We start from the raw sequence: 115,343 nt of genomic DNA on the forward strand, positions 1-115,343 counted from the left end.
TCAAACAAAGTGGGATATTTATTCTATTATCCCATATGTTTATCCTTAACTAACTGACATTGGCCGTGAATAGTAACCATAGACAGGAAAAAATAAAGAAAATAACAAAAAAACACTATAAATATCAGTGGAAATATGTTATAATACCATAAAATACAACAAGAACAAAAGGGGAGGGCCGCAAATGCTTGCCATCGAACGGAAAAACGAAATATTGGCAACCCTGCAAAAAGAGCAAAGGGTTCTGGTGACCGAATTAAGTCAGCGCTATAACGTTACGGAAGAGACCATCCGCCGGGATCTGGAGAAACTGGAGAAGGAAGGGTTTGTAAAAAAGACGTATGGTGGTGCGGTGTTGAACTCTAACACGAATCTGGATTTGCCGCTTCGCATCCGGGAAAAGAATAATCAGGAAGAAAAGGAAAAGATCGCATCGAGAGTGGCCGATATGATCGAAGAAGGGGACAGCCTGATGTTAGACGCCTCCTCCACCTCCCTGATGATTGCCAAGAAGTTAAAAAAATTAAAAAAGCTGACGGTAATCACCAACGCAGTCGAAGTTCTGATCGAATTATCCGGTCAGGAGGGAATCAAAGTAATTTCAACGGGAGGGGTCTTAAGGGACGCGTCCCTGTCTCTGGTTGGAAAAAGCGCGGAACGCACATTGGAAAATTACAATGCTGATATCGCCATCATTTCTTGTAAAGGATTGGATCTGAAACGGGGTGTGACAGAATCCAACGAAGAAGAGGCGGAAATCAAACGGGCCATGCGCCGCTGCGCAACACAGACCTTTTTGGCAATGGACAGCAGTAAGTTCAACCGGGCATCCTTTGTCCGTACGACTGATTTAAAATCCGGTGACACACTGGTCACCGACAAGCTGGATGAAGAATGGAGACGAATTCTGATCGACAAAGGCATCCGGCTGGTCACCTGTGGAGATGAATAAAACCATACAGGCCATTAGCTGTGCAGCTATAACTACCCACTTACTGCAGAAACAAAAGCACGGCTGAAATAAAGAAAAGGAGAGATATGTACAATGAGCGAACCTATTTACAATTTGGCATTTGATTTTGGAGCTTCCAGCGGGAGAATGATTTTAAGCAAATTCCAGGATGGAAAAATTGAACTGGAGGAATTACACCGTTTTTACAATGAGCCGGTATGGGTGGGAAAGGTTTTCTATTGGGATACCTTCCGGATGTATCACGAACTGAAAACAGGACTGAAAAAAGCCGCAGCCAGAAAAATCCCGATAAAGAGTATGGGAATCGACACCTGGGGCGTAGACTATTGTCTGTTGGACAAAGAGGGAAATGTGATCGGTAATCCGATCCACTACAGGGACGACCGCACGGAACATGCCATAGAAGAGGTCGGCAAGATCGTTCCGCTGGAAGAATTATATGGCACCACGGGAATTCAGTTCATGAATTTCAACACGATTTTCCAGCTGTATGCAGATATGCAGATGAGACCCGACATATACGAAAAAGCAGATAAAATCCTGCTGATGCCCGATATGTTTGGCTATTTCCTTACCGGAAAGAAATATAACGAATATACGGAACTCAGTACCGGCCAGGTGCTGGATGCCAAGAACAGAATACTGGACGTGGATCTGTTGAAAAAAGTGGGAATCCGTCCGGAATTATTCTGCGAGATGGTAGCTCCCGGCACCATCATCGGAGATCTGAGTGAACAGGTGGTAGATGAAACCGGTATATCCGGTGTGAAAATGATTGCGGTTGGCAGTCATGATACAGCGTCCGCGGTAGCCGGAACGCCTTTTGAGGACAGAGACGCCGCATTCTTAAGCTGCGGTACCTGGTCCCTGCTGGGAATGGAACTGGATGAGCCTATCCTGACAAAAGAATCCTACGAATATAACTACACCAACGAAGGCGGTGTGGAAGGCAAGATCCGTTATCTGAAAAACATCAACGGTTTGTGGGTAATGCAGAACCTGCGCAGGAACTGGTGTGAGTTCGAGGGAGAGGTATCTTTCCCTGACATTATCGCAGCCGCCAAAGCAGCCAAACGCCAGGATTTCCACATCAACCCCAATGATCCCAGATTCAACGCTCCTTACAATATGATGAAGGAAGTAATCGGATACTGTGAAGATCACGGACAGGGAACACCGGAAGGCTTAGGAGAGATCGCCATGGCGATCTACAACGGCCTGACCTATGAATATAAGAAGACCATCGAAGATCTGGAACTCTTGACCGGGAAAACCATCTCCTGCATCAATATGGTGGGCGGCGGTATCCAGGATCAGCTGCTGTGTGAACTGACTGCGAAGCAGACCGGTAAAAAAGTCGTGGCCGGACCTACGGAAGGCTCTGTTCTGGGCAACGTAGTTATGCAGTTAAAGGCTCTGGGCTATATTTCATCCCTGGAAGAAGGCCGGGCTATCGTGAAGAATTCTTTTGAACAGAAGGTACATATGCCTCAGTAACTGCGAGGGGACTGGCTCCTTTCGGCAGAAAAGCAAAACGGTAAGATACTAAGGGAGAAAGGTGCCTGTCCCCGGATGTCGGCTTATTCGAGTCAACTTCCGGGGACAGGCATTTTCTCTATTGCTATTCCTTGAAAGAATAGCAAATAAAAAGATATTATTCTCAGATTATTGACAGTTTTCCTTATTTTTCTTATTATAGTAGAAGATAGATATAAAAATGTTGAAAATAGAGATAACCGAATGAAAAGACGGGATCGGGAGGATGGACGGCTTTTATGAAAATTACAGCGCAGAAGATATTGAAAAAAGAGTTTGACCGCAAGATGAAAGGATATTCCCCCATCGAAGTGGATCAGTTCCTGGATGAGATTATTGCTTCCATGGAAGAGGAAGAAAAAGAATATAAGGCAGGTTTAAGCGCTCTTCAGACACAGATTGATGGTTTGGTCAGTGAAAAGGCAGCACTGGAGGCCCGGATTGATGAGCTGAAGGCTCAGCAGGAGGAAGATAAGAAAAATCAGCTGCTTTTAAAAAAAGCGTTGGCCATGTCGAAGAAAAAAGAGCAGGATTACATGGAGAAAGCGCAGGAAAAGGTTAAATCACTGATGGACGCGGCGCATAGCGCTGCGGATCAGGTGAACCGGGAGGCACAGACCAAGGCCAGGCAGATCGTGCTGGAGGCGAATGAGTCGGCAAAGAAAACGGAGTCTGAAGTGGAGGACCGGGTCCGTATGATGCGCGCGATGATTGAGAATCAGCAGACCTCCGTGCGGGAAAGTCATAAGAAATATGCGGAGATTGTCCAGTCTCAGAAAAAACTGCTGGAGCAGTATGAGGATCTGGAGAAGGCCATGGAAGCGATCTCATTTAGAAAATAAATCACCGGTCAGGAGATTAGGACGGCGGATTTAAACAACGATCCTCTTAACCCAGTACAGCGGATGCGTTCTGAGTTCAGAGGATTTTGTATGTCGGGGTGGAAGGCTGTCATCGGCTTGTTTATTGTCTGACGGAATGGATATGCTATAATGAATAGATATGTAAGACGCAGTAATTGCACCACTGGAGGTAAACATGAAAGATAAAAAACGGGGCCACAAGATTTATCAGCTTGTTCCGGGAAGTATCGCTGAGGAGCTGGAGCTGGAACCGGGAGATCTTCTGATCAGTGTGAATGGACAGGAGATCGGAGATGTATTTGATTATCAGTATATGATTGAAGAGGAAGAACTGACGGTATTGGTCGAGAAGGCTGACGGAGAAGAATGGGAGCTGGAGATCGAGAAGGATGAGGACGAGGATCTGGGTATCGTTTTTGAAAATGGCCTGATGGATGAGTACCGGTCCTGCCGGAATAAATGTGTGTTCTGTTTTGTCGACCAGATGCCGCCGAATATGCGGGAGACCCTGTACTTTAAGGATGATGACAGCCGTTTGTCGTTTTTGCAGGGGAATTATGTGACACTGACGAATATGAGCGATCATGATCTGGACCGAATTATCCGCTACCGCATGGAGCCGATTAATGTGTCAATTCATACGATGAATCCGGACCTTAGGTGTAAATTGCTGAATAACCGTTTTGCCGGAGAGGCGTTAGCGAAGCTTGAGAGGCTGTATGAGGCCGGGATTCAGATGAATGGGCAGATCGTGCTCTGCAAGGGGCTTAATGACGGCGAAGAGCTGGAATATACGATTGAAAAAATGACGGGGTATCTGCCCTGTCTGCAAAGCGTGTCGATTGTTCCGGTCGGCCTTACGCGCTTCCGGGATGGGCTTGCGCCGCTTACATCCTTTTCTAAAGAAGATGCCAAAGAGGTGCTGGGCGTGATTCGCAGGTGGCAGGAGAAGATTTACCGGGAACATGGAGTACATTTTATCCACGCGGGGGATGAATGGTATATTATGGCCGGGGAGCCGATACCGGAGGAAGAGGCTTATGATGGCTATCTACAGCTGGAGAACGGGGTTGGCATGGTAAGGCTGCTGCTTAATGAGGTGCGGGAGGAACTGGAAACCATGGCCGGAGACGACCGGAGGGTTCATGTATCCGTCGCCAGCGGGGAGCTGATTCAGGATTATTTAAAGGAAATTATGGCACAGATTCAGCATAAATTCCCGGGAGTGCAGGTAGATCTGTATTCGATTAAGAATGAATTTTTTGGAGGAAAGATTACCGTATCCGGACTACTTACGGGTCGGGATTTAAAAAATCAGCTGCTCGGGCGGGAACTGGGCGAACGGCTGCTTCTGCCCTGTAACATGTTTCGCAGCGGGGAAGAGGTTTTCCTGGATGATATCACCAGACAGGAGCTTTCGGAGACTTTACAAGTGCCGATAGATATTGTACAATCAAGCGGAGCGGATCTCGTCCGGAGTATTATAAGGACAGACCCTATGAATGGAGGAAGTTATGAGTAAACCGGTTGTGGCCATTGTAGGCCGGCCCAATGTGGGCAAATCGACCCTGTTTAATGTTCTGGCAGGGGATAATATAGCGATCGTAAAGGATACGCCCGGCGTAACCAGAGATAGAATTTATGCGGATGTAAATTGGCTGGACTATCATTTTACCCTGATCGATACCGGCGGAATCGAGCCGGAGAGCAAGGATATCATTCTTTCCCAGATGCGGGAGCAGGCACAGATCGCCATCGATACGGCGGATGTGATTATTTTTCTGACGGATGTGCGCCAGGGACTGGTGGATGCGGATGCGAAGGTGGCGGATATGCTCCGGCGCTCCCACAAACCGGTGGTTCTGGCTGTCAATAAAGTGGATAATTTTGATAAGTTTCTGCCGGATGTCTATGAGTTTTATAATCTGGGGATCGGGGAACCGATGCCGGTGTCCGGCGCTTCCAGGCTTGGAATCGGGGATATGCTGGATGCTGTGGTCGGCCATTTTACGCCCGAGCAGTTAGAGCAGGAGGAAGATGAGCGGCCCAGGATCGCGATAGTAGGAAAGCCCAACGTGGGAAAATCCTCTCTGATCAATAAACTGCTTGGGGAAAAGCGCCTTCTGGTCTCTGACATCGCGGGCACCACCCGGGACGCCGTGGATACGGAGGTGACCTGGGAAGGGAAACCTTATGTGTTTATCGATACGGCAGGGCTTAGAAGAAAGAACAAGATCAAAGAAGAACTGGAGCGCTACAGCATTATCCGGGCGGTTACGGCTGTGGAGCGGGCGGATGTGGTGATCCTGGTGATTGACGCCACCGAAGGGGTCACGGAGCAGGATGCTAAGATCGCTGGTATTGCCCATGAACGGGGAAAAGGTATCATCATTGCTGTGAACAAATGGGATGCGGTGGAGAAGAACGATAAGACCATCTATGAATATACCAACCGGATCCGTGAAGTGCTGGCTTTTATGTCCTATGCGGAAATCCTGTTTATCTCTGCGCAGACCGGGCAGCGTCTGCCGAAACTGTTTGAGATGATTGATGTGGTGATTGAAAACCATTCGCTGCGCGTATCCACCGGAGTATTAAATGAGATTATGACTGAGGCGGTCGCCTTGCAGCAGCCGCCTTCGGATAAAGGGAAGAGACTGAAACTATATTATATGACTCAGGTATCAGTGAAGCCTCCGACTTTTGTCATCTTTGTCAACGACAAGGAACTGATGCATTTTTCCTATCAGCGGTATCTGGAAAATAAAATCCGGGAAGCTTTTGGGTTCCGGGGAACGTCCCTGAAGTTCTTTATCAGAGAGAGGAAGGAGAAGGATCAGTAATGGGTGTGAGAATTATCTGTGTGGTGATCGGCTATCTGTTCGGTCTGTTCCAGACCGGTTATTTTTATGGAAAGGCTCATGGCATTGATATCAGGCAGCACGGCAGCGGCAATGCCGGCACAACCAACGCGCTTCGGACTCTGGGAAAAAAGGCCGGGGCCATTACCCTGCTGGGAGACGCGTTTAAATGTGTGGTGGCAGTCGTTGCCACTTGGCTGCTGTTCCACAATTCCCAGGCGGATATCATGCCGCTTCTGAACCTGTATACCGGCGCCGGCGTTGTGCTGGGGCATAACTATCCGTTTTATTTGAAATTTAAGGGCGGTAAGGGGATCGCAGCCACAGGGGGCCTGATTGTTGCCTTTAACCTGCCCATGGCCGGAATCGGCCTGGTCACTTTCGCGCTGGGTTATGGAATTACCAAATATGTATCGGTTGGTTCTTTGCTGGTTGTAACCGGATTTTTAGTTGAACTGATCGTTTTCGGCCAGATGGGCTGGTTTGGCATGAGTGAGGCACATCGGATCGAATTATACATAGTGGGTGCGTTTCTGACATTATTGGCGGTCTGGCGGCATAGAGAGAATATTAAGAGACTGATTCACGGTACGGAAAATAAAACCTATCTTAGCAAAAAGAACTAAAGATTACCGGATCTGCGGGGAGAGGGGAGCAGGGAGTATAAAATATGGAAGGGAAGGTTTCATATGGCAAAAATTAGTATCATCGGAGCAGGAAGCTGGGGAACAGCTTTAGCATGGATGTTAAATCGCAGCGGACATGAGTTGACGATCTGGTCGATCATTCCGGCGGAAGTGGAGATGCTTAAGAATAACAGGGAGCATAGGGATAAGCTTCCGGGGGTACATCTGCCGGAGAGTATCCGGATTACCGGTGACCTGAAGCAGGCGGTTATGGACAGAGAGGTGCTGGTACTGGCGGTGCCTTCCGTATATACCAGAAGTACGGCTCATTCCATGAGTATCTATGTGTCCGAAGGGCAGCGGATCGTCAATGTGGCCAAAGGGATCGAAGAAAAGACGCTGTTTACCTTAAGCGATATTATCGAGGAAGAAATTCCCCAGGCGGATGTAGCGGTACTTTCCGGGCCAAGCCATGCGGAGGAAGTGGGGCGGGGGCTCCCTACCACCTGTGTCATAGGAGCCCACACCAGAAAAACGGCGGAATACCTTCAGAATATCTTTATGAACGAAGCGTTCCGAGTCTATACAAGCCCGGATATGCTTGGGATCGAGCTGGGAGGCGCGTTGAAAAATGTAATCGCCCTGGCCGCCGGTATCGCGGATGGCCTTGGATATGGCGATAACACCAAAGCCGCACTTATTACCCGTGGAATGACAGAGATCGCGAGACTTGGCATGAAGATGGGTGGAAAACTGGAGACTTTCTCTGGATTGAGCGGAATCGGTGATCTGATCGTCACCTGTGCCAGCAAGCACAGCCGGAACCGCAGAGCGGGATTTTTAATCGGACAGGGTTATACGATGCAGGCCGCTATGGATGAGGTGAAGATGGTGGTGGAAGGCGTCTACTCTGCCAAAGCTGCTGTAGGGCTGGCCCAGAAATACCAGGTCGAGATGCCGATCATCGAGCAGGTCAATCAGGTCCTGTTTGACGGTAAACCTGCCGCAGAAGCGGTGAGGGATCTGATGATCCGGGATAAGAAGATCGAACACAGTGACCTGCCGTGGGAATAGAAGCGGTTAAGGCCGTTTTAATCGCAGTCAGATTATAAAAATAGAAGAGCCTTACCTATTGAATGAGATAGAGACGCTGGGACAGAATAGATCAAAATTTCTGTTCCGGCGGCTCTAAATATTAAATTTCTGGAAAAATACTTATTCCTGAATACCTGGTATTTTCGGAAGGCCCGCAAAGCCCGGTTCTAATTCCTCATCCGTAGGGATGTAGTCATTCATGGATTTATTTAAGTAAGCGGAGTAAGCCATCATATCGAAGTAACCTGTTCCGGTAAGGCCGAACAGAATAGTCTTGGCTTCCCCGGTCTCTTTACATTTCTTAGCTTCCTCCATAGCTCCATAGATCGCGTGTGCGGATTCCGGTGCAGGGAGGATCGTTTCCTGTTTGGCGAAGAAGGTGGCAGCTTCGAACACCTTTGTCTGTTCCACGGAAATAGCATCCATATAACCGTCATGATACAGTTTTGAGAGAATCGGAGACATGCCATGGTAGCGGAGGCCTCCGGCGTGGTTGGCGGAAGGAATAAAATCGCAGCCCAGTGTATACATGCGGGCCATAGGGGTTACCCGGCCGGTATCACAGAAATCATAGGCATAACGTCCCCTGGTCAGAGAAGGGCAGGAGGCGGGCTCCACTGCAATGAAGCGGGGGTTGGTTTTACCCAGCAGTTTATCCTGCATAAAAGGTGCAATAAGGCCGCCCAGATTGGAACCGCCGCCGGCACAGCCGATGACCACATCCGGATACTCATCCAGCATTTCCATTGCCATTTTGCTCTCCAGCCCGATGATGGACTGATGGAGCAGCACCTGGTTCAGAACGGAACCCAGAACATATTTATAACCGGGAGTGGAGACTGCTTTTTCCACCGCCTCGGAGATCGCACATCCCAGGCTGCCGGTTGTATCGGGATGCTCTTTTAAAATCGCCCGGCCCACGTTGGTGGTATCACTGGGGCTTGGGATAATGCTTGCGTCAAAGGTTTCGATCACCGATTTGCGGAATGGTTTCTGCTCGTAAGAGCATTTTACCATATATACGGTCAGAGGAAGATGATAATAAGAGCAGGCTTCCGCCAGCGCGGTTCCCCACTGGCCGGCTCCGGTCTCGGTCGTCAGCCCTTTCAGCCCCTGTTCCTTGGCATAATAAGCCTGGGCGATGGCTGAATTCAGTTTATGGCTTCCGGAAGTATTATTCCCCTCGAACTTATAATAGATTTTTGCCGGGGTATCCAGCGCTTTTTCCAGATTATACGCCCGGATCAGAGGAGAAGGGCGGTACATTTTATAGAAATCCTGGATTTCTTCCGGGATATCGATATAGCGGGTTTCACCGTCCAGCTCCTGGTGGGCCAGCTTCTCGCAGAATACAGGATACAGATCCTCTTCTGTCACCGGTTTAAAAGTGGCGGGATTCAGGATCGGGTCCGGCTGTTCCTTCATATCAGCCCTTAGATTATACCATTGTTTGGGCATCTGCTCCTCAGTTAAATAAAGTCTGTGCGGTACTTTTGCCATAATAAAAACTCCTTTCATGTTTAAGTTACATTGTTGTTCCAGATAAACCTGGAGTTTCATTGTTCCAATTACGTGAAATCCGCCGCAATATGCGGAGCGTTTTTTGTTTTATAAGAGCTCTTTCCTATGAAATAAAAAATAGTAGCGCTCGAAAAAGCCTCGCTGACTATTTTTCATGCATCGCACGTAAGTGCCTAAAATACAGGCACTAAGTGCTCATAGAAATAAAAAAAGCCCATGTCCTCTGTTTTACAGGGACAAAAGCTTGTAATATGCTTCTGCGGTACCACCCGGTTTGATGATGAATCATCCGCTCGCTTCAGACACGAATATGTCTGTTCCATGGATAACGGGCGGAATTCCCGTCGGGCATTACTGGATACTATCGTATCGTTCTTCCCGACCTCATAAGTCCATTCAACATCCATCTGGTTATCTTCTCACACCAACCGAAGACTCTCTGAAACCAAACTACAGATATCTACTCCTCTTACTCAACGGTTTCACTGTTCTATTTTTAATTTAGTATATTTGCAAATCCAGGATTTGTCAATAAAATTTTATAAAAATATTTCTCCCCAATATTCATGAAATTCAAATCAGCAGCAGAAGCGTACCCACAGTGATCATAACCAGTCCGGCCGCCGATTTCCTGTTCAATCGTTCTTTGAATACAAAGTAGGAGAAAGCGATAGTAACCAGGATACTCAATTTATCAATGGGGACGACCACACTGGCAAAACCAGTTTGCAGCGCGCGATAGTAGCAAAGCCAGGAGCCGCCGGTTGCAAAACCGGACAGAATCAGGAAGATCCAGCTTTTTTTGTCAATTCGCCGGATCGTATGCTGCTTATTCGTTACGAAAACCACAATCCACGCCATGATCAAAACGACAACGGTTCGTATGGCGGTTCCCAGGGTGGAATCCACGCCTTCGATACCGATTTTGCCCAAGATGGAGGTAAGACTGGCAAAGACGGCGGAGCCAGAGGCAAAAAGGATCCAGCTGTGGTTTTTGACAGGATCATTGGCGGAATCCCGGCTGTGGTACTGTTTTTTGGTCATCAGATAGGTGCCTGCTGCGATCAGGAGCATGCAGAAGCCCTTCATAGGTGTGATAGGCTCCCCCAGCAGGAGAAAGGCCATCAGCATGGTTAGTATGGTGCTGCATTTATCGATGGGTGTGACCTTATTCAAATCGCCCAGCTGCAGTGCTTTAAAATAACATAACCACGATGCACCGGTGGCGATGCCGGACAGGATCAGAAAAATAAGTGTTTTATTACTGAGACGGGTGATATCTGCCTGCACCCCGGCAATGAAAACCATGATCCAGGAAAAAATCAGAACAACGCAGGTTCGCAGCGCAGTAGCTACATTGGAATCTGTATTTTTGATACCGCATTTGGCTAAGATTGCTGTGATTCCGGCAAATAATGCGGATGCAAAGGCAAACAAAATCCACACGGCGGATCCCTCCTCCTTTGTTACGGTTTATTGTAATTAGTATACTACTTATGGAAGAAGTGGAGCAAGGTGCGATATAAAAATTTAGAAAATAGATGCAACAGAAACGCAGATCGGGTACACTTAAAGTATATACGGAAGAAGCGGGGGTGAACATATGGAGATTAATCCCGAAATCGTAAAGCAGGCTAAGGCATCGGATGCGGCCGCATTCGCCGAATTATACGAATCGGTATACAAGGATTTGTACCGCTTCGCTTATTATACGCTGAAACATCCCCAGGACGCTGAGGATGTGGTCAGTGAGACGGTGATCGATGCCTACCGGGGAATCCACCGACTGCGCAGTGAGGAAGCTTTTCAGGGATGGATTTTCAAAATATTATCAAATAAATGCAAGAGGAAATTAAAAGAATATGTGGGGAAAACACTTCCTTTGGACGAGACTCTGCCGCTGCCGGAGGCGGATTATGCCACCGGTTATGACATGCATACGGCTTTTTCACAATTGGCGGATGATGAGAGGCTGATCGTATCCATGGCCGTATTCGGCGGATATACCAGCAAGGAGATCGGAAGGATTCTACATATGAATGATAATACCGTACGGTCCAGACAAAGCCGTGCTTTAGCGAAGCTGAAGAAAAAACTGGAGTCGTAGAAAGGAGGAATCTGGCTATGGACGAGAAAAAAATGCTGGAACAGATCAGACGCGCGGCCGAAGATGTGGAAATACCCGCGCATCTGAGGCCGGAAGCGGTCGATAATATTATTAATTCAACAAGTAAAGGTAAAAAAGTACACAGACATATTTACCAATACGGAATGGCCGCCGCGGCCTGCCTGGTTGTGGTAGCCGCTGTATGGCTCGGCGGAAATACACAAAAAAGCGGACCGGAGAGTGCGCAGATGGCCAGGGACGCCACTTCCGCCGGTGCGGCAGCTCCAGCTGCAGCGGCGGATAGCGCAGCCGGATCGAAAGCAGACGCTAAAGCGGTGGACTCACCGATTCCCACTCCGGACAGCTATGAAGATCTGTATGAGAAAGTGTTAAATGCAAAAAAACAGCAGGTGCAGCAGGTAAAAGAGGCAGCTTCGGATCTGGGGATGGATTACGACGGCGCAGCCGGTGCTGCGGATGGCATGGCCGGAGGGGCGGAGGAATCCGCTGTCCAAGGTGCGGCCAAGTATGAAGCGGCAGCCAATGTTCAGGATGATCGGGGGTTTTCCACCACAAATCTTCAGGTCCGTGCGGTTGATGAAGGAGATATTATTAAGAATGACGGCCAGTATCTCTATATCGCGGATACGCTGGACAACACATTTCAGATCGTCCGTGCGGATGGATCCCAGATGACAAAGACTGCAGAATTGTCCATGACACAAAAAATGGATTCGATCTATGAATTCTATGTGACGGGAGATACGCTGACGATTATCGGATCTTCCTCCCAGGCTTCCCTGGAGCAAAACACCTCGGACGATGTCTATCGGACAGTGCTGTCGAACCAGACGATAGCCGTCACCTATGATATCCGGGACCGAAGCATGCCAAGCGAGATCGGGTCGGTCACCCAGGATGGATACTACGAGACATCCCGGCGGAACGGGAACTATCTCTATTTATTTACCAACTATTATAAAGATGAACTTCCGGCCTATCCCGCACAGTATGACGGTTATATCCCAGCCGTAAACGGAAAACTGCTGACCGCGGATTGCATCTATCTTCCGGAATATATACAGGACAGCTCCTATCTGGTGGTATCCGGAATCGACCTGCGCAAGCCCGGCCAGATCAGCGATGCCAAGACCGTAGTGACAAATGGGCAGCACTATTATGCCAGCACAGAAAACATTTACATTGCGGAAGCACAGGGCTACGGATATGACACGAACAAAACCGAGATACTCAAATTAAATTATGCGAACGGTCAGATCACACCATCCGCGGTAGGAGTCATCAGAGGAAATCTCAATAATTCCTTCTCCATGGATGAATACAAAGGGAATCTAAGGATCGTGACCACGGCCTATGACAGCAAAGCAATGAATTCAACCAATGAACTCTATGTGCTGGATGAAAATCTGGAAACCATCGGAGAGATCAAAGGTCTGGCCAAAGGGGAACAGATCTATTCTGCCAGATTTTTCGGTGACACCGGATACTTTGTAACCTATCGTGAGACAGACCCTCTGTTTTCAGTAGATCTGTCCGATCCCGAGAACCCGAAAGTGATGGGCGAGCTGAAAGTGACAGGCTTCTCCAACTATCTGCATTTCTACAGCGACCATCTGCTCCTGGGGCTGGGGGAAGAGACCGATCCGAAAACAGGCAATCATCTGGGGCTAAAACTGTCCATGTTTGATATCTCCGATCCGGAGAATGTAGTGGAGGTGCATAAATATGTATTGCAAGACTATAATTATGCAGATGCGTGGTACAATTATAAAGAAATGCTTATCGATCCGGAAAAAAATATTTTTGGCTTTGCTGGATATGGCAATCGAAAAGGAGATTCTGTAATCGACTATCTGGTCTTTTCCTACGATCCGGAAAAAGGATTTATCAACAGACTTGTCTACAGCGAGGAAGAAAACGAAAGCGGAAAACTGCGCGGAGCTTACATCGGTAATACCTTCTATGTAATCCAGCCTTTTGGGGAAACCAGTATCGCTTCCTTCAATATGGGGGATAAGTTTACTAAGTCCGGGACTTATAGTCAGTAAGGGGGGCTTTATAGGGGCCGGGACCCGGCAGGGCGCAAACAGGAAGCGGCGGCGGGATGGAGCCGGCAGGCGTAGACCGCTAAATGCATCGGGCCAACATTATAATATCTTTTTCCTCATCCACAAGATATCCTGATGTTGGCCCACAAGCATTTAGCAGCCAACGTCTGCCGGCTCCATCCCACCGCCGCTTCCTGTATGCGCCCTGCCGGATCCTGCCCTGGTAAAGGATTCGGTTCTATGGTCTTTTGGATGAGAATGGCAGGAACAAATCGCGGGATGACAATTGCGTAGTTCTGTTGTATAATGATACCCTAGTGAAGAGGTATTGAATTTGATTTTGGGCTTGTAGATGAATGATTGAACAGATAGAAATTTAAGGAAAGTTTAAGAATAATGCAAGTATTTGGTAACAAAAACAGTCAGGGAATCTGTTAAAATAGGAATAGTGGGTAAAAGAGGATGGTGAGTGTAATGGAAAAAACAAATATACTGGTTGTGGATGATGAGAGAGAAATTGCGGACTTTATCGAGGTCTATCTTCAGAATGAGGATTACCGGGTATTTAAGTTTTATAATGGGCAGGAGGCATTAGCGTGTACTGAAAAGGAAACGCTGGATCTGGCGATTCTGGACGTTATGCTGCCTGATATCGATGGGTTTACCATCTGCCGTAAGATCCGGGAGAAATATAATTTTCCGGTCATAATGCTGACGGCGAAGGACGACGAACTGGACAAGATTACCGGCCTGACGTTGGGGGCGGATGACTATATCACAAAGCCTTTCCGGCCGTTGGAGCTCATCGCCCGCGTGAAGGCACAGCTCCGCAGATTTACAAAATATAATACCATGCAGCCGGAAATGGATGAAAACATCCTGGCATTTTCCGGGCTGGTCTTAAATAAAGAAAAACATGAATGCCAGTTAAATGAGCGTTCCCTTTCCCTTACTCCCACGGAATTTTCGATCCTGTGGGTCCTGTGTGAAAACCGGGGTAAGGTGGTCAGCTCCGAGGACCTCTTCCAGCAGGTATGGGGAGAGAAGTATTTTGGCAACAGCAATAATACTGTAATGGTACATATCCGTCATCTCAGGGAAAAGATGAAGGATTCTTCCGATCACCCGAAATATATTAAAACTGTGTGGGGAGTAGGATATAAGATTGAATAAAGAATTCGGCAGGCTGAAACGGAAAATCTTATTTCAAATATTTTTAATCGGAGTGGGCGCCATAGTAATAGGGGCCCTTCTTCAGTATATCCTGATCGATGGAATTCTGCAGGAACCCTTCGCGGAAGGTTTCGTCGCGCTGTGCCAGCGGCTGTTCCACCTGGACTATTATGGAGCGGTCGGTATCTACCAGGCGATCTTCCGGGCCAACAAGACCTTCTATATGATGGCGGGTTTAAGTCTTTTGCTGCTTCTGATGTTCTATTATGCCATGACAAAATTCATGCATTATTTTAAAGAGATCAGCGCAGGTGTGGAACAGCTGGCGGAAGAATCCAAAGAAGAGATCCAGCTCTCGCCGGAACTGGATTTTATGGAAAAACATTTAAACGACGTAAAGCAGAAATTAGAAAAGCGGGAACAGGATGCCCTGGAAAGCGAACAGAGAAAGAATGATCTGGTGGTCTATCTGGCCCATGATATTAAGACACCGCTGACTTCCGTCATTGGATATCTAAGCCTTCTGGACGAGGCAAAAGACATGCCGGAAGAACAGCGGGAGAAATATGTCTCCGTGACCCTGGAAAAGGCATACCGACTGGAACAGCTGATCAATGAGTTCTTCGAGATCACCCGCTTCAACCTGCAGGCTATGGTGCTGAACAAAGAGCCGATTAACTTAAGCTTCATGCTGGCACAGATGGCTGACGAGTTCTATCCGATGCTGGAGGAAGGCGGGAGAACCGCGGTACTGGATGTGGAAGATAATCTTACCGTATCCGGAGACCCGGATAAGCTAGCCCGTGTATTTAATAACATTTTAAAAAACGCTGTCGCCTACAGCGAGCCCGGCAGTATGATCGATATCCACGCCCGCCGGGAAGAATCCTGCATCATCGTCCTGTTCTCCAACCGGGGAAAGACCATACCGGCTGCTAAACTGGAGGCCATATTCGAGAAATTTTACCGTCTGGATTCCGCCCGCTCCAGCGATACCGGAGGCGCGGGCCTGGGACTGGCTATCGCAAAAGAAATTATAGTTGCCCACGGGGGCAATATTACCGCCGAAAGCAGGCAGGGAATCACCACTTTTACGGTCGAACTTCCTGTTTGATGATGATACGCCTGCCAAGAGCGCCGGATCTGGGATTGAAGTTTTGCAGAGGATGGGGTATGCTAGGAAAAATAGGTTTATCAGAGAGGAGTACGATATTATGAAGCCGATTCTGGTTTTTCAGACGGATTTTACTTATAAGGAGGGAGCTGTTTCCTCCATGTATGGCGTGGTGAAAAGTGTGGACAGGGAGTTAGAGATTATGGATGGCTCCCATGAACTGCCCAAGTTCGACACGTGGAGCGCCAGTTACCGATTGTATCAGAGCCTGCAGTTTTGGCCGGAGGGGACGATCTATGTATCAGTGGTGGATCCTGGGGTTGGTACCGGGAGAAAGGCCTGTGTGGCCCGGACCGTGGACGGATATTATGTAGTGAGTCCGGATAACGGTTCTTTGACGCATGTGAAGAAGTGCATCGGAATCGAAGCGGTGAGGGAGATTGATGAGACGGTGAACCGTTTGAAAGGGAAGGGAACGGAGGGAACCAGTGTGTTCCACGGACGGGATCTGTTCGGTTATACGGCAGCCAGGCTGGGGAGCGGAGTGATCGATTTTGAAGGTGTGGGACCAGAGTATCCGGTGGAGGAGATCGTGGAGCACCCGATTCTGGAACCGGTGACGGAACAGGGCAGTGTGAGAGGAATCTTTGAGATTGATGACCCGAACTTCGGCAATCTCTGGACGAATATCCCTTTCGATGCGTTTGAGCGGGCAGGGTTCCATTATGATGACCATGTCAGGATGACGGTTTGCCATGATGGAAATGTAGTGCTGAAAGAGACGGTTCGGTTTGAGAAGAGCTTCGGATATGTGGATAAAGGAAGTACGGTAATCTACACGAACGAATTGATGAGGATCGCGCTGGCGGTCAGCCAGGGCAGCTTTTGTGAAAAGTATCAGATGGGTTTTGGACCGGAATGGACAGTAGAGTTCTGCCGGGTATGACTGGCCTCCTATGGGGTGGAAGAAGTGATTACGAACTGTCCCGATGTGAACGTACAGGTAATTGGGAGCTTATAAAGCGGCATAAGAGGGATAAAGGAGGAAATAAGGAATTATGAGAGGATTGATCAGCAGTCCTGCGGAACTGCTTTTTGCATTGGTCTATACACTGCCGGCAGTTTTGCTGGCGGTATCACTTCACGAGTTTGCGCATGGATTCGTCTCCTATAAGCTGGGGGACCCGACGCCGAAAAGCGATGGAAGACTGTCGCTGAATCCGTTTCATCATCTGGATCTGATCGGGACTTTGTGTCTGCTGGTATTTCATTTCGGCTGGGCGAAGCCGGTTCAGGTGAATCCCAGGTATTATAAGAATCCAAAGGCTGGGATGGCGGTCACGGCCCTGGCGGGACCGATTATGAATTTCCTGGTGGCTTTTGCGGGGGTGCTGGGAATGGGTATCCTCTATCGGGCGACTGGAGGATATGGCGGAAAAGTGACGCAGTATTTTTTTAATCTGTTTCAGTATATCGCGATTATCAATATTGGCCTGGGCAGTTTTAACCTCATCCCGATCCCCCCTCTGGACGGATCCAAGGTTCTGGGGGCGGTATTGCCTTCCAGGATTTATTTTAAATATATGAGATATGAGCGTTACGGCTCTATTTTATTGATTGTCCTACTATTTGTGGGCGTTTTGTCCATACCGCTGAATTTTGTGCAGCAGGGAATTTTCAGCGGAATGTGGAATGTAATGAGATTGATCGTTGGTATTTGATAAATCAGGCGCATATAATCTATAGAATGTTTTGGAAAAGGATGAGAAGAATGTATCCGGTCTATGATTATATGGGCAGTAAAGAAGTATGTGAGATCGTACACAAGACATTTCCTCCGCAGCATCAGGAGAGCCAGCCCGGTTTTGAGTATCTGATGAGCCCTCCGCCGATATCTGCGCCGTTCGGGGAGCGTGGATGCCGGCGTCTGGAAGGACGGACGGCGGTGATCACAGGAGGGGACAGCGGAATCGGACGGGCGGTTGCATATGCCTATGCAGCGGAAGGGGCCCGGGTGCTGATCGCGTATCTGGATGAACACCAGGATGCGCAGAGGACAAAACAGCTGATCGAAGAGACAGGCGGTCAATGCGAGCTGGCGGCGGGAGACCTGGGACGCCCGGAGGTGGCGGCGATGGTGGCCGAGACTGCCATGGAACGGTTTGGATCCATTGATATTCTGGTGAATAACATTGCCGTTCAGTTTTTAAAAAACAGCATACTGGAAATCAGTAAGCAGCAGTTGGAGCTGACGTTTCGGACGAATGTCTTTTCGTATTTTTATATGATACAGGCGGCGCTTCCTAAGATGAAAAGCGGCGGGGTGATCATCAATACGGCATCAGTGACCGCCTTTACAGGGGGGCCCAGGCTGCTGGATTACAGTGCCTCAAAAGGGGCGGTTGTTTCGCTGACAAGATCTTTGGCGCTGTCCCTGGTAAAACAGGGAATCAGGGTAAATGCTGTGGCTCCCGGTCCGGTATGGACACCGCTGATCCCGGCGTCTTATTCTGCCGAAGAGGTGGAAACCTTTGGAAGCGGTACGTCGGGAGTTCCCATGGGCCGGGCAGCACAGCCGTTTGAGATCGCCGCTTCCTATGTATTTCTGGCTTCGGATGAGTCCAGATATATGACAGGACAGATTCTCCATCCAAACGGAGGAGAGATTGTCTGAGTGAGAGGGGAGATTGTCAGCGTGCGGGCTGGAAAATAGAGCAACCGCATATAGGGAGAACAGAAACCAACAGAAAAATAGTTAAGAGACTTGCAGGGAGGGATAGCCTTGTACCGGATACTGATTGTAGAAGATGATAAAACGATAGCGGATACGCTGACGGGGCATTTGTGTAAATGGGGATATGAGGCAAGGGCCGTGGATGATTTTGACCGGGTTATGGAAATTTTTACTGCATTTGATCCTCAGCTGGTTCTGATGGACATCGTGCTGCCGTTTTATAACGGATATCACTGGTGTTCGCAGATACGCAGTATTTCCAAAGTACCCGTCATCTTCCTGTCTTCCGCCAGTGATAATATGAATATTATTATGGCGGTAAATATGGGAGGGGATGACTTCATCGCGAAGCCTTTTGATTTGGATGTGGTCGTTGCGAAGATTCAGGCCATGCTTCGCAGGACTTATTCTTTTCAGGGACAGGTGAATATTCTGGAACACCGGGGAGCGGTTTTGAATCTTGGAGATGCCAGCCTAACCTTTGAGGGGCAGAAAACGGAACTGACGAAAAATGATTTTCGGATTCTGGAAGTTCTCATGTCCCAGAAGGGGAATGTGGTGTCCAGGGAAGACCTTATGAAGAAGCTCTGGAACGATGACTGCTTTATCGATGATAATACGCTGACGGTGAACGTCAACCGGCTGCGCAAGAAACTGGATGAGATCGGACTGATTGATTTTATCGCAACGAAAAAAGGGATTGGATATATGGTGGGAGAACAACAATGATATTCTGGGCTTATATCAGGGCACGGGTGAAAAGTATCGTCTGTATGGCGGTTATTTTAATTATTTTTGGTATCGTCTATTTTCTGGCAGACATCCCAATGGACATTTATCTGTACAGCCTGCAGCTGGGCGCCGCATTCCTGCTGATCGCGGCCGGGGTGGACTACTGCCATTTTCTGAAAAAACATCAGTGCCTGACGGAATTCTCCGATCTGCCTCACCCTGAACTAAGGCAGCTGCCGGCAGCTGCTGATATTTTGGAACAGGACTATCAGGATATTCTGGAACGTATGATGAGAATCAATAAGGATTTAGTCACCCAGAGCGATCAGAAATATACGGACAGCCGGGAATACTATATGATGTGGGCGCATCAGATTAAGACGCCCCTGTCGGCCCTGAAGCTTTTGCTGCAGTTAGAGGGAAACTTAAGAGAGCAGGGGGAACTGGAGCAGGAAGTATTTAAGATCGAACAGTATGTGGAACTGGCTCTGCAATATGTCCGCCTGGATCATATGGAAAATGATCTGGAATTAAGAGAATATGACCTTAAGAAACTGGTCCGCCAGACTGTAAAGAAATATTCGGTTATCTTTATCAATAAGAAACTTACCATAGATATTGAAGGGGTGTACGGCAAAGTTCTTACAGATGAGAAATGGCTGTCCCTGATTCTGGAGCAGCTTCTCTCCAATGCTCTGAAATATACGAATCAGGGCGGAATCCGCTTCTATATGGAGCCGGACAAGGAGAATACGCTGGTTATTCAGGATACCGGTATCGGAATCCGGGAAGAGGATGTATACCGCATTTTCGAGCGTGGATTCACTGGATATAATGGGCGCATGGACAAAAAATCAACGGGAATCGGCTTATATCTGTGTAAAAAAGCGGCGGACCAGCTGGGCCACAAAATCCGCATAGAATCTAAGGTTGGAGTAGGTACGAAGGTTATGCTGGATCTCAGATCGGATCAATTAGAATTATTTTAAAAAATAATTGAAACTTTTTTCGGATCTATATCGTCTAATATTTGTAAACAAAAAAAGCAGGTAAAAAAGGAGACGATATTATGAAGAAATTAATCGCAGTTTTAGGAATCACGATGTTAATGGTTGGAGGGATCACAGCCTGTGGTTCCAAAGATGACAATAAAGGCACAGAGAACCCGCAGCAGACCGAGGCCCCGGCCGCAGCACCGGAAGCTGCAAAGGCTCCGGAATCGGCAGTCCCTACGCAGGGAGAAACAGCAGACACCAACACCACTGACGGTCAGACAGAGGGAGCCGAAGCGCAGGAGGAGAAAACCTTTACCGGTATTGTGGATGAAGTAAAACAGGGTATGCTGATCACAGTGGCTACGGAAGACGATTCAAATGCTTATGTATTCGGGCTGGAAGGCGATGTTACAGCAAAGGTTGGCGATAAAGTCAAAGTGACTTATACAGGCGGTAACCTGGAAGATATGGAAGGCAATCTGGTGGCGACCAAGATTGAAGTTTTGAAGTAGATGCAGGATACTAACTGCGCAGAATTTGTGCATGGGATGTGTGCCTAAAAGGAAAGATTAGCATTTCTGCGAAAAATGTGTTATAATAAAGAAGCAGCTGGCTATTTCGATAATCCGAAAGGTTGTTGAAATAGCCTTTTTCTTTTTGAGTAACAGAAAGTAGGGATGTAAATGTTTCAAATTAACGATGTGATAGTTTATGAAAACGGCGGTGTGTGTACGATAAAAGATATCGGCGTACCGGAATTTCTCCATACGGATATCCAGTACTATACGATGCAGCCGGTCTGCGACATGGGCCGGACGATCTACGTAAAGACGAAAGATAATAAGGCATATATGAGAACGATCGTGTCCAGGGACGAGGCGGAAGAATACCTGACAGAGCTGCCGGCTATGGTGGGTGTATATAATGAAGATGATAAAATAAGAGATAAGGAATTCGGCAGTATATTAAAATCCTGTGAATGCTCCCGGTGCTTTCGGATGTACAAGGGGATCAGCATCGCGCAGAACCGCAAGATTTTAAATGGGAAGAAACTGAATATGAACGATGACCGCTATTTACACAAAGTGGAGGAGCTGCTGTCGGCGGAGTATTCCGTGATATTTCATATATCTTTAGACCAGGCAAAAGAAAAGATCAGCAGCGCTCTTGAATAATTTACGAAAGAAAACGTATATATAAAAAATGTGACAATATGTTGACATCTCAAAGCCTTTGTGTTATAGTAATCCGGTAATCAATTTGAATCTGAAAGCTGGCCGGTATTTGTAAGTCATTCTTTTGATGATTTACAAATGCCGGTCAATTTTTATAAAATTGATACAAATACAAAAATGGAGGTACTGTCAATGAATAACGGTACGGTAAAATGGTTTAACTCACAAAAAGGATTTGGATTTATCACCGACGATAATGGTGGAGAAGATGTATTTGTACATTTTTCCGCTATTGTATCTGATGGTTTCAAAAGCCTGGAAGACGGACAGAAGGTTACTTACGATACAGAAACCGATCCTAAGGACAGCAGAAAATTAAAAGCTGTGAATGTACGTACGGCATAGGTTTCATCAGACTCAAAACAAATTATCCAAAGCCACAATATCCGATGCTGAGTAGAATCAACCATTTGAATATTTGTATCATTGTATAATTTTAAAAGTTTTGCAGGGCAGACCGGGGGTCTGTCCTGTTTTTTTATTCATAGAAAAGTGCTCCTATGAAATAAAAACGCTCCTCATTACCTTACAAAAGTGTAAGATTAAACTGTAAAAATGTAAGTGGAAACCATGGCATAAACGCTATATTTTTCTTATACTTAGTCTATCATTTAAAGTGAAGTCAAGGAGGAAACATGTTATGTCATTGTTGGAAGTTCATAATCTGAAAAAAATATATACGACCAGATTCGGCGGCAGCCAGGTACAGGCCCTGTCCGATGTATCCTTTACGGTAGACCAGGGAGAATATGTGGCCATTATGGGAGAGAGCGGTTCCGGCAAGACGACGCTGCTGAACATCGTCGCTTCCCTGGATAAAGCCACCAGCGGTCATGTGGTGTTAGACGGTATGGATCTGGCAAAAATCAAGGACAAGGAAATTTCCACATTCCGAAGAAAAAACCTGGGGTTTGTGTTCCAGGATTTTAATCTGCTGGATACTTTTTCGATTCAGGACAATATCTTTCTTCCGTTAGTGCTGGCCAGGAACCCTTACGAGGAGATGAAAAAACGGCTGGACCCGATCGCAAAGCAGCTGGGGATCACAGATATCCTCCCCAAATATCCCTATGAGGTTTCAGGCGGACAGAAACAGCGGGCAGCAGTGGCACGTGCTTTGATCACTACCCCGAAGTTAATCCTGGCCGATGAACCGACCGGAGCGCTGGATTCCAAAGCCTCCATGCGTCTTTTAAATATATTCTCGGAGCTGAATCAGGCAGGCCAGACGATTCTGATGGTAACCCACAGCACACAGGCCGCCAGTCACGCCAGCCGCGTCATGTTTATCAAGGACGGTATCGTCTTTAACCAGATCTACCGCGGCTCTATGAGTAATGACGAGCTGTACTCCAAGATATCCAGTACGCTGACTGTGCTGGCTACGGGAGGTGCTTCTGATGAGTAGGTTTTTCTATATCCGGATGGCCCTGACCAACCTGAAAAAAAACCGGCAGACATATTTTCCCTACCTGCTGACCTGCATCCTGACGATCTGTATGTTCTTTATCTTTCAGGTGCTGGCTCACAATGACGGACTGAATCATATGGGCGGAGGCAAGGACATGGCCACGATTCTGGGAACAGGTTCTTACATCATCGCGATTTTTGCAGTCATTTTCCTGTATTATACCAACAGTTTTCTGATTAAGCAGCGGAAGAAGGAGCTGGGACTCTACTGTATCCTGGGACTTGAGAAAAAACATGTGGCCCGCATCCTGACCTGGGAAAGCATTATGACGTATCTGGCCTGCATGATCCTGGGAATCATAAGCGGTTTCGTTTTGGGAAAACTGGTGTTCCTGGTCTTGATAAAGCTGGTTCATATCAATGTTTCTTTATCCTTTGGATTAGCGCCTGAGGCACTGCTGTCTTCCATGACCCTATTCCTGTGTATCTTCGTGCTGAACCTGGTGACGAATATTTTCCATGTCCGCATGGTGAATCCCATCGAACTGCTGCGGGGAGGAAATAAGGGAGAAAAGATCCCGAAGGTGTCCTGGTGGCTGGCCCTGGTCGGCGTGGCCTGCCTGGGAACTGGTTATTATATTGCCATTGTCACCCAGAATCCGATGGATGCTTTTGCCAAATTCTTCCTGGCCGTGATTCTGGTCATTGTGGGGACCTACGCGCTGTTTACAGCGGGCAGCATCGCGTTATTACGCATATTGAAAAATAATAAGAAATTTTTCTATAAACCCAAAAATTTTATCGCTGTATCCGGTATGGTGTACCGGATGAAACAAAATGCCGTGGGATTGGCTAATATCTGTATCTTAAGTACAATGGTTCTGGTTATGATTGCCGGATCTGTATCCCTGTACATCAGCCAGGAGAAAACCATCCGTTACCGGTTCCCCCATGATCTTCAGGTCAACAAACTGGAGAGTGAAGAACAGATCGCAGGAATCGACCGTATCCTGGAGGAAATGACAGCGGATTCGGCTGTCAGCGCTGCAGGTGAATTCTATTTTGCCTACCTGGATATTTATGCGTACAACGAAGGCGGAAAATATGGAAAGGCAGATGAGGGCAAATATGGAAACTATGTCACAGAAGACACGGACCTGCTGACCTCATTTACCATGATACCGGTGGAAGATTACAACCGGATTGAACAAAAACAGGTATCTCTGAAAGAGGATGAGGTACTGGTATTCAGTGTCAAGGATTCCATCAAGGGTAATGTATTACAGATCGGCGACGAGGAATTCCGGATACAGGAGAAACTGGAAACTTCAATTCTAGGCAAAAAAGATCCTTATGCGATGTTTAATGAGAACTTCCTGATCGTGAAGAATGAGGAAGCCGGGGACCGTATTTTCAGGGCATCCGGTATGGAGCCGGATGCTTACGGTTGGAACTTCCAGTGGAACTGTGATATCGATGGAAAGAAGGATGATTGTGTTGATTTTTCTTATGCTTTTATTGATCGGGTTCACAATGAGGTATCTTCCAGCTATGTGGATTCTATGTATACTTCCCTGAGCGGCTGGTATATGTCTTATGGCGGGATTCTGTTTATCGGTATCTTCCTGGGTATCCTCTTTATCATGGCTGCGGTTTTGATCATCTACTATAAGCAGGTTTCAGAGGGGTATGAGGATCATGAACGCTTCCTGATTATGCAGAAGGTGGGCATGAGCCACGATGAAGTGAGATCCAGTATCCGCAAGCAGGTATCCATGGTATTTTTCCTGCCCCTTGTCATGGCTGTCATCCATGTCATGTTTGCATTCCCGATGATCAGCAGACTACTGGTCATGTTTAATCTAACGGATATCCGGCTGGAATTTATCTGTACCTGTGTTACGGTTGTGGTGTTCTCGCTAGTTTATTCGCTGGTGTACATGAGGACTGCCAAGGTATATTATCGGTTAGTCAGATAGACAATCAGGACCCTTGCTGCCTGGCCTGTCAGCCAGACGGCCGGGGTCCTGACAATTCCGGGAAATGACGCGATTCGTGCCAGACGGAATTAAGTGCGGGCGGGGACGATTCATGGATTTGGGGTTTATTTTTTGGGGATTATTTGATAAGATAAAGGTGTTATGTTAGATTGTTTGTTACTGTAGGCATTATAAGTCAGGAGGATAGTGATATGGAGAAAATGCAATATGTATGCCCGAAGTGTGGGTGCCAGCATTATGAGAGTGACCAGTTCCAGGCCACCGGGGGAAATTTTGCTAAGATCTTTGATGTTCAGAATAAAAAATTTATCACGATCAGTTGTACGAATTGCGGATACACGGAACTGTATAAATCTAAGAACTCGGAAGGCTGGGATATACTGGATTTCCTGATGGGATAAGGCAATCATATCGGCGGGAATTTATTTCGGCTGCTTCAGATGCTGGGGCCTGTATGAATACATGAGCGGGCGGCGGCATATGATGGAGTAATGTTAGAAATATTGAAGGTAATTATGCAGAGAATTTCCGATCATGTATTAACGGATACCATGAAGCAGGAGAATACGCCGATTTTGAGTTATACGATACATTATCCTGAATTTACGACGGACTGTAATCAGCAGGCGGCACAGAAGATTAACCGGTATTATGAGCAGCAGGCCCAAACACTGGAGGCGTATTGCAGAAATAAGTTGTTTCAGGACGCGGTCAGTGAACTGGAGTTTGACGAGAAGAATAATTTCCCGGCGATTGCCTATGAGGTGATTGTGGAGTATACGGTAACCTTTAATGATAGGTGTATTACCAGCCTGTTTACGGATCAGTATATGTTTACGGGCGGTGCCCACGGGACGACGATCCGTAAGGGCGATACATGGGATTTTCAGGATGGAAGCCGCGTCAGCGTTTCCGCGTTTTATCCGCCGGGCAGTGACTTTCGGGAAAGCATATTAAAGGTGGTAAATGCGCAGATCGGGGAACGGCTGAAAAAAATGCCGGGTACTTATTTTGATGACTATCAAAAGTTGACGGATGAAAACTGGAATGCCAGGGATTTTTATGTGACACCGGATGGACTTGTGGTATTTTTCCAACAATATGAAGTGGCTCCTTACTCAACAGGTATGCCGCAGTTTTTCCTGCCTTTTGAAAAAAGACGGATGTAAGATCTATAGGCGGAAAGGACAAGAAGAATAAAATAAGATGAAATTAATCGAACCGGGACCGGTGGTATGAATCGCTGCTCCCGGTTTTTTTCGTTGTTTTGTTTATGCCTTTTCAGCTTCGGCATTAGAGAGTATGATTAAGGAAGAATCTGCAATTTGACAGAAGCAAAATTTTTTATAAATAATAATTAAAATATTTTAAAAAATTAAAATCTTGAAACTTTTTATAAATCCGGGACGTCTAAAAGATGTAAACAAAATAAAGAGATTAAAATTAAAAAATAGAGAGACAGGAAAGAGGTGTGAAGGTTGCGAAAGAAATCGATCGATGAAGAGATTAAGACTCTTCTGTTGAATAATTATGAGAGTTACTATCGCTTAGCCTACAGTTATGTAAGAAACCAGGAGGATGCTATGGACATCGTCCAGGAGAGCGCCTACCGGGCAATGAAGAACAGTTCCTCCGTCAAGCAGGCAGAATATGCGGCGACCTGGGTATATCGGGTGGTAATCAATACGGCGCTGGATTTTATCCGTAAGAACCGGAAGGAAACCGTGGGGATCGAGGATGTGGATTCCGCACACGAGGACCGCTATATGGATTTTGATGTCTGGGACAGTCTGGAAAAACTGGATGAGAAGGACAGAACGATTATTATCCTGAGGTATTTTGAGGACCGAAAGCTGGAAGACATCGCCCAGATGATCAATGAAAATGTGAACACAGTGAAAACACGACTTTACCGGGCGTTGAAAAAATTAAAGATAGAGCTTGCAGGATAGAAAAGGAGGGATAAACATGAAATTTGAAGATGTCAATTTAGAGGGACAGGAACGGTTAAATGAGATGAAAAATGACTATGAGAAATGCGAGGTGCCATTAGAATTGAAAAATAGAATAGAAGAATCCATCAACAGGGCAGAGAGAGAAAAAGGACGTTCAAAAGTAATTCGTTTTGTAAAAGGTGCAGGGATGACTGCGGTAGCCGCTATGCTGGTAATGACTATCCTGGTAAATACCAATCAGAATGTGGCCATGGCCATGTCGGAGGTACCCGTGCTGGGAAGTATCGTTAGGGCAGTCACTTTCCGTACCTATCAGGAACAAAGTGAGAATCACGAGGCAAACGTAAAAGTGCCCAATGTTGTGGTGAATCCGGAGGAGACACAGAACCCGGCAAAAGATAAACTGGAGGAGACCACGAAGAAGATCAATCTGGACATCGAAGCCTATACGAATAAACTGATCGACGAGTACAAAGCGGATATTGAGTCCGATGGCGAGATACACAAAGGATTGGATATCGACTCCGAGGTAATCCGGGACGATGAGAAACTGTATATTATTAAACTCTGGGCAGTGGAAACCATGGCCAGCGGAGCGCAGACCGAGCGCTATTACACAATGGATAAAACAACCGGTGAACAGGTGACCCTTCCGGGACTGTTCAAGGATAGAGCGGATTATGTGCAGGCGATCAGTGAAAATATTAAAGAGCAGATGCGTGAGCAGATGAAGAACCCTGACGACGGCAAGATGTATTTTCTGGATGACCCGGATGCGCCGGCCGATACGCAGTTTACAGAGATCAAAGCAGATCAGAACTTCTATATCAATGACCAGAATAAGCTTGTGATCGTATTTGACGAGTACGATGTTGCGCCTGGCTATATGGGAATGTGCTATTTCGAGATACCGACGGATGTTCTGCAGCCGTTGCTGAAGGATGAAGGGATGATTAGATAGTTAACTGTTAAGGGGCCGGGCCGGGCTGGGACAAGGGCGGTATCCTGGGGGTGTCCCCGGCTGTCCCCGGCTGTCCCCGGCTGTCCCCGGCTCCGGGGTCCCTTTTGCTTCTCCTTGGGAGCGCTTAGGGCTTGCGCTGGTATCTGCTAAGCGAAATCGAAAAGCCGGGTTCAGGAACCGAGCCTATTCACCAGGAACGCATGATGCGTTCCCGGTTCAGAGGCTCTTGCCCGTCGGACGTGAAGTCCGCCGGTCATCCTGAACCCGGCTTTTCGATTTCACTAAGCGGATACTCAGCCGCCCTATGCGCTCCCAAGGAGAAGCAAAAGGGACCCCGGAGCCGGGGACAGCCGGGGACACCCCCAGGATACCGCCCTTGCCCCAGCCCGGTCCTGCTTTAGTATTGGCTTAGTTAGTATTGGTTGGCTCATATGTTGATCGTGAAGTGAATGGGAGTAATTCCAATTAGATGTTATCTTATAAAAATATTTATAGCTAACGGGGCTTTTAAACAGCCTGTGAGACAGAATCTAATCCTGATTGCCGGGAGTAAGGTTCTGTTTTCTGGTATATTTTAGTATAGCCTGATCCGGTCGGCCTGCGTTAAGGGGTAGATTACAAATGTAATGAGGTAGATTACAAATCACAAGTATGTTTATTACTTTATAATATAAATTACGAAATCTTCTGTTCTGCTATTGTACCTCAAATTGTATTAAAGTAGGAGCGTACCGGTGTGGCACTTTCGGGGGCTGGGCCAAAGGTGACGGGGTTCAAACCGCTTGAGGCCGGACCTTAGAACGGGTTACGCAGAAGAGGACGAAACCTCGCAGGAGCCGGGGCTCTGTTTGAGCCGTTTTATGGCGAGTTTGCCCCGGCTCCTGCGAATAAGAGGTTTCGTACTCTTCGGAGTTACCCGTTCTTAGGTCCGGCCGAAGCGGTTTGAACCCCGTCACCTTTGGCCCAGCCCCCGAAAGTGCCACACCGGTACGCTCCGGCCCATTTGCAGCAAATCTCAGCATTAATAGTAAAGTAATAAAGTAAAAGAAGGGATTGACATCCTAAGGACTCTTTGTTATACTAAATTGGTCCGAAACCGGACTAAATGAAATCCGGGGAAGAATTCTGGAGGAGAAGATGGATAAGGAATTAACGGAGCAGCTGAAGAGATTTTATACGCTTTGGAGAGAGACTAATGCGATTTATGAAGAGTGGGCGAAACGGCATGGGATCTCTTATTATGAGCTTTTGATTTTGTTTTCTTTGGATGAGAATGAGGAGGGTTGTACGCAAAAAGAGATCTGCGATCAGTGGATATTGCCCAAACAGACGGTAAATTCCATTTTGCAGAATCTATTGAAGCAGGGGATGGTCGGGTTTGAAGTTATGGAAAAGGATAGAAGAAATAAAGCGGTACTGCTGACGGATTCAGGGAAGAAGTTTGCAGATGATATCATTTGTAAGCTGCAGCAGCAGGAAAAGGAAGTGATGCGGCGGATGGGCTTGGCGCGAAGTGAAGCCCTCCTTCAAAATACGGCCCTGTTTAACCGGTTGTTCCGGGAGGAAGGAGATAACGATGGAAATCCGTAAGAACTTTTTCCGATGTGTGATCCCTTCCATGCTGGCGTTTGCCCTGTCGGGGGTCTATGCGATTGTAGACGGCTTTTTTGTTGGAAATAAGATCGGAGACTTTGGATTGGCTGCGATTAATATGGCTTATCCGCTGACAGCGCTGATCCAGGCGATCGGAAGCGGGATCGGTATGGGCGGCGCTATTTTGTATTCGATCTGCGAGGGAGCGAAAAAAACAGAAGAGAAGAACCGGTATTTTAAAGTGACATGGATGCTGCTTGTGGGGGGCAGCCTGCTGCTTATGGGAGGTCTGGCTCTAGCGGCTCCGGCGGTTCTGCATGTGTTCGGAGCGGGAGGAGAGATTTATCCGCTGGCTCTCGAGTATATCCGCTTTATCATATACGGCACGTTTTTCCAGGTGCTCAGCACGGGGCTGGTACCTTTCCTGCGAAATATGGGAGGTTCGGTCCTGGCTATGGTGGCTATGATATTGGGTTTTCTTACGAATATTCTGCTGGATTACCTGCTGGTATGGCGTTATCCTTATGGAATGGCCGGCGCAGCGGTAGCTACGGTAATAGGCCAGGCGGTAACCTTTGCGGTGTGCCTGTGCTTTCTGCTGGCCAGGAGGAACAGTCTGCGCAGCAGACTGGGAAGAAGCTTTGGGAGCCTGGCCAAAAAGGTATTGCTGATTGCTCCGTCCCCGTTCGGGCTGACGTTTGTTCCGAATATTACCCTGATTCTGGTCAATAAAAGCGCGGTGTTATACGGTGGAGAGTCTGCAGTTACCAGCTATGCGGCAGTCAGTTATATCTCCTGCGTGGTGTTGCTGCTTTTGCAGGGGATCAGCGACGGATGCCAGCCCTTAATGAGCCTGTATTATGGGGAAGGCGATGAGGATAAGACCAGCAGGGTAAGGAGGATCGCCTATCAGTTCGCGGCGGTTACAGCCCTGTGCTGTATGGTGTTCCTGTATCTGATCAGAAATCAGGCGGCTGTTCTGTTTGGGGCATCTCCACAAACTGTGTCAAGTGTCGGGGCAATCCTGCCGGTTTTTTTAGTGGGTTATCTCTTTGTCAGCTTTTCCAGAATCACAGTATCCGCATTCTATGCCACTGGAAAAGACAAAATGGCTTACCTGCTGATCTATGGTGAGCCGGTTTTCCTTCTGCTCCTGCTGCTGATCCTGCCGGAGTGGATGGGGATCACCGGCACCTGGATATCGGTGCCTGTTTCTCAGATCCTTATTATGCTGGTCAGCCTGTTTTTCCTGTATAGCGGGAAATACCAGAGAGGTACAGGAGAGTGGTTCCCTATTCGGAAATGGAAAAGCAGGAGGAGTCCGGACTCTCGTAATAATGGATGAAATGTTCCATTGACTGGGAGCAATGGCGGTTTTTCAGATAAGCGAAACCAATTTCACGTTTGTGGATGGGAATTCCCAGGGGAATCTGGATGAGCTTTTTCGCCGCCAGCTCTGGATGGACGAATTCTTTGATGACACAGGCTATACCCAGACCGATTTTTGCGAATTCGATAAGCAGATCCAGGGTAGTAACCTCCAGCAGGTTATGGACCTGGATTTTGTTTTCCAGCAGATAATCGTCGATGTACTGTCTGGTCATATTTTCCTTATCCAGCAGCATGAAGGTGGCGGTTTCCAGCATATTCGGACCGAACCTGCCGCTTCGCAGCTTCAGGTTGTCCATATAAGAAGCCGTCGCCACGAAGATATCTTCGATTTCTCCGATGGGATAGAAGTGCAGCGGCTTGATATTATCCGGTTTGCCGATGAGACCGACGTCGATGCGGTTCTCTTCCAGCAGACGCAGCGTTTGGTTGGTAGACTGACAGGTGATCGAGATCTTAATGTGAGGGTACAGCAGGATAAACTGCTGCAAATAGGGGAGCAGCACGTATTTACACAAAGTCGTGCTGACGCCGATGCGCAGCTGACCGATTCCCAGAGTACCGGCCAGTTTTAACTGGTCCTCCGCATCGGAAAGGGTGTCGAAGGCGGAACGGACATGCTGGTAGAGCAGCTGGCCTTCATCGGTGAGTGTGACCCCTCTGGAGCTTCTGTTGAACAGGACAACGCCAAGGGAATCCTCCAGCCTGCGGATGGACTTGCTGATGGCCGGCTGGCTGATATAGAGTTCTTTGGCCGCTTTGGAGATATTACCGGTGGAGGCCACCGTATAGAAGGTTTTATAGCTGGAGAGAGACTGATCCATAGGATTCCCTTTCTGTATAACTTAAAGTTATAATAAATATTCATAATATGTATTTCTATTATAACAGATTCTATGCTAGAATAACAATCAGAAAAGCATTAAAAAACGAATGGAGGCAGATACCATGGGTATGACAATGACACAAAAAATACTGGCCGCTCATGCGGGACTTCCCGAAGTGAAGGCGGGACAGCTGATAGAAGCAGATCTGGACCTGGTACTGGGAAATGACATCACTTCTCCGGTAGCCATTCATGAAATGGATAAAATGACTGTGAATGGAGTGTTTGATAAGGATAAAATCGCGCTGGTCATGGACCATTTTATTCCGAACAAGGATATTAAGTCGGCGGAGCACTGTAAATGTGTGAGGGAATTTGCCTGTAAGCACGAGATCACCAACTATTTTGATGTGGGTGATATGGGGATCGAGCATGCGCTGCTGCCGGAAAAAGGGCTGACCGTGGCCGGTGACGTGGTGATCGGAGCGGATTCCCATACCTGTACTTACGGAGCGCTGGGAGCGTTCTCCACAGGCGTCGGAAGCACAGATATGGCCGCAGGCATGGCTACAGGTAAATGCTGGTTCAAAGTGCCTTCCGCCATCAAATTTGAACTGACTGGAAAACCTTCCGAATGGGTCAGCGGAAAAGATGTGATTTTACATATCATCGGTATGATCGGCGTAGACGGAGCGCTTTACAAATCAATGGAGTTTACCGGCGAGGGGATCCGTTACCTGTCTATGGATGACCGGTTTACCATTGCCAATATGGCCATCGAGGCCGGCGGCAAGAATGGAATTTTCCCGGTGGATGAGGCGGCCGAGGCGTATATGAGAGAACATTCCAAACGCCCGTATCAGGTTTATGAAGCGGATGAGGACGCGGAATATGAGACGGTCTACACCATTGACCTGGCGGCGTTAAAACCTACGGTAGCGTTCCCGCATCTTCCGGAAAACACAAAGACCATCGATGAAGTGGGCGAAGTGAAGATCGACCAGGCAGTGATCGGTTCCTGCACCAACGGCAGAATGGAAGATCTGCGCATTGCCGCGAAGATCCTGGAAGGCCGGAAGGTGGCGAAGAATGTACGCTGTATTATCATTCCCGCTACCCAGAAGATTTATCTGCAGGCTATTGAAGAGGGGCTTGTACAGACCTTTATCAAAGCGGGAGCGGTTGTCAGCACGCCTACCTGCGGCCCCTGCCTGGGCGGTTATATGGGCATTCTGGCTGCGGGAGAGCGCTGTATATCCACGACGAATCGGAACTTCGTAGGACGTATGGGACATGTGGATTCGGAAGTCTATCTGGCCAGCCCGGCCATCGCCGCGGCCAGCGCAGTAACCGGAAAAATCTCAGGCCCCAGTGAGTTAGAGTAAGGAGGAACGGATAAATGAAAGCAAATGGTACCGTGTTTAAATATGGTGACAATGTAGACACCGATGTAATTATCCCGGCCAGATATCTGAATTCTTCAGATCCGGCCGAACTGGCGACCCATTGCATGGAAGATATCGATCAGGAATTTGTAAATAAAGTGCAGAAAGGGGATATTATCGTGGCCAACAAGAATTTTGGCTGCGGTTCCTCCAGAGAACACGCCCCGATCGCGATCAAGGCGGCCGGAGTGAGTTGTGTGATTGCGGAGACTTTTGCGAGAATCTTTTACCGCAACGCCATTAATATCGGCCTGCCGATTATCGAATGCCCGGAAGCTGCGCAGGGGATCGACGCCGGAGACGAGGTCGAGGTGGATTTTGACTCCGGTATGATTTACGATAAGACCAAGGGAACCAAGTTTCAGGGCCAGGCTTTTCCAGAGTTTATGCAGAAGATCATAAAGGCGGAAGGGCTTATCAACTATATTAACAACAGGGGTTGATAAGCGGAGTCAAAATAATATTGAGGATAATAAAATTCCCGGAATGCTGTAAACATTTCCGGGAATTTTTATGTATTTATGATACCATAATTTCACTAAAAAATCAAGAATGGTAATCCCGATGAGAAAGGGGTATACTGTCACTCTGAGAACAGATTTGTCAATCAAAGAATTGCAGGTAAAAGGGGTAATCAATATGGAGTGGAATCTTTATGAATCAGCGGCACCGGCCGTGATTAAAAAAGAAGCTTTAAGCCTGGTCGGAAAAAATGAGACAACAGACCGGTTCGGACTCTCCCTGACACAGGAAGAAGCGGGAGAATTGGTAGAGAGTAAAAATACCACGCTGAGAAAATATCAGAGAATCGAATTGGGAGAAAGTATCCTGGGAAAGCTCATCGAAGTGTTCTGTGATTCCCAGTATCTGAATCAGGAAAATTATCTGCCGATGCTGACCCGTCTGCAGGAAATTTTCTACCTGTACAAAAATGAAACACAAGACGAGCTGACCGACGAGGAACTGCTGAACTTTATGAAAGAACAGTTTGATCATGTGTGCATGGGGGATCCTGAATATCTGGCGGAAACCTGTCTGGAACGGTTCGCCCAGGCCGTGCGGGCCGGCTACCGCGGATATCGCGGCAGCGGCGGAGAAAATGAGTACAGCCAGTTTGACGAGGAGACCCGCTGGGACAAGGATTTGTATATGGATGTGGTAAAGGAGTTATTCTGGTAAATACAAGATTCACGTAACTGCGCCATTCTTATAAAGAGTACTGGTTATAGACCTCTATCGGTCTTAACGCTCTGCCAGGCAGTACTTTTTTAACTGTTCCAGTTCATCCGCGGTGAGCCCGTTGCGTAGAAGATAATCGTTCAGATCCAGTTCCCGGATATATTCCAGTAAGCCGATCATTGTGTCCGGATCTGATTTCAGCATGGGAAACATGTGCTCCATACCGGGCATTTCTTCCATCATGCGGTTGATTCCCCGGCGGTTCAGTGTATAAGAGATTTGGTAATCCGCAGTGATGTCTTCTTCCGAAACGCCCAGGCATGCCAATAAAAGAGCGGCTAAAGTACCAGTACGGTCTTTCCCGGCAGTACAATGGAATACCACGGCGCCCTGGGAAAGCCCCCCGATCAGGGTACGCAGCGCGGCAGCAATCAAAGAACCGTTATTTTTCACCATCATGCGATAGCCTTCATCCAGACTCTGGGTGAAGGCGGCAAGGGCAGAAGCTTCGATATCCCCCATAGAGATCTGTTCCTCCTGAAGAGGGCAGTGATAATATTGAATTGGCTCCGGAACCTGTTCCGGCTGTTCCTGTGCCTCGGACTTGCTTCGAAGATCTATAACCGTGCGGATACCGGCCTCTTTTAAGATATTCCATTCCTTATCGTCCAGCCCGGACAGGCCGTCCGCGCGGTACAGGACATTCCAGCGGGTATAGGAGCCTCCCGAGGTTTCGTATCCCCCAAGATCTCTTACATTAAAGGCATGCTGCAGACGTAGTCTGCGGATAGGATAAACGGACATATGTAAATACCTCCTGTTATTCAGAATAATTTATTTTCACTATAACTATCCTATTCTAACACAACAGGGATTTTTAAACCATATCATGAATTAAAAATTGATTCCGGAGATGCCCAATTCTCCGTTTTCATTGTAGCTGCTGGTGATCGAGGGCTGATCATAGTCTGTACACAGGGTAATTCCGGCCCGGGGTACGGTAACGGCATCCAGATCACATTCGGTAACAGAGGTGACCATTGCGTCGGTAAAGAGTTTTTCGGGATCTAAAGCCAGAAAAGCCTCTTTAGTCTCAATGACCTGCCCCCCGTCTCCCAGATCCACATAAAGCGGGTAGTTGCACAGATCGGAAAGGGCCTGCAGATCTTTGGATTTTGCGGCAGCGATAATTTTTTCGCAAAACTCCCTCTGGCTATCGGTCAGAGATGGATTGGAAAATTCACCATCTGGGGAAGGAGAGACCGCGATCTGCTCCTGAACAGGAGGAGTGCCGGTTGGTGCGGCTTCCGATGAGGAAGAGGGGGATGGACTGCCGCAGGCAGCCAGTGTCAATGTGATTAGGGTTAAGATAATGGTAAAATTAATTTTTTTCATTTCATCCTCCGCAAGCGCATGTCATGCGCCGTAAATTCTACAAAAAGGGTAAAGAACCTTTTTATGCATACAGCAGAAAAAATGGATGAATGGTTATTCAACGCATTTTTCCTGTTTATTTATAGTTACATTCCATGGTACCTAATAGATAGATGCGCCAGCCGGTGAAAAAGTTTGAAAATCAGATAAAAAAGTGATAAACAGAGGCAACTGGGAGGGGACTGGCATCTTTCGGCAGTAACGCCAAAATCTTCAAGCAACTACGTGGAGAAAGGGGCCTGTCCCCGGATGCCGGTCTATCCGAAATTTAAAGGGCCTGTTTCCCCGGAGGTGTGGACTATTCCAGTCAACATCCGGGGACAGGCCCCTTTCTCTACGTAGTTGCTTGAAGGTTTTGGCATTACTGCGTTTCTTATTCTTTACTGTATAAGAGCTCACTGTTATAAAATGTTGATTTAGAACTTAGCTCTTCATCTAATTTATCAATCCCATACTCCTGGATCAGGGTGGGCTGATCAGAGAAGAGGTTCACACCCAGCCCCAGCCGGTCTCCCTCGATCTGTATTCCCATACTGGCTAATGTAGTGGGGAACATATCCATCGTAGTGAATTCCCGGTTCTTTTCCGATACCGGTTCCGCCGCGGAATTCAAAATCGCGTTGTAGACACCTCGGGGATAAGATTCCGGCACGTCCTCACAAAAATCCATATCCATGGTCAAGTGATCGCCGCTTAAAATGACGGTGGTATTTTCATAAAAATCCTGCTGCTGGATCCACTTAATGAACTCATTCACCTGTCTGCTGGAACAGGCGTAAACGTCCGCGTACTGGTCATCAAATTCATCCTCACAAAGAGGGCAGTAATACCCATCCTCAAAATGAGTATCGGCTGTCAGCATTGTAAAATTAAAGGGATCGTCTTTTTCAGAGATTTCCAGCAGCTGTTCTTTCGCATAATCAAACAGTTTGGAATCCTCATATCCCCACCACATATAATAGTCCTCGGGGATTTTCTTGTTTTCAATAGCGGAATAATAATCCCAGATTTCATAATTACCGTGCTGCTGGAAATAATTTTTTCTGCCTCCGAATACCACATCTGAACCGATACACAGATAATTTTTGTACCCGGCTTCGCCCAGAAGATCACCTAATCCTGTAACTCCCGGGAAGAATTCCTGGTACTCGGACATGCTGTTCATTCCGATCGGTATATTCAGCGGAAGCGCAGTAGTCTGGGCAAACATAGCGCCCATGGTCCAGGTAGTTCCGGTTGTGGGAATACCTCCCTGGAACTGATCGTTTCCGGAAAAACTGATGTTATCCCGGGCCAGCTGCGTCAGCTCAGGGATACAGTTATAATCGAAAGCACCGCCGTCCTCTTCGGACATAAAGGTGGTCTCCATGGATTCAAGGAATATGTAGATTAAATTCCGTTTCTGTTCCGGATAGGTTAAAAGATCATTGGACGGCCTGACATAATTTTCTTCAATAAATTTGGAACTGGTTGCCTGTGCCTTGATATAGGAGGTGAGGTCGATGGCATTGGCGCTGGATGTTACGGAGTAAACTAAAAACACCAGAGTCCCCAACATGACGACCGGTTTTAAAAAGCGCAGAGGAAAGAGTTTTAAGCGTTTCGTCTTTTCTCTGACGGAGAATTTGAGGCAGAGCCGGCAGTCCAACGATGAAACTTTCTCATTGATCGTTAAGAATACGATAATGACGAGCAGGACCGGCAATGTAAAAGTCAGGGACGGCAGCACACAGGTCCGGGCAAAATCTATAAAATAATCCGGATTTGTTCCTTCCAGCGGCATTTTTAAATGAAAAATAATTTCTTCGACGGAAATATTTCCGAATGTATCCAGCGCCCAGCCGGCGGCCAGGGAGACAAGCCTGGAAAGGAAGATTAAAATGGTTACCAGAAAATAACTCAGTAATTTCTTCATTTCTTTTTTTCCTGCTCCTCTACAGAGATTTTAATTTTAAACTGCATATACTTCCGGAAAAACTTAGCGATCAGAGCTGTCAGAATCGAAACCCCTGAAACCAGCAGCAGATAACGCTGCGACAGGAACGCGTCATTCAACTGACCGTAGGAAGCGGTTGATTCAATAGGAAACAGAAGTTCAAAGATAACAATTGATATAATATTATTAATCGTACAGAAAACCCCATATTTTATGATGATATTGTATAGACTGTACTTTCTGGCAGCTTCCGAATCCTCCAGCGCGTCATAGACAGCCAGAGACAGGACGGAAGGGAAGAAAAGACAAAAAAAAGTAAACACTCGAAACACCTACCTTAACTATGTATTATTTTAAACTGCTTCTTTACCAATCCATAAAACGGAGTTTCGCTTGCGAAACTCTCCGCCTGCGGCGGGCCGCGTAAGCGGCATCTTCCTTTCCGCCGCAGTCCGATCCCGCGGAGCGCTTTCCTATGAAATTAAAAAAGCAAACCTACTTTAATACACATCTATGCAGGTTTGCCTGTTGAGTGGAGACGAAGGGATTCGAACCCTCGACCTACGCGTTGCGAACGCGTCGCTCTCCCAACTGAGCCACGCCCCCAGATCCTCACAAAAGTATGGAGACAACGGGGCTCGAACCCATGACCTCTCGCACGTCAAGCGAACGCTCTCCCAGCTGAGCTATGCCTCCATGCCTAATATTGTAACATTTTTTTACAAAATTGCAACAAGAATTTAACTGAAAAATAACAAAAATCCGGGCCAATATCTGGAAAGGCCCTTCAACCCCCATAAAATAAAGGGTTTTCCAACTAAAAAAATTGATTTTTCAATACATTGCATATCCACAGTAGAAATCTTATAATAGTAATAACAGCAAAACCTACTATGAAACATGATCTATGAGTCAGGAGGGAAGTCCATGAGAAATCACGAGGTTACAACAAAACAGCCGCTTTTAAAAGAAGACGGATCCCTGCGGGAACCCGGTTGGTCCCGTCAATTGCTTCAGATTTATGACCGGACCCGGATCAAAGCGCCCAAATTCAGGATCAAAGAATGGGATTACTATTTGATTACAGCTAAAGATTACGCCGTAGCCTTCACCATCTCTGATGACGGCTACATCGGGCTCCAGTCCGTATCCCTTCTGGATTTTACGAAATCCTGGGAGCATACGCAGACGATCCTCAACGTCTGTCCCATGGGGCGGCTCAAGCTTCCCGCCACCTCCGAAGAGGGCACGACGCAATACCATGACAAACGCCTGCACTTAAAATATACCGTGAAGCCCGGACGCAGAAGAATACAGTGTGAATTCCAGAACTTTCTGGATGGAAAGCCTTTTGCCTGTGACATAGCGCTGGAACAGCCGGACATGGACACCATGGTAATCGCAACCCCCTGGAAAGAAAAAAAGACCGCCTTCTACTACAATCAAAAGATAAACTGCATGCCGGCCTCCGGAAAGGCCATCTATGACGGTCAGGAATACCTCTTCAATCCAAAAACTGATTTTGCTACTCTGGACTGGGGCAGAGGTGTGTGGACCTATGATAACCTCTGGTACTGGGGAACCGGAAACGGTCTGGTGAACAACCTTCCCTTCGGCTTCAACATCGGTTACGGCTTTGGGGATACCAGCGCCGCCAGCGAAAACATCTTTTATTACAATGGAACCTCACACAAACTGGATGACATAGAATTCCACGTTCCCGGAGACAGCTACTTAAAGCCCTGGACGTTTACCTCCAGCGACAGCCGCTTCGAGATGGATTTCAAACCCATTCTGGACCGGGCCGCGAAAGTATCCGCTCTAGTCATCGAAACCGACCAGCACCAGGTATTCGGCCATCTCTCCGGGAGAGCAGTCCTGGACGACGGCTCTGCCCTGGAGGTCAAAGATATCCTCTGCGCCTGCGAGGTGGTACATAATCGGTATTGATCTTTCAGAGGGCCGCAACTCCAAAATGACCGAATCGGGAAAAATTAGTTGACAATTCATCTTAAGAGTGGTAACCTTAATGCAAGTTACATAACTGAAATGCGTTGATGAGGAGTATTACTTTCATTTCTGAGTCCAGAGAGTTGTTGGCCGGTGCGAAACAACAGAGGGAATGATGGGAACTGTCCCCGGAGCGGCTGCCCGAAATCCTGAGAGGGAAAGTAGATGCAGACGGAATCCCGACCGTTATACAGGGAGGAATATAAGGTGGAAAACACCCGTATTCTATGGAGCGGTGAAGAGTTTCTTCACAAACAGAGTGGTACCGCGTAAGACATAGTCTTTCGTCTCTGACAGGCAGCTGGCCTGTTAGGAACGGAAGGCTTTTTTAATTGTGAATGACAGACGCGCAGGATCAGTGAGCGTAATGAAAACGAAAATAAGAAAAGGAGAGAGAAGCATGAAGAATTTTGAAAAGTATACGAGGCAATATTTTATGCCGCCGGTAGAGTGTATGGATTGGGCGAAGAAAGATCATATTGATAAGGCTCCGGTCTGGTGCAGCGTGGACCTGCGGGATGGAAACCAGGCGTTGATCGTGCCTATGAGTCTGGAGCAGAAGGTGGAATTCTTCCAGCTGCTGGTAAAAATCGGATTTAAGGAGATCGAAGTGGGATTTCCGGCTGCTTCTGAGACGGAATATCAGTTCCTTCGTACCCTGATCGAGCGTGACCTGATCCCGGAGGATGTGACGGTTCAGGTACTGACTCAGGCCCGGGAGCATATTATCCGCAAGACCTTCGAAGCCCTGGAGGGGTGCCCCAGAGCGGTGGTCCATGTATATAATTCTACATCGGTTGCACAGCGGGAACAGGTATTTAAGAAGTCAAAAGAGGAGATCATCAAGATCGCGGTGGACGGTGCGAAGCTGCTTCAGGATCTGGCCAATGAGACGGACGGAAACTTCGCTTTTGAATATAGCCCGGAGAGTTTTTCCGGAACGGAGATGGAGTTTGCTCTGGATATCTGTAACGCGGTATTGGATGTGTGGAAACCTACAGCGGATAACAAGGCGATCATTAATCTTCCTGTGACTGTGGAACATGCGATGCCTCATGTGTACGCCAGCCAGATTGAATATATGTGTAAGAATATGAAGTACCGGGAAAATGTAGTCGTTTCTCTGCATCCTCATAATGACAGAGGCTGCGGCGTGGCGGATTCCGAGATGGGAATCCTGGCAGGAGCCGACCGGATCGAGGGAACCTTATTTGGAAACGGCGAGCGCACCGGAAATGTGGATATCGTGACTCTTGCGTTAAATATGTTTTCCCAGGGAGTGGATCCCGGACTGGATTTTTCCAATATGCCTGAGATCTGCGAGGCTTATGAGAAGCTTACGGATATGCACGTGGATGTGCGTAATCCTTACAGCGGTGCTCTGGTATTCGCCGCATTCTCCGGTTCGCATCAGGATGCGATAGCCAAGGGCATGAAGTTCCGGGAGGAAAAGGAGTGCGGATACTGGACCGTTCCTTATCTGCCCATCGATCCCAAGGACGTGGGACGCAGTTACGACGGCGATGTGATCCGTATCAACAGCCAGTCCGGCAAGGGCGGTGTCGGATACATCCTGGAGAACAATTACGGACTGAACCTGCCGCCGAAGATGAGAGAGGCGGTCAGCTACATGGTCAAAGGTGTTTCCGACCATACCCACAAAGAACTGCAGCCCAGGGAGATCTTCGATCTGTTCAAGGAGAAATACGAAGATATCACACAGCCCTACAATGTGGAAGAAAGCCACTTTATCCAGAAGAACGGAATTACGGCGTTTGTTACTTCCACCTACAACTGGATCGAGCATGAGTCCCAGGCTTCCGGAAACGGCCGTCTGGACGCGGTCAGCAATGCGTTAAAGAAACAATATGGATTAAATTACGAGCTTGTTACCTATCAGGAGCATGCACTAGAGAAGAGTTCCAGTTCCAAGGCGATCGCCTATGTGGGAGTTCAGTGGCCCAATGGAAACATTTCCTGGGGCGCCGGCGTGGACCCAGATATTATTAAGGCATCGATCAACGCACTGGTAACCGCTATTAATAATCATTAATTCCGGTTAACCTTGTGATTTTTTGGATAAAATACCTCTAAAACGATCAAAGATTAAAAAAAGAGAGAAAAAGTTTATTTTGTTGAAACTTTTTCTCTCTTTTTAGCATCTAATTAGTAGAAAGTAAAATAAGGAGGCAGACCGAATGAGACGAAGAAAAATGCATATGTATGAAGCACTCGTAAACTATGTTCAAATCCATAGAAGTGATTTCCTTAAGGCTGCTGCGGACTTTCTGCTTGATCCGAGGGATGTGGAGGAGGCCGTGAACCGCGCGGTTTCCAAAAGCTTTGATAAATTTAAAAAATTAAAAAATCAAGATCAGATAGGAAGCTGGTTTATGGGAATTCTAAAAGAAGAATGCGAACTGATCAATAAGAATAACGGAAATAAAAAAAAGGCAGAGTCCGATACGGACTGGGAATTTCCAATTACAGAAGGTGCCTTCTTTAATAAGGAATACCGGCTGATCCGCATCTGAAAGTCCGCAGCAAAGGAGGAAACCAATCGATATGAGGGGTAAGAAAACAGAAGTGTATGAACAGTTGATCTCATATATCCAGGGACATCAGACAGATTTCTACCGGATCGCAGTCAGTTATCTGAAAAATCCGGAGGATGCTATGGATGCCGTACAGAACGCTGTCTGCAAGGCTTTGGAAAAATACAGGACGATTCGCCAGCCTGAATTTCTGAAGACCTGGTTCTACCGGATACTGGTAAATGAATGCCAGATGGTGTTAAGGGACAGAAAAAAAGAAGTGCTCACAGACGAAGAGGACACATGGGATGTACCGACCACGGATGGTATCTTTTCCGAGGAGGACTATCAGTTGTATCAGGAAGTGATGCTGCTTCCGGAAAAGCTGAAAACAGTGATTCTGCTTCGATTTTATGAAGACATGACGTTAAAGGAGATCGCGGATATTACGGAAACAAATCTTAGTACAGTAAAAACAAGGTTATATCAGGCACTCAAAATACTTAAAATTCAAATCGAGGGGGATTTCTTATGAGAAATATCGAAAATACCATGCCAATCTACGAAGCGCAGACACCGCCGCCAGAAATGAGTGACCGCATCAATCTGGAGATCGCAAAATCAAAAAGAAGGCGTAAGGCCCGGTCCAGGCACGGTATAATGAAAATAGCAGGAGCCATGGCCGCCTGCCTGGCTGTATTTACCATTCTGTTAAATACAAACCAGAGCTTCGCCATGGCCGCATCCGGAATCCCGGTAGTAGGTTCCGTGGCCAGAGTGCTTACCTTCCGGTCTTATGAAGAGAAGACCGCGGACCAGGAACTGAAGGTGGAGATACCGGAGGTAGTTCCGCAGGAAAGCGCGGCCGGCGGCCAGGTGAAGGACTATACCCTGAAGGTGAACCAGATGATCCAGGAAAAGGTGGATCAGTTTGTGGAGGAATCTAAGCAGCGGGTACAGGAATATAAGGAAGCATTTATCGCCACAGGCGGGACGGAAGAGGAATTTGGAGAACATGATATCAAGTCCTCCGTGACATACGATGTAAAGCTGCAGAAGGACAATATCCTGTCCTTTGTGATTATGACCAGTGAAAACTGGGTCAGCGCCTATAATCAGGATTACTATTTTAATATGGATCTGAATACAGGTAAGGATATTACTCTGGACGCGGTACTGGGAGATAATTATGTGCAGACTGCCAATGAAAGCATTCTACGGCAGATGAAGGAACGCACCGAACAGAACCCGGATTATACGTATTTTACGGCAGAAGAAGGCGGATTCGAGACCATCGGACCGGACACCAGCTTCTACATCAACGAAAAAGGCAACCCGGTTGTGGTATTTGCAAAATATGAGGTCGCTCCGGGATTCATGGGTACCCAGGAGTTTGAGATCGAGAAACCTTAAGGCGAGAAACTTTAAGGCAAGAACCGGGTGTGAGGGCAGACTTATGAAAAATAATAAAAATACAATCCTGATCGCTTTCATCTGCAGCCTCTTTGTCTGCACGCTGATGACCCAGGAGGTGTCCGGAAAAATGCCGGAATATACCAGGGACCATCAGACAAATACTATCGTCCGTGCGGAGCTGACACCCGGTGAGCTGGAAAACTGCCGTGCCCCGGGACAGTTGGGAGCGACAGCAGCTTATCATTATAGCGTGGATGATAAATGCAAAGCGGTGCACATCTATCTGGAGACCTGGGAAGAGGGCAGACTGGTCCGCACGGAGGAAAAACAAGTTCCCATCGTAACTGGGGAAAATTCGGAAGGGGAAATAACGGTATCTTTCGGGAATGATTCCGCCAGGTTAAATCAGGTCCGCGCAGTGAACTGGAAATTAGGAATGACAGAGCACAGGCAGCTTAAGCACACCGAATGGAAGGACGGCATTCCCGGAAATCGGGAATTTTCCGGTATGCGGACCGATTTTCGGGACCAGCATATGGAAAAGGCCCGTTTTCCATTGACAGATCAGGAGAAAATGATCCTGGCCAGAGTGGACTATCACACGGAAGGAACCTGTGTAGTCGTATCCGACCTGGCTAACACGGAGGACTGTACAGGCGGAGAGGTCCGCTATTTGGTGAAATGTTCTTTTAGATTTAATTGATGGGGGCCGGGACTTAGAATGGGTTACGCAGAAGAGGACGAAACCCATTCTAAGTCCCGGCCGAAGCGATCTGGCTCCCCTTACGGTTCCGCCTCCAGGCCGCCCTTGCCTCTTCCCTCTCCTGCCCCCTCTGTCTGTCTTTCAGGATACATATTCTGTCTCTTATGTGCGAGGGCTTGCATATCTTTCCGCCAGTTTATATAATGAGAAAAAGATGCAGAAAGGAAGATATGGCCTATGCTGGTACTTTATATGATAACGGGCTTGCTGCTGCCGACTATGCTGGTGGGATTTGGGGCTGTTTTCAGGACACATCCCCCGAAAACTGTTAATATGGCTTATGGGTATCGGACTTCGCGTTCCATGAAGTCCCAGGAGAGCTGGGACTTTGCGAACCGGTACTGGGGAAACCTGGTGTTTCGCGCGGGATTGGTGACGGAAGGAGCTACACTGGCGGTTCTGTCGGTCGGATCTCTTGCGGCCCCGGATCAGATGGGGAATCTGAGTCTGGTGATGGTCAGCCTGCAGATGGTTCTGTTGTTTGTCAATATCCCGCTGACCGAGCGGCAGCTGAAGAAAAGATTCGATGACAACGGAAAACCTCGTGAGAGCTCCGATTAGGACAGCGCAGGGTATAAGATAGCGGGGAAGAACATGTTGAATGTAGCGGTATGTGATGACGAGCTTGCGATACGGATAAAAATGGAAGAGATACTGAACCGGTATCCGGGTTATCCCTGCAGGATACGCCTGTTTGAGAATGGCCGGCAGCTGCTTGCGGATACGGAGTCTTTTGATATTGTTTTCCTCGATGTGGATATGCCTGGATTGGACGGAATCCAGACAGCTGGGAAATTAAGGGAGAGGGATAAAAAGGTAAAAATCCTGTACCTGAGTGCTTATCAGGATTTTGCGCCCTCGGCTTTTTCGGTACATGCTTTTGCCTATCTAGTGAAGCCGGCGCGGGAGGAGGACCTATGGAGGCAGCTGGACGAAGCCATCGAATATATGCACCTGGAAGAGCCGAAAACCGTACTGGATTTTCAGACGACGGAGGGCAGAATCCGATTTGCCGCGGAAGATATCCTGTATTTTGAATATATGGAGCGGAAGGTCTATATCCACACGGTACGGGGCAGCTACGGGATGTCCGGCAGAATAACGGACGTGGCGGAAAAAATGGGACCTTTTGATTTTTGTATGCCTCATAAGAGCTTTGTGGTGAATCTATATCATGTAAAGTCTATCAAAGGACCGGAAGTGACGCTGATGAACGGATGTGTACTGCCTCTTTCCCAAAAAAAAGCGGCCGCTTTCCGGGAACGGATGAACGCATTTTTGCTGAAGCGGATATAAGGAGGCGTAACATGGAAAGTCCGATGCTTGAGATTATATATATATGCGTATTTTTTATGGATGGTGTTGTTTATGCCTTTTTAAGCTTTGATTTCATGAATCGAATGAAACGTACGATTTTTGCGAAAAAAAGGTATTACGCCATGGCATTTATGATTTATGCGGCTGCGGTGCTGGCGGCTTCCGTTTTCTTTGGACCATGGAATGTGGTAGTTGGAGTGCTGGGAATGCTTCTGATCCAGTGGACACTATTTTCCAGGCAGAGAATGAGGCTTCTGCAGGATGTGATTTATCAGATCTGTATTATCTGCTGCCAGTCCATAGTGACGTGGGCGGTGCTGACGATCTGCGTACAGTGGCAGGTGACCTTTCAGTCCGCCTGGCTGTTTACCTCTATGATGATGCTGATCAAGCAGTTTGCCTGCCTGGCATTTTCCAGGGTGCTGATCTTTTTCTTTTGCAGACATCAGATCGGAAAGCTTTCCGCCTTCAGTATTATGAATTTTATTGTATTACCGGTATTGAGCGCGGTGCTGATTGTAGTGATCCTTTACCTGGCGGATATCCATATTTATCTGTACGGTGATTTTTACTGGGTCGTGCTGAGTTATCTGCTGATTCTGGGAATGAATCTGTATGTCACTTATGTGTTTGACGCTGTCTGGTTAAAACAGCAGCTGCGTCATGAGCTGACGCTGTATCAGCAGCAGTCGCAGCTGCAATATGAATACTATGAATCGCTGGAGCAGAAATATCAGGATTCCCGGAAGCTGATCCATGATATGAAAAATCATCTGCTGGCGTTAAATGACCTGTATACCAATGAAAATGAGAACGGGGTCCGTTATCAGCAGGAACTTCTGAAAATGATGGATTCCCTGGGACAGACCTGTTACACCGGGCATCAGCTGTTAAATGTGATACTCAACGAGAAGTTAAAAGAGGCTGAAACGCTGGGGATAAAAACAGAAATCCAGATTCATGCGGTACCGGCAGGGCTGACCGATGTGGATGTAACGGCGATCTTTTCGAACCTGCTGGATAATGCGCTGGAAGCGTGTAAAGAGATCGCGGGGGAGCGATTCCTATCGTTAAAGATCGACCGGCACGGAGATTTCCTGATCGTGAAAATGCGTAATTCCATGGAGGGGCAGTCCGAAGAGCGCAACGGCAGATTCCGCAGTACCAAGGCAGGGCATACTGGGATCGGCCTGTCCAATGTCATGCGCACTGTTGAAAAATACGGAGGTACCTGCCGGTTCCACCAGGAAACCGGGGCGGATTTGTGTGAATTTCAGACCGACCTGGTCATACCGGTGGAGGAAACCGTGGAATTCGGTCAGATAGATAAAATTGAGGAATCGGTTAAAAGAAAAGGAGACATGAAATGAAAAAACAAGCTATAAGCAGAAAAATTGCAGGTGTTTTGGCCGTAGTTCTGATTCTGGCAGGTGGATCAGGCTGCGCTTCCGCTGAATTGTCGGATGACTTTGACAAGGATACGGTGGAGACGGCGGCCAAAGAAGTAGTGGATCAGTTGAATTCCGGTGATTATGCGGCTATTGAGGAATCTTACAACGCGGCTATGATAATAGCGATGCAGGGACAGAAACTCCAGGATACCCTCCAGCCGATTCTGGACAAATTAGGGGAATTTGAGGAGATCACCAACTGTGAAGTGGTGGGTTCGAAAGAACAGAATACGAAGGAAGATCTGGCGGTAGCGCTCATCAATGTCAAATATGCGGAAGGCAAAGTGCGCTACACCATCAGTTTTGACAAGGATATGAAACTGGCAGGTCTGTTTATCAAATAGCAGGAGGCGCGGGCGAGATGGATGATAACCGGATAATAGAAACCAGCGAAGATAACCAGAAGATAGAGACCGGCGAAGATAACCGGGAGATAGAGGCCGGTGCAAATGATTACCCGAAAAAGAGTTATAGGCTAATACTTCTGATTCTGGTCTGCCTGATTGCAGTCATTCCCCTGTCTATCTGGCTTAACAGCCACGGATTACTGTCCGATAACGGAGCAGTCAGATTTATATTCGGCGCCTACGCAGGATTCCTCATGTTTACAGCATGGTATATCTATAAAAAGGACCGGATCTACTGGATAACCACGTACAGTTATCAGGATGCCTGTAACATGAGCCGGGAAGAGCGAAATAAAATTGGTCTTAAAATGTGGAAAGGCTTTGGGCTTTGTTATGGTATTTATCTTCTTTATCTGTTATTCGGCAGTATTCTGGGCACTTCTATGGGCCTGGATGTGGGCTTATTTATTGGCGCTGTAATTCTTTCCTGTATCTTAAGCTAGATCAGATCAGCAGCAGCCTAAAATCCTCCGGAACCGGCGCAGTACAGGATATGGTCTGTCCGCTAAACGGATGCGAAAAGGTCAACTGATCACAGTGCAAGGCAGCTCTTGCAATCAGGGGAGCCTTATCCGATGCATGGAAAATATCTGTATAGAAATCATCTGTATGGAAATCATCTGCATGGCAATCATCGTGATAAAGAGGATCGCCCAGAAGAGGATGACCTGCAAATGCCATATGCACGCGTATCTGATGCATTCTTCCCGTCACCAGCCGGCAGCGGACCAAGCTGTAACCGGGATACTCCTTCAGGATCTCATAGTGTGTTTCCGCATATTTTCCTTTCTTATCCACCATCATTCTGGGCGGCAGACCGGGCGCTTCCAAAAGTGGAGCGCATATTGTTCCCTGTTTTTTCTCAAGCGTACCTCTAACTATGGCCAGGTACTGTTTATTCAGGTGGTTTTGCCTGCGCTGTTCCGTCAGCCGATAGGCAGCCACCTGATTTTTGGCAAACAGGACGATTCCGGATGTATCCTGATCCAGCCGGCCTATCACTCTGGCGCGTATAAAATCTCCCTTTTTCTGATAGTAACCAACGACCCGGTTCGCCAGAGAATCCTTCTGCTGACTGCCGCAGGGATGTACGGACAGCCCGGCCGGTTTATCCAGAACCAGCAGATCATCATCTTCCCGGAGAATACACAGAGGCCGGAAGCTGGGGGCCAGATTCACGGAACCGGCCGTCTCGTCAGCCAGGTCATCCAACCGGATTTCCAGCAGATCTTTGGTTCCGGGCCGGAAGGTGACGAATTCCTGCTTCCCGTTAACACAGATTCCATCCGGACGGAATTTTGCGCGGCTTACCTGCCTGCTGGTCAGCCCAAGGTGCTGCCGGAGAATTTCTTTGATCGTACGCCCTGCCAGCTGATCCGTAACCAGTAAAGTAATACTCTTTCTCATATACGTTTCCAGATTCAGCGGTATACCTGCACGGACATGCCGCAGCCTTTCTCTATTATCGCAGTTAATCTGCAGGCGTTTTTATAAATAAGACAAATCAACAACAAAACTTTCCCCTACAGTCCAATTTATTATAAAAGGTTAAAGAAGCAAATACAAGTATTCCGTCTTAAAGTCATAAATATCCCGGTCCTCAAGTCATCCGTATCCCAGTCCTTCATCCCGGCCCGTAAGCGGTAATCTGTCCCGCCCCGTAAGCGGTAATCCAACTTGCTATTCCCAGACAGCTTAGGTATAATAATACAAAATAGATGTTAAAGGAGAAAAAATATGGACAACGCCGTTTCAGACGCTGCCCGAAGTGCGGACTTCAAACAGCGAGATGAGCAAAGCCTATACAAAGAAAAAGGGATTACCATACGCCGGATGGAAGCCGGTGAAGCGGCAGAAGTACGCAGAATAGGCAGAAGGGCCTTTGACGGCCTGGAGAGTCTGTGGGTCGGCAAACCCAAACAGGCAGTTGTTGCAGTAAAGGATGATAAAATCGTCGGAGCGATTCTATATAAGTTCCTTCAAAGCCGCGGAAGAAAAGTCGGATATTTTGATTATGCTTTTGTGGACCCCGATTATCACGGACAGGGAGTCGGAGGCGTTCTCTACAAAGCAGGAGCGGATTATCTGTGGGAACAGGGATGTGATGCGTTAACAGCATTGGTCAAAGACGACAATGTAGGTTCCTGGAGGCTGCTCCTTAAAAATGGGTTTGCACGTGTCAGTATTCCTGAGATCATACGTCAATTCGGCTTCACCGAAATGCTGCGTCAGTATTTTGGAACACCTTTTTGTATGGGGATCGGTATGGAATATTATATAGCCCGGAGAGATCTGGAATGCCCTTCCGGAAAGGGAGGGAATATAAAACAAATGGCCGCATACTGGCTGGTCAATCTGCTATTATTCTGTATTGTGCTGCTTCGCATTCAAAATATCGGTATCGCTCTGGCTGCATACAGTGTCGTCCTGGCAGGAGAAATTCTGGCGGGCTGTTGTACCACTATGTTCACGAAGCGTGAGTGGCATTTCAGGCTTAATAACGGCGGCGGTTTGATTTGTGCTCTGGTAAATTTCATCGCTGTCTATCCCATGGTTGGAAACTGGTATCCTGACCGTTATGAAAATACAGAGAGTTTTCGAAAAGATATGGGTATCCATGCGCTGGCAGGATGGATATTTGTGCTGGTTTTATCTTCAATTTCTCTCTTCAGCCAGCATATTTTCGCCAGATATATAGGACAGATAAGTTCTATTCTGTTGATTTACCGTATCCTGGCCTTTTATCCTTTTGAATCTTTTGGAGGAGTGAGAGTCTATCGATGGAAACGGTGGATGTACCTTCTCATGTCGGTGCTGTCGGCGGCGGTACTGGTGGTAAATCGGATGCAGTAAATGGAACAGGAGAATACAGGCAGGAGTTTGAAAGCGGCATACTGGACAGGTCACCGCAGCCGGGTTGTCAGGAAACTGGAAAAAGTAAGGGAAAGAGGGCTGGATTCATGAGAACAGAAAAATTTAAAATGGAGCGTCCGGGATTGGTGAAAGCCGGAGACAAGGTGAAAATCAACGAATTAAAAACCGGGGCATATGCCTATATTATTGAGCCGGCGGTCGCGATGTCCGGATTCTATCAGGAACGGGAGCGGATCAAATCCGAATATGGCATTGTGAATGAAGTCCAGGAAAATGACAGAGGGTTTTATGTATATGTGGACTTTGACGAGTGAGCCGGTCTTTCGTGGGGCTTCCTGAGCCGTGGACCGGTGGAATCTGGGGTATAACGGTTACACCATCCGAAGTTATGAGAGTCTATGCTGAAAGGCCTGAGACTTAATTCTCCGGATGGTGTATTTGTTTTTTGTATATAATTCGGCTGCTATGGTGTCAGTGAGCTTACACTATACTGCGAAGTGAATCGGAGTATAGTAAGGCAGGTAGAGCAGCTGGCCGGGATAGATCAGGTTTGAATCACGAATCGGATTCAGGGCCAGGATTCTGCCAAGTGTTGTATGGTATTTTTCAGCTATTCCGGATAATGTGTTCCCGGGTTTTACCATATAGGTGTAAAAAACGGGAGAGTTCCCGGTTCGGTCTCCTATGCTGATCGTGAGTACCTCGCCGGCATAGATCAGATTGGGCTGCCGGATTCCATTATCATCTGCCAGGGCCGGGACAGTCGTATGATAACGCATCGCTATTTCCCATAACGTATCTCCTGGCTGTACCCGGTAAGTGAGTTTTGAAATGCCGGGATTCGGCAGTGGAGTGCCGTCCGGCACTGGTTTTGCAGAGTTCTGTAAGATTTCCTCTGTAAAATAATCCAGGTCTACAGGACCTGTGATCCCGGGAACCCGTCCGGTATCCGTATATTGCCAACCGCTCCAGGAAGCCCATGCGATCTCATCTGAGGGAGTATTTACCTGATACTCAGCAACCCACAGCGGATAGGACGTAAGAGGCGCTTCCAGAATCCGGGAGGCCTGATAGGCGTCACTGTAGATACACACCTCAAGCCCGCTTAATTCTTCTACGGTCTGCAGAAAGGCAAGGCTGATGGCATTGATCTCCTGGGGAGAAAGCCCGCTCAGGTCTTCAAAATCCATCGCCAGCAGACAGTCCGGTGTATACCCGCCTATGGTCCGCACGAAAAACGCAGCCTGATAGCGGGCCTGCGAGACACTTCTGGCTGTCAGATAGTGATAAAAACCGGTCATCATTCCATTCACTCCGGCATTTTGAGTGTAGGTCCTGAAATTTTGATCTTCTGTATTTCCATAAGAAGAGCGGATATAGACGATGGAAACACCGCTTTGCGCCACCTGCCCAAAATCAACTTCTCCCTGCCACCGGCTGACGTCAATTCCGTGATAAACGACCGTGGAATCGGCCGGAAGTGCCAGCAGTGTATCGGGGAATCCCAAGGTCAGGCCGAGGACCAGCGCAATGGTAAATGCCAAAAGGTGGATTTTATATCTCATTTAGATACCAAACTTTCTAAAAATTGTACTGCAATATATCATATGTTCAGATCTGAAAAATGCAATAATTGGTTTTCGGTGATAAAAGTTCTTGACCTTAACGTCACGTAAAGGCCTATGATAGCAGCAGGAGGAAAACAAAATGGACTATACAATTCAAAAACTGGCCCGTTTGGCCGGGGTCACAACCAGGACGCTGCGCTATTATGATGAAATCGGTCTGCTTGAGCCCACCAGAATAAGTACGTCCGGTTACCGGATTTACCAGGAGGAAGAGGTAAATAAGCTCCAGGAGATTCTGTTTTACCGGGAGATGGATCTTCCGCTGGCCACGATCCGGGAACTTATGACCGCTCCAAACCACAACCGGGCCGGGACATTAAAGGCACATTTGAAAGAGCTGAAAGCGCAGCAGGAGCAGCTGCAGCTTGTAATTGCTAATGTAGAAAAAACAATTGAAAGGGAAGAGGGAAAGAGAACCATGACAGATCATGAAAAATTCGAAGGACTGAAAAAACGCCTTCTCGAAGAAAATGAAGAAAAATACGGAGAGGAGATCCGAAAATCCTATGGAGAGGAATGCGTGGAAGGAAGTAACCGCAAAATGATGAATCTTACCGAGGAGGAATATAATGAGATGAATCTCCTGGCGGAACAGATTCTGAGCTCACTTGAAGAGGCCGTCAGGAATAACGCGGACCCGAAGAGTGAAGCAGGTCTTCATATCGCCCTTCTGCACCGGAAGTGGCTATCCTTTCCCTGGACCTCCTATACGCTGGAGGCCCATCGGGGAGTGGTGGATATGTATCTGGCAGATTCCAGATTTACGAAATACTATGACAGAAATCTTCCGGGATGCGCAAAGTTTCTGCGGGACGCTGTTTATTTGAACCTTTGCTAGAAGGACAGGCGGCGGAAATGGTGGGTTGTGATGAGGGCGGCGGCGGCCGCGGCGATGATGTGGCTGATCAGGACTGCGGACCAGATGCCGTTCAGACCCAGGCCCACAGCAGACAGAAGCCAGGCCAGGGGCATGCGGATGAGCATATAATACAGGATCATGCAGAGCATGCTTTTCAGCGGTGAACCCATTCCGTTGAGGGAACCGAGGAAACAGTTGGTGAAAGTGTTCAGGACATATCCCACAGCTACGATCTTAAAATATTGGGAGACGATGCGGGCGGCGGAAGGACTGTGAAGAAACAGGGCGGATAGCTGAGGGGAGAAGAGGACGATCAATATTGTCAGGATACAGAGCAGCAGGCCGCCGCAGAGCAGGGAGAGGCGGATGTAGTCCCTGGCCCGGTCACGGCGTTTTCCTCCGATACACTGTCCTACGATGGTGGTCAGGACCATATTGAGGGCCATAGCGGGATAGAAGAGCAGGGTTTCCAGCTTCCCAGCGATCCCGTAAGCCGCCAGAGCGGTAATGCCATACCCATTGACCAGTGAGGTCAGAAAGCTGGTGCTGAATGCGGGGATGCTCTGCTGAAATGCAGAGGGTATCCCTTTCAGAATGATCGGGCGAATGTAAGAAGAGCGGAATGCGGTCAGACGCATATGGAATAATTTTTTACGAAACAGATACAGGAGCATGATCAGAAGGCAGATGGTCTGAGACAGCAAGGTAGCGGCAGCGGCGCCTCCGAAACCGAAGAAATGTATAAAAAGCGGATCCAGGAGAGCGTTTAAAACGGTGCACAGGAGCATGGCGATCATTTGGAACATGGCGTTTCCAAAGCTTCTGAGAACTGCGGTGAAATAGCAGTACAGGTAGACAGACAGATAGCCTAACAGGTAAATGGACAGATATTCATAGGCCATAGAGAAAGTCCCGGCAGGGGTGCGCAGTAAAAGCAAGAGTGGTTTCAACCCGGCTTCCAGAACGGCAATTATGCTTATGGATAACAGGATGGAAATGAGAAAAGAGGTCGCGATAAGACTTTGTGTTTTTTCCTGGTTTTTAGCGCCGATTGCCTGCGAAAGGATCTTTTGTAATACGCGGCATCGTGATCGCCTCCTTTTTGAGCTCACGGTCAGTATAGCACAGTTGATTGGAAAAGCAAATGAATAATATTCATTCATTTACTGGAAAAGAAAAAAACGGAACCACAGTATTGCATGATAGAAGGGCAGAGAGTATAATTGAAACACTTTAATTAGAATAATTAATTCGAACATGGAGAAGATGCGAATGGATTTTGTTTTGAGAGAATGGAAGATTCAGGATGTCACGGCGGTGGCGGAATACGCGGATAACCCAGGGATTGCCGATCATTTAAGAGACGCTTTTCCGTATCCCTATACGCAGGAAGATGCAAGGCAATATGTAGAAAGCTGTATAAGGGCCGGGGATCAGACACAGCTGTGCCGGGCGATTGAGGTGGCCGGGGAAGCAGTGTGTGCAAACATGGCGTGATCCATGATTCCTGTATGTATGGGCTTATAAAATTAAAAAAATAGCAGCTACAAGTACTCATAGGGATAAAAAAATGCGGAATAATTTATAATTTATTTCCGCATTTTGGGCAATATACAAATGAAGTATCGGCTTCATAACCACAATTGGAACACTGCACTGCCTGGCAGTGATTGTGGAAGGAAGAGGCATAGCCTTCCGCGTGAAGATCTTCCGGCCGGAGAGTTACCTGCTGTCCATGTAAAATTTGTTTTCCCAGCTCTTCCGGGATCGAATAAATCCGGTTGCAGCATAGGGATTTTACATAGAAGCGTTTCTTCCATTTCAGGATCGGAATAAAAAAGAGGCTGAAATATGTGAAAGTCATAAATACTTCCAGATGTCCGTATTGTCCGCAGGTTTCACAAATGATAGTCTGAGAAAAATCCAGTTTTTTCTCCCCGTTTGATATACCCATTATCAAAAACATACTTAACACCTCAATGACCATCTTAACAGAAAAAAAAGGTTTGTCAATAGGAGTTTGGAAACACAAATCAGGTAAAAATTGGACAAAAAAATGGCTGTATGCAGGAGGCGGTATAAAATGTGCGGCAGATATCAGATCGATGATGAGGTTTCGGTGGAAATCCGCAGCATGATAGAAAAAATAGAGCAGAAAACAGCGGAAGTCAGCCTGAAAAGGGGGGAGATCTATCCCACGAATCTGGTTCCGGTCTGGATGCCGGCAAGCGGGCAGATGGAACCGGAGGCCGCTGTCTGGGGATTCCCCGGATTCAGCGGCAAAGGCGTTCTGATCAATGCCCGGGCGGAAACTGTGCTGGATAAGAAAACCTTCCGGGCCTGTATGGAACAGCGCCGCTGTGTGATCCCGGCCAGCGGTTTTTATGAGTGGGATACCGGAAAAAACAAAATTTATTTCAGAAATCCGGACGCAGAGGTACTCTATATGGCGGGGCTTTATCAGCAGAATGGCCAGGAGGTGCGTTTCGTCATCGTGACAACCCAGGCTAACGCCTCCATGCTGGATGTGCATAACCGGATGCCGCTGCTGCTTCAAAAAGAGGAATTAAAGGACTGGATTCTGGATGAGCGCAGAGCGAGAGGAATGCTGTCGCAGGAACCCTATCAGCTGGAGAAATTCTGCGAGTTCGAACAGGCCAGGCTTCCGTTTTTATAAACGAATCTTCTTTTATAAACAGAATCTTCCACTTCACAAAAGAACATATGTTTGCTATACTATAAAAAATAGTAGCGCTCGAAAAAACCTCGCTGACTATTTTTCATGCATCGCACGTAAATGCCCAAAATACGGGCATCAAGTGCTCATAGCAATAAAAAATAGGAATGGACATTAAATATCCATAACGTTAGGAAGTGAACATATGTGCGAAAAGATTATTTTCCATATCGATGTCAATGCAGCCTTCCTTTCCTGGGAGGCGGTTTACCGTCTGCGGGTGCTGGGCGGTACAAAAGACCTGCGTGACATCCCCTGTGCGGTGGCAGGGGACGTGAGAAAACGCCATGGAATTATTCTGGCCAAATCAACACCGGCCAAAAGATACGGAATTCAGACAGGAGAGTTGATCGGAGAAGCACTGAAGAAATGTCCCGGACTGGAACTGGTACCGCCCCACTATGATCTCTACGATACCTGTTCGGCAGCCTTCATGGAGATCTTAAGGCGTTTTTCACCGGTGGTGGAGCAATATTCCATCGATGAAGCTTACTGTGATATGAGCGGAACCTGCGGTATGTATGGTTCTCCGGCAGCGGCTGCCCAGCTGATACGGCGCACGATCCGCGAGGAACTGGGATTTACCGTAAATGTAGGGGTATCCTCCAACAAATTGCTGGCGAAGATGGCCTCGGACCTGAAAAAGCCGGATATGGTCCACACCCTGTTCCCTCATGAGATCCGCCGAAAGATGTGGCCGCTGCCTGTCTCAGAGCTCTTTTTTGTGGGCCGGGCCACTACGAGAAAGCTGTTTTCGCTGGGAATCCGGACGATCGGGGAACTGGCACAGGCGGATCCATCTCTGTTGAAAGCACATTTAAAAAAACATGGTCTTCTGATCCATCAGTTCGCCAATGGAATCGATGCCGCAAAGGTGCTGGAGGAGATCCCGGCCAACAAAGGATACGGAAACAGCATGACGATGCCCTTTGACGCAAAAAGCCATGAGATGGCGGATCATGTGCTGCAGGCACTGTGTGAAACAGTAGGAAGCAGGCTCCGAAAAGACAGGGTAATCTGCAGTGTCGTGGCGGTGGACATCGTTTATGCGGATTTTGAAAGGATTTCCCATCAGATGCATCTGGATGAGCCGACAGATGTGACCAGCATACTTGCAAAGGCAGCCGCCAGATTATTTCGGGAGAGCTGGAACGGTATGCCGGTCCGGCATCTGGGGGTACACACCTCGGGAATCGTTCCGAAGCCGGAGGAACAGCAGATCTTGCTGTTTGGATGGAACCGCCTGAAAAAACTTCAGGATATTGACCGTACAGCCGATGAGATACGGGACCGGTTCGGGGAAGACTCCCTTAAGCGGGCCGTATATCTGAACAGTCCGATCTGCCATATGGCAGGCGGCATCAGCAGGGAAAAAAAGAGCGTAAATTATCAGGAGGTGAGCGTTGAGTGAGAATCCCCATTGATGTGATTGCCACATTCAATACACTGGGGAAGATAAAACCGAATTACATCCGCCTGGAGGATGAAGAACATCAATTGCGGACTTTCCGGGTGGAACAGGTGGAATATACAAAAGAGGAAAAATGGGCGGGAATACCGGTGATGGTATTCCTTTGTGATATCATAACCGGAGGCCTGAAAAAACAGATCACCCTTTTTTATTACCGGGAGCAGCATAAATGGATGATCGATGGAGGATGACATATAAAATAAAAGAGTTGGATGTCAGAAGACAAATCTGGTATGATGGAGAGCATACAGAGATTTGAGCGCAGGTGAGGGGATTCAAAGGTATAAGGAGGGCACAGCGGTATGGAGAGCTGGAAGAGAGCGTTGGAAGAGGAAGAGTTCGGAGTAAACGGGGCTTTGGAGCGCGTGTTGGAGCTGTGGAGAGAAATTCCAGCGGAAGTGCCCGGGGAGGAATTACGCCCGGTTTCGGAGAAGCAGAGAGGGGAAAACGCGAAAAGGGGGACGGCGGCTTTGCACAGGATGCGCAAGCACATGAAGGATTTCCCGCAGGCGGTGTCCGCACAGAAGAAGTGGAAGGAGCAGGGGGAGCGCACGGTGCTTGAGTCTATGGAGCATGATGTGATCTTTCAGATGGGGAAGCTTCCGGCGGAGGTAAGGCGGCAGTTCCTGGAGGCGACGAAGGAATATTTCCGGCAGACCAGGCGGTATGACCGGGAGCTTGGGATGGAGGAACTAGTGCAGGGGCTTAAGAATTATTTCGTCTATTTTATGCTGGCACTGGCGGCAGGAGAAGGGGAATGGTTTCAGCGGGCCATCTGGAGCTATAGCCTTTTGTATCCCTATACGGATAATTTTCTGGATGGAGATTACAGCAGTGCGCAGAAAAAAAGATTTAATGATATGCTGGTAAGAAAATTGCTGGGAGAAGATGTGAAGGCGCAGGATAGGCTGGAAGAAAAGGTGTGCGGGCTGATCGATGTGATTGAGCAGGTTTATCCCAGAAAGGATTTTGAAGAGCTGTATGATTTTCTGATGATTATTTATGATGCGCAGCTGGGCAGCCTTGGACAGCACGGAGCAAAGAAACTTGGGGAGGAAGAGCTGCTCCGGGTGTCAGTCTATAAAGGCGGAGCTTCCATCTATGTAGATCAGTGCCTTGTAAATGGACATATGAACCGGCAGGATATCTATTTTTTGACCGGGTTTGGGTTCTTTTTGCAGCTGGCGGATGAGCTGCAGGATGTACAGGAGGACCTGGAGAACGGACATCAGACTTATATGACGAAGATGGCGGCGGGCGGAGAACTGGCGGAGGCGGTCGGACGGCTTCTGGGTTTTGCGGCACGCCTGTTTGCACAGGCCTGGCGGGGAATAGCGGATGTCCGGGAATTCATGCTTGATAATAGTGTGCAGCTGATTTGTACCGCGGTACTGCAGAAGCCCCAGTATTATACCGATGAGTTCGTGGGGAAGATAGAACAGTTAGCGGTGCTGCCGGCCGGGTTCTTAAGACAGATGGAAAACGAGGGAAATGAGATGGCGGAAGAATGGACCCGGGAGTCTATGGACCCGATGAAAATGCTGGATGTTTGGGCAGATTGTGAAATGTGACTTAGTTACAGAACCTTTTTCTCCTTTTGCGCTATTATAACAGTGTAAAATAAATTAATTCATAAAGGAGAGAACGATTATGTCAATCAAACATATTACGAAACAGAATTTTAAAGAAGAAGTACTGGAGAAGGAAGGAACAGTTCTGCTGGATTTCTGGGCTACCTGGTGCGGTCCCTGCAGAATGCTTTCACCCATCGTGGATCAGGTGGCGCAGGAAGTGGAAAATAAAGCCACTGTGGCGAAAGTCAATATCGATGAACAGCCGGAACTGGCCGAGGCGCTGGGGATTATGAGCATACCTACCCTTATGGTATTTAAAGACGGGAAAAACGTGGATAAATCCGTGGGAGTGCGTTCTAAGAAAGCAATCTTAAATATGATCGACTAAAAAAACAGCTGTTTGCGGGCCCACAGCGAAAAAATTTCTTCTGACCGTGTTTTTCTGGCAATGCATCTGAATATGTTATATAATAAGTAACAGATTGATTGCTGGAATTCATTAAAGGTGTGATGGAAAAATGCTGTCAGAAGCTGAGATCGTATATGTAAAGGAAACACTTCCCTTCTGGGAAGAATTAAGCGGGCAGAATCAGAAAGAATTGGCTGACGCTATGAAACTGCAGGAATTCAAAGCCGGGACCTGGCTCCACAGGGGAGATCAGGATTGTTCCGGCTTGTTCCTGTTAAAGAGCGGCCAGATCCGGACCTATTTTATCTCGGAGACCGGACGGGAAATCACGCTGTATCGTCTCTTCGAGAGGGACGTCTGCATCATGACCGCTTCCTGCATGATGAAAAATATCACATTTGAAGTACATATCGAGGTGGAAAAGGACACACAGGCGTATCTGATTCCTATGACTGTCGTATCCAAAATGTCAGATACGCTTCTTCCGGTGAAAAGCTTCCTGAACGAACTGATGGCCTCCAGGTTTTCCGATGTCATGTGGGTGATGGAACAGGTATTATTTACCAGCTTTGACAAACGGCTGGCTAATTTTCTCATGGAACAGATCGCCATCGAGGATTCTGCGACCTTACACATCACGCAGGAAAAAATTGCGTCTCATCTGGGGTCTGCCCGGGAGGTGGTAACCAGGATGCTGAAATATTTCCAGCAGGAGGGAGTCGTCCGGCTGTTCCGCGGAGGCATCGAGGTCATTGATGAGGAGGAACTGTATCGGAGGACGGATCCCAATTCTTACAGACATCGACCCAGCTAATACTGTTGGCACACTGAAAGAGTTCGTCGCAAGTGAGTCCAACTGCGCTGTTGGCGCTCCCGGCCGCGGGATAAACCGTGTCAAAACGTTTCAGCGAAATATCGGTATAAATTTCCGCTTTGGGACCAACGCCGAAGGGGCATACCCCCCCGATCGAATGGTTGGTGTAGAGTACGACTTCCTCCGGTTTCAGCATCGTGGCTTTCCGGCCAAAAGTATCCTTAAACTTGCGGTTGTCAATCTTGGCGTCACCGGCGGTGACCACCAGGATACAGCCGTCTTCTTTTTGAAAGGAGAGAGTTTTCGCGATTTTAGCTGGAATGCAGTGAACGGCTTCGGCGGCCAGCTCTACGGTAGCGCTGCTAACATCAAATTCCTGAATCCGGCTGTCCAGATTCCATTTCCTGAGATAATCCCTGGCAATTTCAATAGACATAAAAGAGACCTCTTTTCCGTAATGAATTTATACCATTAAACCATATTTTCTGAAATCTGACAAGACGGTGGGATTGTCCCCGCCTGGGATGGAAACCATCTATTGACAAGGGGCGAAGGGGGAGTTTATAATCGTAATAGATTTTAAAATAGAACGGAGTGGAAAGATGCGGATTACTTCTTGCTAAAATAGGTAGTTGAATAAGCGGAATATGTCAGAACCGGTGAGAACCGGTGCTTTTGGCTGTTTCGGGCAAGAAGGCTGTATCCTTTTCCTCTTTTTTATTAGTCGATATCATATGGGTCTGTTCGGTCCGCAGGGATTTTTTCAGGCGGGTACGGACTGCGCTGGTATGGATGCAGGAAGCGGCTTTCTTGCATCATTTTTTTGCGTAAAAATGAAGGATATGCGCACAGGTGCAGGAAACGGAGGTATATGATGTCATTGATTTGTGTATCAAAATTAACGTTTGAATATGAGGGGAGTTATGACCCTATTTTTGAGGATGTGTCGTTTCAGATAGATACGGATTGGAAGCTTGGATTTACCGGCAGGAACGGCCGGGGGAAAACCACGTTCCTGAAGCTGCTTATGGGGCAGTATGAATATCAGGGGACGATTTCCGCTTCGGTGGTGTTCGATTATTTCCCATTTGAAGTGCCGGATTACGGCATGGACACGCTGGAGCTGGTCGGGGATATCCTTCCGGATTATGAGTACTGGAAACTGAGCCGGGAGCTTTCACTGCTGGAACTGGATGAGGATGTGCTGTACCGGCCTTTTGGTACTCTGAGTAACGGGGAACAGACGAAGGTGATGCTGGCTGTTTTGTTTCTGAGAGAAAACCACTTTCTGCTGATCGATGAACCTACGAATCATCTGGATCTGCATGCCCGAGAGGTAGTCAGTGCTTATCTGGATAAAAAGAAGGGGTTTATTCTGGTATCCCATGACAGGGCATTCCTGGACCGTTGCATTGACCACATTCTCTCTATTAACAAGACGAATATTGAGATCCAGCAGGGGAATTTTTCCAGTTGGCGGCAGAATATGGAATATCAGACCAGCTTTGAGATGTCGGAAAATGAGAAGTTAAAAAAAGAAATCCGACATATGACTGAAGCGTCCAGGCGGACTGCGGGCTGGTCCGACGAGGTGGAAAAGACAAAGTACGGGACCCGGAATTCCGGGCTCCGGCCAGACCGGGGATTTATCGGGCACAAGGCGGAAAAGATGATGAAGCGGGCGAAGGCCGCCAAGGCCCGCAAAGAGAAAGCGCTGGAGGATAAGGCTGGTCTGCTGAAAAATGTGGAGAAGGCCCCTGAACTGATGCTCTGCCCGCTGCAGCATCATAACAGGCGGCTGATTGAGGCCTCAGGGATCGAAATCGCATATTCGGAGAAGCTTGTGTGCGGACCTTTGGATTTTAGTGTGAATGCCGGTGAGAGAATAGCGCTGACCGGACGCAACGGGGCTGGAAAGTCCAGCGTATTAAAGCTCCTGGCCGGTTATGATATCCCTCATCAGGGACAGCTGACAGAGGCAAGCGGACTTATCATCTCCTATGTGGAGCAGGATACTTCCTTTTTAAAAGGGGAACTGGCGGATTTTGTGGAACAAAATGATCTGGATGAAACCCTGTTTAAAGCTGTTCTGCGTAAACTGGATTTTTCGAGGGAGCAGTTTGAAAAGCGGATCGAAGAATTCAGTGCGGGCCAGAAGAAGAAAATACTGCTTGCCAGAAGCCTGTGTACGCCGGCGCATCTGTATATTTGGGACGAACCTCTTAATTATATCGACGTGCTGTCCAGGATTCAACTGGAGGAACTGATTTTAAAATTTAAACCAGCCATGATTTTGGTGGAGCATGATAAAACCTTTCTGGAGCACACCGCCACCGGTTTCATAAGCCTGGACCGGTAAGGCGGAATTGACTTTTACCGGCCCAGGAGATAAACTAAAATAGTATTGTTTGCTGAAAATATGACAGGACACAAAAAAGGAGCGGATCGTATGGCTGTTTTCCGGCCGAACCATTATTACTGTATAAAAGATAAAATATACGAGACAGAGCGCTTCCCAAGTTCAGAGGCTGCGGTCAGTATCGCCGTGCTGGATGAACCGGAGGCGGTACGGTTAAAAGTAATGACGGGAGAACAGCAAAAGCTGCTGGAGGCTGGAAAAGCGATCCGCTTTATCAAGTACGCGGATTATGAAGATTATTTATTCTGCACATTCCATATTCCCCTGCAGAAAAACATCCGCAAAGAATATGCCGAACTGACCATGCTGATCAGAGAGAAGCTCCTGGTTATTGTAGTGCAAAACGAGGCTGCTGCTTTTCTGCTTTCTGCCTTTACGCCCAGATACGGCGGGCGGGTATTGAACCTGGAACGTCTGTTGGCAGAACTTCTGGAGAGCTTTGTACAAAACGATCTGGAATATCTGGGAGAGTTAGAGGACCGGATCACACAGCTGGAAGAGCGTGCTATGGATGGGGAAGTGACGAATTTTAACCACCAGATGGTACATATCCGCAAAGAACTGTTATATCTGCATAATTATTATGCCCAATTTCAGGATCTGGCAGATTGTTTTCAGGATAGTGAGAACGATTTCTTCGTGGAAAACAGATACTTTCGTTATCTGTCGGATAAAATGAGCCGGCTGTACGGTGAGTGCCAGATGCTGCGTGAGTATTCCATGCAGGTCCGGGAATTTTACCAGGCCCAGGTGGACGTAAAACAGAACACGATCATGAAATTTCTGACCGGTGTAACGACTATTTTTCTGCCGTTGACGCTGATCACCGGCTGGTATGGAATGAATTTTGCCGGTATGCCGGAGCTTAACTGGAAGTTTGGATATCCGTTGGTTATTCTGGTCAGTGTTTTAATCATTCTGCTTTGTATCTATATATTCAGGAAGAAAAAGTTCTTCTGAAGGGATGAGGACTATGATAAAAAATAAAAAAGAGTGGATCATGCCCTTCGTGCTGGGAACTGCCTGTATAGCGGCAATGGCGGTGCTGTTATGGGTGGCATGTAATTTTCAGACTCAGAATGTACAATTAATTCAGGACTCCATGGAGCCCCTTTCCGAGGGCTGGACCTACAACGCAGACGGGGAATCCCATGCGGTTACCCAGTTTCCTTTTGCTTTAAAATCAGAAGGAAAAGAAGTTACGCTGTCCTGCGTTCTGCCCGAAGTGCTGCCGTCAGAAGGTGTAATCATGTATATAGCCGATCACCAGTATATACAGGTATATCTGGACAATCGGTTAATATACGAATATGGGAATCAAGGTCATACGCCATTCGGAGATGTCTTCGGATCGGTGACGAATCTGATTCCGGTTCCAGAAGACGCGCAGGGGAAACAGCTCAGTATCCGGGCGGTATGCCCCGAAGGATTCCATCATTATAATTACAATTTTTATCCGGTATACCTGGGAACCAAAAGTGCGGCAGTTTTTCATGTATTCCAGCAGAATTTTAATTCACTCTGCTTTTGCTTTATCATCGTACTACTGGGGATTACCTTCATAGTGGCCGGTGTATATATGAATTCAAAGAAATATCCGTCCAACGGAAGCAGCTTCCTTTATCTGGGAGTTTTTTCCCTGCTGGCCGCGGCCTGGATTCTGACAGATACCAATGTTATGCAGCTGTGGTACGGAAATGCGCCGGTGATTTATATCGGTTCCTTTTTTGCTTTTATGCTGATGATCATTCCGTTTCTGCAGTATATCCGCCAAATTTTTGTGGGCGGGAACCGTCTGTTAAACGTGTTGAGCCTGCTGTTTGTATTGAATTTTTTCCTGTCGGTGCTGTTGTATATCCTGGGAATCGCAGAGTTGTTTGAGACCAATCTTCTGACCCACCTGTTGATGCTGTTCAGTATCAGCTGTATTGGGGTTTTGTGCTATCGGGAAAAAAAGGTCTATCATAATAATGAGCTCCGGGGACTGCTGACCGGCCTGTCCATCTTAGGCGCGGCTGGTATTTTCAGTATCGTAAAATTTTATTTTTCATCCCACAATAATAATTCTCTGTATTTCAGACTTGGCCTGTTAGGCTTCATTTCCGTGTTGGGATTTTCAACGTTGAAAAAGAGTTTACTGTTTCTGAATACAAGGGCGGAAGCTATCGCGTACCGGAAGCTGGCGTATCTGGATTCCATGACAATGCTGGAAAACCGGACAGCTTTTGATAGCCAGACTGAAAAAGACTTACAGGAACCGGCGGGTATAAAAACGGTAGCGATCGTTGTATGTGATCTGAATGATCTGAAACTAACCAATGACACCTATGGACATCGGGTCGGGGATAAAATGATCATCGGGTTTGCGCAGTGTCTGAAAGAAGCTTTTGACGGCAGGGGAAGAACCTACCGCATTGGCGGTGACGAATTTGCGGTGTGGTTTGTGGATCAGCCGGAAGAGGTCATACAGGACTGTATCAGACTTCTGTATGAAAAGGTGGAGAAGCAGGAACCGGACCCGCGGTTTGAGCTGAAATATGCCTGCGGGTATGCCTTCGAGAACCTGGAAGACGGAAAAGAAATAAAATTCAACCAGCTGTTCAGCAAAGCCGATGCGAACATGTACCAGGAGAAATTAAAAATTAAAGGGCTGGACTAGCGGTATTTTGATTGAAATGTGGGGCATTCCTGTGTAAAATAGGAAGTTGTAAAGGTGGTATTGGAGGATGAAGATAGATTTTCATACACATATTTATCCGGATCAGATAGCCGGGAGTACCTTGGAGAAGCTGGCGGGGAATTATGAATTGAAGCCGTATACGAATGCCACGGCTTCAGGGCTTCGGGCATCGATGGAGGAGGCGGGTGTACAGATATCTGTGGTGCTCCCAGTGATAACCAGGGTGGGACAGGTCCAGTCGATTAACCGGTTTGCCCGGGAGATTACACCTCAGTCTTTCAATCATTCGGTGGGGCAGATCCTGTCTTTCGGGGCAGTGCATCCGCTCAGCGGACATTATAAGGAAGAGCTTAAAATGGTAAAGGAGCTGGGGCTTAAGGGGATTAAACTCCACCCGGAATATCAGCAGCTCTATATTGATGATATTCATATGCTGCGGCTGATTTCTTATGCGGTGGAACTGGGTCTGGTTATCGTGATCCACAGCGGTTCGGAGAGTGATCGGGAACAGAAGCTGCACTGCCTTCCGAGAATGGCGCGCCGGATGCTCAATGAGGTACAGCCTGAGAAATTGGTGCTGGCCCATCTGGGTGGATTCCGGGAATGGGAGGAGACGATGGAATATCTGGCTGGTGAAAATGTCTGGCTGGATACCGGGTTCGTGGCCGGGCATATGCCGGCGGGGCAGGTGGAGATGCTGATCCGGGCCCATGGGGCCCACCGGATACTGATGGCGTCGGACAGTCCATGGAATGGACAGAAGGATACGGTTGATTTTATAAACGGACTGTCCTTAACGGAGAAAGAGAAGCAGTTGATATTTTCTGAAAATGCGCTGCGGCTGCTGGATCTTACCATAGACGAAGTGGATAGCGTGAAGTGAGAGAAATTGGACAAAAGGTTCACCCATACCTAAATGGACAGGAAAGTGTAAGCTTGGAGGAAAACGATGGATAGCAATAATAGGAACGATAGCGGCCATACATATGACAGCGGCCAGAGGGACCACAGCGGATATAGAAACGACACAGGACAGCCGCCACAAAGTGAGCCGCAGCGCCAATATTATTATATGGCCAGGCTGCGGGCGTATGTGGAGGAGAAGGGAAGGGAACTGGGACGACCCCTTACCGCGTCGATCCAGACTTTCGGATGTCAGATGAATGCCCGGGATTCAGAAAAACTGGCCGGGATTCTGCGGGAAGCGGGATATGAACAGATTGATTCGGAGGAAGCGGATTTCGTATTGTATAACACCTGTACGGTAAGAGAGAACGCGAATCAGAAGGTATACGGAAGGTTAGGCACCCTGAATCACTGGAAAAAAGACCATCCCCATATGATGATCGCCCTGTGCGGCTGTATGATGCAGGAGCCTGAGGTTGTGGAGAAGATCCGGAAGAGTTACCGTTTTGTAGATATCTTGTTTGGAACCCATAATATATTCAAGCTGGCGGAGCTGATGGTAAGCAGAATAGAAGCTGAGGACATGATAGTTGACATCTGGAAGGACACGGACCTGGTCGTGGAAGATCTGCCCAACCGGAGAAAATATCCCTTTAAATCGGGAATCAATATTATGTTTGGCTGCAATAACTTCTGCAGCTACTGTATCGTACCCTATGTCCGCGGGCGGGAACGAAGCCGGGAGCCGGGGGATATCTTAAATGAAATAAAGCGGATGGCGGCAGACGGTGTGACGGAAGTCATGCTGCTGGGACAAAATGTAAATTCCTATGGAAAGACCCTGGATACCCCTATGACATTTGCCGCACTTTTGCGGGAAATCGAAAAGATAGAAGGTTTGAAACGGATCCGTTTTATGACTTCCCATCCAAAAGACCTGTCGGATGAGCTGATCGAAGTGATGGGCAGTTCTGATAAAATCTGTAAGCATCTGCATCTGCCGCTTCAGTCCGGCAGCACCAGAGTGTTAAAGGAAATGAACCGGCGCTATACAAAGGAACAGTACCTGGATCTGGTGGAACGCATCCGGGCCGGCGTACCGGATATCTCGCTGACCACGGATATCATCGTGGGATTTCCAGGGGAGACGGAGGAGGATTTCCTGGAGACAATGGATGTGGTCCGGAAGGTGCGTTATGACAGTGCCTTTACCTTTCTGTATTCCAAGCGCACCGGAACGCCCGCGGCTGCCATGCCGGAACAGGTGCCGGAGCAGGTGGCGAAGGAACGGTTTGACCGGCTGTTAAAAGAGGTCCAGGAGATTTCCCGCGAGGTAACGGCAAGACACCAGGGGACGGTGCAAAAAGTCCTGGTTGAAGAAATCAACCATCAGGACGCTTCTCTGGTAACCGGCCGGCTCTCCCACAACACCGTGGTACATCTGCCGGGTGATTCTTCCATGATCGGCAGGATTATAGAGGTGAAGCTGACCGAGTGCAGAGGATTTTATTACCTGGGTGAACCGGTGTAAAAACAGTGAACCGGTGTAAAAACTTGACAGCAACCATAGGCAACCATATAATGGAATTAGTATTTTTTCATTCAAGCGGAAAGTTTCGCATGTAAAACTTATATTTTCAGAAATGGAATCAAAACGATGCGAGTGATAGCAGGAACAGCCAGAAGGCTGCCGTTAAAGACGGTACCGGGCATGGATACCAGGCCCACCACCGATAGAATCAAAGAGACTCTGTTTAACATTATGGCGCCGGCTCTGGCCGACTGCCGTTTTCTGGATCTGTTCAGCGGGAGCGGGGCCATTGGGATCGAGGCCTTAAGCCGCGGGGCCGGAGAAGCTGTATTTGTGGAAAATAACAGACAGGCCCTTGCCTGTATTCAGGAAAATCTGTCGTTTACGGGGCTTTCTGAGCATGCCAGGGTGCTGTCCATGGATGTGCTCGCCGGAATCCGTTCCCTGTATGGTCAGCCGGCGTTTACTGTGATTTTTATGGATCCGCCCTATGGGAAGGAATATGAAAAGCAGGTATTGCATGCACTGAAAGGTTCTTCCCTGGTGGACGAGGATACGCTGATTGTGATCGAAGCGTCGATCGAGACCGATTTTTCCTATATGGAATCATTGGGATTTCGGATGATAAAAGAAAAAAGATACAAAACCAATAAGCATATTTTTGCGGAGCAGATATAAGGAGAACAATATATGATTCGAGCGATTTATCCCGGAAGCTTTGACCCGGTAACCTTCGGGCATATGGATATTATCCAGAGGTCGGCCAAACTGGTCGATGAGCTGATCGTCGGAGTCCTGAACAACCGGGCAAAATCCCCCAGCTTTACCATCGATGAGCGGGTGGAGATGTTAAGAGAAGTAACATCCGCAATACCGAATGTAGAAATTACCGCATTTCAGGGATTATCCGTGGATTTCGCCAGGGACTGCAAAGCCAATGTGATGGTTCGGGGCCTTCGGGCCGTGACCGATTTTGATTATGAACTGCAGCTGGCGCAGACCAATAAAATCATGTGCCCGCAGGTGGATACCATGTTTTTGACGACCAGTCTGGAATATGCCTATTTAAGCTCTACCACGGTGCGCGAAGTGGCCGCTTACGGCGGTGATATCACCCGCTTCGTGCCGTCGGTCGTTGTGGAGAAAGTGAAGACAAAAATGCAGAAATTGGAAAAGGAGAATGCGATATGAGCAGCAGAATCGAACAGATTATAGAAGAAATTGAAGAATACATCGACAGCTGTAAATACCAGGCGTTGTCCAACAGCAAGATCATCGTGAATAAAGACGAGATCGAAGAGTTGCTTCGGGAGCTGCGGATGAAGACGCCGGATGAGATCAAAAAGTACCAGAAAATTATCAGCAACCGGGATGCGATTATCGCAGATGCCCAGGAGAAAGCCAACGCGATTATCGCGGAAGCCACCGTACATACCAACGAGCTGATCAATGAACACGAGATTATGCAGCAGGCCTATACCCAGGCGAATGAGATCATAGCTAACGCCACCAATCAGGCACAGGCGCTGTTAGATAATGCGACGGTGGACGCCAACAACATCCGTCTGGGAGCGATCCAGTATACGGATGAGATGCTGGCGAACCTTCAGAAGATCATCGCCCATACCCTGGACACCTCCGGAGCAAAATATGAGAATTTTATCAATTCGCTGAAGGACAATTACGATATTATCAATGCTAACCGGGTAGAACTGCACCCATCTGAGGAAGAAGAAACAGAACAGCCAGAAGAAGAGTAATTCCGGTGGACATAAGCTTCGCGCCGATATAGCGTAGGATGGAGAGCCCGGAGTCTTTGATCATACTCTCGGTCTGAGCGATACTGGACAGCCCGCCGAACGAGGTCACACACAGGATCATCAGGCAGCGCAGCGGGAAAGAAAGATCCGTAAGCGCGATGGCCTGAATGCCGTTGGTGATTTCAAAAATCCCGGTAAAAAGGGATTTTATCCAGGCGGATGTAAGCGGCAGGGAGGATACCATGCCGGCGATGATTGCAAATAAAATAATATAGCCGCCCAGCTTGGTTACCGTTTCGAAACCATTCATAATAGAGGTATCAATGATTTTGAAATTGATTTGAAGTCTTGATGCCTTTTCTTTTTGATCCATCTGTCCGGCAGTTCGCATTTTATGCCGGTAAAAAGGGTTCAGGACAAAAGCGGTAAAAAGCGGCGCCGCATATAATATGACCAGAAACGGGATAATAAGGCTGGGATCTTTCAGTGTGACCGTAACGATGAAGCTGATGATAAACATGGGGCTCACATTGTTGCAGAAACTCAAAAGATATTGTCCTTCCACAGGAGAGATCTGCTGCTCCATGACCAGGTCCGCCGTGACCTTGCTGCCCATGGGATAACCGCAGAGAAAGCCGGTGATTACGGCGTAACATCCGTTTTTGCTGATGCCCAGCAGCCTGGTCAGGATGGGAGAGAGAAACCAGGTCAGATAGGACATGGCGTCCAGCCGGATGATGATATTCGACAGGATGATAAAGGGCAGAAGCGTAGGAATAATGGTATTAAACCAGAGCAGCAGGCCGGTGGTGGAAGCCTCCACAGCCTGTATGGGGCGGAAGAACAAAAATAAAACCAGTAAAAGTACGAGAATGGTATAGCAAACTTTTTTCATAAAAACCCCATGATTTTGCGGTGTTGATTAATATCATTTTATGGACGGCATTCAGGTATTATGCCTTTGTTTATGGATAAGGTTTTATAAGGCAACAGTGAAATAAATAAATGAAAATTGGAGGGAAACATATGAGTAAGCTAAGTCAGTTAGAGCCACAGTCCGTTTTTTACTATTTCGAAAAAATAGCAGGAATTCCGCATGGTTCGAGAAACACCGGAGCGATCAGCGATTACTGTGTGGAATTTGCAAAGAAACACAATCTGCGCTATATACAGGATGATAGTAATAATGTGATTATATTCAAAGAGGCATCAGCAGGATATGAAAACGCGGAGCCGGTGGTCCTGCAGGGGCATCTGGACATGGTATGCGTAAAAGATGCCGACGCGGTTATTGATATGGAAAAAGACGGGCTGGATCTTCAGATCGATGGCGATTATGTCTGCGCAAAAGGGACGACTTTAGGCGGGGATGACGGTATCGCCGTAGCTTACTGCCTGGCGGTATTGGCCGACGATACACTGGCGCATCCGCCCATCGAGGCAGTATTTACCACAGACGAAGAGATCGGGCTTCTGGGCGCGGCAGATCTGGACGCCTCTGTCCTGCAGGGCAGGAAATTAATCAACCTGGATTCAGAGGAGGAAGGTATTTTCCTGACCAGCTGTGCGGGAGGCCTGACTGTGACTTGCAGCCTTCCAGCCCAATATACGGAGCGGACCGGTCTGGTCTATGAGTTGAAGATCAAAGGACTTCTGGGCGGCCATTCCGGAATCGAAATCCACAAGGAGCGGTTGAACGCGAACAAGCTGATGGGACGGCTCCTTTACAACATCGGGGATGAGATGGAATTTTCTCTGGCCGCCCTAAACGGTGGGGTAAAAGACAACGCGATCCCTTCTTCAGCCTGTGTAACCCTAATAATAGAAGAAGGGGAAGCAGAGCATCTGGAAAGCGTCGTCACCAGATTGGAGAAAATCGTACAGCACGAATATAAGTCCAGCGATCCTGATATCAAAATAGAGCTCGAACGGATCGGAAACGAAACGAAAAAAGTCCTGAATGTAAAGAACCAGGAATGTATCGTATTCTTTCTGATGCACGCGCCAAACGGCGTGATCCGCTGGAGCATGGACATCGAGGGACTGGTACAGACATCCCTGAACTTAGGGATCATGGAACTGACCGACGAGTGCTGCAACTTAAGTTTCGCGGTCCGCAGTTCTGTAGAGACGGAAAAAATATTTCTGGCTCAAAAGCTACAGTATCTGGCCGAGTTCCTGGGTGGAGTATACGAGGAGTCCGGAGACTATCCGGGATGGGAGTTCCGCAAAGAATCCCCGCTGCGGGATATGATGGTACAGACCTATGAAGATCTCTTCGGGAAGAAGCCGGCGGTGGAGGCGGTACATGCCGGTCTGGAATGCGGTGTGTTTATCGGAAAAGTACCGGACATGGACTGCATTTCCCTGGGACCGGATATGATCCATGTGCACAGCCCTCAGGAAAAACTGAGTATTTCTTCCACTAAGAGAATGTGGGATTTCCTGGTTGCCGTACTGAGAAACTGCAGATAATCTGAAGAAAAGGAACAAAGGATCTGTTCCGGACAATCTGTCTCAACTGCTTAGCAGGTTGTTGAGACAGTGATGATGGAAAGATTCCGGTTCCTTTTTTATTTTTTTGCTGATGACAAGGTTTATTCGATCGCTAAGGATATCGTTCCGCCGGGCCTGCTGACTGTCAGAACCACGGTATAGGTGCCGCCCTTTGTGACGGGAACCTTTATCGTATTTTGATCCGCAGCACCTGCGCTCGTATTTTCTGAAGCATACAAGGATTCCTCGTCTTGGTCATATATATTTATATCCACGAATCCCTGTAGATCGGACAGATCAATCACAAACGCATCCGCCTCTTGCATTTTAAAAATGATATGCTGTTCCCCTTCCTGATCCAATTTCAAATGACAGGAACTGCCTTTCCCCTCTGTATAAGGTATTTTCTCATCCAATGTTTGATCCATATCGGCAGTGGTATCTGCGCTTTTACCCGTCCCACTGCCACATGCGGCACATAAGAAACAACCTGTAAATACTAAAATCAACAGCACCTTTTTTGTTAACATAATAGTACCACCTATTTACATAAATTAAATTCAGATTTCCATAATAAATGTGTGACTGAGATAGTGATTCCATCCATGCTTAGCAATTGCGCAGAGCGCGGCTATATATAATTGTAGTATTATCTGACGGCAGTGTCAAATAATTCTCTAGTAATCCTCTGATAATTCTCCATTAGTGCTGCATAAAAATTCTTAAATACGTTACATAAATATCAGCTCATTGACATAATATGTATATTTTTGGATGCGAACGGGGATAAAATACAGCAAGTAAAATCAAGTAATACGCTCTCGATTTCTTTATAATAAATGACAGAGTGGTCGAAACGAGGTAAACAGACGAATGTACGAGTGGCAGAAGCAAATTCAAATAATCGTTGAGAAAATTCAAAGAAATATCGGGAATGCAATTCAGGGACTATCTGCGGCATAGAAAGTTAGCCTTTGCGTTAAAAGAGGTGCGTGATCGTGAAAAAAGTATTTTGGAGTTATGGCGTATGTCTGCCCTTTGATTATAAAGGAGATGTACCGCCGCAAATGCTCATGATGGATGTTCCCGAAGCCGAGTATATTGTTTTTGAGCATGGGCCCTTCGATTATGAGCAGGAAAACCGAAGCGTGGAAGAAAATATTGAAAAGGCAATGGCAGATTTACGGACCGTGAATCGTAACGAAGTAATATAAATTATAGAGAAATAACCTGATAACCCGGAACAATAATAGGAGAGCAGTGACTGAGGTCAGCTGCTCTATATTATTGTTTATTTTTTGAAGATGCCGCTTTAAATAATCCCTCCGGTATGGTTCTACCAGGACAGGCCTGATCATATAATAATAAGGACGGACTTCGAAATAAGGGAAATGCATGAAGCGTTCTTTACTGTTGTATATACTTGGAATCTTTTTTCTGGGCATCCTGACCGTGCTGGGCACGAATTCCCTCCACGAGTACGCGGCCCTTTCCCTTCTGAATGATGCGGTAAATGAAAGCGAAGATTTCCGCAACCAATGGCTGAGCGAAGAAGTAAGCGGGGAATTGGACGTATTTTGCGGGGAACAGGGGATATCCAGAGGAGATCTGCTGACGATTCTCATGCTGGATCACCGATTTGACCTGACAGGCGTGGATCTTAAAAACTATGGAAAAGAACAGTATTCCGACAGCCTGCACAACCAATGGGGACGAAAACCGGAGGCTTTGCAGACACTTCGGGAAAGCTATGAAGCGATCTGGGATGACCTGGTATATTTTCCGGTACCGGAATCCACAGTGAATGACGAGGCGACGGTGGCCTTTGATAATTCCTGGATGTTTGAGCGGACTTTCGGCGGAAAGCGGGGGCATGAGGGAACGGATGTGATGGCCGGTATGAATCAGAGGGGCTACTACCCGGTCATCAGCATGACAGACGGTGTGATCGAAAATATTGGCTGGCTAACGCAGGGCGGTTATCGGATCGGTATCAGGGGGCCTCACGGCGCTTACTATTATTACGCCCATCTGGCGGAATTCGCCAGGGAGTTTCCCAAAGGAACCCAGGTGCGGGCCGGTGAGCTGATCGGCTACATGGGAGACACCGGATACAGCGAAATCGAAGGTACCACCGGTAATTTTGATGTCCATCTGCACGTGGGAATTTACATACGAACGAAAGACTCACCAGAGATGAGTGTAAATCCCTATTGGATTTTGAAGTACCTGGAAAGCCATAAGCTTTCCTATGCATTTTAATGCTTATTTATGCAAAATTTTCGTCAATAGTAGCGGGAGTGAAGCATCCATGTTATACTATAGGCTGAAGGAGAGGGTAGTATGGAAATACAATTATGGAGAGAAATACTAGATCCTTATGAACTGGCAGTAAAAGAGCTGGTGATTAAGTTTAAGCACCTGATTAAGGAACACAGAGATAATAACCGGTATTCCCCCATCGAGCAGGTGGAAGGCCGGGTGAAAACCATATCCAGCATCCTGGAAAAATCGTTAAAAAAGGGAATCCCGCTGGAAGATATCGAAGAGAAGATCGAGGATATCGCGGGAATCCGGATTATCTGCCAGTTCGTGGAAGATATCGACCGGGTGGTGGAGCTGATCCGGGGCCGCGGCGATATGGAAATCAAAAGTGAAAAAAATTATCTGGCTCACAGCAAAGAGAGTGGTTACAGAAGTTATCATGTCATCGTGTACTATCAGGTGGAGACCATAAACGGGCCGAAGAAATTACAGGTTGAGATCCAGATCCGGACTTTGGCTATGAATTTCTGGGCCATTATTGAACATTCTCTTCAGTATAAATATGAGAAAAACATACCGGAACACATCCGCAGGCGCTTAAGCGCGGCAGCGGACGCGGTGGATATGCTGGACAACGAGATGTCCAGTGTGCGGAGCGAGATTATGGACGCCCAGAATTCCTTTCAGATTCAGGCGAATATTGTGGCGGATATCCTGAATAATATTGAAAACTTATATAAAGTGTTGAATAAACGGGAAATCAAAAAGATACAGGATGAATTTTACCAGATTTACACGATGAATGACTTAAACCAGCTGGAGCGTTTTGACAAGCAGCTGGACCAGGTGGCGGAAGGCTACCGGGCACAGGCATTATCGGGATTACGATGAGATAGGAGCGAAACGAATGCAGTTACCAAGTACGTTTGCCGGGCGGATGGAGAAGATCCTGGGGGCGGAATACGATGAATTTATGAAAAGTTACGAACAGAAGCGTCTATATGGCTTAAGAGTGAATAACCGAAAGATCAGTACGGAGCAGTTTTTAAAAATTGCTCCGTTCCATCTGACCAGGATTCCCTGGATCGAAAACGGGTTTTATTATGATGGGGAGGATCAGCCGGGAAAACATCCCTATTATTCGGCGGGCCTGTACTATCTGCAGGAGCCCAGCGCCATGACGCCGGCCAATATCCTGCCGGTGAAACCGGGGGAACGGGTGCTGGATCTGTGCGCCGCGCCCGGCGGGAAGTCGACAGAGCTTGGTGTGAAGCTGAAAGGCCAGGGACTCCTGGTAGCCAATGATATCAGCGCGTCCAGAGCGAAAGCCCTGCTTAAAAATATAGAATTATTCGGAATACCGAACGCATTGATTACCAGCGAGCCGCCGGTGAATCTGATGCGTTATTTTGGCGCTTATTTTGATAAAATACTGATCGACGCGCCCTGTTCCGGGGAAGGAATGTTCCGGAAGGATCCTTCCATGGTCAAAAGCTGGGAGAAAAACGGGCCTGAATTCTATGCGAAGATCCAGCGGGAAATTATCCTGCAGGCGGCCGCTATGTTAAAGCCTGGGGGGATGATGCTGTACTCCACCTGTACTTTCTCTGCGGAGGAAGATGAGGGTACCATTGAGTATCTGCTTTCCGAAGATCCCTCCTTTCATGTGATACCGGTCACCGGCCGGTATGAGGGATTCGCGCCTGCTAAACCGGAGCTGGTGGGCGGACGGGAGGAGATCCGGGGCTGTGTAAGGATCTGGCCTCACCGGATGAACGGGGAAGGCCATTTTGTGGCGCTGCTGCAAAAGGATGGATCAGGCGCGCAGGAAGCCCCTAAGGGCGATTCGGCCGCCCACAGGATTACCGAATTCCCGGAACTGGCAGAGTTTTTAAGACCAATGCAGACAGGTCTGGATCTGGCCCTTCTGGAGGTGCGCCAGGAGAAGATATCCGCCCTCCCAGCAGAAATGGGCGATTTAAAAGGGCTGCACTACCTGAGAACGGGGCTGTATCTGGGGGAATTAAAAAAGAAACGCTTTGAACCCAGTCAGGCATTTGCCATGGCGCTAGAGAAGGAAGCCTTTCCGGCCACAATCTCTTTACCTGCGGATGATATCCGGGTCCGGAAGTATCTGAAAGGGGAGACGATCGATGTGTCCGGCCTGCCGCTTGATCCCTCAGGTTCCTGGCAGATGGTCTGCGTGGACGGTTATCCGCTGGGGTGGGGAAAACTAGCTGGCGGAAAATTGAAGAATAAATATCATCCGGGATGGAGATGGCAGTCATGAAGGCGCTTCGGTTAGACAAATATCTGTCCGACTTAGGCCGCGGGACCCGCTCACAGGTAAAGGATTTCATACGGCAGGGGCGTGTGACGGTAAACGGAACCGTGGTAAAAGCCGCGGACCGGAAAGTGATGCCGGGAACCGATGTGGTTGCCCTGGATGGCATGACATTGGACTATGAAGAATTCGAATATTATATGCTGAATAAACCAGCCGGTTGTGTTTCGGCCACGGAAGATCCGAGGGATCCCACTGTTGTGGGGCTGATTACCGGTTCCAGCCGCCGGGATCTCTTTCCCGTGGGGAGACTGGATAAGGATACGGAAGGGTTGCTGCTGATCACCAATGACGGCGAACTGGCCCACCGCCTGCTGTCACCGAAACACCATGTACCGAAAACTTATCTGGCCAGGATCGATGGACCGGTGACCCAGGACCATATCCGGCTGTTTCAGGAGGGCGTTAATATTGGAGAAGAACGCCCGGCACTTCCGGCGGATCTGCGGATCCTGAAGTCAGCTGAGCATGACGCCCTGGTGGAGTTGACGATCTGTGAAGGTAAATTCCACCAGGTGAAAAGAATGTTTGAAGCAGTGGGAAGAACTGTGGTATATTTAAAGAGACTTTCGATGGGAAGCCTGCTGCTGGATCAAGACCTTAAGCCGGGCGAGTACCGGAATTTGACGGAAGAGGAAAGGAACAGATTACTTTGTTACAAGAAATAAACGCGGTTATTTTCGATCTGGACGGAACCCTGATTGATTCTATGTGGATGTGGAAGGAAATTGATATCGAATACCTGGACCGTTTCGGCATTTTGCTGCCCCAAGGGCTTCAGGATGATATAGAAGGAATGAGTTTTACGGAAACCGCCGGATACTTTAAGGAGGTCATCGGAATTCCGCTGTCTCTGGAAGAAATCAAGTCGGACTGGATCCGGATGGCCATGGATAAGTATGAAAGCCAGGTGCCGCCCAAGGACGGTGCTTTCCGCTTCCTTAAGTATCTGAAGGAACACAAGATCAGGACAGGTATCGCGACCAGTAATTCCATGGATCTGGTAGATGCGGCGATGAAAGGAAACCGGATGGGAGAGTTCTTCGACGTGATCCTGACCGGATGCAGCGTGGCCCACGGGAAACCGGCTCCGGACATCTACCTGAAAGTGGCCGGCGAGCTTCAGGTGGAGGCAAAGAGCTGTCTGGTCTTCGAGGATGTGCCCAAAGGGATCCTGGCCGGGAAAAATGCGGGTATGCGGGTATGTGCGGTGGAGGATGATTTCAGCGCGCATTTAAGGACGCAGAAAAAGCAGCTGGCCGACTATTATATCCGGACCTATGACGATATCTTTGATCAAACCTATGAGGTACTGACGCATAATAATACTTATGAGGTACAGACACATGATAAATGAAAAGAACTACCTGCCGGTTTCCAGAGCCGAGATGGAGGCGAGAGGAATCCGGCAGTTTGATTTTGTCTATATAATTGGGGATGCCTATATCGATCATCCTTCTTTCGGTTCTGCCATTATCAGCCGGATTCTGGAGTCACATGGCTACCGGGTGGGTATCATTTCCCAGCCCGACTGGAAAGAAAAAGAGAGTATCGCGGTTTATGGTGAGCCAAGGCTGGCCTTTCTGGTGTCGGGCGGCAATATGGATTCCATGGTAAACCATTACACGGTGTCTAAGAAACGGCGGAGCGCGGACTCCTACACGCCGGGCGGTATCATGGGGAAAAGACCGGACTATGCGGCGGTGGTCTACTGTAACCTGATCCGGCAGGTCTATAAGAAAACCCCCGTGATCATCGGCGGGATCGAAGCCAGCCTTCGAAGGCTGGCTCATTATGATTACTGGTCCAACCGGATGAAGCGTTCCATACTGCTGGACTCCGGCGCAGATCTCATCTCTTATGGTATGGGGGAGCGTTCTGTTGTGGAAATCGCAGATGCCCTGAACGCGGGAATCGCGGTGAAGGATATCACTTATATCGACGGGACGGTCTACCGGACCAAAGATCTGTCTTCCGTATATGACTGCCAGGTGCTGCCTTCCTTTGAGGAGCTGGCCGCGGATAAGAGGAAATATGCGGAAAGCTTTTATACACAATATTGCAATACAGATCCGTTTACCGGAAAAAGGCTGGCAGAACCATACTCCGATCATCTGTATGTGGTTCAGAATCCGCCTTCCAAGCCTCTGTCCCAGACAGAGATGGATGATATCTACGCGCTGCCTTATATGAAATCTTATCATCCTTCCTATGAAAAAGACGGCGGCGTGCCGGCAATCGCAGAAGTGAAATTCAGCCTGATCAGCAACAGAGGCTGCTTCGGAGGATGTAGTTTCTGTGCGCTGACTTTTCACCAGGGACGCATCGTGCAGACCAGAAGCCACGAATCTATTCTTAAGGAAGCGCTGGAGCTGACGCAGGAACCGGATTTTAAAGGGTATATCCATGATGTGGGCGGCCCCACCGCTGATTTCAGACAGCCTTCCTGTGAAAAACAGCTGACCAAAGGAGTATGTAAGGAGCGGCAGTGCCTGTTCCCGAAGCCCTGCCCGAATCTGAAAGCGGATCATTCGGATTACCGGACGCTATTGCGCAGGCTTCGTGAGATTCCAGGTGTGAAAAAGGTGTTTATCCGCTCGGGAATCCGTTTTGACTATGTGCTGGCGGACCGGGATGAGGGATTTTTAAAAGAGCTGTGTGAATATCATGTCAGCGGCCAGCTGAAAGTGGCGCCGGAGCACGTATCAGACGCAGTGCTGGCAAAAATGGGAAAACCGCCCCATGATGTCTATGTCCGTTTTGCCGACCGGTACCGCCGGATCAATGAGAAGCTTGGGAAAAAGCAGTATCTGGTTCCCTATCTGATGTCTTCCCATCCGGGATGTACGATGAAGGAAGCGGTAAAACTGGCGGAGTTCCTGCGGGATCTGGGCTATATGCCGGAGCAGGTCCAGGATTTCTATCCGACTCCGTCTACGCTGTCCACCTGCATGTATTATACGGGGATCGATCCCAGGACGAAGGAGCCGGTGTATGTGCCGGTAAATCCCCATGAAAAGGCGCTCCAGAGAGCTTTGATCCAATATCGGAACCCGAAAAATTATGATCTTGTGGAAGAGGCCTTGACAATTGCCGGCAGAACCGATTTAATCGGATATGAGAAGAATTGTCTGATCCGGCCCCGCAAGAACGCGCAGCAGGGCAGAAAACCTGGAGGATCTGATGCGGTGCGAAAGGATCTGGGAAGAAATTCTGCAATGAGGAATTCTTCTGGAAAAAATGCCTCGGCAAGCAGGTCTTCGACAGGGAAAACTTCGGGGAAGATAGCTCCAGCAGACAAGTCTCCAAAAAATAAATCTACGGGAAGTAGAGTACAGAAGGATGATTATCAAGGCGTGAAGACGCAAGGGGTGAAAAATCAGAACAAGAAAACAATTCGTAATGTTCATAAGAAAAAATTCTGAATAAGTAATGAGGTTGACATAAAAATATTACAGGAGGTGTTAAAATGGTGATAGCGGTAATTACGGGTGCGTCTTCCGGTATGGGACGGGAATTCGTACGGCAGATTGCTGAAAAATATCCGAAGCTTCAGGAAATATGGGTGATTGCCAGAAGAAAAGAGAGGCTGGAGGAGTTAAAATCTCAGACACCGGTCCGGCTTCGGATTTTGGACTATGATTTGACGAAAGAGCGTTCGATCTGGGACTTGGAGAGAATGTTATATGAAAAAAAGCCGAAGATCAAGCTGCTGGTCAATGCAGCCGGTTATGGAAAAATCGGGCATTTTCAGGAGCTCACTTATCAGGACAATGCAGGGATGATCGAGTTAAACTGCCGGGGACTCACGGCTGTCACCTACGCCTGCCTGCCCTATATGCTCCCTAACGGCCGTATTATCCAGCTGGCCTCCTCCGCGGCGTTTTTACCCCAGCCGAATTTTGCGGTCTATGCAGCCAGCAAATCCTATGTGCTCAGTTTTTCCAGGGCACTGGGGAGGGAACTCAGAGACAAAAAGATTACAGTAACTGCGGTATGCCCAGGTCCGGTGGATACAGAATTTTTTGATGTGGCGGAGCAGAAAGGGCAGACGGCTTATGTAAAAAAATTAGCGATGGCAAAGGCGCCCCGGGTGGTTGCCAAAGCATTAAAAGACGCCGCCTGTGGGAAAGAGATATCTGTATACGGAGCCTTGATGAAAGGCACGCATCTGGCGGCGAAAATCCTGCCGCACAGGGTGCTTTTATCCCTGATGGGAATTATATTTTAACAATAGTAGAAATTCAGAAACGAAAGAGGAGTTCCAATTGAAAATTCAAAAAGGTGATTACGGTTATATAAAACATCAAAAGAAGATAGAGATACTAAAGACTTCTGTCATGTTCGCCCTGGTCCTAATCATTTTTATCGCAGGCTATGTTACAACCAAGACAAGGCTCAACCTGTTTACACTGGTCGCTGTGCTGGGCTGTCTGCCGGCCAGCAAGGAGCTGGTATCCCTGATCATGATCCTGCCCAGGAAAGGCCTTGGGCCCGGACTATATGAAAAGATAAGTCCTAAAGTGAAAAAGTCCTCCGTTGCATATGAAATGGTAATGACATCTTATGAGAAAACCATGCCTTTGGACTGCATGGCGATTCTGGGTAATACGATGATTGGTTATGCCGGCAGTGAAAAGGCAGACGTCTCCCTTCTGGAAAAACATCTCCGGGATATCTGTAACGGCAATAAATATAAAGTGTCGATTAAAATATTCAAAGATCTGGATGCTTTTCTGGATCGATTGGCACAGTTGGAAGACAAAGGGGAGCCTTCTGAGCTTCAGGATGCAGTTCTGAACACCATGAAGGCTGTCTCCTTATGAGGTATATAGGAAAATATGAGAGAAGTGAAAATAAAGGCCAACGAGGCCGGTCAGCGATTGGACAAATGGCTGTCCAAATATATGAACCAGGCGCCGAAAAGCTTTTTCTATAAAATGCTCCGCAAAAAAAACATTACCCTGAACGGGAAAAAAGCTGACGGCAGCGAACGGCTGGCCGAAGGTGATGAAATAAAGCTTTTTCTTTCCGAAGAAACGCTGGAAAAGTTTTCAAAGTCAGATATGATATATGTCAAACCGAAGCTTTCCATCATTTATGAGGACGAACATATCCTGATACTGAATAAACCGGCCGGTATGCTGTCACAGAAGGCAGAACCACAGGATATATCTTTGAACGAGCATCTCTTATCCTATCTGATGAAAACCGGCCAGTGCACAAAAGAGAGTCTGCGCCATATCCGCCCTTCCGTCTGTAACCGTTTGGACCGGAATACCAGCGGCCTTATTGTGGCTGGAAAAACAATTCCGGGATTGCAGGTCATGGCCGCAGCTTTAAAAGACCGGAGCCTTCACAAATTCTATCACTGCATTACTGCTGGAGAACTGTCTGAATCCAGCAGGCTGGAAGGATATCTGATAAAAGATAAACAGACGAATCAGGTCATGATCACGCGGCAGGAGACGCCCCAGGCCGCCTACATACAGACGGAGTACAGGCCCCTGCTTTATACAAATGACTGGACCAGGCTGGAAGTAAAGCTGATCACCGGACGTTCCCATCAGATCCGTGCCCATCTGGCCTCTGTCGGGCATCCGATCATAGGGGACTGTAAATACGGGGATGGCGGAATCAATCAAATTTACAGGAAGAAATACAAGATTACGCATCAACTATTACATTCCGCCAGGATGGAATTCCCGCAAATCAAAGGAGAACTGTCCTATCTTTCCGGTAAAGTGTTCGAAGCGCCGGAGCCGAAAGAATTCCAATATTTTACCTGAACATGATTTTCAGGATTATTATCACGGATTGTACAGAAAAAGCAGAATTCAGCAGAAAACTTGTCAGAACGCTTGTTTTATAGTAGTATAGGGATGGAACAAAACCTTAGAGAAAGACAGGAATAAGGAGGTACAAGGTACCTTTTTTCCGTAAAAATGTATGGAGAGGCAAATGTGCCACTGGAGGTAAAGAATGAAAAAATGGAAAAGAGCGGTGACTCTGCTGCTCGTATTCGTTTTATTTATCATAAGCTCCCTGACAGTATATGCGACCAGCAGTACATCCGATATGATCAAGCAGAAAGAACAGGAAAAGAAAGATACGGAATCGGACCTGCAGGATACAAAGGACCAGATCGACGATCTGAAAAACCAGAAGGGCGGTCTGGAAACTGACCTGAATAATCTAAACAGCGAACTGTCCAAGGTAAACGACAAGATAGAGGAGCTAAGCACGCAGATTACGGCCAAGGAAGAGGAAATCCGTGTTACCCAGGAAGAGCTGGAAGCTGCCAGACAGACAGAAGAAGAGCAGTACGAAGCCATGAAAAAGAGAATCCAGTATATGTACGAGCATCGGAATACCAGTATGCTAGAGATTCTCGTAGAGGCGGACGGCGTAGCCGATCTTCTGAACCGTGCGGACTATTACACGCAGATGGCTTCCTACGACCGGGCTATGCTGGAAAAATTCCAGCATACCAAGGCAGATATCGCCCAAAAAGAGGTCGATCTGACACAGGAACAGGCAGATCTGGAAAGCCTGAAGGAAGAAGCCGATCAGCAGCAGAAAAAAATCCAGACACTGGTGGACAATACTTCGAATAAAATCTCCCAATATAAAGGCATGATATCAGACGCGGAGCAGAAAGCCGAAGAGTATGAGCAGCAGATCCAGCAGCAAGAAGGAACCCTGGACGAACTTCGCCAAAAATATGAGCAGGAACTGGAAATAGCCCGACGGGCCAGGGAACAGGATAAAAACAATCCGAACAGCGACTACGTGATCGATCCGGGAAGTGACCTGGCAGCCCTGGCCGCCATCATCGAATGCGAAGCCGGAGGGGAGAGTTACGAGGGAAAGATCGGAGTTGCCAACGTTGTATTAAACCGTGTACGCAGCGGTTCTTACCCCAACACCGTCATGGCGGTAATCACCCAGCCCCGGCAGTTCACTCCGGTTTCCAGCGGCCGTTTCTATATGGTACTGGAGCGGGGAGCGGCGGGAAGCTGTATCCAGGCAGCCCAGGATGCCCTGAATGGGACCAACACGGTAGGGGATGCCCTCTACTTTAGAACTGTCATCCCTGGTATCGATGGGCAGATTATTGGAAATCATATTTTCTACTGATACATTTTATGTTGTAAGCTACGGCAGGAGTTACCATTCTCGGCCGCTTGGGAGGGGACTGGCATCTTTCGGCTGTAAAGCCAAACCTTTATAGTAACTGCGTAGAGAAAGGGGCCTGTCCCCGGATGTTGACCGGAGTTCATCCGGCATCCGGGGACAGGCCCCTTTCTCCACCCAGTTGCTGTTCGGTTTGGATTTACAGCCGAAAGGTGCCAGTCCCCTCCCAATAGCTGTGAATGGCAACGGTTCAGAAAAAACAACTTGACTATCGCCCAACCCGATAGTGTATGCTATAAGATACATGTAAAATTTGCAATAGATACGGGAGTACAATGACATGAAGCTGATTTTGAATTACCTGAAGAATTATAAGAAAATATTTTTGTTAAATGTGATCTCTGTATTTGGCTTTGCTTTGGTGGAACTGGGGATTCCTACCATTGTGGCCCGGATGATCGACCAGGGTATATCGAACCAGGACACCGCTTATATCTGGAAGATGGGCGGAGTGATTTTAGTAATATCTCTGGTTGGCGTGACAGGAACGATCCTGTTGGGATATTGTTGTGCCTATTTGTCTACATCGGTGGTCAGAGACCTGCGAAATGATATTTTCCGAAAGACCCAGACATTTTCACACAGTGAGTTTAACCGGTTTGGGACCTCGTCGCTGATTACCAGAACCAATAATGATGCGTTCCAGATTCAGATGTTTATGAATATCCTGCTGCGGACCGCTTTGATGACGCCTGTGATGATCGCAAGCAGTATCATTCTGGTACTGAAAGCTTCCCTGCGGCTCTCTATGGTGATTCTGGCTACGATTCCTCTTATTATACTGGGCGTAATCATAGTGGCTAAAATATCGGAATCGATCAGCGAAAACCAGCAGAATTCCCTGGAGTGGATCAATCGTATTTCTAGGGAGAATCTGAGCGGAATCCGGGTGATCCGGGCATTCACAAATGACAATTATGAAAAAAAGAGGTTTGACGAAGCGAACTTGTCGTATATGAAGTATTCGAAACGGCTTTTCAAACTGATGTCTGTTACACAGCCGATCTTTTTTCTGCTGATGAATCTGGCCGGTATGCTGATCTACTGGCTTTCCAGTATTCTGATTAACCAGAATTCGCTACAGGTCGGTCAGCTGGTCGCTTTTATGGATTATCTGTTCCATGTAATGTTTTCGATTATGCTGTTCTGTCTGGTATTTATGATGTATCCAAAGGCTCAGGTCAGTGCGCGGCGGATCACGAAGGTTCTTAAGACCACGCCTTCCATCCCCACACGGATTCCCGGTCAGAAAGACGGGACGGAAAGCGGGAATGCCGATTCCTCTGATTTGGATAAAATAGATATAAAAGAGGTTCGGTTCGAGCATGTTACATTCGTCTATCCGGATGGGGAAGAAGCAGTGTTGAAGGATGTGTCTTTCGCTGTGAAAAGGGGAGAGACGATTGCCTTTATAGGGAGCACCGGATCGGGTAAGAGTACATTGATCAATCTGGTTCCGCGGGCATATGATGTCACGGAAGGCAGCGTATTGATTAACGGTGAGGATATCCGTAAGCTGCCCAGCCAGGAACTGCGGCAATCGATCGGCTTTATTCCCCAGAAGGCCATGCTGTTCGGCGGTACCATAGCGGAGAATATCCGTTACGGAAAAAAAGACGCGTCTATGGAAGAAGTGGCTCATGCGGCGAAAGTAGCCCAGGCCTATGATTTTATCATGGAAAAAGGCGGATTTGAGGAATTGATTACGGAGAATGCTACGAATGTGTCCGGGGGACAGAGGCAGAGATTATCCATCGCCCGGGCGCTTGTCAGGCGTCCGGATGTCTACATATTCGACGACTCTTTTTCCGCACTGGATTTTAAGACGGACGCAAAGCTTCGCAGGGAGCTAAGGAAGGAAACGAAGGAAGCGATCGTTATGATCGTGGCCCAGCGTATTTCCAGTATCGTGGACGCTGACAGGATTGTGGTGTTAAATGAGGGCAGTGTGGTGGGAATCGGAACGCACCAGGAACTGATGAAGGATTGTCAGATCTATCGGGAAATTGCATTATCTCAGTTAAGTGAGGAGGAATTGGCCAATGCTTAAAAAATTCAGACATATGGCTGAGACTGTCCTGAAGCTCAAACCCTTTATAGCGCCGTATAAATGGAGCTTTCTGGGCGCTATGTTCATGGCGGTATTCGGCGTGGGCGCCATGACGCTGGCCCCTACGGTGGAAGGTATGATTACGACTCAGCTGGCAAAGGATACATCGCATATTTTAAAAGGGGAACCGGGTGCAGGGGTACATTTTGATGTGATTCTTAGAATCCTGGCGGTATTGCTGGTGATCTATCTGATCAAGACACTGGCTCAGATTGTCGGCACTTTCTGGTTGACTAACTCGATACAGAATGCCATGCACGATTTAAGAAATGAGGTTCAGAATAAGGTGCGCCGGCTTCCGGTACGCTATTTTGACAACCATAAATTCGGTGATATCTTAAGCCGCGTCACAAATGATGTGGAAACGGTGTCGAATGCGCTTCAGCAGAGCTTTATACAGATTGTTACAGGAGTTCTGACTCTGGCCCTGGCCATCACCATGATGTTTACCATTCAGCCGCTGATGGCTTGTATCTCGATTCTGATTATCCCGATCAGCCTGATCATAACCCGGGGTGTGGTCAGACGCAGCCAGAAGCAGTTTAAAGCACAGCAGGATTCCATGGGAGCGTTAAACGGAACCATCACGGAGCTATATGGGGGCTACAATGAAATCCTGCTGTTCGGAAAACAGGAAGATTCGATCCGGCAGTTTGAAGAGGTTAATGATGAACTGCAGAAGCACGCGTTTAAGGCCCAGTTTGTATCTTCTTTGATGAATCCGCTGATTTCGCTGACCACTTATCTGTGTATCGGAAGTATCGCCGTACTTGGATGCTTTCAGGTGATATCCGGAAATATTACCGTCGGTAATCTCCAGGCATTTATCCGTTATATCTGGCAGATCAACGATCCGCTGTCCCAGGTGTCCCAGCTGTCAACACAGCTTCAGGCGGCTTTCGCTGCCCTGAACCGGATCTATGAGGTGCTGGAGGAGGAAGAGGAAGTGGCAGAAGCGGATCCGCCGGTTCAGCTAAGCCAGGTTAAGGGAAATGTAACCTTTGATAATGTAACCTTTGGCTATGGGGATACGCCGGTGGTGCAGAATCTGAATGCTCAGATTAAAGCAGGTCAGATGGTTGCCATCGTCGGCCCGACCGGAGCCGGAAAGACGACGCTGATCAATCTGCTGCTTCGGTTTTATGATGTGGAAGGCGGAAGCATACAGATCGATGGAGTGGATATCCGGGATATGAGACGGGAAGATTTAAGAGCTCTCTTTGGCATGGTGCTTCAGGATACCTGGCTGTTCTCTGGAACGATTTATGACAATATCCGCTACGGCCGGCTGGATGCCCGGAAGGATCAGGTGATCAATGCCGCCAAGCTGGCGAATGTCCATCATTTTATCCGAACCCTGCCAAGAGGTTATGATATGATGATCAACGAGGAAGGCAATAATATTTCCCAGGGTGAAAAACAGCTGCTGACCATCGCCAGGGCGATCCTGAAGGACCCGAAAATCCTGATCCTGGATGAGGCCACCTCATCTGTGGATACCCGGTTGGAGAAAATGCTTCAGAATGCGATGCATAAGGTGCTGGAAGGACGCACCAGTTTCGTCATCGCCCATCGTCTGTCTACGATCAAAAATGCGGATATGATTATGGTGCTGCATGACGGTAATATCGAAGAAGTAGGGACACACGAAACGCTGATGAAGAAGCGGGGATATTACGAGCAGCTGTATAATTCACAGTTCGCGGCGGCGCAGGAGTAGAGGCTTGTGCAGGTGCCGGCAACTGTTGGATGGAACAGGATGGGGATGGATTCGGTGGACCAGGATGGACTCGGGGTGGGCCAGGATGGATTTGAATGGACACAGAGGGATTGACAGGAGATATGTTGAGGCTTATAATTATAACAAACATTTGAATATCGGATGTCTTCAGGGCAGGGTGACTTAAAGTGCTTCGCACTTTTAGAATTCCCGATCGGCGGTATAGTCCGCGAGCGTGTAAGCGCAGGTGCTTTCGAGCACAGGATTTGGTGAAATTCCAAAACCGACAGTATAGTCTGGATGAAAGAAGGCGTGTTGAAATATTAAGAAAAACCGGCTGGTAAAAGAGCCGGAGTTTTCGCAAGCTGGAATTTTAACACCTGGAGGACATGTCTTTCAGGTGTTTTTATATTCCATAAACTTTTTCAGAGGAGGACTAAAGTATGAATGCGAGAACAAAGAAACTGACAACGGTGGCGATGCTGTGCGCGATCGCCTATCTGGTAATGGTGATCGGGAGAATACCGGTCGTATTGTTTCTGAAATACGATCCAAAGGATGTTATTATAACCATGGGTGGTTTTATGTTCGGGCCAATCGCTTCACTGGCAATCTCGGTGATCGTATCCCTGGTAGAAATGTTCACAGTTAGTGATACAGGAATAATCGGGTGTATTATGAATATCCTGTCATCCTGTTCGTTTGCGTGCACGGCGGCTGTGATCTATAAGAAGAAGCATACAGTGGGCGGAGCGGTAGGAGGTTTGGCCGTGGGACTTGTTCTGATGACGGGAATTATGCTTCTTTGGAATTATTTTGTCACGCCGATTTATATGGGGTATCCAAGGGAAGCGGTTGCAGAATTACTAATTCCGGCATTTTTGCCGTTTAACCTGCTAAAAGGCGGTTTAAATGCTGCGATTACGATGCTGATCTATAAACCGTTGGTTACGGCCCTGAGAAAAGCAAGGCTGATTCCGGAATCCACCGGACATTCCAGTAAGCAGTCAGGAAAGATTGGAATCGTGCTGGTCTCGGGACTGGTACTGGTCAGCTGCATACTGCTTGTTCTGGTTATGAAAGGTGTACTGTAATATCAGGGTCTGTTTAATCAGAAATAGGGTCTGCTTAATTAAAAATAGGATCTGCTGCTCTGGCGTCACAGTGGATTGGGCACAGAAGCGCTTAAACGAGCTGTCAAGCGCTGGACTTGAAGAAGATGGAGAATATGGCCCAGCGACCGAAAATGCGGTGGAGAAGCGCCAGAGGACGGCAGGATTGAAAGCAGATGGTCTTTGTGGTCCAAAGACGATTGGTGGTCTGATATAAGACATAAATTTAGAGCATCCGAAAGGGTGCTCTTTTTTTGATGGATGCTTCCAATAATTACCATTGGATCAAGTAGAAAAACTAAATATGATAGATATATGGAGGTATGATAATATATGGAGAAAGACATTTTATCAGAGATGATTGAAAAGCAATATCAGACGCTGGAAAAGCATAGCCGTATTATGGCCACACCTATACTCAATGGATCATACCATGCGTCTTGTCAATCATATATTAATGAGAAAGGGAAGCTGGCTCCATGGCGGATCAGCTTTGAAAGCGATGGATTATTACATATCTGGAACAATATACGAATATCGTCATGCCATAATTGGGGTCTGTGCCGTGTTTATACTGGTCTCACACGTGATGAAGTATTCCATTATCGATTTAGGTTGAAATAATACAAATTAACCTGTAAGTGGGAATTAAAAATACTATTAAATTCCACCTCTAAAACAGTCTATCTAAAAGAATAATTGGCCACTCATTTTTTGAGCGGCTTTGCGGTTAAAGACAAGTAAATAAAAACACCTATTAATATAATAAAAATTATACAATCAATAATAAATCTACCATTCTGGTTCCAATTTATATTGTTTTTTACTGTAATATTATATTTAATTAATTTTTTATATTCCGTTTTGTCGCTATAATTATGATAATAAACAATTGTTCCTTCTTCAACGGTATCATCTATTGCTCTATAAGACAACATAAAGCACCCAAAAAGCAATGAATTAGGCATAATCCCGTATTTTGCCGGAAAAGAAAAACAAATACTATTAGAATCTACGTGTGAAGGGGCCTCGGTTTCAAGTAATTTTTTAACACAAAAATCTGTTTTTGAATATGCGGCGCCATAGAATTCAAAAGAATTTGTATTTTTAAAATTATAATTATATCCAAGACGATCTTCATTTAAAATATTAATAAATCTATTGCTTTTGCACCAATCATAAAAGAATACTATGTTGGTTTCTTGTTGATCAGAGTTTTTAAAGGCGAAATAAATAAGTCGCAAATCTGGATCTTTATCGTCAACTGTCACGTTTCTTGTTTTATCAAATTTAACGTTCAAAAATTGTGAAGAATCATAGATATTTTTATTATTAATTTTATCATGTATTAATTGTTTTTGATAATCATTTAACTCGCTGATAATATCTGACGGGATATTTAGTTCTTCCAAATAATTATTAGTCATTGTATCTGCTTTGATATCTACATTAATATATATAATAGTAAAGGTAAAGAATATTAAAAACAAAAATCTTTTCAAAAATATCCCCCCTATTTTCAGAACAAATTTCTGATATAATAGGCCAATATTAACTTCTAAAAGCTAATTATTGGCCTATTATTCTTGTATTACTTATAACATATTTGACAATAATTTATTGTCATTCTACTGCATAGTTATTGTCAGAGCTATAATAGAACATATATCCTCTTGTATCTGCATTATTTGTAGATACTGAAACACCAAGGCCGGCATATCCGAAATCAATTGAGACATTACCTAAATAATGTGCATATTGAAGTGAAATTGGAGAAACAGTGTGAGATACTCTATTAAAATTAGGTATAAAATATAGTAAAACTTCCCCATAGGAGTTAAATGAAGGATAATAGCCATATGATAGTGGTATGTCGAAACCGAGACCACCTGAATTAAGTAAAGCGGGCGTTGTTACTGTCTCAATATCAACGTTTTGACCATTTACAAGCGTACAAGCATAAGCAGCAAATCCTATATAATTGAAGAGGTTACTGTCCCAATTAATAGTTATTGCATCTCTATTTCTAACAACAGGGGTATTGAGCCAATTATATGCTATATAAACTTCAACACTTGATATATCCATACTCCAATCGGCTTCAACATAATTTGTATAAATGGCAGTTATACTTAAATCTGACTCTGCAATGGTACCTCTAGTTTGAGGTTTATCAACTAATGCCCCGCTTTCATCAAATGATAGAATTTGTGTTTCAGAACCTGCATATTCTACTATTTTACCATTAGAGTTTTCTTGAATTGATTGGTATAGTGTGTGTACCTGATGGTCATTTAGTTTATCCAATACTTCTTCCGGATACCCTAAAGTATTCAGATATAATCTTTCATGAACTTCAACGTTTTCAGAAGCCATGGCTGATGTAGCAAATAAAAGCGTTAATAATATCGTGCTAAGAATCAAAGACATTAATTTCTTATACAGTTTCATATGAATCCCTCCTTAAAATGTTAGACGTGTTTTAAACATTCATTTTTAGGTTAGTAACTTATTAACACTGCGCAATGTTTAATTACATATTACTATTTATTTTTAGAATTTTAGAATAAGGTGCTTAAATGACATATATTGACTTTATATTTTAGAATTGCAAATTTATTATCGTCTAAATTATATTATTTATCTTATTTGAAAATGTGGTACCGCTCTAGGATTTTTCCTAACAATCCGGGGGAAGGGAGGACGAAATGTCATCCTCCCTGCCGCCAATTCAAAGTGCAGACGTACGAAATTCCTTCGTCCGGAAATACGACGAGGAGGTCATTGATCAGGTAAGGCAGTGGTACTGTGACAATGGCTATCCCAGGGACATCGAATATATGCAGGTGGATGGGCAGAAGAAAGCCTACCATGTGATCTTCCGGGAAGCGGAGGTGGCGTGATCATGGGCCTTAGGGAGGATATGGAAATAAACATGCTTCAACCGGTTATAGGTATCAGCGGCACTAAGATGAAAGAAGTGTTTGATGAATGGATCGAAGAATATGGTTTTGAGAACATACACTTCATTTGTTCATTGGCATACAATTTGGGAGAGATTCACGGTAAGCGATTTGATCGGATAAGAAGGAAGAAGTCGGCATAAAATATGGATGGCATTGTACCCGGTAACTGGTGCAGTGCGTTTCTCGTTTATATGCTTTATTATATGAAGAAAGAACGTTAGTCAAATGTTAGTCAAGGCCCTAAATAACATCTGTTTTTTATACATTATGTTATCACTAAATTTCAAAAAACCCCTGATAAAATCAGAGGTTTCCAAACAGCTGGAAATCAGATTTGAACTGACGACCTACGCATTACGAGTGCGTCGCTCTACCGACTGAGCTATTCCAGCATATCCAATTTTCCCGGCCGAAAACAGCCACATCCATTATTATACTCATTTTAGAAAAATATGCAAGACTTTTTTTACAAAATCACCTAAATTTCTCATCGATGTTTACTATTCACAGCCAACTGGGAGAGGACAGGCCCCTTTCTCCGCATAGCCGCTTGAAAATTTAGCGCTACAACCGAGAGATGCCAGTCCCCTCCACACCCTCTTATCCCTGTATCTATGAAGGGCCATCTATATGATTCTGTTCCATATTGTCCAATGCGTACTCACAGCATTGAACCACCAGCTGATTAAAACTGATATCATTTTCAAATGCAAGTCTCTCCAGATTTTGTATCAGATCATTAGGCATCCGGATTGTTTTGTTCGATGATTTCATTTTTTTTATTTCAAACATATCATCACCTCCATTAGGGTAATTTTATAAGGAAATAAACATTTATAAATACAAGCAAAATTATAAGTAAATATGCAATTAAAATAATATTGCATATAATTTCAAAAAAGTTTATAATTTTAGTAGTTTTGTATTTCGGCATACAAACAGAATTCGAAATAGGACAGAAATTATTTTTATGTTTTCCTGTAGTACCGGGTAATATTCCGGATGTTTCAACTTAGCGCCAGGAGGTAAGCAGTATTTGGATACAAAAGAAAATATATTATTTTTTCGGAACGCATGCACGATGGAGCTTGTCCTTCGGGAACTGCGAAATGAGATTCCCTATAGCCGTATACACCGAGATAAAAAACAGCAGAAGAGTGATAACTGCTGGAAAAAAGAGTCTGATAAACCCGGATTTCTGTTGTTTATGGCAGGATGGGGAACGGCCAGTGCTATCCTGATTCTTTTTGTTTTTGTTATGGGAATCATAGCATCATTTGCAGAAGAGAACATAGGAATTGCGATTACAAAAGGAATATACACCCTGGAATGGCTGCCGATCAGACTTTATGCATGGGTTCATCAGGAAACCATTTTCCTTAATAACTATCTTCCGATTCTGGGAATCACACGGATTTTTTTATTATATCCGCTATTGATGGCAACCCTCTTTTGGATGATTCTCTATCTGTCCGGTGTATGCTGTTACGTATGGAAAACCTATGGGGTTACACAACTGCGGATCCGATCAGGAGAAACATTATTAAGAAAGATCTACGCTTCAGGACCAATGGAACCCAAATACCGAAATGTACAAAATGTATGTCAGCTTTATCACTGGTTCCAAAAACATAACGGGACTAAATGGAGAGAAGTCCTGGCCCGGTTTCAGAACAGTAAGTTCCAATATAGCCAGGAAGAACTGGACCGCGCATACCAAATGCTTATGGATGTGTGGAAGGAGACAGCGGGGCAATCGAAGCTGGAAGGTAAAGACCAAATTTCAATCCAAACGGACTTCTACAGCCTTTCGGTTCTTCAATATCTGAGAAAATGCAAATTGATAGAGAACTGATCTTCATGATTGCCGTGCAATCGTGATATAATATCGCCAGAAATGATAGAGAAATAGAAATGTTAACAAAAGTATTAATTGAGAGGCTATAGAAACAAAAGGAGGCATTAACCGGCATATTGTTTACTATCCGTTTAAGATAACTACAAAAAATCAGCAGCAGTTCTGCTATAAAGGATTTTTTTGTTATGCTTATTTTCGGATGGATGAGGGATCATGTGTGGTACGGCTTCTTTCAGGTACAGTATTCTTGATACGTCTATTTTATGCAGACAATTCCTTTACAGGGTTGCCTGCATTTTTTGTACCTATTATGACTGAGAACTTATGACACGAGGAAAAGTCACGGTTGAACAAATAAATTATTCACCAGTACCTTAATTAGCAGCTTTGCTGCGAACCCGCCCATTGGGCATATAGTGAGAGCACTTGTCAAAGGATACCTATATGTGCTGGAAAATGCACGCATGGAGGAAACAATGCAAAAAAAACAAGAACAACACAATTGGAAGAAGCAGATTCTAATGTTTCTGATCAGTCAGAATCTTTCCATCTTTGGATCATCAGTGGTAGGATTCTCCATCATATGGTATGTAACTTTAAAGACCTCATCCGGATTCTGGATTACGCTGTCAGCGATAGCTTCCCTGATCCCTCAGGTATTGATCTCCCTGTGGGCCGGAGTGATCGCGGACCGATACAACCGGAAAATGATTATTATGCTGGCTGACGCATTTACGGCCCTTGCCACATTCGCCGCATTCCTGGCTTTCCAGGCCGGTCATGAAAGCCTGTCGCTTTTGATGGCCATATCCTTTCTGCGTTCCATGGGGCAGGGCTTCCAGAGCCCTGCCGTCAATGCGCTGTATCCGGATATTGTTCCGGAGCATCAGCTGGTGCGGATAAACGGGATCAACCAGACGATAAACAATATCCTGTTACTGATCTCTCCCGCGGCAGGAGGCGTGATACTAGGAACCCTGGGCATAAAATGGGCATTCTGTATTGATGTCATAACGGCCGCTGCCGCTATCGGGATTATGTCCGGCATGAAGATAAAAAAGAAAATACTTTATCTGCGGTTTACTGCTGGTCGCCGTAGGACTGCTTTTTCGAAACAGCGCCCAAAAAGCTCTGCGGGAGACAAATAGGTAAAAGCAGTACTGAATCCGCAAAAGTCTGGGAAAAAAGCCAGAGAAAAAGCTGGAGAAAAAGCAGGGAAAAAAGACCGAAGGAAATGCCGGAGGAAAATAGCTGGAAAGTATTGACTTCTGATGATGGGGAATGCGATACTGGAACACAGTGAGAATAAGACAAAGGAGTATAGTATGAAATCATTAATAATCGCTGAAAAGCCATCCGTTGCCAGGGATATCGCTCGTGTATTAAAATGCGGACAGAATCAGGGCGTTCTGGAGGGAAGCCGCTATGTGGTGACCTGGGCTTTGGGACATCTGGTCACCCTGGCCGATCCCGAAGCTTATGATGGCAAATATAAGGAATGGAAATTAGAAGACCTTCCTATGCTTCCAAAGCATATGGAGCTGGTCGTCATCAAGCAGACTGCCAAACAGTATCAAACGGTAAAAAGCCAGATCAACCGGAAGGACATCAATGAAATCATTATCGCCACAGATGCCGGAAGAGAAGGGGAACTGGTAGCGCGCTGGATTCTGGAAAAAGCCAGAAATCAAAAACCGGTAAAACGTCTCTGGATCTCATCTGTCACCGATAAGGCGATCCGGGAGGGATTCGCGCACCTGCACGACGGAAAGGAATATCTCAACTTGTATGCCGCCGCCCAATCCCGGGCAGAAGCCGACTGGCTGGTGGGGATTAACGCTACCCGCGCGCTGACCTGCAAATATAACGCCCAGCTATCCTGCGGAAGGGTTCAGACTCCGACACTGGCCATGATTGCCAAAAGAGAGGAGGAGATCCGGAACTTTAAACCCCAGGAATACTATGGACTGGCTGTGACGGCGGGGAAAGTGCTCTGGCACTGGCAGGAGGCCCCGAACGGTTCCATGCGTACCTTTCAGAAAGAGCGGATCGAGAAAGCAGCCGATATGGTTCGGAATCAGAAACTGACCGTGACCGCAGTTGAAAAGACAGCCAAAAAAACCAACGCCCCCGGACTTTATGACTTGACGGAGCTTCAGAGGGACGCCAGCAAACGTTTTGGTTTTTCGGCGAAAGAAACCCTGAATATTATGCAGCGCTTATATGAGAACCATAAGGTTCTGACCTATCCCCGGACAGATTCCCGTTATATCAGTACGGATGTGGTAGATACCCTGCCGGAACGAATCCGCTCCTGTTCTTTTGGGCCCTATAAGAAACTGGCGGGACCGCTGCTGACAAGGCCGGTAAAAGGAAACAAGTCCTTCGTGGACAATGCCAAGGTCAGCGATCATCATGCCATCATCCCGACCGAGCAATTCGTACAGATGGAACATATGACGAACGAAGAAAAGAAAATCTACGATCTGGTAGTGCGGCGTTTCCTGGCCGTTCTATACCCGCCCTTTGAATATGAACAGACCGTAATGAAGGCTGAGATTCGGGGGAACCTGTTTCAGGCCAAAGGCAAAGTGGTAAAGAAAGCCGGCTGGAAAATCGTATACGATACCATGGAACTGGAAGAAGACGAAGATGCAGTCGGTTCTCTGCCGGATCTGCAGAAAGGCTCTGTGTTCCCGGTAGAGGAAGAACGTATCACGACCGGAAAGACGGCGCCGCCGCCCAGATTCGATGAGGCAGCGCTGTTAACCGCGATGGAAAACCCTGTAAAATACATGGAAACCAAAGACCGGGAAGCGGTTAGGACCATAGGAGAAACCGGAGGATTAGGAACTGTAGCCACCCGGGCGGATATTATCGATAAATTGTTCCATACGTTCCTGATGGAAAAAAGAGGAAAAGAAATCTATCTGACCTCCAAGGCAAAGCAGCTCCTGGAGCTGGTACCGGACGATTTGAGAAAGCCGGAACTGACCGCCGCCTGGGAGATGAAGCTATCTGATATCTCTAAGGGAAAGCTGAGAAAAGAGCAGTTTCTAAAAGACATCCATACTTACACCCAGACGCTGATATCGGAAATAAAAACCGGGGACGGAACCTTCCGTCATGATAACCTGACGAACACCAAATGTCCGGTCTGCGGAAAGCGGATGCTCTCCGTCAATGGAAAAAACAGCAAAATGCTGGTATGTCAGGACCGGGAATGCGGCCACCGGGAAACCATATCCCGGACATCCAATGCCCGATGCCCCAAATGCCATAAAAAGATGGAGCTGGTGGGAAAAGGAGAAAACGAGACCTTTATCTGTGTGTGCGGCTACAAAGAAAAGATGAACGCTTTTAAGTCCCGGCGCGAAAAAGAGGGCGCGGGCGTCTCCAAACGTGACGTACAGAACTATATGAAGAAACAACAGAAGGAAGCTGACGAACCGATAAATAATTCCCTGGCGGCTGCGCTTTCTAAGATTAAGGATCAATTGTAAAATTAAACCTGTCTATGGGGCCGGATTGGGCTGGCGTAAGGAGCAGTGCCAGCCCAATCCGGCTTTGGCGATTCGTGAAATTCCTGTGCAAGAAGTTTTGTGGGCACGAGGAGTTTCCGCCTGTTTCAGAATCTTTCCCAATTTAAGAATCTTTAAGAAATGTTGTTGCTTTCTGATAAGATTCTTTTTTTATACTTTTTTACAGAAACCGGGATTACCGGTTGAATGAAAGAGACGTAGAAATGAAAGATACGCGGAAAGGATACGATGCATGCGGAAGAAAATTTTGATCATTACAGGAATAGCAGCGGTTGTACTACTGACGGCGTCTGTGGCAGCTGGAAAATATTATTTGGCAAAGAACAGAGGAACACAGGTCCCCACGGTGGAGACATCCGGGGTGAGTAAAAAGCAGGTAGAGACGGCTGTTCATACAAGCGGGACGGTTAGAAGCGAGCACTCGGCTAAGATAACCACTGCGCTGACGTCCAATGTAAAAGAGATCTTTGTGAAGCCCGGGGATAAGGTAAAAAAAGGAGATCCGCTTTGCGATTTCGACGATTCTATGATTAAAACCGATCTGGAAGCGGCGCGGAAAAATTTAAAAACCGCTCAGGCTTTGAATGAGAACCAGAACACGGTGAACCATCGTACATTGGAACATGCGAAACAGGAACAGGAACGTCAGCTGAATAAGGCGGATTCGGATATTCGGGATGCTCAGGATGCACAGAATAATGCCAGGGTCCGAGCGGATCAGTTAAAGGATCAGCTGGAAGAGCAGAAGAAATCACTGGAAGCGGAGAAAACCGCGCAGGCTGGTATAACGGATGAGGCATTAAAGGCAGAGAGCGACGCCAGGATCACGGCGCTGGAAGGAAAAATACAATCCCTGCAGACGGAGATCGATTCGGCAATTAATGAGGCGAATGCGGCGAAAAAACAGATCAAGGATCTGGAAGACAGCAAAGAAAACACCAAAGCTTCCGCGCAGCAGCAGATACAGGCGGCCCAGGATACTATAAATACCGCAAAGCTTGAGAAGAACACGGATACACAGGAGACGGAAGTGAAAAAGCTGGAGGCTAATCTGAAAAACACGACAATCCTGGCGCCCTTTGACGGGACCGTAACATCGATCAGCGCAGAGGCCGGTTCTCCGGTTACGGGAAATGCGGTGATGGTGATCGAAGATACGGAAGCCATACATATTACGGCCAGGATTAAGGAATTCGACATACTGAAGGTAAAAGAGGGCATGAAGGCAAAAGTCATACTGGATGCCCTGAGCAGTGATGAGATGATTGGTAAGGTGAGTAAAATCTATATGACACCGATCAAAAGCGGGGATGGAGCGAATAATTCCGGTCAGGGCAGCGCTGCCGAATACGAGATCGAGATCACACTGGACCAGAAGAATCCAGATGTCCTGATCGGTATGAACGCGAAAGTAAAGATCGTCCTGGAGGAAGGAAAAGGCGGCTATACGGTACCCTATAGTGCGGTGATGGCAGGTGAAGATGGAGATTCCTACCTGTATGCGGCAGTGCCGGCAGAGGGAGATCTGTACCATATCCAGAAGATTCCTGTGACGAAAGGGCTGGAAAATGATTACTATGTGGAGGTACAATCCGATCAACTGACGGAGGAGATGCAGATTGTCAATTCTCCGGAGTCGGTATCTGAAGGAATGAAAGTGCAGATACAGCTGATGGATACGGCAGACGGGCCTGCCGCGGCAGAGGAGTAATGGGATGGAAAATAATGTGATTTCAATGCGGCATATCCGGAAACTATATTATATAGGAAAACCGAATGAACTGGAAATTCTAAAAGGTATTGATTTGAGTGTGGAGACGGGGGAGTTCCTGGCGGTGGTCGGGGCTTCCGGATCAGGAAAAAGTACATTGATGAATATTATCGGTGCGCTGGACCGGCCGACAGAAGGGGAATACCGGCTGGATGGATGTGATATCCGGTCTCTGAGTGATAAAGACCTGAGCAGAATACGCAATCAGAAGATCGGCTTTATTTTTCAGACCTTTAACCTGATCGCCAAGACCACGGCGCTGAAAAATGTGGAATTGCCCATGCTCTATCAGGGAATCAGCAGAAAAGAGCGGCGGGAGCGGGCTATGGAACTGCTTCAGATGGTAAAAATGGAAGATCGGGCGGATCACCACCCCAATGAGCTTTCCGGCGGCCAAAAACAGCGGGTGGCCATTGCCAGGGCCATGGCGAATCAGCCCGATATCCTGCTGGCCGATGAGCCTACCGGAGCACTGGATTCCAAAAGCGGCCATATGGTAATGGATCTGTTCCACTCGCTGCATGAGGACCGGAAAAAGACCATTGTATTCATCACACACAGCCGGGAACTGGCGGAGGAGACACAGCGGACGGTAACGATCCGGGACGGTCAGATCATCCGGGAAGAAAGGAGGAATGACCATGGATCTATGGGAGAATATCGCACTGGCTGTGAATGGGCTTCTGGCCAATAAGATGAGAGCCGTCCTGACCATGCTGGGTATCATCATTGGAATCGGGTCCGTCATAGCGATTGTGACGGTGGGAAATTCCATGACGATCGCATTTTCCGAATCCATGAAGGAGATGGGAACGAATAAGATCATGGTAACGGTTCAGGAAAAAAATATGAATTATGAAGATGAAAACTGGATAAGCCATGAACCGCAGGAGGGGGATCTGTTGACGGACGATATGATCCATCGGTATGCCTCCCGCTATTCGGATACGGTGGAAAGTATTTCCCTCATGGAGTCTGTCGGGAGCGGAAAGGCCCAGCTGGGGAGTAAAACAGCGAATGTGGACATCAAAGGGGTTAACGCGGATTACGCCAAAGCGGAGAACAAAGAGCTTTTGTATGGGAGATTTATCACTCCGCGTGATATAGAAGGAAAAAAGCGCCTGGCGATTGTGTCTGAGTCCCTGGCGGCGGAACTGTTTCAAGGAAAATCCCCGATTGGGGAAGAGGTTTTTGTTAAAGTGAACAATGACGTGATCGCTTTTACCATAGCGGGCGTCTATAAAAAGGACGCATCCATGGGAGGATATATAGACACCTATGTGTCGGGAAAAGATGCCTCTACCGACTTTTTCATCCCGCTGTCCGTGGCGCAGAATCTCAAGCAGAAACAAGGCGGATACCTGAGTTTTTCCATCGTAACGAAGGCCGGGACAGATCAGAATGACTTTACGGATAAGACAAAAAGTTTTTTCCAGCCATACTATGCTAAAAATGATAATTTTGAGGTTCAAGTAGAAAACATGCAGTCCTTTATCAAGGAAATGAACAATATGAATAAAACCATGACCCTGGCGATCTCAGCCATAGCGGGTATTTCCCTCCTGGTTGGCGGTATCGGGGTGATGAATATCATGCTGGTCAGTATCACGGAACGAACCCGGGAAATCGGTACCAGGAAAGCGTTGGGAGCCCAAAACTGGGCGATCCGGCTTCAATTTATAGTCGAATCGATCTTCATCTGCCTGATCGGAGGCGGGATCGGGATCCTGCTGGGACTGGGGGGAGGTGCGCTGGGCGCGAAAGCGCTGGGGTATCCGGCTGTTCCTTCCGTCGGCGCTGTGCTGGCAGCCGTCTTGTTTTCCATGGCGATCGGGATCTTCTTTGGCTATTACCCCGCCAATAAGGCCGCGAAGATGGATCCCATCGACGCCTTGCGTTATGAATAGAAACACTTTATACTATCTTCAAAGGGGGACTGAAAGAAATGGATAAGCGGCAGATATTAGTAGTCGATGATGAAGATGAAATCCGGGAGGTGATCCGGATATTGCTGGAGAGTGAGGGCTTCGAGATCCGGGAGGCCAGGGACGGAGATGAGGCGCTGCAAATGGTGAGTCCCCAGACCGACCTGATCATCCTGGATGTGATGATGCCTGGAATCAATGGATATAAGACCTGTCAATTGCTGCGTGAAAAGACCATCGCGCCGATTTTATTCCTGACGGCCAAAACCAGGGAATCTGATCTGACGATGGGATTCTCCTCCGGAGGGGACGATTATCTGTCCAAGCCTTTTTCTTATACGGAACTGGTCGCGAGGGTGAAAGGGCTGCTACGCCGTTATTATGTATATAAAGGGAAAGATACGCTGGAACGCAGCAGTTATATACAGATCGGAGAATTAGCGATTAACCGGGAGGTCAATGAAGTTCAAAAAAACGGAAAAGAAATCCTGCTGACGGATCTGGAATACCGGATTCTGCGGTTGATGGCAGCGAACCGCAGAAAACTGTTTTCCGCCCGTTATCTGTATGAAAGCGTCTGGGATGAACCGTACCTGAGCACTTCCAATAATACGATTACGGTACATATCCGGAAGATCCGCGAAAAGATCGAGGATGACCCGCAGCACCCGAAATACATCAAGACCATCTGGGGAAAGGGGTATCGGATTGAATAAAGAAAAACGCGTGGCGTGGCGCACAAAGCTTGGCACAAAGCTGCTGGGAAGGGTCAGCATCTCGCTGATGATATCGATTATTCTGTTTGCGGTATTGGCGGTTCCGGGTTACCAGATGATGACAACTTTTATCTACAGTCCGGCTCATTTACAGAAGCAGGCCTATAAACTTGGGGAAGACTTTCAGGAATATTTAGTAGATAACAATATTTCCGTGCGTGACCGGGAAGCCCTATTGAAATGGATAGATCAGTACCAGGATATGGTGATCTATCTGTTTCTGGATGGTTCACCGGTGCTCAACGCAGGTCCTGCCGCGTTCGATTACGAGAATTCGGAGCCGTTGACCGTACAGGATATTTCAGATATTTCAGATGGATATGTAAAGCTTGATTATCCGGAGGGAACGGTGGAGATCCTGCTCTTTTATTTCGGCGGTACGGTCTATTATGTGACACTGCTGATTGGCTGCTTTCTCGTAGCGTTTCTATTCTTCCTGGCCCTGTTCTTATGGATGATCAAGGGCCGGATCTGGTATATCGGTAAGCTGGAACAGGAAATGCAGGTGCTGGAAAGCGGTGACCTGAACCAGCCGGTGACGATCCTTGGAAATGATGAACTGGCGGATTTGGCCCAGAGTATGGAAGACATGAGAGTCTCCGTCATCGAACGGATCGATAATGAAGACCGGGCTAAACAGGCAAATAACGCGCTGATTACCGCCATGTCCCACGATCTGCGCACACCGCTTACGAAGCAGATCGGCTTTCTGGATATTATCTATTATAAGAAATATCAAAGCGAAGAGCAGCTGTTCGAATATATCGGGAAAGCCAGAGAAAAAGCTTACCAGATCAAAACCATGTCCGATAAACTCTTTCAATATTTTCTGGCCTTTGATATGGAGGAAGAAGAGGCAGCGTTAGAACTTCTGGATGGCCGTGAGGTCTTGAACCAGATGATTGCGGAGCAGGTACTGGATTTGAGAAGCGCTGGTTATCACGTGCTCTTTACTCAGTTTGAGGATGAATTTCCGCTGGAGATTAACCCTGATGAATTATACCGGATCTTTGACAATCTTTTTTCCAACATACGGAAATATGCAGATCCCAAAGAGCTGGTGGAGATCTGGAATGAAATTCACGAAGACCACATCACGCTCACGTTTACCAATCACGTTCTCAGGAAAAAAACACAGCCGGAGAGTACCAGAATCGGGCTAAAGAGTGTGGAGCGCCTTCTGGAACACATCGGCGGCACACTGCAGACAACCATGGAGGCGGATATCTTTCTGCTGAAAATGGAAATCTCATCAGGGCATTTTAAAAACTCATCCGCACGATAAATGCAAATTGGTGAAACGGCTGCTTCGCTGTCTGGTTAGCAGAACAGGCAAAGCAGCCGTTTCTTATCATTCTACAGGCGGAGCGTTTTACAAGCGGAACTTCTTTATAATTTTATGGATACGAAGGTTCCGTCGCTTGCTTCTATATGGACAATCTCCAGTCCACGGTAATCCAGCAGGACGGATATACATTCCCTGACCAGGTCCCTTAGGATCTGTTTGGTGACGAATTCACCATAGGGGGCCGGAACACTTTTCTGCATCTCCAGAAAGACAGACTCCGGGATCAGGGAGACGGCGGCACCGGCCATCCGAAGCGGAACCGGAAGCCAGAGATTCACATCCTTGGATCTAACGATAATACGCATAGGACATCCCCTCCTAGCTGATGTAGATCTTGACAATACTGCCGTCTGCCGCGCTGACATCCACAATATTGCCGTCCGTCTGCGTCTCCAGACAATCCATTACAGCACTTGTGATTTCCTTCAGATCCACGCCCTGCAGGGACTCATCAGGGATCGGAAGCTTGCCGGTGGCATTTAACAATTTGCGGATAGCGATGACCGGCAGCTGGATATTTACTTTATCACCATCGGTACTGTCCACCTGAATCCGGAACATTTTCTTATCATAGGAATTGGCTGCCGGTTCGATACCGTAAGCAGCCTCCTCTTTTTCAGGCTCTATGGCTTCTAACAGGCCTGCGGCCTGTTCAGCAGTAATCTTTCCTTCTTCCAGCATCTTTAAAACTCTCAATTTTTCTTCCATTTTTTCTCCTTTCGAGTGCTATTATTTTTCGCTCATTTGGCTCAGCGCTTCTTCCGGGGTGATTTCCCCTTTCTCCAAAGCGTCCAGTATTTCTTTTTTCCGGTCTGCAGACGGAGCCGGCACTGTTTTATACCCGAGTTTCCCGATCACATCGTCGAGCTTGGAACGAACGGTAGGGTAGGAAATTCCCAGCTCTTTTTCCACTTCTTTGATGTTACCCCTGCATTTTAGAAAGGTTTCCACAAAATTCAGGTCGTCCGCCGACAGATAATCAAACTTATTGAGATAAAAATCATTTTCAATTACAGTATCACATTTTTCGCATTGTAACTTTACAACCTTCAGCTTTCCTTTGCATACAGGACATTGACTGATGACTTTGTACATTTATTTGCTCACCTTCCTTCGTTCTGCTATCACTATATCCCTTGAAATTAAAATTGTCAATATAAAAATTAAATATATTAATATAAAAATTAAATATATTAATTCAAACACTTCAAAATCAAACATATGGGTTCGAAATTTTAACTTATTTAAATCAATTCCACGCATTTCTGGGCACAGTCGCAGTAAAAAATCCGAAATTAAAAGATTTTTATAGAATTCAACTGTTATACTGGCCCAGTAAGAAAAAGAAAGGAGAATAGATAATAATGAAAAAAGGTTTTACAAAAAAAAGCATGTTTTTGATGGCAGTTGTTCTAAGCGCCTCACTATTCGCAGCAGGCTGCGCCGGACAGAATGAAGAGGAGAGTGCGGATACCCCGCCTGAGGCAGCATCTGATGCGCAGGATCATCCTGCTTCCGCTGCCTCGGACGATGACAGCCAGGACTCCTTACAGCCCTCACAGGTGCCCGCCGATACCGATACAGAAGCTAAGGGGGAAAGCGGCGATAAGCAGGATGAGCCTTCGGAATACGATTATCCGGACCTGGAAGGCAGTGTCCTGAATATACAGGATGACCGGTTCGAAATTACAGAAATTTTCGTCGAAGTATCAGAAGATGGGGAAAGCAGCATCGCAGTCTCAGAGCCTGAAAACAGTGACAACACGATTACGGTTATGGTTACAGACCAGACTCAATATCAGGTTCGAAAGGTCAACAGCGACCGTATGACCTCCACGATGTCTCCAGGAACAAAAGAAGATGTAAAAAAAGGAAGCATGATAGATCTGTGGGGAACCTCAGAGCAGGGCACCTTTTATGCCGACACGGTAGTAGTGTGGGTCATGCCGGACTAGAGAGTCAACATCCGGAGACAGGCCCCATAAGGTATAAAATGGGCCTTAAAAAGGATTGAGATTGGGTACGGATTCGTCTATAATGAGATTGTCAGAAATTTTTGATGTCATGGTTGATGCAGCAGATTCAAACAACAAACAAAAAAGGAGTTGGGTAATCATGAACAAAGATTTACTAGCAGTGGCAGGCGGACGGAAACCGGCGGATCTTGTAGTGCAGAATGGTAAGATCGTGAATGTCTATTCCGGCGAGATTTATGACGGCGGTGTGGCTGTATCAGGCGGGCAGATCGCGGCGGTCGGTGATGTGGCGTACACGGTCGGTCCGGATACCCGTATAATTGACGCCGGTGGAAACTATATTACGCCGGGATTTATCGATGGGCATATCCATCCGGAGAGCTCCAGCCTTTCGATCCGTCCGTTCGCGGAGATCATGCTAAAACATGGGACTACCGTGATCATGACCGACCTGCATGAAGTGGGTGTGGTAGGCGGATTGGAAGCCATCGAGGCAGTTCTGGATGAAGCGTCAATGACCGATCTTAAGTTATATTTTGTTGTTCCCTCCCATGTGCCGTTTTCTCCATTCCTGGAGACCAGCGGTGGGAAATTTAATACGGAGATTATAGAAAAGGCTTTGAAACGGCCGGATGCGGTGGGACTCTCTGAGATCGTCGGTCCCTATGTGCTGGCCGGTTTTCCGGATCTGCTGCAGTCCATGGATGTGGCGGCGGCCATGCCCGGTAAAACACTTCAGGGGCATCTTCCCGACATGAGCGGACCTGCCATGAATGAATGTCTGGCGGCCGGGGTCAGTACGGATCATGAGTCATTATCCGCCAAGGATGCGCTGGAGCGTCTGCGCGGAGGCTGTAATCTGATGATCCGGGAAGGTTCCGCAGCCAGAGGACTGGCGGACTGTATCAAACCGATTATTGAACAGAGGCTGGATACTTCCAGAGTCAGTATCGTTACTGACGATTTACATACCATAGATGCAGTGGACAGAGGACACTTAGACGATGCGGTACGCGTGGCGTTAAAGGCCGGCCTGGACTTTATCAAGGCGATCCAGATGGTATCCTTAAATGCGGCCAGGGCTTTTGAGCTGGATCAGGAGATCGGCGGCCTGGCCCCCGGTAAGAGGGCGGATATCAATATCACGACAGGGCCGGAAGACTTTAAAGTTAAGACTGTGATCGCAGGCGGGAAGCTGGTGACAGAGGATGAGAAGCTTCTGGTTTCTTATCCGGTGGCGGATCATAAGCCTTGTCTTTTAAACACCATGAAGCTTAAGAATCCCATCACCGCGGACAGCTTCAAATATTATGCACCCGAAGGCGCGAAGAGGGTTAAGGTTCAGGTGATGGACACGCTGCCCTGGATTCCCATCACCCAGGGGCGGGAAGTGGAATTAACGGTTGCGGACGGTGTGATTCAGTGCGATATCGATCAGGACGTGCTCTATATTGCCCAGGTGGAACGGTATGGCATTAACGGCAATATCGGCAAGGCCTTCATGGGAGGCTTTAACCTGAAGAGAGGAGCGATCGCATCCTCTGTAGGACATGATAACCACAATATCATCGTACTAGGAACGAATTTTGAAGACATGGCTGTCGCTGTAAACCGGGTAGTTGAGCTGAACGGCGGACAGGTGGCAGTCGATGGCGGACAAGTGGCCGCGGAAGTGTCTTATCCGGTTTGCGGTCTGCTTTCGGATCTGTCGGCGGAAGAACTGGCGGGTGAGAAGAAGACATTGATCGCGAAGATTCATGAGATGGGCTCCAACATTCCGATTCCGTTTATGTTCCTGTCCTTTATCTGTCTGGCGGCGCTGCCGATGTTTGCGATTACGGATCATGGATTTATCGATGTCCTGACCCAGCAGATCATTGACCCGGTGCTGGAAGTGCTGGAATAAGCCGGGGAGTGAAAGGAGCCGTATTCATGGGACAGACTTTATTAAAAAATGGATACATCGTCACGATGAACGAGACGGAACAGGTCTATGACGGTGGAAGCGTTCTGGTGCAAGATGATAAAATTCTGGCGGTGGGGAAGGTCGATCCAAAGCTTGTGGCACCGGACGCGGAAGTGATTGAGTTAAACGGCCGCTATGTGCTGCCCGGTTTTGTCAATACCCATGTCCATACTTCCCAGCAGATCAGCCGCGGGGTTGGAGACGATGTGGATTTCATCACATGGCTGCACAAGCGTATGTGGCCTTATGAGAGCAACATGACGGAAGAGGATTCCTATTATTCTACCCTGATGTGCTGCCTGGAGCTGATCCGTTCCGGTGTCACATCCTTCGCAGAACCGGGAGGACAGTTCGTAAGCGGCATGGTCAGAGGAGTTGCCGAGGCAGGTCTTCGCGCGAAACTGGCCAAATCCGTCATGGACTGCGGGGAGGGCCTGCCGAAGATCTGGCAGCGGACCACGGATCAGGAACTGGAACAGCAGGAGGAAGATCTGAAGCGTTATCACAACAGCGCGGACGGTCGGGTCCAGATCTGGTTCGGCCTGCGTACGATTTTCAACAACACGGATGATCTGATCATTCGTACCAAGGAGCTGGCTGACCGGTATGGTGTAGGGGTACACATGCATGTGGCGGAGGCCAAAAGTGAAGTGGAATACACCCAGGAAATTTACGGGGAACCTACCGTTACCCATTTGAACCGGCTGGGGGTTCTGGATAAAAATCTCTTGGCCGTTCATACCGTATGGCTGACCAATGAGGAGATCCGTATGTTCCGGGAACACGATGTCAAAGTGTCCCATAACCCGGCTTCCGCCATGCGGGTATTGGGCTTTGCCAAGATTCCCAGGATGCTGCGGGAAGGTGTCTGTGTCTCCATCGGTACGGACGGTGCGTCCTCCAGCAACCGGATGGATATGGTCGATGAGATGTGGCTGACTTCCCTGATTCACAAAGGATGGAGGCTGGATTCCACGGTAGTCCCCTCCGAGGACGTGCTGCGGATGGCGACGATCAACGGCGCCAGGGCTTTGCTGGACGACCGGTTCTATGGAAGCCTGACACCGGGTAAGAAAGCGGACTTAATCGTCATCAACCCTCATGGACCTTCCATGATGCCGGTGAATGATAAGATAGCAGCTCTGGTCACTGCCATGCATTCTACGAATATCGAAAGTACCATGTGTGATGGAAAATGGCTGATGCGTGACCGGAAGATACTGTCTCTGGATGAAGAAGCGATCCTGAAAGAGGCCAGTGCCAGAGGAGCCGCCATATATGACAGGGCTTTAATCCATCTGCCCGACCGGTTCCCGGTAACTAAAATAGAGGACTGATTTAGAATTTTAATGGGTTTCGCAGGTCATGATTCCGCCCTATACAGCAGAGTATGCAGGAATCAGCCTGCAAGACCCATTTTTGATTGACAAGCGCTGGATTACAACTTAAACTGATAGATATTCAAATATGATCTGCAGGATATAGTCGCATTTATGGACAGATTGAAATTTAGATAAAATGGAGGGATACGATGGGATCATCAGACAGATTTGAGAGAGTTTACAAACAGGGTATCGCCACTGTTACAGAGATATGGGTAGATAAGAAAACCGGCGTGAATTATCTGTACCATGTAGACGGATATTCGGGCGGATTGACACCGCTATTGGACAGAGAGGGAAAACCTGTTATTTCTCCGTTGGAATATCACCAGTGATTGCATTTTGAGAAAACCTTTTGTAAAATAGAATCAAATAACAAAAGAGAGAGGGATTTGCCATGGGATTTAAAGAAGATAAAAGATATGCCGGCCACATTGACCAGCTATTCAAAGTCAATCGGGTAGAGATGCTGGATGGCCGTGCGGAAGGGGCCAAACTGCTGGATGTTCAAAATGGTTCCGGAATGAATTTTTCCATTAATACAAGCCGGGGCATGGATATTCCATATCTGAACTATAAAGGATGCAATATCAGTTTCGTATCACCCTGCGGAGTGGTCGCGCCCGAATATTTTGATGATAAAGAACTGGGATTTTTAAAGAGTTTTACAGCCGGATTTCTGACAACCGGCGGTCTGTCTTATATCGGTGGGCCCTGTGAATATGAGGGAAAAGCATATGGACTGCATGGAAATGCGGCCAATACGCCTGCGGATACCTTCCATTACGAAATCCAGGAGGAGGACGGAAACGCGTGCCTGATCGCCGGCGGTAAACTTCAGGAAGCGGTACTCTTTGGAGATAAGCTGTCGTTAACCCGGCAGATTAAGTGCTGCTACAAAGAAAAGAAATTTACGATTAACGATACGGTCACCAACGAAGGATATAAAAGAGCGCGCCATATGATCCTCTATCATATGAATATAGGTTATCCTCTGCTGGCGCCGGAGTCCCTGGTCTACATACCTTCCAGCAAAGTGATACCCAGAACCCCCCATTCCGCAGAAGGGCTGGATTGCTGGAACGTGTTGCAGGAACCGGACCCGGACTATGAAGAGATGTGTTACTATCACGAAATGACATCCCCGATGCCGAAAGCGGCGATTTTCAATCCAAAGCTGGGAATCGGGATTTCCATTGCTTACAAACATTCTGCGCTGGATCATTTTGTCCAGTGGAAGATGATGGGGGCCGGTGACTATGTGATGGGTCTGGAACCCTGTAATGCGACGATTGACGGGATAGAAGACGCCATAGCAAACGGATCTATGAAATATCTGGAACCTCAGGAGTCTGTCCGCTACCGGATTGAGGTTGAGATTCTGGAAGGCTTGGACGAATTTGAGAAACTTCAGCAGCAATAGAAGGTTCGGAAAATAGAAGGATGGACCAATGTGTGACACCATATTTTATCCGGTCTTAATTTTAAACAGCGAAGCAGAAATCGGCAAAGCGCAGGAATTTCATATCCGGCATTACAATTGGGGAGGAGACTACCGCCCCAGTGCTTATGGACGTCTGGGAGTCCTCAGAGATAAGGGGATTCTTATCCGGATGACCTGTGAGGAGAGGCCCCCGGAGGCTCTTTGTCATACCAATAACGGGCCGGTTTATCAGGACAGTGCAATGGAGTTTTTCTTTTGCTTAGATACCTGTAAGCCTGATTACTTTAATTTCGAAATTAATTCTGCCGGAGCGGTACTGGCCCAGTACGGACCGGACCGGGCACACCGGGAATTTTTAAGCGAAGAACTTTTGGCATTATGCGATTGCCGTGTGGATGTAGGTGAGGATTCCTGGCAGTTGGATTTATTGATTCCGTTTTCCCTGACACAGGCGGTACAGGGAAAATCGGGTCTGGCAACGGGGAGCCGGATTAGCTGTAATTTTTATAAGATCAGAGAAAACCCGGATCTCATGCACTTTGCCAGTTGTTTTCCCATCGATAATCCCACCCCGAATTTCCACCTGCCGCAGTTCTTTGGAAACGCGGAAGTGGTGGAATCAATCTAATTAATTAATCCCTGATATGCAGGCTCCGGAATGGATGTTCCTGGTATATCAGGGATTTTTATTTTGGAGAATTCCTCTTTTCCCCTTTTGGAACCTGCTGATGGCTTCCGCGGAATAAGGTTCCTGTGAACGATTGACAAAAATCAGAAAACAACGTATATTAATATAAGTTCTATTTAGAACATATAAGATGGTTGGTGCGCAAAGAGAGGTGGTTGTATATCTTGATCCCAAGTCCGTCAGATATCCTGTTGTCAAACCAATATGGTATAAAAGTCTACGAAAAATTTCAGGAATCAATCTGTGAAAAATATACACTGACAAAGATGGAACTGGATATCCTTATGTTCCTTTACAACAATCCGGACCGGAACAATGCCAGTGATATCGTAAAGGTGAGAATGCTGACGAAGTCTCATGTTTCTATTTCCATTGCCAGTCTGGCAAAGAAAAAATACCTGGCACGCAACCCAAGCGGGCATGGACGGACGGTGTATTTAGAGCTGTTAAGCCGGGCGGATGAAGTGATTGAAGAAGGGCTGGCCATGCAGCAGCGCTTCTTTCAAGTCATGTTTGCGGGTTTTTCTGAGGAAGACAGAGAAAGGTTTGGAAAATATCTGCAACAAATATCAGCGAATTTGGATACAGCCTATCAGGAAGGCATACAGAATAAGTAAAATAATGGAGGTTATTATGGAACAGGAACAACAAACCAAAGTCGACCTGGGCAGCGGCAGTGTCGGCAGACTGCTGCTGCGTCTGGCTCTGCCGACGATCATTGCCCAGATTATCAATGTACTTTACAACATCGTGGACCGAATCTACATAGGCCACATCCCGGGCCAGGGAAGTCTGGCGCTGACTGGAGTCGGCGTTACGATGCCGGTGATCATGGCGATATCCGCATTTGCCGCCCTGGTCAGTATGGGAGGGGCTCCCCGCGCGGCCATTATGCTGGGGAGGGATAATAAGGAGGACGCGGAAAAGATTCTGGGTAACTGTACGGTTTCCCTGGTCTTTGTAGCGGTCATTCTGACCGTGGTATTCCAGATCTTTGGCAAGGATGTATTGATGGTTTTCGGAGCCAGTGATAATACGATTGGATATGCGTGGGATTACATGCAGATTTATACTTTGGGCACGATCTTCGTACAGCTGGCACTGGGACTAAATGCGTTCATCAATACCCAGGGGTACGCGAAGACCGGTATGATTACCATAGCGATCGGTGCGGTCTGCAATATTATTCTGGATCCGATTTTTATATTCGGATTTGGCATGGGAGTCAAGGGAGCCGCCCTTGCGACCATCATTTCCCAGGCGGTTTCCGCAGTCTGGGTAGTTCGTTTCCTGTGTACCCAAAAAAGTTATCTGAGAATAAGAAAAAAGAATTTCCGGCTGGAAACCAAAATTATCCTGCCGTGCCTGGCCCTTGGCTTATCCCCGTTTGTGATGCAGTTTACGGAAAGTGTCCTGTCCGTCTGCTTTAACACCTCTCTTTTAAAATACGGCGGGGATATCGCCGTGGGCGCTATGGCTATCCTGAGCAGCGTGATGCAGTTTTCCATGCTTCCCCTGCAGGGAATGACACAGGGAGCACAGCCGATCATCAGCTTCAATTACGGTGCCGGCAATTTTGAACGGGTGGCCAAAACATTCCGCCTGTTGTTAATCGTGTGCGTGGGATACTCCTGTACGCTTTGGCTGCTGTCCATGCTTACACCGCAGCTTCTGGTGGGGATGTTCACAAACGAGGCGGAGCTGATGGCCTATGGGGAATGGGCGCTTCGGATCTACATGGCTGTATCCCTGCTGTTTGGCATTCAGATCGCCTGCCAGCAGTCGTTCATTGCTCTGGGAAATGCGAAGACATCCCTGTTCCTGGCCGTCCTGCGTAAAATCATCCTGTTGATCCCATTGATCTACATTGTCCCGAATTTCGTCAATGATAAGGCGATGGGTGTATTCCTGGCTGAACCGATCGCGGATGGAATCGCGGTCCTGACTACAGGAATTTTATTCCTTCACATGTTCAGCAAATTAAAAAAACAAATGGCGGATTAAGGGAGTTTAAGGGTCTTTATTGACTTGTCCGAATTTAAAGACTACAATAGATTTAAATAATTAAATAAAGGGAGGTTTTTACATGAAGGTCAAAAAGTTAGACCACATCGGTATCATTACCACTGCGCTGGAGGAAGTTCTTCCGGTATATACCGAACTGTTGGGCCTTGAGTGTCATGGGGAGGAAACTCTGCCTGGAGGGGAGGCAAAAACCGTATTCATTCCCTGCGGCGATGTGGAGTTGGAGCTTTTAGCTGCAACCAGTCCGGACAGCCAGACTGCCCAGTACTTTAAGTCCAAAGGCCCTGGAATTGACCATTTTGCTCTCGAGGTGGAGGATATCAACGAAGCGGTGGAATATCTGAAATCCAAAGGAGTGAAGATGGTAGACCAGGTCCCGCGCCCGGGTGCGGGAGGATCTATGATCGCCTTCATCAGCCCTGAGGACGCGGGAGGCATTTCTCTGGAACTGTGTGAGAAGCCGAAAAATTAGGTTACATACATAAAGCTGCCAAATGACCCGAAAGGGTTATTTGGCACTTTTTAATCGCGGCATGGTCTTTATCGGACTGGCACAGATCATTGAGCTGCTTCAAAAAAACCTGGAGGCCACGCTGGCGCTTCATGAACCTCATTCCCAGCTTCCGGTACCACAGCCTCAGAAAAATGAAAAAGCAACTGTGGAAGCGCCAAGAGAACCATTGCCGCCGTTATAACAGAGCAGAGGGTAAAATTTTTAAGAGAAGTTATCAAAAGGAGGAAAAGATAAGCGATACAAAAGAATAGCAAGAATCCACCAGAAAGAGCGATTATATTAGAAGTCGGGATTAAGTCGGGATTTAAAAAGATATATGTAGTCGTGCAGAACCGTTAGAAATAAAATTCTACGGTTCTGTTCTTTGTCATATGCGTTTCAGGTAACATTTTTCCAGCAGGTTAATAAGCTTATAGAGCACCATCGCGATGATACACAGAATCACGATGGACATCATCACCCAATCCAGTTTAAATACCTGGCTGCCATAGATAATCAGGTAGCCAAGCCCCCTTCTGGCCGCCAGGAATTCCCCGATGATCACACCAACCAAAGAAAGGCCGATATTGACCTTCATATTACTGATCAGATTCGGAATATTACTGGGCAGTACGACTTTAAACAGGGCATGCCGTTTCCTGCCGCCCAGTGTATAAATTAATTTTATTTTCTCAGGATTCACTTCCACAAATCCCGCGTACATACTGATGATCGTCCCGAAAATAGCCACTGAAATTCCGGCTACGATAATGGTTTTCGTGTTGGCGCCCAGCCAGACGATCAGAAGCGGGGCCAGTGCCGACTTCGGCAGGCTGTTCAGCACCACCAGATAAGGCTCCATTATCTCAGATGTTTTTTTACTCAGCCACAGCAGGACCGCCACGGCCACCCCAATCACATTTACCAGCATAAAGCTCAACAGTGTCTCAGCCAGAGTAATTCCGATGTGGGTAAAGATAGATCCATCCTTAGTCATAGAAATAAAAGTAGTAGCAATCCTGCTCGGACTGCTAAAGATAAATGAATCTATAATTTGCAAACGGGTCGTGACTTCCCACAGCAGCATAAATATGACAAACACCATAATTCTGGCTATCGAGACGATCCGCTTGTGCCGGATATGTTCCGCCAGATATTTGGCCTGTGAAATGGAAAGATCATTCATCGTCATTCAGCTCCTTCCAGATGAGGTTAAAATAATCCTTAAACTCCGGGGCGTTCCGGCTTTTCAAAGCGGTACGGTCCTCCATGTCGATATGGATCGGCACGATTTTGCGTATGGAACCGGGGCGTTTCGACAAAATGATCACCCGGTCGCCAAGGCTGATCGCCTCAGAGAGATCATGGGTAACCAGAATAGCCGTCTTTTTTTCATGCTTGATAATCGAACCGATGTCATCCCCAACGGAAAGACGGGTCTGATAATCCAGTGCCGAAAAGGGTTCGTCAAGCAATAACAGATCCGGTTCTAAGGCCAATGTACGGATCAGAGCCGCCCGCTGGCGCATACCGCCGGAAAGCTCCGAGGGTTTTGAATCCCGGAATTTCTGGAGACCATAAGTTTCCAACATGTGATCCACGTTGTCCTTATTCCGGGAGGTGAGCTTTTTCTGAATCTCAAGCCCAAGCAATACGTTACTATAAACGGTACGCCATTCAAACAGATGGTCTTTTTGCAGCATATAACCGATATTCGTGCTGGAATCGTGAATGTTGGTACCGTTTAATTTAATGCTCCCGGTTTCCGGCTCAATCAGTCCGGAGATCAGGGAAAGAAGTGTGGATTTACCGCAGCCGCTGGGACCGACGATTGAAATAAACTCGCCGTCTTCCACTTGAAAAGATATATTGGACAATGCCTGCGTTTCACCGCTCATACTGTGATACGCATAGCTGACATGGTTTAATTCCAGTAAAGGATTCATAATATTCCTCCAATCGCGTTATAATTTATCATATGACCCCGAAACCATTTTGTGAGTGAAATCTTTCGTTTTTCACAAGATATACCGGTTGCATAAATCCCCCCTTTACGGTATGATTTCTGTGAAAGAAACGAAAGAGCGAACAAAAAGAGTTCACCATACCTTAATTTGCGGCTATAGCTGCAAACCCGTCCGCGGGGCATGAATCGAGGGTACCCATAGGTATACCGATACATGCCGGTATTGCACCTATGGAGGAAAACATGAAACCAAACCCAAATATAAATTATCAAAAAGAACTGGACAAACTGCTGGCAGCCCTTCAAAAAGAACAGCGTGTCCCTTCTCTTTACCTGCACAGCTGCTGTGCCCCCTGCAGCAGCTACGTCCTGGAATACCTGTCCGAATATTTCCATATAACCCTATTCTATTACAATCCCAACATCAGTCCCGAAGCTGAATACCAAAAGCGGGTACAGGAACAGAAACGTTTCATCGCCAATCTGCCAGCACGCCACCCCATCAAATTCAAAGAAGGCCCCTATACCCCCCAAACCTTCTACGAGGCCGTCAAAGGTCTGGAGCACCTTCCCGAGGGCGGGGAGCGCTGCTTCATCTGCTACGAACTCCGCCTCCGGGAAGCTGCCCGCTTAGCCAAACAGAGTAACTTC

The 115,343-nt window shown here is 47.3% G+C and carries 117 protein-coding genes, 3 tRNA genes, 1 pseudogene, 1 riboswitch and 2 other annotated features (1 of these 124 running past the window's edge); of the genes and pseudogenes, 96 read left to right on the forward strand and 25 right to left on the reverse strand.

Annotated features, from left to right (window positions below):
• Nucleotides 1-184: 184 nt before the first annotated feature.
• The 7 genes from KTH90_RS13575 (at nt 185) to KTH90_RS13605 (ending at nt 7,933) form a co-directional block, all read left to right on the forward strand.
• Entirely contained in the window at nt 185-952 is a 768-nt protein-coding gene (locus tag KTH90_RS13575) for a DeoR/GlpR family DNA-binding transcription regulator (protein WP_158353683.1), read from the forward strand.
• 93 nt (nt 953-1,045) lie between these two features.
• A complete protein-coding gene (locus KTH90_RS13580; protein ID WP_158353685.1) occupies nt 1,046-2,470 on the forward strand; it encodes a rhamnulokinase in 1,425 nt (474 codons plus the stop codon).
• 278 nt (nt 2,471-2,748) lie between these two features.
• Nucleotides 2,749-3,351 (forward strand): DivIVA domain-containing protein, encoded by a 603-nt coding sequence (locus tag KTH90_RS13585; RefSeq protein ID WP_158353687.1) that lies wholly within the window; start codon nt 2,749-2,751, stop codon nt 3,349-3,351.
• Between the two features lie 196 nt (nt 3,352-3,547).
• Nucleotides 3,548-4,894 carry a DUF512 domain-containing protein gene (locus KTH90_RS13590; protein WP_158353689.1) on the forward strand — a complete coding sequence of 449 codons (1,347 nt, stop codon included), beginning with the start codon at nt 3,548-3,550 and terminating at the stop codon, nt 4,892-4,894.
• On the forward strand, nt 4,887-6,215 hold the full coding sequence (gene der, locus KTH90_RS13595) for a ribosome biogenesis GTPase Der (protein WP_158353691.1): 1,329 nt from the start codon (nt 4,887-4,889) through the stop codon (nt 6,213-6,215). Before KTH90_RS13590 ends, der begins: the two co-directional genes overlap by 8 nt.
• The gene (gene plsY, locus KTH90_RS13600) at nt 6,215-6,859 is read left to right on the forward strand and encodes a glycerol-3-phosphate 1-O-acyltransferase PlsY (RefSeq protein WP_158353693.1); all 645 of its coding nucleotides are present in this window, start codon (nt 6,215-6,217) and stop codon (nt 6,857-6,859) included. The genes der and plsY overlap by 1 nt, the downstream gene beginning before the upstream one ends.
• A 63-nt stretch (nt 6,860-6,922) precedes the next feature.
• Nucleotides 6,923-7,933, forward strand: coding sequence for an NAD(P)H-dependent glycerol-3-phosphate dehydrogenase (locus KTH90_RS13605; RefSeq protein WP_158353695.1), 1,011 nt, complete (start codon nt 6,923-6,925; stop codon nt 7,931-7,933).
• Nucleotides 7,934-8,074: 141 nt separating this feature from the next.
• On the opposite strand, the gene KTH90_RS13610 is transcribed toward KTH90_RS13605, so the two are convergent.
• Both KTH90_RS13610 and KTH90_RS13615 read right to left on the reverse strand, forming a co-directional pair.
• Nucleotides 8,075-9,454 (reverse strand): TrpB-like pyridoxal phosphate-dependent enzyme, encoded by a 1,380-nt coding sequence (locus KTH90_RS13610; RefSeq protein ID WP_158353697.1) that lies wholly within the window; start codon nt 9,452-9,454, stop codon nt 8,075-8,077.
• 250 nt (nt 9,455-9,704) lie between these two features.
• Nucleotides 9,705-9,961: a binding site (T-box leader), on the reverse strand.
• 87 nt (nt 9,962-10,048) lie between these two features.
• Entirely contained in the window at nt 10,049-10,921 is an 873-nt protein-coding gene (locus KTH90_RS13615) for an EamA family transporter (protein WP_158353699.1), read from the reverse strand.
• Between the two features lie 157 nt (nt 10,922-11,078).
• Between KTH90_RS13615 and KTH90_RS13620 the strand changes: the two genes are divergently transcribed.
• From KTH90_RS13620 to KTH90_RS13715, 20 genes are all read left to right on the forward strand, one after another.
• Nucleotides 11,079-11,582, forward strand: coding sequence for an RNA polymerase sigma factor (locus tag KTH90_RS13620; protein ID WP_158353701.1), 504 nt, complete (start codon nt 11,079-11,081; stop codon nt 11,580-11,582).
• Between the two features lie 17 nt (nt 11,583-11,599).
• On the forward strand, nt 11,600-13,651 hold the full coding sequence (locus KTH90_RS13625; protein ID WP_158353703.1) for a beta-propeller domain-containing protein: 2,052 nt from the start codon (nt 11,600-11,602) through the stop codon (nt 13,649-13,651).
• A 474-nt stretch (nt 13,652-14,125) separates the two neighbouring features.
• A complete protein-coding gene (gene vanR, locus KTH90_RS13630) occupies nt 14,126-14,824 on the forward strand; it encodes a VanR-ABDEGLN family response regulator transcription factor (RefSeq protein ID WP_158353705.1) in 699 nt (232 codons plus the stop codon).
• Complete coding sequence (vanS, locus tag KTH90_RS13635; protein WP_158353707.1) at nt 14,817-15,938, forward strand: vancomycin resistance histidine kinase VanS; 1,122 nt, start codon at nt 14,817-14,819, stop codon at nt 15,936-15,938. The genes vanR and vanS overlap by 8 nt, the downstream gene beginning before the upstream one ends.
• Nucleotides 15,939-16,038: 100 nt before the next feature.
• Nucleotides 16,039-16,884: an SAM hydrolase/SAM-dependent halogenase family protein gene (locus KTH90_RS13640; RefSeq protein ID WP_158353709.1), complete on the forward strand. Its 846-nt coding sequence runs from the start codon at nt 16,039-16,041 to the stop codon at nt 16,882-16,884.
• A gap of 112 nt (nt 16,885-16,996) precedes the next feature.
• A complete protein-coding gene (locus tag KTH90_RS13645) occupies nt 16,997-17,659 on the forward strand; it encodes a site-2 protease family protein (RefSeq protein ID WP_158353711.1) in 663 nt (220 codons plus the stop codon).
• 41 nt (nt 17,660-17,700) lie between these two features.
• The gene (locus tag KTH90_RS13650) at nt 17,701-18,612 is read left to right on the forward strand and encodes a glucose 1-dehydrogenase (protein WP_330656010.1); all 912 of its coding nucleotides are present in this window, start codon (nt 17,701-17,703) and stop codon (nt 18,610-18,612) included.
• Nucleotides 18,613-18,720: 108 nt separating this feature from the next.
• Nucleotides 18,721-19,401 (forward strand): response regulator transcription factor, encoded by a 681-nt coding sequence (locus tag KTH90_RS13655; protein ID WP_158353712.1) that lies wholly within the window; start codon nt 18,721-18,723, stop codon nt 19,399-19,401.
• Nucleotides 19,398-20,393 carry a sensor histidine kinase gene (locus KTH90_RS13660; RefSeq protein ID WP_158353714.1) on the forward strand — a complete coding sequence of 332 codons (996 nt, stop codon included), beginning with the start codon at nt 19,398-19,400 and terminating at the stop codon, nt 20,391-20,393. The genes KTH90_RS13655 and KTH90_RS13660 overlap by 4 nt, the downstream gene beginning before the upstream one ends.
• An 80-nt stretch (nt 20,394-20,473) precedes the next feature.
• A complete protein-coding gene (locus tag KTH90_RS13665) occupies nt 20,474-20,911 on the forward strand; it encodes a hypothetical protein (RefSeq protein ID WP_158353716.1) in 438 nt (145 codons plus the stop codon).
• A gap of 171 nt (nt 20,912-21,082) precedes the next feature.
• Nucleotides 21,083-21,574 (forward strand): CarD family transcriptional regulator, encoded by a 492-nt coding sequence (locus KTH90_RS13670; protein ID WP_158353718.1) that lies wholly within the window; start codon nt 21,083-21,085, stop codon nt 21,572-21,574.
• Nucleotides 21,575-21,766: 192 nt separating this feature from the next.
• Nucleotides 21,767-21,979: a cold-shock protein gene (locus tag KTH90_RS13675; protein ID WP_158353720.1), complete on the forward strand. Its 213-nt coding sequence runs from the start codon at nt 21,767-21,769 to the stop codon at nt 21,977-21,979.
• 295 nt (nt 21,980-22,274) lie between these two features.
• Complete coding sequence (locus KTH90_RS13680) at nt 22,275-23,042, forward strand: ABC transporter ATP-binding protein (RefSeq protein WP_158353722.1); 768 nt, start codon at nt 22,275-22,277, stop codon at nt 23,040-23,042.
• On the forward strand, nt 23,035-25,023 hold the full coding sequence (locus KTH90_RS13685) for an ABC transporter permease (protein ID WP_158353724.1): 1,989 nt from the start codon (nt 23,035-23,037) through the stop codon (nt 25,021-25,023). Before KTH90_RS13680 ends, KTH90_RS13685 begins: the two co-directional genes overlap by 8 nt.
• A gap of 212 nt (nt 25,024-25,235) precedes the next feature.
• Nucleotides 25,236-25,445 carry a zinc ribbon domain-containing protein gene (locus KTH90_RS13690; protein WP_158353726.1) on the forward strand — a complete coding sequence of 70 codons (210 nt, stop codon included), beginning with the start codon at nt 25,236-25,238 and terminating at the stop codon, nt 25,443-25,445.
• Between the two features lie 114 nt (nt 25,446-25,559).
• Entirely contained in the window at nt 25,560-26,213 is a 654-nt protein-coding gene (locus KTH90_RS13695) for a DUF3298 and DUF4163 domain-containing protein (protein ID WP_238726938.1), read from the forward strand.
• Between the two features lie 309 nt (nt 26,214-26,522).
• Nucleotides 26,523-26,996 carry an RNA polymerase sigma factor gene (locus tag KTH90_RS13700; RefSeq protein ID WP_158353730.1) on the forward strand — a complete coding sequence of 158 codons (474 nt, stop codon included), beginning with the start codon at nt 26,523-26,525 and terminating at the stop codon, nt 26,994-26,996.
• A 16-nt stretch (nt 26,997-27,012) separates the two neighbouring features.
• Nucleotides 27,013-27,960, forward strand: coding sequence for an RsiV family protein (locus tag KTH90_RS13705; protein WP_158353731.1), 948 nt, complete (start codon nt 27,013-27,015; stop codon nt 27,958-27,960).
• 1,137 nt (nt 27,961-29,097) lie between these two features.
• Nucleotides 29,098-29,550 (forward strand): MarR family winged helix-turn-helix transcriptional regulator, encoded by a 453-nt coding sequence (locus tag KTH90_RS13710; protein WP_158353733.1) that lies wholly within the window; start codon nt 29,098-29,100, stop codon nt 29,548-29,550.
• Complete coding sequence (locus KTH90_RS13715) at nt 29,537-30,898, forward strand: MATE family efflux transporter (protein WP_158353735.1); 1,362 nt, start codon at nt 29,537-29,539, stop codon at nt 30,896-30,898. Before KTH90_RS13710 ends, KTH90_RS13715 begins: the two co-directional genes overlap by 14 nt.
• On the opposite strand, the gene KTH90_RS13720 is transcribed toward KTH90_RS13715, so the two are convergent.
• Nucleotides 30,846-31,766 (reverse strand): LysR family transcriptional regulator, encoded by a 921-nt coding sequence (locus KTH90_RS13720; protein WP_158353737.1) that lies wholly within the window; start codon nt 31,764-31,766, stop codon nt 30,846-30,848. The genes KTH90_RS13715 and KTH90_RS13720 overlap by 53 nt on opposite strands.
• Nucleotides 31,767-31,890: 124 nt before the next feature.
• On the opposite strand from KTH90_RS13720, the gene leuC reads away from it, so the two are divergent.
• From leuC to KTH90_RS13735, 3 genes are all read left to right on the forward strand, one after another.
• A complete protein-coding gene (leuC, locus tag KTH90_RS13725; protein WP_158353739.1) occupies nt 31,891-33,153 on the forward strand; it encodes a 3-isopropylmalate dehydratase large subunit in 1,263 nt (420 codons plus the stop codon).
• A gap of 14 nt (nt 33,154-33,167) precedes the next feature.
• Nucleotides 33,168-33,656: a 3-isopropylmalate dehydratase small subunit gene (gene leuD, locus KTH90_RS13730; RefSeq protein ID WP_158353741.1), complete on the forward strand. Its 489-nt coding sequence runs from the start codon at nt 33,168-33,170 to the stop codon at nt 33,654-33,656.
• Between the two features lie 157 nt (nt 33,657-33,813).
• Nucleotides 33,814-34,392 carry a DUF6323 family protein gene (locus KTH90_RS13735; protein ID WP_330656011.1) on the forward strand — a complete coding sequence of 193 codons (579 nt, stop codon included), beginning with the start codon at nt 33,814-33,816 and terminating at the stop codon, nt 34,390-34,392.
• Nucleotides 34,393-34,455: 63 nt separating this feature from the next.
• On the opposite strand, the gene KTH90_RS13740 is transcribed toward KTH90_RS13735, so the two are convergent.
• The 6 genes from KTH90_RS13740 to KTH90_RS13765 form a co-directional block, all read right to left on the reverse strand.
• A complete protein-coding gene (locus tag KTH90_RS13740; RefSeq protein WP_158353743.1) occupies nt 34,456-35,196 on the reverse strand; it encodes a tyrosine-protein phosphatase in 741 nt (246 codons plus the stop codon).
• A 90-nt stretch (nt 35,197-35,286) separates the two neighbouring features.
• Nucleotides 35,287-35,787: a hypothetical protein gene (locus KTH90_RS13745; protein ID WP_158353745.1), complete on the reverse strand. Its 501-nt coding sequence runs from the start codon at nt 35,785-35,787 to the stop codon at nt 35,287-35,289.
• Between the two features lie 412 nt (nt 35,788-36,199).
• On the reverse strand, nt 36,200-37,741 hold the full coding sequence (locus tag KTH90_RS13750) for an LTA synthase family protein (protein ID WP_158353747.1): 1,542 nt from the start codon (nt 37,739-37,741) through the stop codon (nt 36,200-36,202).
• On the reverse strand, nt 37,738-38,085 hold the full coding sequence (locus tag KTH90_RS13755) for a hypothetical protein (protein ID WP_158353749.1): 348 nt from the start codon (nt 38,083-38,085) through the stop codon (nt 37,738-37,740). The genes KTH90_RS13750 and KTH90_RS13755 overlap by 4 nt, the downstream gene beginning before the upstream one ends.
• Before the next feature lie 210 nt (nt 38,086-38,295).
• Nucleotides 38,296-38,368 (reverse strand) — tRNA-Ala (locus KTH90_RS13760).
• A 17-nt stretch (nt 38,369-38,385) separates the two neighbouring features.
• A tRNA-Val gene (locus KTH90_RS13765) sits at nt 38,386-38,458 on the reverse strand.
• Between the two features lie 231 nt (nt 38,459-38,689).
• Between KTH90_RS13765 and KTH90_RS13770 the strand changes: the two genes are divergently transcribed.
• The 11 genes from KTH90_RS13770 to KTH90_RS13820 all read left to right on the forward strand — a co-directional run bounded on the left by KTH90_RS13770 (nt 38,690) and on the right by KTH90_RS13820 (nt 48,103).
• Complete coding sequence (locus KTH90_RS13770; RefSeq protein ID WP_238726939.1) at nt 38,690-39,712, forward strand: DUF2804 domain-containing protein; 1,023 nt, start codon at nt 38,690-38,692, stop codon at nt 39,710-39,712.
• Nucleotides 39,713-39,807: 95 nt separating this feature from the next.
• Nucleotides 39,808-40,067: a binding site (T-box leader), on the forward strand.
• A 105-nt stretch (nt 40,068-40,172) separates the two neighbouring features.
• Nucleotides 40,173-41,825 (forward strand): 2-isopropylmalate synthase, encoded by a 1,653-nt coding sequence (locus tag KTH90_RS13775; RefSeq protein WP_238726940.1) that lies wholly within the window; start codon nt 40,173-40,175, stop codon nt 41,823-41,825.
• A 145-nt stretch (nt 41,826-41,970) separates the two neighbouring features.
• A complete protein-coding gene (locus tag KTH90_RS13780; protein WP_158353755.1) occupies nt 41,971-42,306 on the forward strand; it encodes a hypothetical protein in 336 nt (111 codons plus the stop codon).
• A gap of 31 nt (nt 42,307-42,337) precedes the next feature.
• Nucleotides 42,338-42,841, forward strand: coding sequence for an RNA polymerase sigma factor (locus tag KTH90_RS13785; protein WP_158353756.1), 504 nt, complete (start codon nt 42,338-42,340; stop codon nt 42,839-42,841).
• Nucleotides 42,838-43,719, forward strand: a complete 882-nt coding sequence (locus tag KTH90_RS13790) for a DUF3298 and DUF4163 domain-containing protein (protein WP_238726941.1) — start codon at nt 42,838-42,840, stop codon at nt 43,717-43,719. The genes KTH90_RS13785 and KTH90_RS13790 overlap by 4 nt, the downstream gene beginning before the upstream one ends.
• 43 nt (nt 43,720-43,762) lie before the next feature.
• Nucleotides 43,763-44,425: a hypothetical protein gene (locus KTH90_RS13795; protein WP_158353759.1), complete on the forward strand. Its 663-nt coding sequence runs from the start codon at nt 43,763-43,765 to the stop codon at nt 44,423-44,425.
• Nucleotides 44,426-44,662: 237 nt separating this feature from the next.
• A complete protein-coding gene (locus KTH90_RS13800; RefSeq protein WP_238726942.1) occupies nt 44,663-45,046 on the forward strand; it encodes an SdpI family protein in 384 nt (127 codons plus the stop codon).
• Between the two features lie 33 nt (nt 45,047-45,079).
• Nucleotides 45,080-45,781 (forward strand): LytR/AlgR family response regulator transcription factor, encoded by a 702-nt coding sequence (locus KTH90_RS13805; RefSeq protein ID WP_158353763.1) that lies wholly within the window; start codon nt 45,080-45,082, stop codon nt 45,779-45,781.
• An 11-nt stretch (nt 45,782-45,792) separates the two neighbouring features.
• A complete protein-coding gene (locus tag KTH90_RS13810; RefSeq protein WP_238726943.1) occupies nt 45,793-47,172 on the forward strand; it encodes a sensor histidine kinase in 1,380 nt (459 codons plus the stop codon).
• Nucleotides 47,169-47,597, forward strand: a complete 429-nt coding sequence (locus tag KTH90_RS13815; RefSeq protein WP_158353766.1) for a DUF3887 domain-containing protein — start codon at nt 47,169-47,171, stop codon at nt 47,595-47,597. The genes KTH90_RS13810 and KTH90_RS13815 overlap by 4 nt, the downstream gene beginning before the upstream one ends.
• A 17-nt stretch (nt 47,598-47,614) precedes the next feature.
• The gene (locus KTH90_RS13820) at nt 47,615-48,103 is read left to right on the forward strand and encodes a hypothetical protein (RefSeq protein WP_158353768.1); all 489 of its coding nucleotides are present in this window, start codon (nt 47,615-47,617) and stop codon (nt 48,101-48,103) included.
• A gap of 1 nt (nt 48,104) precedes the next feature.
• Here KTH90_RS13820 and KTH90_RS13825 read toward each other — a convergent pair whose 3' ends face one another.
• A complete protein-coding gene (locus KTH90_RS13825; protein ID WP_158353770.1) occupies nt 48,105-49,067 on the reverse strand; it encodes an RluA family pseudouridine synthase in 963 nt (320 codons plus the stop codon).
• Nucleotides 49,068-49,397: 330 nt separating this feature from the next.
• Here KTH90_RS13825 and KTH90_RS13830 point away from each other — a divergent pair, with 330 nt between their 5' ends.
• Nucleotides 49,398-50,513: a GNAT family N-acetyltransferase gene (locus KTH90_RS13830; RefSeq protein ID WP_158353772.1), complete on the forward strand. Its 1,116-nt coding sequence runs from the start codon at nt 49,398-49,400 to the stop codon at nt 50,511-50,513.
• A 107-nt stretch (nt 50,514-50,620) separates the two neighbouring features.
• Nucleotides 50,621-50,848, forward strand: coding sequence for a biotin-dependent carboxyltransferase family protein (locus KTH90_RS13835; RefSeq protein WP_158353774.1), 228 nt, complete (start codon nt 50,621-50,623; stop codon nt 50,846-50,848).
• A 171-nt stretch (nt 50,849-51,019) separates the two neighbouring features.
• Here the strand turns inward: KTH90_RS13835 and KTH90_RS13840 are convergent, their stop codons facing one another.
• A complete protein-coding gene (locus KTH90_RS13840) occupies nt 51,020-52,099 on the reverse strand; it encodes a GH25 family lysozyme (protein ID WP_158353776.1) in 1,080 nt (359 codons plus the stop codon).
• Nucleotides 52,100-52,241: 142 nt separating this feature from the next.
• Here KTH90_RS13840 and KTH90_RS13845 point away from each other — a divergent pair, with 142 nt between their 5' ends.
• Nucleotides 52,242-53,000 (forward strand): MerR family transcriptional regulator, encoded by a 759-nt coding sequence (locus tag KTH90_RS13845; protein ID WP_238726944.1) that lies wholly within the window; start codon nt 52,242-52,244, stop codon nt 52,998-53,000.
• Here KTH90_RS13845 and KTH90_RS13850 read toward each other — a convergent pair.
• On the reverse strand, nt 52,997-54,184 hold the full coding sequence (locus KTH90_RS13850; protein ID WP_158353779.1) for an MATE family efflux transporter: 1,188 nt from the start codon (nt 54,182-54,184) through the stop codon (nt 52,997-52,999). The two genes, KTH90_RS13845 and KTH90_RS13850, sit on opposite strands and share 4 nt — an antisense overlap.
• A gap of 109 nt (nt 54,185-54,293) precedes the next feature.
• Between KTH90_RS13850 and KTH90_RS13855 the strand changes: the two genes are divergently transcribed.
• Nucleotides 54,294-54,518 carry a hypothetical protein gene (locus KTH90_RS13855; RefSeq protein ID WP_158353781.1) on the forward strand — a complete coding sequence of 75 codons (225 nt, stop codon included), beginning with the start codon at nt 54,294-54,296 and terminating at the stop codon, nt 54,516-54,518.
• Between the two features lie 85 nt (nt 54,519-54,603).
• On the opposite strand, the gene KTH90_RS13860 is transcribed toward KTH90_RS13855, so the two are convergent.
• The gene (locus tag KTH90_RS13860) at nt 54,604-54,987 is read right to left on the reverse strand and encodes a zinc ribbon domain-containing protein (RefSeq protein WP_238726945.1); all 384 of its coding nucleotides are present in this window, start codon (nt 54,985-54,987) and stop codon (nt 54,604-54,606) included.
• Between the two features lie 117 nt (nt 54,988-55,104).
• Between KTH90_RS13860 and KTH90_RS13865 the strand changes: the two genes are divergently transcribed.
• From KTH90_RS13865 to KTH90_RS13890, 6 genes are all read left to right on the forward strand, one after another.
• A complete protein-coding gene (locus tag KTH90_RS13865) occupies nt 55,105-55,698 on the forward strand; it encodes an SOS response-associated peptidase (RefSeq protein ID WP_238726946.1) in 594 nt (197 codons plus the stop codon).
• Between the two features lie 205 nt (nt 55,699-55,903).
• A complete protein-coding gene (locus KTH90_RS13870) occupies nt 55,904-57,169 on the forward strand; it encodes a DNA polymerase Y family protein (protein WP_158353786.1) in 1,266 nt (421 codons plus the stop codon).
• Nucleotides 57,166-57,420 (forward strand): hypothetical protein, encoded by a 255-nt coding sequence (locus KTH90_RS13875; RefSeq protein WP_158353788.1) that lies wholly within the window; start codon nt 57,166-57,168, stop codon nt 57,418-57,420. The genes KTH90_RS13870 and KTH90_RS13875 overlap by 4 nt, the downstream gene beginning before the upstream one ends.
• Before the next feature lie 111 nt (nt 57,421-57,531).
• Nucleotides 57,532-58,800: a hypothetical protein gene (locus KTH90_RS13880; protein WP_238726947.1), complete on the forward strand. Its 1,269-nt coding sequence runs from the start codon at nt 57,532-57,534 to the stop codon at nt 58,798-58,800.
• 79 nt (nt 58,801-58,879) lie between these two features.
• Nucleotides 58,880-59,191 carry a thioredoxin gene (gene trxA / locus KTH90_RS13885; protein ID WP_158353791.1) on the forward strand — a complete coding sequence of 104 codons (312 nt, stop codon included), beginning with the start codon at nt 58,880-58,882 and terminating at the stop codon, nt 59,189-59,191.
• 130 nt (nt 59,192-59,321) lie between these two features.
• Nucleotides 59,322-60,026 carry a Crp/Fnr family transcriptional regulator gene (locus tag KTH90_RS13890; protein ID WP_158353793.1) on the forward strand — a complete coding sequence of 235 codons (705 nt, stop codon included), beginning with the start codon at nt 59,322-59,324 and terminating at the stop codon, nt 60,024-60,026.
• Here the strand turns inward: KTH90_RS13890 and KTH90_RS13895 are convergent.
• The gene (locus KTH90_RS13895; RefSeq protein ID WP_158353795.1) at nt 59,962-60,462 is read right to left on the reverse strand and encodes a YbaK/EbsC family protein; all 501 of its coding nucleotides are present in this window, start codon (nt 60,460-60,462) and stop codon (nt 59,962-59,964) included. The two genes, KTH90_RS13890 and KTH90_RS13895, sit on opposite strands and share 65 nt — an antisense overlap.
• Before the next feature lie 438 nt (nt 60,463-60,900).
• Between KTH90_RS13895 and abc-f the strand changes: the two genes are divergently transcribed.
• From abc-f to KTH90_RS13935, 8 genes are all read left to right on the forward strand, one after another.
• The gene (gene abc-f, locus KTH90_RS13900; RefSeq protein ID WP_158353996.1) at nt 60,901-62,385 is read left to right on the forward strand and encodes a ribosomal protection-like ABC-F family protein; all 1,485 of its coding nucleotides are present in this window, start codon (nt 60,901-60,903) and stop codon (nt 62,383-62,385) included.
• A gap of 90 nt (nt 62,386-62,475) precedes the next feature.
• Nucleotides 62,476-63,405 carry a magnesium transporter CorA family protein gene (locus KTH90_RS13905; protein WP_238726948.1) on the forward strand — a complete coding sequence of 310 codons (930 nt, stop codon included), beginning with the start codon at nt 62,476-62,478 and terminating at the stop codon, nt 63,403-63,405.
• A gap of 13 nt (nt 63,406-63,418) precedes the next feature.
• Complete coding sequence (locus KTH90_RS13910; protein ID WP_238726949.1) at nt 63,419-65,104, forward strand: GGDEF domain-containing protein; 1,686 nt, start codon at nt 63,419-63,421, stop codon at nt 65,102-65,104.
• 67 nt (nt 65,105-65,171) lie between these two features.
• Nucleotides 65,172-66,008, forward strand: a complete 837-nt coding sequence (locus tag KTH90_RS13915; protein ID WP_158353800.1) for an amidohydrolase family protein — start codon at nt 65,172-65,174, stop codon at nt 66,006-66,008.
• Between the two features lie 189 nt (nt 66,009-66,197).
• A complete protein-coding gene (miaB, locus tag KTH90_RS13920; RefSeq protein WP_238726985.1) occupies nt 66,198-67,562 on the forward strand; it encodes a tRNA (N6-isopentenyl adenosine(37)-C2)-methylthiotransferase MiaB in 1,365 nt (454 codons plus the stop codon).
• A 102-nt stretch (nt 67,563-67,664) separates the two neighbouring features.
• Complete coding sequence (gene rsmD, locus KTH90_RS13925; RefSeq protein ID WP_408626291.1) at nt 67,665-68,240, forward strand: 16S rRNA (guanine(966)-N(2))-methyltransferase RsmD; 576 nt, start codon at nt 67,665-67,667, stop codon at nt 68,238-68,240.
• A 12-nt stretch (nt 68,241-68,252) separates the two neighbouring features.
• Entirely contained in the window at nt 68,253-68,753 is a 501-nt protein-coding gene (gene coaD, locus KTH90_RS13930) for a pantetheine-phosphate adenylyltransferase (RefSeq protein WP_158353806.1), read from the forward strand.
• Complete coding sequence (locus KTH90_RS13935; protein WP_158343099.1) at nt 68,750-69,322, forward strand: ATP synthase subunit B family protein; 573 nt, start codon at nt 68,750-68,752, stop codon at nt 69,320-69,322. Before coaD ends, KTH90_RS13935 begins: the two co-directional genes overlap by 4 nt.
• Here the strand turns inward: KTH90_RS13935 and KTH90_RS13940 are convergent.
• Nucleotides 69,261-70,217: a transporter gene (locus KTH90_RS13940; RefSeq protein WP_238726950.1), complete on the reverse strand. Its 957-nt coding sequence runs from the start codon at nt 70,215-70,217 to the stop codon at nt 69,261-69,263. The genes KTH90_RS13935 and KTH90_RS13940 overlap by 62 nt on opposite strands.
• 131 nt (nt 70,218-70,348) lie before the next feature.
• On the opposite strand from KTH90_RS13940, the gene KTH90_RS13945 reads away from it, so the two are divergent.
• On the forward strand, nt 70,349-71,797 hold the full coding sequence (locus KTH90_RS13945) for an aminoacyl-histidine dipeptidase (protein WP_238726951.1): 1,449 nt from the start codon (nt 70,349-70,351) through the stop codon (nt 71,795-71,797).
• 122 nt (nt 71,798-71,919) lie between these two features.
• Here KTH90_RS13945 and KTH90_RS13950 read toward each other — a convergent pair whose 3' ends face one another.
• Nucleotides 71,920-72,348, reverse strand: a complete 429-nt coding sequence (locus tag KTH90_RS13950; protein WP_158353813.1) for a PPC domain-containing protein — start codon at nt 72,346-72,348, stop codon at nt 71,920-71,922.
• 489 nt (nt 72,349-72,837) lie between these two features.
• On the opposite strand from KTH90_RS13950, the pseudogene KTH90_RS25120 reads away from it, so the two are divergent.
• The 15 genes and pseudogenes from KTH90_RS25120 to KTH90_RS25475 all read left to right on the forward strand — a co-directional run.
• Nucleotides 72,838-72,999 (forward strand): annotated as a pseudogene (locus KTH90_RS25120) (AraC family transcriptional regulator); the annotation flags it as partial.
• A 214-nt stretch (nt 73,000-73,213) separates the two neighbouring features.
• Entirely contained in the window at nt 73,214-74,080 is an 867-nt protein-coding gene (locus KTH90_RS13960) for a M23 family metallopeptidase (protein WP_158353815.1), read from the forward strand.
• An 81-nt stretch (nt 74,081-74,161) separates the two neighbouring features.
• Nucleotides 74,162-74,974: a GTP pyrophosphokinase gene (locus tag KTH90_RS13965; protein WP_158353816.1), complete on the forward strand. Its 813-nt coding sequence runs from the start codon at nt 74,162-74,164 to the stop codon at nt 74,972-74,974.
• 16 nt (nt 74,975-74,990) lie between these two features.
• Nucleotides 74,991-76,373: an RsmB/NOP family class I SAM-dependent RNA methyltransferase gene (locus tag KTH90_RS13970; RefSeq protein WP_238726952.1), complete on the forward strand. Its 1,383-nt coding sequence runs from the start codon at nt 74,991-74,993 to the stop codon at nt 76,371-76,373.
• Nucleotides 76,370-77,095: a pseudouridine synthase gene (locus tag KTH90_RS13975; RefSeq protein WP_158353820.1), complete on the forward strand. Its 726-nt coding sequence runs from the start codon at nt 76,370-76,372 to the stop codon at nt 77,093-77,095. Before KTH90_RS13970 ends, KTH90_RS13975 begins: the two co-directional genes overlap by 4 nt.
• On the forward strand, nt 77,080-77,784 hold the full coding sequence (locus KTH90_RS13980) for an HAD family hydrolase (protein WP_158353822.1): 705 nt from the start codon (nt 77,080-77,082) through the stop codon (nt 77,782-77,784). Before KTH90_RS13975 ends, KTH90_RS13980 begins: the two co-directional genes overlap by 16 nt.
• On the forward strand, nt 77,774-79,852 hold the full coding sequence (locus tag KTH90_RS13985) for a YgiQ family radical SAM protein (RefSeq protein ID WP_158353823.1): 2,079 nt from the start codon (nt 77,774-77,776) through the stop codon (nt 79,850-79,852). Before KTH90_RS13980 ends, KTH90_RS13985 begins: the two co-directional genes overlap by 11 nt.
• A gap of 44 nt (nt 79,853-79,896) precedes the next feature.
• On the forward strand, nt 79,897-80,658 hold the full coding sequence (locus KTH90_RS13990; RefSeq protein WP_158353825.1) for an SDR family NAD(P)-dependent oxidoreductase: 762 nt from the start codon (nt 79,897-79,899) through the stop codon (nt 80,656-80,658).
• A gap of 37 nt (nt 80,659-80,695) precedes the next feature.
• Nucleotides 80,696-81,253 (forward strand): hypothetical protein, encoded by a 558-nt coding sequence (locus tag KTH90_RS13995; protein ID WP_158353827.1) that lies wholly within the window; start codon nt 80,696-80,698, stop codon nt 81,251-81,253.
• A 15-nt stretch (nt 81,254-81,268) separates the two neighbouring features.
• Nucleotides 81,269-82,216 carry an RluA family pseudouridine synthase gene (locus KTH90_RS14000; protein WP_158353829.1) on the forward strand — a complete coding sequence of 316 codons (948 nt, stop codon included), beginning with the start codon at nt 81,269-81,271 and terminating at the stop codon, nt 82,214-82,216.
• A 193-nt stretch (nt 82,217-82,409) separates the two neighbouring features.
• Entirely contained in the window at nt 82,410-83,567 is a 1,158-nt protein-coding gene (locus KTH90_RS14005; protein ID WP_158353832.1) for a cell wall hydrolase, read from the forward strand.
• A gap of 337 nt (nt 83,568-83,904) precedes the next feature.
• Nucleotides 83,905-85,674 (forward strand): ABC transporter ATP-binding protein, encoded by a 1,770-nt coding sequence (locus tag KTH90_RS14010; protein WP_158353833.1) that lies wholly within the window; start codon nt 83,905-83,907, stop codon nt 85,672-85,674.
• Nucleotides 85,667-87,454 carry an ABC transporter ATP-binding protein gene (locus KTH90_RS14015; RefSeq protein ID WP_158353835.1) on the forward strand — a complete coding sequence of 596 codons (1,788 nt, stop codon included), beginning with the start codon at nt 85,667-85,669 and terminating at the stop codon, nt 87,452-87,454. Before KTH90_RS14010 ends, KTH90_RS14015 begins: the two co-directional genes overlap by 8 nt.
• A 160-nt stretch (nt 87,455-87,614) precedes the next feature.
• Nucleotides 87,615-87,770: riboswitch (FMN riboswitch) on the forward strand.
• 127 nt (nt 87,771-87,897) lie between these two features.
• Entirely contained in the window at nt 87,898-88,548 is a 651-nt protein-coding gene (locus KTH90_RS14020) for an ECF transporter S component (protein WP_158353837.1), read from the forward strand.
• A 70-nt stretch (nt 88,549-88,618) separates the two neighbouring features.
• Nucleotides 88,619-88,783, forward strand: a complete 165-nt coding sequence (locus tag KTH90_RS25475) for a peptidoglycan-binding domain-containing protein (protein ID WP_408626290.1) — start codon at nt 88,619-88,621, stop codon at nt 88,781-88,783.
• 490 nt (nt 88,784-89,273) lie between these two features.
• On the opposite strand, the gene KTH90_RS14025 is transcribed toward KTH90_RS25475, so the two are convergent.
• Together KTH90_RS14025 and KTH90_RS14030 are read right to left on the reverse strand one after the other, a co-directional pair.
• On the reverse strand, nt 89,274-90,068 hold the full coding sequence (locus KTH90_RS14025; RefSeq protein WP_158353841.1) for a hypothetical protein: 795 nt from the start codon (nt 90,066-90,068) through the stop codon (nt 89,274-89,276).
• Nucleotides 90,069-90,189: 121 nt separating this feature from the next.
• The gene (locus KTH90_RS14030; protein WP_158353843.1) at nt 90,190-91,017 is read right to left on the reverse strand and encodes a hypothetical protein; all 828 of its coding nucleotides are present in this window, start codon (nt 91,015-91,017) and stop codon (nt 90,190-90,192) included.
• A 257-nt stretch (nt 91,018-91,274) separates the two neighbouring features.
• On the opposite strand from KTH90_RS14030, the gene KTH90_RS14035 reads away from it, so the two are divergent.
• Together KTH90_RS14035 and KTH90_RS14040 are read left to right on the forward strand one after the other, a co-directional pair.
• The gene (locus KTH90_RS14035; RefSeq protein ID WP_158353845.1) at nt 91,275-91,469 is read left to right on the forward strand and encodes a hypothetical protein; all 195 of its coding nucleotides are present in this window, start codon (nt 91,275-91,277) and stop codon (nt 91,467-91,469) included.
• 2 nt (nt 91,470-91,471) lie between these two features.
• A complete protein-coding gene (locus KTH90_RS14040; RefSeq protein WP_158353847.1) occupies nt 91,472-91,672 on the forward strand; it encodes a hypothetical protein in 201 nt (66 codons plus the stop codon).
• Nucleotides 91,673-91,851: 179 nt separating this feature from the next.
• Here KTH90_RS14040 and KTH90_RS14045 read toward each other — a convergent pair.
• Both KTH90_RS14045 and KTH90_RS14050 read right to left on the reverse strand, forming a co-directional pair.
• Nucleotides 91,852-91,924, reverse strand: a tRNA-Thr gene (locus KTH90_RS14045).
• Nucleotides 91,925-92,144: 220 nt separating this feature from the next.
• On the reverse strand, nt 92,145-92,324 hold the full coding sequence (locus KTH90_RS14050; RefSeq protein ID WP_158353849.1) for a hypothetical protein: 180 nt from the start codon (nt 92,322-92,324) through the stop codon (nt 92,145-92,147).
• 244 nt (nt 92,325-92,568) lie between these two features.
• On the opposite strand from KTH90_RS14050, the gene KTH90_RS14055 reads away from it, so the two are divergent.
• The 8 genes from KTH90_RS14055 to KTH90_RS14090 all read left to right on the forward strand — a co-directional run bounded on the left by KTH90_RS14055 (nt 92,569) and on the right by KTH90_RS14090 (nt 102,689).
• Nucleotides 92,569-93,387: a hypothetical protein gene (locus KTH90_RS14055; RefSeq protein WP_158353851.1), complete on the forward strand. Its 819-nt coding sequence runs from the start codon at nt 92,569-92,571 to the stop codon at nt 93,385-93,387.
• A gap of 479 nt (nt 93,388-93,866) precedes the next feature.
• Nucleotides 93,867-94,538 carry an MFS transporter gene (locus tag KTH90_RS14060; RefSeq protein WP_238726953.1) on the forward strand — a complete coding sequence of 224 codons (672 nt, stop codon included), beginning with the start codon at nt 93,867-93,869 and terminating at the stop codon, nt 94,536-94,538.
• Nucleotides 94,539-94,715: 177 nt separating this feature from the next.
• Entirely contained in the window at nt 94,716-96,893 is a 2,178-nt protein-coding gene (locus tag KTH90_RS14065) for a DNA topoisomerase III (protein WP_158353853.1), read from the forward strand.
• 271 nt (nt 96,894-97,164) lie between these two features.
• Nucleotides 97,165-98,643, forward strand: coding sequence for an efflux RND transporter periplasmic adaptor subunit (locus tag KTH90_RS14070; RefSeq protein WP_158353855.1), 1,479 nt, complete (start codon nt 97,165-97,167; stop codon nt 98,641-98,643).
• A 4-nt stretch (nt 98,644-98,647) separates the two neighbouring features.
• Nucleotides 98,648-99,397: an ABC transporter ATP-binding protein gene (locus KTH90_RS14075; protein WP_158353857.1), complete on the forward strand. Its 750-nt coding sequence runs from the start codon at nt 98,648-98,650 to the stop codon at nt 99,395-99,397.
• A complete protein-coding gene (locus tag KTH90_RS14080) occupies nt 99,345-100,610 on the forward strand; it encodes an ABC transporter permease (protein ID WP_158353859.1) in 1,266 nt (421 codons plus the stop codon). Before KTH90_RS14075 ends, KTH90_RS14080 begins: the two co-directional genes overlap by 53 nt.
• A gap of 38 nt (nt 100,611-100,648) precedes the next feature.
• A complete protein-coding gene (locus KTH90_RS14085) occupies nt 100,649-101,344 on the forward strand; it encodes a response regulator transcription factor (protein ID WP_158353860.1) in 696 nt (231 codons plus the stop codon).
• On the forward strand, nt 101,337-102,689 hold the full coding sequence (locus tag KTH90_RS14090) for a sensor histidine kinase (RefSeq protein WP_238726954.1): 1,353 nt from the start codon (nt 101,337-101,339) through the stop codon (nt 102,687-102,689). Before KTH90_RS14085 ends, KTH90_RS14090 begins: the two co-directional genes overlap by 8 nt.
• Before the next feature lie 104 nt (nt 102,690-102,793).
• Here the strand turns inward: KTH90_RS14090 and KTH90_RS14095 are convergent, their stop codons facing one another.
• From KTH90_RS14095 to KTH90_RS14105, 3 genes are read right to left on the reverse strand one after another with little or no spacing between them, the layout of a single operon-like run.
• Entirely contained in the window at nt 102,794-103,057 is a 264-nt protein-coding gene (locus KTH90_RS14095; protein ID WP_158353864.1) for a hypothetical protein, read from the reverse strand.
• A 13-nt stretch (nt 103,058-103,070) separates the two neighbouring features.
• Nucleotides 103,071-103,460, reverse strand: a complete 390-nt coding sequence (locus KTH90_RS14100; RefSeq protein WP_158353866.1) for an SHOCT-like domain-containing protein — start codon at nt 103,458-103,460, stop codon at nt 103,071-103,073.
• Nucleotides 103,461-103,481: 21 nt separating this feature from the next.
• Complete coding sequence (locus KTH90_RS14105) at nt 103,482-103,847, reverse strand: DUF2089 domain-containing protein (RefSeq protein WP_158353868.1); 366 nt, start codon at nt 103,845-103,847, stop codon at nt 103,482-103,484.
• 269 nt (nt 103,848-104,116) lie between these two features.
• Here KTH90_RS14105 and KTH90_RS14110 point away from each other — a divergent pair, with 269 nt between their 5' ends.
• From KTH90_RS14110 to KTH90_RS14155, 10 genes are all read left to right on the forward strand, one after another.
• The gene (locus tag KTH90_RS14110; protein WP_238726955.1) at nt 104,117-104,707 is read left to right on the forward strand and encodes a hypothetical protein; all 591 of its coding nucleotides are present in this window, start codon (nt 104,117-104,119) and stop codon (nt 104,705-104,707) included.
• A 160-nt stretch (nt 104,708-104,867) separates the two neighbouring features.
• Entirely contained in the window at nt 104,868-106,634 is a 1,767-nt protein-coding gene (locus KTH90_RS14115; RefSeq protein WP_158353872.1) for an adenine deaminase, read from the forward strand.
• Between the two features lie 26 nt (nt 106,635-106,660).
• Entirely contained in the window at nt 106,661-108,031 is a 1,371-nt protein-coding gene (locus KTH90_RS14120; protein ID WP_158353874.1) for an amidohydrolase, read from the forward strand.
• Between the two features lie 194 nt (nt 108,032-108,225).
• Nucleotides 108,226-108,411, forward strand: coding sequence for a DUF6440 family protein (locus KTH90_RS14125; RefSeq protein ID WP_158353876.1), 186 nt, complete (start codon nt 108,226-108,228; stop codon nt 108,409-108,411).
• Nucleotides 108,412-108,473: 62 nt separating this feature from the next.
• A complete protein-coding gene (locus KTH90_RS14130) occupies nt 108,474-109,499 on the forward strand; it encodes an aldose 1-epimerase family protein (RefSeq protein ID WP_238726956.1) in 1,026 nt (341 codons plus the stop codon).
• Between the two features lie 28 nt (nt 109,500-109,527).
• Nucleotides 109,528-110,148: a carbohydrate-binding family 9-like protein gene (locus KTH90_RS14135; RefSeq protein ID WP_158353880.1), complete on the forward strand. Its 621-nt coding sequence runs from the start codon at nt 109,528-109,530 to the stop codon at nt 110,146-110,148.
• A 224-nt stretch (nt 110,149-110,372) separates the two neighbouring features.
• On the forward strand, nt 110,373-110,825 hold the full coding sequence (locus KTH90_RS14140; protein ID WP_238726957.1) for a MarR family winged helix-turn-helix transcriptional regulator: 453 nt from the start codon (nt 110,373-110,375) through the stop codon (nt 110,823-110,825).
• 16 nt (nt 110,826-110,841) lie between these two features.
• Entirely contained in the window at nt 110,842-112,212 is a 1,371-nt protein-coding gene (locus tag KTH90_RS14145; RefSeq protein ID WP_238726958.1) for an MATE family efflux transporter, read from the forward strand.
• An 82-nt stretch (nt 112,213-112,294) separates the two neighbouring features.
• Nucleotides 112,295-112,705, forward strand: coding sequence for a methylmalonyl-CoA epimerase (gene mce, locus KTH90_RS14150; protein ID WP_158353886.1), 411 nt, complete (start codon nt 112,295-112,297; stop codon nt 112,703-112,705).
• 40 nt (nt 112,706-112,745) lie between these two features.
• Complete coding sequence (locus KTH90_RS14155) at nt 112,746-112,928, forward strand: hypothetical protein (protein WP_158353887.1); 183 nt, start codon at nt 112,746-112,748, stop codon at nt 112,926-112,928.
• A gap of 186 nt (nt 112,929-113,114) precedes the next feature.
• Here the strand turns inward: KTH90_RS14155 and KTH90_RS14160 are convergent, their stop codons facing one another.
• Together KTH90_RS14160 and KTH90_RS14165 are read right to left on the reverse strand one after the other, a co-directional pair.
• Nucleotides 113,115-113,912: an ABC transporter permease gene (locus KTH90_RS14160; protein WP_238726987.1), complete on the reverse strand. Its 798-nt coding sequence runs from the start codon at nt 113,910-113,912 to the stop codon at nt 113,115-113,117.
• Nucleotides 113,905-114,672 (reverse strand): ABC transporter ATP-binding protein, encoded by a 768-nt coding sequence (locus tag KTH90_RS14165; protein WP_158353889.1) that lies wholly within the window; start codon nt 114,670-114,672, stop codon nt 113,905-113,907. The genes KTH90_RS14160 and KTH90_RS14165 overlap by 8 nt, the downstream gene beginning before the upstream one ends.
• Before the next feature lie 263 nt (nt 114,673-114,935).
• On the opposite strand from KTH90_RS14165, the gene KTH90_RS14170 reads away from it, so the two are divergent.
• Nucleotides 114,936-115,343 carry the 5' portion of an epoxyqueuosine reductase QueH gene (locus KTH90_RS14170; protein WP_158353891.1) on the forward strand. 231 nt of this gene lie beyond the right edge of the window, so 408 of the gene's 639 nt are visible here — the first part of the coding sequence; its start codon is at nt 114,936-114,938; its stop codon lies beyond the right edge, outside the window.

Source organism: Diplocloster modestus (assembly GCF_019042245.1).
Taxonomy (GTDB): Bacteria; Bacillota; Clostridia; order Lachnospirales; family Lachnospiraceae; genus Diplocloster; species Diplocloster modestus.

Bases quoted from the DNA above. Each gene is read 5' to 3' on its own strand.
- KTH90_RS13795 (WP_158353759.1), top strand. From the start codon at position 43,763: ATGAAAAATAATAAAAATACAATCCTGATCGCTTTCATCTGCAGCCTC.
- KTH90_RS14165 (WP_158353889.1), bottom strand. From the start codon at position 114,672: ATGAATCCTTTACTGGAATTAAACCATGTCAGCTATGCGTATCACAGT.
- KTH90_RS13990 (WP_158353825.1), top strand. From the start codon at position 79,897: ATGGTGATAGCGGTAATTACGGGTGCGTCTTCCGGTATGGGACGGGAA.
- KTH90_RS13845 (WP_238726944.1), top strand. From the start codon at position 52,242: ATGGACTATACAATTCAAAAACTGGCCCGTTTGGCCGGGGTCACAACC.
- KTH90_RS14115 (WP_158353872.1), top strand. From the start codon at position 104,868: ATGAACAAAGATTTACTAGCAGTGGCAGGCGGACGGAAACCGGCGGAT.
- KTH90_RS13850 (WP_158353779.1), bottom strand. From the start codon at position 54,184: ATGAATGAATATTATTCATTTGCTTTTCCAATCAACTGTGCTATACTG.
- KTH90_RS13605 (WP_158353695.1), top strand. From the start codon at position 6,923: ATGGCAAAAATTAGTATCATCGGAGCAGGAAGCTGGGGAACAGCTTTA.
- KTH90_RS13625 (WP_158353703.1), top strand. From the start codon at position 11,600: ATGGACGAGAAAAAAATGCTGGAACAGATCAGACGCGCGGCCGAAGAT.
- KTH90_RS13620 (WP_158353701.1), top strand. From the start codon at position 11,079: ATGGAGATTAATCCCGAAATCGTAAAGCAGGCTAAGGCATCGGATGCG.
- KTH90_RS14130 (WP_238726956.1), top strand. From the start codon at position 108,474: ATGGGATTTAAAGAAGATAAAAGATATGCCGGCCACATTGACCAGCTA.
- vanR (WP_158353705.1), top strand. From the start codon at position 14,126: ATGGAAAAAACAAATATACTGGTTGTGGATGATGAGAGAGAAATTGCG.
- KTH90_RS13640 (WP_158353709.1), top strand. From the start codon at position 16,039: ATGAAGCCGATTCTGGTTTTTCAGACGGATTTTACTTATAAGGAGGGA.
- KTH90_RS14050 (WP_158353849.1), bottom strand. From the start codon at position 92,324: ATGTTTGAAATAAAAAAAATGAAATCATCGAACAAAACAATCCGGATG.
- KTH90_RS13670 (WP_158353718.1), top strand. From the start codon at position 21,083: ATGTTTCAAATTAACGATGTGATAGTTTATGAAAACGGCGGTGTGTGT.
- KTH90_RS14030 (WP_158353843.1), bottom strand. From the start codon at position 91,017: ATGAAACTGTATAAGAAATTAATGTCTTTGATTCTTAGCACGATATTA.
- KTH90_RS13975 (WP_158353820.1), top strand. From the start codon at position 76,370: ATGAAGGCGCTTCGGTTAGACAAATATCTGTCCGACTTAGGCCGCGGG.
- miaB (WP_238726985.1), top strand. From the start codon at position 66,198: ATGGCCAGGCTGCGGGCGTATGTGGAGGAGAAGGGAAGGGAACTGGGA.
- KTH90_RS14100 (WP_158353866.1), bottom strand. From the start codon at position 103,460: ATGGAAGAAAAATTGAGAGTTTTAAAGATGCTGGAAGAAGGAAAGATT.
- KTH90_RS13580 (WP_158353685.1), top strand. From the start codon at position 1,046: ATGAGCGAACCTATTTACAATTTGGCATTTGATTTTGGAGCTTCCAGC.
- KTH90_RS13575 (WP_158353683.1), top strand. From the start codon at position 185: ATGCTTGCCATCGAACGGAAAAACGAAATATTGGCAACCCTGCAAAAA.
- KTH90_RS13710 (WP_158353733.1), top strand. From the start codon at position 29,098: ATGGATAAGGAATTAACGGAGCAGCTGAAGAGATTTTATACGCTTTGG.
- plsY (WP_158353693.1), top strand. From the start codon at position 6,215: ATGGGTGTGAGAATTATCTGTGTGGTGATCGGCTATCTGTTCGGTCTG.
- KTH90_RS13815 (WP_158353766.1), top strand. From the start codon at position 47,169: ATGAAAAAACAAGCTATAAGCAGAAAAATTGCAGGTGTTTTGGCCGTA.
- KTH90_RS13950 (WP_158353813.1), bottom strand. From the start codon at position 72,348: ATGTTAACAAAAAAGGTGCTGTTGATTTTAGTATTTACAGGTTGTTTC.
- KTH90_RS13665 (WP_158353716.1), top strand. From the start codon at position 20,474: ATGAAGAAATTAATCGCAGTTTTAGGAATCACGATGTTAATGGTTGGA.
- KTH90_RS13870 (WP_158353786.1), top strand. From the start codon at position 55,904: ATGTGCGAAAAGATTATTTTCCATATCGATGTCAATGCAGCCTTCCTT.
- KTH90_RS13820 (WP_158353768.1), top strand. From the start codon at position 47,615: ATGGATGATAACCGGATAATAGAAACCAGCGAAGATAACCAGAAGATA.
- KTH90_RS14085 (WP_158353860.1), top strand. From the start codon at position 100,649: ATGGATAAGCGGCAGATATTAGTAGTCGATGATGAAGATGAAATCCGG.
- KTH90_RS13690 (WP_158353726.1), top strand. From the start codon at position 25,236: ATGGAGAAAATGCAATATGTATGCCCGAAGTGTGGGTGCCAGCATTAT.
- KTH90_RS13855 (WP_158353781.1), top strand. From the start codon at position 54,294: ATGGATTTTGTTTTGAGAGAATGGAAGATTCAGGATGTCACGGCGGTG.
- KTH90_RS13935 (WP_158343099.1), top strand. From the start codon at position 68,750: ATGAGCAGCAGAATCGAACAGATTATAGAAGAAATTGAAGAATACATC.
- KTH90_RS13705 (WP_158353731.1), top strand. From the start codon at position 27,013: ATGAAATTTGAAGATGTCAATTTAGAGGGACAGGAACGGTTAAATGAG.
- KTH90_RS14135 (WP_158353880.1), top strand. From the start codon at position 109,528: ATGTGTGACACCATATTTTATCCGGTCTTAATTTTAAACAGCGAAGCA.
- KTH90_RS13965 (WP_158353816.1), top strand. From the start codon at position 74,162: ATGGAAATACAATTATGGAGAGAAATACTAGATCCTTATGAACTGGCA.
- KTH90_RS13585 (WP_158353687.1), top strand. From the start codon at position 2,749: ATGAAAATTACAGCGCAGAAGATATTGAAAAAAGAGTTTGACCGCAAG.
- KTH90_RS13890 (WP_158353793.1), top strand. From the start codon at position 59,322: ATGCTGTCAGAAGCTGAGATCGTATATGTAAAGGAAACACTTCCCTTC.
- KTH90_RS14035 (WP_158353845.1), top strand. From the start codon at position 91,275: ATGTCATCCTCCCTGCCGCCAATTCAAAGTGCAGACGTACGAAATTCC.
- leuD (WP_158353741.1), top strand. From the start codon at position 33,168: ATGAAAGCAAATGGTACCGTGTTTAAATATGGTGACAATGTAGACACC.
- der (WP_158353691.1), top strand. From the start codon at position 4,887: ATGAGTAAACCGGTTGTGGCCATTGTAGGCCGGCCCAATGTGGGCAAA.
- KTH90_RS13895 (WP_158353795.1), bottom strand. From the start codon at position 60,462: ATGTCTATTGAAATTGCCAGGGATTATCTCAGGAAATGGAATCTGGAC.
- KTH90_RS13745 (WP_158353745.1), bottom strand. From the start codon at position 35,787: ATGAAAAAAATTAATTTTACCATTATCTTAACCCTAATCACATTGACA.
- KTH90_RS14105 (WP_158353868.1), bottom strand. From the start codon at position 103,847: ATGTACAAAGTCATCAGTCAATGTCCTGTATGCAAAGGAAAGCTGAAG.
- KTH90_RS14125 (WP_158353876.1), top strand. From the start codon at position 108,226: ATGGGATCATCAGACAGATTTGAGAGAGTTTACAAACAGGGTATCGCC.
- KTH90_RS14000 (WP_158353829.1), top strand. From the start codon at position 81,269: ATGAGAGAAGTGAAAATAAAGGCCAACGAGGCCGGTCAGCGATTGGAC.
- KTH90_RS14060 (WP_238726953.1), top strand. From the start codon at position 93,867: ATGCAAAAAAAACAAGAACAACACAATTGGAAGAAGCAGATTCTAATG.
- KTH90_RS13785 (WP_158353756.1), top strand. From the start codon at position 42,338: ATGAGGGGTAAGAAAACAGAAGTGTATGAACAGTTGATCTCATATATC.
- KTH90_RS13800 (WP_238726942.1), top strand. From the start codon at position 44,663: ATGCTGGTACTTTATATGATAACGGGCTTGCTGCTGCCGACTATGCTG.
- KTH90_RS13970 (WP_238726952.1), top strand. From the start codon at position 74,991: ATGCAGTTACCAAGTACGTTTGCCGGGCGGATGGAGAAGATCCTGGGG.
- KTH90_RS14040 (WP_158353847.1), top strand. From the start codon at position 91,472: ATGGGCCTTAGGGAGGATATGGAAATAAACATGCTTCAACCGGTTATA.
- KTH90_RS13810 (WP_238726943.1), top strand. From the start codon at position 45,793: ATGGAAAGTCCGATGCTTGAGATTATATATATATGCGTATTTTTTATG.
- KTH90_RS13865 (WP_238726946.1), top strand. From the start codon at position 55,105: ATGTGCGGCAGATATCAGATCGATGATGAGGTTTCGGTGGAAATCCGC.
- KTH90_RS13790 (WP_238726941.1), top strand. From the start codon at position 42,838: ATGAGAAATATCGAAAATACCATGCCAATCTACGAAGCGCAGACACCG.
- KTH90_RS14120 (WP_158353874.1), top strand. From the start codon at position 106,661: ATGGGACAGACTTTATTAAAAAATGGATACATCGTCACGATGAACGAG.
- KTH90_RS13720 (WP_158353737.1), bottom strand. From the start codon at position 31,766: ATGGATCAGTCTCTCTCCAGCTATAAAACCTTCTATACGGTGGCCTCC.
- KTH90_RS13680 (WP_158353722.1), top strand. From the start codon at position 22,275: ATGTCATTGTTGGAAGTTCATAATCTGAAAAAAATATATACGACCAGA.
- leuC (WP_158353739.1), top strand. From the start codon at position 31,891: ATGGGTATGACAATGACACAAAAAATACTGGCCGCTCATGCGGGACTT.
- KTH90_RS14010 (WP_158353833.1), top strand. From the start codon at position 83,905: ATGAAGCTGATTTTGAATTACCTGAAGAATTATAAGAAAATATTTTTG.
- KTH90_RS13940 (WP_238726950.1), bottom strand. From the start codon at position 70,217: ATGAAAAAAGTTTGCTATACCATTCTCGTACTTTTACTGGTTTTATTT.
- KTH90_RS14110 (WP_238726955.1), top strand. From the start codon at position 104,117: ATGAAAAAAGGTTTTACAAAAAAAAGCATGTTTTTGATGGCAGTTGTT.
- KTH90_RS13650 (WP_330656010.1), top strand. From the start codon at position 17,701: ATGAGAAGAATGTATCCGGTCTATGATTATATGGGCAGTAAAGAAGTA.
- KTH90_RS13960 (WP_158353815.1), top strand. From the start codon at position 73,214: ATGAAGCGTTCTTTACTGTTGTATATACTTGGAATCTTTTTTCTGGGC.
- KTH90_RS14145 (WP_238726958.1), top strand. From the start codon at position 110,842: ATGGAACAGGAACAACAAACCAAAGTCGACCTGGGCAGCGGCAGTGTC.
- KTH90_RS14020 (WP_158353837.1), top strand. From the start codon at position 87,898: ATGAATGCGAGAACAAAGAAACTGACAACGGTGGCGATGCTGTGCGCG.
- KTH90_RS13780 (WP_158353755.1), top strand. From the start codon at position 41,971: ATGAGACGAAGAAAAATGCATATGTATGAAGCACTCGTAAACTATGTT.
- abc-f (WP_158353996.1), top strand. From the start codon at position 60,901: ATGTCATTGATTTGTGTATCAAAATTAACGTTTGAATATGAGGGGAGT.
- KTH90_RS14015 (WP_158353835.1), top strand. From the start codon at position 85,667: ATGCTTAAAAAATTCAGACATATGGCTGAGACTGTCCTGAAGCTCAAA.
- KTH90_RS13905 (WP_238726948.1), top strand. From the start codon at position 62,476: ATGGCTGTTTTCCGGCCGAACCATTATTACTGTATAAAAGATAAAATA.
- mce (WP_158353886.1), top strand. From the start codon at position 112,295: ATGAAGGTCAAAAAGTTAGACCACATCGGTATCATTACCACTGCGCTG.
- KTH90_RS14095 (WP_158353864.1), bottom strand. From the start codon at position 103,057: ATGCGTATTATCGTTAGATCCAAGGATGTGAATCTCTGGCTTCCGGTT.
- KTH90_RS13805 (WP_158353763.1), top strand. From the start codon at position 45,080: ATGTTGAATGTAGCGGTATGTGATGACGAGCTTGCGATACGGATAAAA.
- KTH90_RS14005 (WP_158353832.1), top strand. From the start codon at position 82,410: ATGAAAAAATGGAAAAGAGCGGTGACTCTGCTGCTCGTATTCGTTTTA.
- KTH90_RS13775 (WP_238726940.1), top strand. From the start codon at position 40,173: ATGAAGAATTTTGAAAAGTATACGAGGCAATATTTTATGCCGCCGGTA.
- KTH90_RS13880 (WP_238726947.1), top strand. From the start codon at position 57,532: ATGGAGAGCTGGAAGAGAGCGTTGGAAGAGGAAGAGTTCGGAGTAAAC.
- KTH90_RS13740 (WP_158353743.1), bottom strand. From the start codon at position 35,196: ATGTCCGTTTATCCTATCCGCAGACTACGTCTGCAGCATGCCTTTAAT.
- KTH90_RS14160 (WP_238726987.1), bottom strand. From the start codon at position 113,912: ATGAATGATCTTTCCATTTCACAGGCCAAATATCTGGCGGAACATATC.
- KTH90_RS13685 (WP_158353724.1), top strand. From the start codon at position 23,035: ATGAGTAGGTTTTTCTATATCCGGATGGCCCTGACCAACCTGAAAAAA.
- KTH90_RS14075 (WP_158353857.1), top strand. From the start codon at position 98,648: ATGGAAAATAATGTGATTTCAATGCGGCATATCCGGAAACTATATTAT.
- KTH90_RS13750 (WP_158353747.1), bottom strand. From the start codon at position 37,741: ATGAAGAAATTACTGAGTTATTTTCTGGTAACCATTTTAATCTTCCTT.
- KTH90_RS13715 (WP_158353735.1), top strand. From the start codon at position 29,537: ATGGAAATCCGTAAGAACTTTTTCCGATGTGTGATCCCTTCCATGCTG.
- KTH90_RS13985 (WP_158353823.1), top strand. From the start codon at position 77,774: ATGATAAATGAAAAGAACTACCTGCCGGTTTCCAGAGCCGAGATGGAG.
- trxA (WP_158353791.1), top strand. From the start codon at position 58,880: ATGTCAATCAAACATATTACGAAACAGAATTTTAAAGAAGAAGTACTG.
- KTH90_RS13840 (WP_158353776.1), bottom strand. From the start codon at position 52,099: ATGAGATATAAAATCCACCTTTTGGCATTTACCATTGCGCTGGTCCTC.
- KTH90_RS14080 (WP_158353859.1), top strand. From the start codon at position 99,345: ATGGATCTATGGGAGAATATCGCACTGGCTGTGAATGGGCTTCTGGCC.
- KTH90_RS13610 (WP_158353697.1), bottom strand. From the start codon at position 9,454: ATGGCAAAAGTACCGCACAGACTTTATTTAACTGAGGAGCAGATGCCC.
- KTH90_RS13675 (WP_158353720.1), top strand. From the start codon at position 21,767: ATGAATAACGGTACGGTAAAATGGTTTAACTCACAAAAAGGATTTGGA.
- KTH90_RS13590 (WP_158353689.1), top strand. From the start codon at position 3,548: ATGAAAGATAAAAAACGGGGCCACAAGATTTATCAGCTTGTTCCGGGA.
- KTH90_RS13695 (WP_238726938.1), top strand. From the start codon at position 25,560: ATGCAGAGAATTTCCGATCATGTATTAACGGATACCATGAAGCAGGAG.
- KTH90_RS14065 (WP_158353853.1), top strand. From the start codon at position 94,716: ATGAAATCATTAATAATCGCTGAAAAGCCATCCGTTGCCAGGGATATC.
- KTH90_RS13835 (WP_158353774.1), top strand. From the start codon at position 50,621: ATGAGAACAGAAAAATTTAAAATGGAGCGTCCGGGATTGGTGAAAGCC.
- KTH90_RS13945 (WP_238726951.1), top strand. From the start codon at position 70,349: ATGAGTAAGCTAAGTCAGTTAGAGCCACAGTCCGTTTTTTACTATTTC.
- KTH90_RS13830 (WP_158353772.1), top strand. From the start codon at position 49,398: ATGGACAACGCCGTTTCAGACGCTGCCCGAAGTGCGGACTTCAAACAG.
- KTH90_RS13645 (WP_158353711.1), top strand. From the start codon at position 16,997: ATGAGAGGATTGATCAGCAGTCCTGCGGAACTGCTTTTTGCATTGGTC.
- KTH90_RS13860 (WP_238726945.1), bottom strand. From the start codon at position 54,987: ATGTTTTTGATAATGGGTATATCAAACGGGGAGAAAAAACTGGATTTT.
- KTH90_RS13910 (WP_238726949.1), top strand. From the start codon at position 63,419: ATGATAAAAAATAAAAAAGAGTGGATCATGCCCTTCGTGCTGGGAACT.
- KTH90_RS13825 (WP_158353770.1), bottom strand. From the start codon at position 49,067: ATGAGAAAGAGTATTACTTTACTGGTTACGGATCAGCTGGCAGGGCGT.
- KTH90_RS13915 (WP_158353800.1), top strand. From the start codon at position 65,172: ATGAAGATAGATTTTCATACACATATTTATCCGGATCAGATAGCCGGG.
- KTH90_RS13770 (WP_238726939.1), top strand. From the start codon at position 38,690: ATGAGAAATCACGAGGTTACAACAAAACAGCCGCTTTTAAAAGAAGAC.
- KTH90_RS14070 (WP_158353855.1), top strand. From the start codon at position 97,165: ATGCGGAAGAAAATTTTGATCATTACAGGAATAGCAGCGGTTGTACTA.
- KTH90_RS13660 (WP_158353714.1), top strand. From the start codon at position 19,398: ATGATATTCTGGGCTTATATCAGGGCACGGGTGAAAAGTATCGTCTGT.
- coaD (WP_158353806.1), top strand. From the start codon at position 68,253: ATGATTCGAGCGATTTATCCCGGAAGCTTTGACCCGGTAACCTTCGGG.